Source organism: Bacillus sp. UMB0728 (assembly GCF_002858875.1).
Lineage (GTDB): Bacteria > Bacillota > Bacilli > Bacillales > Cytobacillaceae > Bacillus_AB > Bacillus_AB infantis.
In genome coordinates this window covers 404,626-510,928 of the sequence record NZ_PKLA01000003.1, presented here as the reverse complement: position 1 = coordinate 510,928, position 106,303 = coordinate 404,626, and the positions used below count along the sequence as shown (strand labels likewise).

General features: G+C 47.6%; 110 protein-coding genes, 1 riboswitch and 1 other annotated feature (1 of these 112 cut by a window edge). Of the genes, 89 read left to right on the top strand and 21 right to left on the bottom strand.

Annotated features, from left to right (window positions below; genetic code table 11):
- The 10 genes from CYJ37_RS13595 to CYJ37_RS13550 form a co-directional block, all read left to right on the top strand.
- A partial coding sequence (locus CYJ37_RS13595; protein WP_308302696.1) for an exodeoxyribonuclease VII large subunit occupies nucleotides 1-520 on the top strand: 520 nt, incomplete at its 5' end.
- 5 nt (nucleotides 521-525) lie between these two features.
- Nucleotides 526-759: an exodeoxyribonuclease VII small subunit gene (locus tag CYJ37_RS13590; protein WP_009794959.1), complete on the top strand. Its 234-nt coding sequence runs from the start codon at nucleotides 526-528 to the stop codon at nucleotides 757-759.
- On the top strand, nucleotides 759-1,655 hold the full coding sequence (locus tag CYJ37_RS13585; protein WP_009794960.1) for a polyprenyl synthetase family protein: 897 nt from the start codon (nucleotides 759-761) through the stop codon (nucleotides 1,653-1,655). Before CYJ37_RS13590 ends, CYJ37_RS13585 begins: the two co-directional genes overlap by 1 nt.
- 363 nt (nucleotides 1,656-2,018) lie before the next feature.
- Nucleotides 2,019-3,911: a 1-deoxy-D-xylulose-5-phosphate synthase gene (gene dxs, locus CYJ37_RS13580; protein ID WP_094767090.1), complete on the top strand. Its 1,893-nt coding sequence runs from the start codon at nucleotides 2,019-2,021 to the stop codon at nucleotides 3,909-3,911.
- A 3-nt stretch (nucleotides 3,912-3,914) separates the two neighbouring features.
- A complete protein-coding gene (locus tag CYJ37_RS13575) occupies nucleotides 3,915-4,760 on the top strand; it encodes a TlyA family RNA methyltransferase (protein ID WP_009794963.1) in 846 nt (281 codons plus the stop codon).
- A gap of 157 nt (nucleotides 4,761-4,917) precedes the next feature.
- Nucleotides 4,918-5,367, top strand: coding sequence for a transcriptional regulator AhrC/ArgR (gene ahrC, locus CYJ37_RS13570; RefSeq protein ID WP_009794964.1), 450 nt, complete (start codon nucleotides 4,918-4,920; stop codon nucleotides 5,365-5,367).
- Nucleotides 5,368-5,383: 16 nt separating this feature from the next.
- On the top strand, nucleotides 5,384-7,075 hold the full coding sequence (gene recN, locus CYJ37_RS13565) for a DNA repair protein RecN (RefSeq protein ID WP_101550256.1): 1,692 nt from the start codon (nucleotides 5,384-5,386) through the stop codon (nucleotides 7,073-7,075).
- A 112-nt stretch (nucleotides 7,076-7,187) separates the two neighbouring features.
- Complete coding sequence (gene spoIVB, locus CYJ37_RS13560; protein ID WP_009794966.1) at nucleotides 7,188-8,483, top strand: SpoIVB peptidase; 1,296 nt, start codon at nucleotides 7,188-7,190, stop codon at nucleotides 8,481-8,483.
- A gap of 267 nt (nucleotides 8,484-8,750) precedes the next feature.
- Nucleotides 8,751-9,539: a sporulation transcription factor Spo0A gene (gene spo0A, locus CYJ37_RS13555; protein WP_009794968.1), complete on the top strand. Its 789-nt coding sequence runs from the start codon at nucleotides 8,751-8,753 to the stop codon at nucleotides 9,537-9,539.
- Between the two features lie 234 nt (nucleotides 9,540-9,773).
- Nucleotides 9,774-11,348 carry a DUF342 domain-containing protein gene (locus CYJ37_RS13550; RefSeq protein WP_257964233.1) on the top strand — a complete coding sequence of 525 codons (1,575 nt, stop codon included), beginning with the start codon at nucleotides 9,774-9,776 and terminating at the stop codon, nucleotides 11,346-11,348.
- Between the two features lie 7 nt (nucleotides 11,349-11,355).
- Here CYJ37_RS13550 and CYJ37_RS13545 read toward each other — a convergent pair whose 3' ends face one another.
- Complete coding sequence (locus CYJ37_RS13545; RefSeq protein ID WP_009794970.1) at nucleotides 11,356-11,490, bottom strand: YycC family protein; 135 nt, start codon at nucleotides 11,488-11,490, stop codon at nucleotides 11,356-11,358.
- 154 nt (nucleotides 11,491-11,644) lie between these two features.
- Complete coding sequence (locus tag CYJ37_RS13540; protein WP_009794971.1) at nucleotides 11,645-11,905, bottom strand: DUF2627 domain-containing protein; 261 nt, start codon at nucleotides 11,903-11,905, stop codon at nucleotides 11,645-11,647.
- Between the two features lie 148 nt (nucleotides 11,906-12,053).
- On the opposite strand from CYJ37_RS13540, the gene CYJ37_RS13535 reads away from it, so the two are divergent.
- From CYJ37_RS13535 to CYJ37_RS13455, 17 genes are all read left to right on the top strand, one after another.
- On the top strand, nucleotides 12,054-14,132 hold the full coding sequence (locus CYJ37_RS13535; protein WP_009794972.1) for a sigma-54 interaction domain-containing protein: 2,079 nt from the start codon (nucleotides 12,054-12,056) through the stop codon (nucleotides 14,130-14,132).
- Nucleotides 14,133-14,266: 134 nt separating this feature from the next.
- Nucleotides 14,267-15,169: a phosphate butyryltransferase gene (gene yqiS, locus CYJ37_RS13530; protein ID WP_035403056.1), complete on the top strand. Its 903-nt coding sequence runs from the start codon at nucleotides 14,267-14,269 to the stop codon at nucleotides 15,167-15,169.
- Between the two features lie 31 nt (nucleotides 15,170-15,200).
- Nucleotides 15,201-16,295, top strand: a complete 1,095-nt coding sequence (gene bcd, locus CYJ37_RS13525) for a branched-chain amino acid dehydrogenase (protein ID WP_022544175.1) — start codon at nucleotides 15,201-15,203, stop codon at nucleotides 16,293-16,295.
- Nucleotides 16,296-16,425: 130 nt separating this feature from the next.
- Nucleotides 16,426-17,532: a butyrate kinase gene (buk, locus tag CYJ37_RS13520; RefSeq protein WP_009794975.1), complete on the top strand. Its 1,107-nt coding sequence runs from the start codon at nucleotides 16,426-16,428 to the stop codon at nucleotides 17,530-17,532.
- Nucleotides 17,533-17,543: 11 nt separating this feature from the next.
- On the top strand, nucleotides 17,544-18,965 hold the full coding sequence (lpdA, locus tag CYJ37_RS13515; protein ID WP_101550252.1) for a dihydrolipoyl dehydrogenase: 1,422 nt from the start codon (nucleotides 17,544-17,546) through the stop codon (nucleotides 18,963-18,965).
- 355 nt (nucleotides 18,966-19,320) lie between these two features.
- Complete coding sequence (locus CYJ37_RS13510; protein WP_009794977.1) at nucleotides 19,321-20,316, top strand: thiamine pyrophosphate-dependent dehydrogenase E1 component subunit alpha; 996 nt, start codon at nucleotides 19,321-19,323, stop codon at nucleotides 20,314-20,316.
- A 12-nt stretch (nucleotides 20,317-20,328) separates the two neighbouring features.
- On the top strand, nucleotides 20,329-21,312 hold the full coding sequence (locus tag CYJ37_RS13505) for an alpha-ketoacid dehydrogenase subunit beta (RefSeq protein ID WP_009794978.1): 984 nt from the start codon (nucleotides 20,329-20,331) through the stop codon (nucleotides 21,310-21,312).
- A gap of 68 nt (nucleotides 21,313-21,380) precedes the next feature.
- On the top strand, nucleotides 21,381-22,685 hold the full coding sequence (locus tag CYJ37_RS13500; protein WP_094767095.1) for a dihydrolipoamide acetyltransferase family protein: 1,305 nt from the start codon (nucleotides 21,381-21,383) through the stop codon (nucleotides 22,683-22,685).
- Between the two features lie 191 nt (nucleotides 22,686-22,876).
- Entirely contained in the window at nucleotides 22,877-24,736 is a 1,860-nt protein-coding gene (locus CYJ37_RS13495; RefSeq protein ID WP_180827356.1) for a methylmalonyl-CoA mutase subunit beta, read from the top strand.
- Nucleotides 24,729-26,924, top strand: a complete 2,196-nt coding sequence (gene scpA / locus CYJ37_RS13490) for a methylmalonyl-CoA mutase (RefSeq protein WP_009794982.1) — start codon at nucleotides 24,729-24,731, stop codon at nucleotides 26,922-26,924. The genes CYJ37_RS13495 and scpA overlap by 8 nt, the downstream gene beginning before the upstream one ends.
- Entirely contained in the window at nucleotides 26,924-28,045 is a 1,122-nt protein-coding gene (gene meaB, locus CYJ37_RS13485) for a methylmalonyl Co-A mutase-associated GTPase MeaB (RefSeq protein WP_180827355.1), read from the top strand. Before scpA ends, meaB begins: the two co-directional genes overlap by 1 nt.
- A 257-nt stretch (nucleotides 28,046-28,302) precedes the next feature.
- Nucleotides 28,303-28,740, top strand: coding sequence for a BrxA/BrxB family bacilliredoxin (locus tag CYJ37_RS13480; RefSeq protein WP_009794984.1), 438 nt, complete (start codon nucleotides 28,303-28,305; stop codon nucleotides 28,738-28,740).
- Nucleotides 28,741-29,038: 298 nt separating this feature from the next.
- On the top strand, nucleotides 29,039-29,842 hold the full coding sequence (locus tag CYJ37_RS13475) for a transporter substrate-binding domain-containing protein (protein ID WP_022544173.1): 804 nt from the start codon (nucleotides 29,039-29,041) through the stop codon (nucleotides 29,840-29,842).
- A 158-nt stretch (nucleotides 29,843-30,000) separates the two neighbouring features.
- Nucleotides 30,001-30,660 (top strand): amino acid ABC transporter permease, encoded by a 660-nt coding sequence (locus CYJ37_RS13470; protein WP_101550589.1) that lies wholly within the window; start codon nucleotides 30,001-30,003, stop codon nucleotides 30,658-30,660.
- A complete protein-coding gene (locus tag CYJ37_RS13465) occupies nucleotides 30,653-31,375 on the top strand; it encodes an amino acid ABC transporter ATP-binding protein (RefSeq protein WP_009794988.1) in 723 nt (240 codons plus the stop codon). The genes CYJ37_RS13470 and CYJ37_RS13465 overlap by 8 nt, the downstream gene beginning before the upstream one ends.
- 156 nt (nucleotides 31,376-31,531) lie before the next feature.
- Nucleotides 31,532-32,500 carry an aromatic acid exporter family protein gene (locus tag CYJ37_RS13460; protein WP_009794990.1) on the top strand — a complete coding sequence of 323 codons (969 nt, stop codon included), beginning with the start codon at nucleotides 31,532-31,534 and terminating at the stop codon, nucleotides 32,498-32,500.
- A 53-nt stretch (nucleotides 32,501-32,553) separates the two neighbouring features.
- The gene (locus CYJ37_RS13455) at nucleotides 32,554-33,096 is read left to right on the top strand and encodes a L,D-transpeptidase (protein ID WP_009794991.1); all 543 of its coding nucleotides are present in this window, start codon (nucleotides 32,554-32,556) and stop codon (nucleotides 33,094-33,096) included.
- Nucleotides 33,097-33,456: 360 nt separating this feature from the next.
- Here the strand turns inward: CYJ37_RS13455 and prli42 are convergent, their stop codons facing one another.
- Nucleotides 33,457-33,552 (bottom strand): stressosome-associated protein Prli42, encoded by a 96-nt coding sequence (gene prli42, locus CYJ37_RS27290; protein ID WP_022544171.1) that lies wholly within the window; start codon nucleotides 33,550-33,552, stop codon nucleotides 33,457-33,459.
- A gap of 144 nt (nucleotides 33,553-33,696) precedes the next feature.
- On the opposite strand from prli42, the gene mce reads away from it, so the two are divergent.
- The 6 genes from mce (at nucleotide 33,697) to gndA (ending at nucleotide 40,641) form a co-directional block, all read left to right on the top strand.
- Nucleotides 33,697-34,113, top strand: a complete 417-nt coding sequence (mce, locus tag CYJ37_RS13450) for a methylmalonyl-CoA epimerase (RefSeq protein WP_022544170.1) — start codon at nucleotides 33,697-33,699, stop codon at nucleotides 34,111-34,113.
- On the top strand, nucleotides 34,110-35,660 hold the full coding sequence (locus tag CYJ37_RS13445; RefSeq protein WP_009794711.1) for an acyl-CoA carboxylase subunit beta: 1,551 nt from the start codon (nucleotides 34,110-34,112) through the stop codon (nucleotides 35,658-35,660). The genes mce and CYJ37_RS13445 overlap by 4 nt, the downstream gene beginning before the upstream one ends.
- Nucleotides 35,661-35,808: 148 nt before the next feature.
- On the top strand, nucleotides 35,809-36,933 hold the full coding sequence (locus tag CYJ37_RS13440; protein WP_009794712.1) for a M20/M25/M40 family metallo-hydrolase: 1,125 nt from the start codon (nucleotides 35,809-35,811) through the stop codon (nucleotides 36,931-36,933).
- A gap of 155 nt (nucleotides 36,934-37,088) precedes the next feature.
- On the top strand, nucleotides 37,089-37,568 hold the full coding sequence (locus CYJ37_RS13435) for a chemotaxis protein CheW (RefSeq protein WP_035403057.1): 480 nt from the start codon (nucleotides 37,089-37,091) through the stop codon (nucleotides 37,566-37,568).
- Between the two features lie 205 nt (nucleotides 37,569-37,773).
- Nucleotides 37,774-39,072 (top strand): DNA polymerase IV, encoded by a 1,299-nt coding sequence (locus tag CYJ37_RS13430; protein WP_101550246.1) that lies wholly within the window; start codon nucleotides 37,774-37,776, stop codon nucleotides 39,070-39,072.
- 162 nt (nucleotides 39,073-39,234) lie between these two features.
- Nucleotides 39,235-40,641 carry an NADP-dependent phosphogluconate dehydrogenase gene (gene gndA, locus CYJ37_RS13425; RefSeq protein WP_101550244.1) on the top strand — a complete coding sequence of 469 codons (1,407 nt, stop codon included), beginning with the start codon at nucleotides 39,235-39,237 and terminating at the stop codon, nucleotides 40,639-40,641.
- An 82-nt stretch (nucleotides 40,642-40,723) separates the two neighbouring features.
- Here gndA and zwf read toward each other — a convergent pair whose 3' ends face one another.
- Nucleotides 40,724-42,226, bottom strand: coding sequence for a glucose-6-phosphate dehydrogenase (gene zwf, locus CYJ37_RS13420; RefSeq protein WP_041825238.1), 1,503 nt, complete (start codon nucleotides 42,224-42,226; stop codon nucleotides 40,724-40,726).
- Nucleotides 42,227-42,653: 427 nt separating this feature from the next.
- Here zwf and rnz point away from each other — a divergent pair, with 427 nt between their 5' ends.
- Together rnz and CYJ37_RS13410 are read left to right on the top strand one after the other, a co-directional pair.
- Nucleotides 42,654-43,580, top strand: a complete 927-nt coding sequence (gene rnz, locus CYJ37_RS13415) for a ribonuclease Z (RefSeq protein WP_101550242.1) — start codon at nucleotides 42,654-42,656, stop codon at nucleotides 43,578-43,580.
- A gap of 12 nt (nucleotides 43,581-43,592) precedes the next feature.
- Nucleotides 43,593-44,138: a histidine phosphatase family protein gene (locus CYJ37_RS13410; RefSeq protein ID WP_101550240.1), complete on the top strand. Its 546-nt coding sequence runs from the start codon at nucleotides 43,593-43,595 to the stop codon at nucleotides 44,136-44,138.
- A 385-nt stretch (nucleotides 44,139-44,523) separates the two neighbouring features.
- Here the strand turns inward: CYJ37_RS13410 and namA are convergent, their stop codons facing one another.
- The 3 genes from namA to proC all read right to left on the bottom strand — a co-directional run bounded on the left by namA (nucleotide 44,524) and on the right by proC (nucleotide 47,667).
- Nucleotides 44,524-45,540, bottom strand: a complete 1,017-nt coding sequence (namA, locus tag CYJ37_RS13405) for an NADPH dehydrogenase NamA (RefSeq protein ID WP_009794721.1) — start codon at nucleotides 45,538-45,540, stop codon at nucleotides 44,524-44,526.
- An 83-nt stretch (nucleotides 45,541-45,623) separates the two neighbouring features.
- The gene (locus CYJ37_RS13400; protein WP_022544169.1) at nucleotides 45,624-46,766 is read right to left on the bottom strand and encodes a glycosyltransferase; all 1,143 of its coding nucleotides are present in this window, start codon (nucleotides 46,764-46,766) and stop codon (nucleotides 45,624-45,626) included.
- Nucleotides 46,767-46,821: 55 nt separating this feature from the next.
- Nucleotides 46,822-47,667: a pyrroline-5-carboxylate reductase gene (proC, locus tag CYJ37_RS13395; protein WP_009794723.1), complete on the bottom strand. Its 846-nt coding sequence runs from the start codon at nucleotides 47,665-47,667 to the stop codon at nucleotides 46,822-46,824.
- A gap of 582 nt (nucleotides 47,668-48,249) precedes the next feature.
- On the opposite strand from proC, the gene CYJ37_RS13390 reads away from it, so the two are divergent.
- Nucleotides 48,250-49,215 (top strand): MBL fold metallo-hydrolase, encoded by a 966-nt coding sequence (locus tag CYJ37_RS13390; RefSeq protein WP_009794726.1) that lies wholly within the window; start codon nucleotides 48,250-48,252, stop codon nucleotides 49,213-49,215.
- Nucleotides 49,216-49,227: 12 nt separating this feature from the next.
- Nucleotides 49,228-50,022, top strand: coding sequence for an SDR family NAD(P)-dependent oxidoreductase (locus CYJ37_RS13385; protein WP_035403059.1), 795 nt, complete (start codon nucleotides 49,228-49,230; stop codon nucleotides 50,020-50,022).
- Nucleotides 50,023-50,278: 256 nt separating this feature from the next.
- Here the strand turns inward: CYJ37_RS13385 and CYJ37_RS13380 are convergent, their stop codons facing one another.
- On the bottom strand, nucleotides 50,279-50,485 hold the full coding sequence (locus CYJ37_RS13380; RefSeq protein ID WP_009794728.1) for a YqzH family protein: 207 nt from the start codon (nucleotides 50,483-50,485) through the stop codon (nucleotides 50,279-50,281).
- Between the two features lie 270 nt (nucleotides 50,486-50,755).
- On the opposite strand from CYJ37_RS13380, the gene CYJ37_RS13375 reads away from it, so the two are divergent.
- The 5 genes from CYJ37_RS13375 to CYJ37_RS13360 all read left to right on the top strand — a co-directional run bounded on the left by CYJ37_RS13375 (nucleotide 50,756) and on the right by CYJ37_RS13360 (nucleotide 53,999).
- A complete protein-coding gene (locus tag CYJ37_RS13375) occupies nucleotides 50,756-52,015 on the top strand; it encodes a Y-family DNA polymerase (RefSeq protein ID WP_009794730.1) in 1,260 nt (419 codons plus the stop codon).
- Between the two features lie 12 nt (nucleotides 52,016-52,027).
- The gene (locus CYJ37_RS13370; protein WP_009794731.1) at nucleotides 52,028-52,363 is read left to right on the top strand and encodes a YolD-like family protein; all 336 of its coding nucleotides are present in this window, start codon (nucleotides 52,028-52,030) and stop codon (nucleotides 52,361-52,363) included.
- Between the two features lie 61 nt (nucleotides 52,364-52,424).
- Nucleotides 52,425-52,577, top strand: coding sequence for a hypothetical protein (locus CYJ37_RS27285; RefSeq protein ID WP_009794732.1), 153 nt, complete (start codon nucleotides 52,425-52,427; stop codon nucleotides 52,575-52,577).
- Nucleotides 52,578-52,721: 144 nt separating this feature from the next.
- A complete protein-coding gene (locus tag CYJ37_RS13365) occupies nucleotides 52,722-53,048 on the top strand; it encodes an iron-sulfur cluster biosynthesis family protein (protein ID WP_035403064.1) in 327 nt (108 codons plus the stop codon).
- A 402-nt stretch (nucleotides 53,049-53,450) separates the two neighbouring features.
- Nucleotides 53,451-53,999 (top strand): hypothetical protein, encoded by a 549-nt coding sequence (locus tag CYJ37_RS13360; RefSeq protein WP_022544167.1) that lies wholly within the window; start codon nucleotides 53,451-53,453, stop codon nucleotides 53,997-53,999.
- A 68-nt stretch (nucleotides 54,000-54,067) separates the two neighbouring features.
- On the opposite strand, the gene CYJ37_RS13355 is transcribed toward CYJ37_RS13360, so the two are convergent.
- The 3 genes from CYJ37_RS13355 to CYJ37_RS13350 form a co-directional block, all read right to left on the bottom strand.
- Nucleotides 54,068-55,000 carry an alpha/beta hydrolase gene (locus tag CYJ37_RS13355; RefSeq protein WP_009794736.1) on the bottom strand — a complete coding sequence of 311 codons (933 nt, stop codon included), beginning with the start codon at nucleotides 54,998-55,000 and terminating at the stop codon, nucleotides 54,068-54,070.
- A 151-nt stretch (nucleotides 55,001-55,151) separates the two neighbouring features.
- On the bottom strand, nucleotides 55,152-55,283 hold the full coding sequence (locus CYJ37_RS27780) for a hypothetical protein (RefSeq protein WP_009794737.1): 132 nt from the start codon (nucleotides 55,281-55,283) through the stop codon (nucleotides 55,152-55,154).
- A 73-nt stretch (nucleotides 55,284-55,356) separates the two neighbouring features.
- Entirely contained in the window at nucleotides 55,357-56,283 is a 927-nt protein-coding gene (locus CYJ37_RS13350) for a hydroxymethylglutaryl-CoA lyase (RefSeq protein WP_101550238.1), read from the bottom strand.
- 180 nt (nucleotides 56,284-56,463) lie between these two features.
- Between CYJ37_RS13350 and CYJ37_RS13345 the strand changes: the two genes are divergently transcribed.
- From CYJ37_RS13345 to CYJ37_RS13320, 6 genes are all read left to right on the top strand, one after another.
- Nucleotides 56,464-57,651: an acetyl-CoA C-acetyltransferase gene (locus tag CYJ37_RS13345; protein WP_101550236.1), complete on the top strand. Its 1,188-nt coding sequence runs from the start codon at nucleotides 56,464-56,466 to the stop codon at nucleotides 57,649-57,651.
- Nucleotides 57,652-57,710: 59 nt separating this feature from the next.
- Nucleotides 57,711-58,400 (top strand): CoA transferase subunit A, encoded by a 690-nt coding sequence (locus CYJ37_RS13340; protein ID WP_101550234.1) that lies wholly within the window; start codon nucleotides 57,711-57,713, stop codon nucleotides 58,398-58,400.
- Nucleotides 58,401-58,425: 25 nt separating this feature from the next.
- Nucleotides 58,426-59,094 (top strand): 3-oxoacid CoA-transferase subunit B, encoded by a 669-nt coding sequence (locus CYJ37_RS13335; protein WP_009794741.1) that lies wholly within the window; start codon nucleotides 58,426-58,428, stop codon nucleotides 59,092-59,094.
- A gap of 60 nt (nucleotides 59,095-59,154) precedes the next feature.
- Nucleotides 59,155-59,526 carry a VOC family protein gene (locus CYJ37_RS13330; RefSeq protein ID WP_101550232.1) on the top strand — a complete coding sequence of 124 codons (372 nt, stop codon included), beginning with the start codon at nucleotides 59,155-59,157 and terminating at the stop codon, nucleotides 59,524-59,526.
- 82 nt (nucleotides 59,527-59,608) lie between these two features.
- Nucleotides 59,609-59,854: a YqkE family protein gene (locus CYJ37_RS13325; RefSeq protein WP_009794743.1), complete on the top strand. Its 246-nt coding sequence runs from the start codon at nucleotides 59,609-59,611 to the stop codon at nucleotides 59,852-59,854.
- Entirely contained in the window at nucleotides 59,851-60,408 is a 558-nt protein-coding gene (locus CYJ37_RS13320; RefSeq protein WP_240683998.1) for a GrpB family protein, read from the top strand. The genes CYJ37_RS13325 and CYJ37_RS13320 overlap by 4 nt, the downstream gene beginning before the upstream one ends.
- A 39-nt stretch (nucleotides 60,409-60,447) precedes the next feature.
- Here the strand turns inward: CYJ37_RS13320 and CYJ37_RS13315 are convergent, their stop codons facing one another.
- Both CYJ37_RS13315 and mciZ read right to left on the bottom strand, forming a co-directional pair.
- Nucleotides 60,448-61,368, bottom strand: a complete 921-nt coding sequence (locus tag CYJ37_RS13315) for an aldo/keto reductase (protein WP_009794745.1) — start codon at nucleotides 61,366-61,368, stop codon at nucleotides 60,448-60,450.
- 68 nt (nucleotides 61,369-61,436) lie between these two features.
- Nucleotides 61,437-61,604 (bottom strand): Z-ring formation inhibitor MciZ, encoded by a 168-nt coding sequence (mciZ, locus tag CYJ37_RS13310; RefSeq protein WP_022544165.1) that lies wholly within the window; start codon nucleotides 61,602-61,604, stop codon nucleotides 61,437-61,439.
- Between the two features lie 73 nt (nucleotides 61,605-61,677).
- Between mciZ and CYJ37_RS13305 the strand changes: the two genes are divergently transcribed.
- Both CYJ37_RS13305 and CYJ37_RS13300 read left to right on the top strand, forming a co-directional pair.
- On the top strand, nucleotides 61,678-62,232 hold the full coding sequence (locus CYJ37_RS13305) for an NUDIX hydrolase (protein ID WP_101550229.1): 555 nt from the start codon (nucleotides 61,678-61,680) through the stop codon (nucleotides 62,230-62,232).
- Nucleotides 62,229-63,401, top strand: a complete 1,173-nt coding sequence (locus CYJ37_RS13300; RefSeq protein ID WP_101550227.1) for an endonuclease Q family protein — start codon at nucleotides 62,229-62,231, stop codon at nucleotides 63,399-63,401. Before CYJ37_RS13305 ends, CYJ37_RS13300 begins: the two co-directional genes overlap by 4 nt.
- 86 nt (nucleotides 63,402-63,487) lie before the next feature.
- On the opposite strand, the gene CYJ37_RS13295 is transcribed toward CYJ37_RS13300, so the two are convergent.
- Nucleotides 63,488-64,054, bottom strand: a complete 567-nt coding sequence (locus CYJ37_RS13295; RefSeq protein ID WP_101550224.1) for a GNAT family N-acetyltransferase — start codon at nucleotides 64,052-64,054, stop codon at nucleotides 63,488-63,490.
- A 152-nt stretch (nucleotides 64,055-64,206) separates the two neighbouring features.
- On the opposite strand from CYJ37_RS13295, the gene spoIIM reads away from it, so the two are divergent.
- The 16 genes from spoIIM (at nucleotide 64,207) to lysA (ending at nucleotide 78,338) form a co-directional block, all read left to right on the top strand.
- On the top strand, nucleotides 64,207-64,851 hold the full coding sequence (gene spoIIM / locus CYJ37_RS13290; protein WP_022544162.1) for a stage II sporulation protein M: 645 nt from the start codon (nucleotides 64,207-64,209) through the stop codon (nucleotides 64,849-64,851).
- A 146-nt stretch (nucleotides 64,852-64,997) separates the two neighbouring features.
- Nucleotides 64,998-65,462: a ferric iron uptake transcriptional regulator gene (gene fur, locus CYJ37_RS13285; RefSeq protein WP_022544161.1), complete on the top strand. Its 465-nt coding sequence runs from the start codon at nucleotides 64,998-65,000 to the stop codon at nucleotides 65,460-65,462.
- 143 nt (nucleotides 65,463-65,605) lie between these two features.
- Nucleotides 65,606-65,833 (top strand): YqzK family protein, encoded by a 228-nt coding sequence (locus tag CYJ37_RS13275; protein WP_022544160.1) that lies wholly within the window; start codon nucleotides 65,606-65,608, stop codon nucleotides 65,831-65,833.
- A 7-nt stretch (nucleotides 65,834-65,840) separates the two neighbouring features.
- Nucleotides 65,841-66,734: a site-specific tyrosine recombinase XerD gene (xerD, locus tag CYJ37_RS13270; protein WP_009794754.1), complete on the top strand. Its 894-nt coding sequence runs from the start codon at nucleotides 65,841-65,843 to the stop codon at nucleotides 66,732-66,734.
- A 215-nt stretch (nucleotides 66,735-66,949) separates the two neighbouring features.
- A complete protein-coding gene (deoB, locus tag CYJ37_RS13265; protein ID WP_094767118.1) occupies nucleotides 66,950-68,131 on the top strand; it encodes a phosphopentomutase in 1,182 nt (393 codons plus the stop codon).
- Nucleotides 68,132-68,243: 112 nt separating this feature from the next.
- Nucleotides 68,244-69,065: a purine-nucleoside phosphorylase gene (locus tag CYJ37_RS13260; protein WP_101550222.1), complete on the top strand. Its 822-nt coding sequence runs from the start codon at nucleotides 68,244-68,246 to the stop codon at nucleotides 69,063-69,065.
- Nucleotides 69,066-69,088: 23 nt separating this feature from the next.
- The gene (locus CYJ37_RS13255; RefSeq protein WP_101550220.1) at nucleotides 69,089-70,393 is read left to right on the top strand and encodes a pyrimidine-nucleoside phosphorylase; all 1,305 of its coding nucleotides are present in this window, start codon (nucleotides 69,089-69,091) and stop codon (nucleotides 70,391-70,393) included.
- A gap of 267 nt (nucleotides 70,394-70,660) precedes the next feature.
- On the top strand, nucleotides 70,661-71,821 hold the full coding sequence (locus CYJ37_RS13250; protein ID WP_035403067.1) for a D-alanyl-D-alanine carboxypeptidase family protein: 1,161 nt from the start codon (nucleotides 70,661-70,663) through the stop codon (nucleotides 71,819-71,821).
- Between the two features lie 186 nt (nucleotides 71,822-72,007).
- On the top strand, nucleotides 72,008-72,358 hold the full coding sequence (gene spoIIAA, locus CYJ37_RS13245) for an anti-sigma F factor antagonist (protein WP_009794759.1): 351 nt from the start codon (nucleotides 72,008-72,010) through the stop codon (nucleotides 72,356-72,358).
- Nucleotides 72,359-72,360: 2 nt separating this feature from the next.
- The gene (spoIIAB, locus tag CYJ37_RS13240) at nucleotides 72,361-72,801 is read left to right on the top strand and encodes an anti-sigma F factor (protein ID WP_101550218.1); all 441 of its coding nucleotides are present in this window, start codon (nucleotides 72,361-72,363) and stop codon (nucleotides 72,799-72,801) included.
- Between the two features lie 12 nt (nucleotides 72,802-72,813).
- Nucleotides 72,814-73,572, top strand: coding sequence for an RNA polymerase sporulation sigma factor SigF (gene sigF / locus CYJ37_RS13235; protein WP_009794761.1), 759 nt, complete (start codon nucleotides 72,814-72,816; stop codon nucleotides 73,570-73,572).
- Nucleotides 73,573-73,713: 141 nt separating this feature from the next.
- Nucleotides 73,714-74,334, top strand: coding sequence for a stage V sporulation protein AA (locus tag CYJ37_RS13230; RefSeq protein WP_022544158.1), 621 nt, complete (start codon nucleotides 73,714-73,716; stop codon nucleotides 74,332-74,334).
- On the top strand, nucleotides 74,324-74,743 hold the full coding sequence (locus tag CYJ37_RS13225) for a stage V sporulation protein AB (RefSeq protein ID WP_009794763.1): 420 nt from the start codon (nucleotides 74,324-74,326) through the stop codon (nucleotides 74,741-74,743). The genes CYJ37_RS13230 and CYJ37_RS13225 overlap by 11 nt, the downstream gene beginning before the upstream one ends.
- A gap of 28 nt (nucleotides 74,744-74,771) precedes the next feature.
- Nucleotides 74,772-75,347, top strand: a complete 576-nt coding sequence (locus CYJ37_RS13220; RefSeq protein ID WP_101550216.1) for a stage V sporulation protein AE — start codon at nucleotides 74,772-74,774, stop codon at nucleotides 75,345-75,347.
- Nucleotides 75,334-76,818, top strand: coding sequence for a spore germination protein (locus CYJ37_RS13215; RefSeq protein ID WP_009794765.1), 1,485 nt, complete (start codon nucleotides 75,334-75,336; stop codon nucleotides 76,816-76,818). Before CYJ37_RS13220 ends, CYJ37_RS13215 begins: the two co-directional genes overlap by 14 nt.
- Before the next feature lie 200 nt (nucleotides 76,819-77,018).
- Nucleotides 77,019-78,338 (top strand): diaminopimelate decarboxylase, encoded by a 1,320-nt coding sequence (lysA, locus tag CYJ37_RS13210; RefSeq protein WP_009794766.1) that lies wholly within the window; start codon nucleotides 77,019-77,021, stop codon nucleotides 78,336-78,338.
- Nucleotides 78,339-78,395: 57 nt separating this feature from the next.
- Here lysA and CYJ37_RS13205 read toward each other — a convergent pair whose 3' ends face one another.
- Nucleotides 78,396-79,268: a DUF1002 domain-containing protein gene (locus CYJ37_RS13205; protein ID WP_022544157.1), complete on the bottom strand. Its 873-nt coding sequence runs from the start codon at nucleotides 79,266-79,268 to the stop codon at nucleotides 78,396-78,398.
- Nucleotides 79,269-79,720: 452 nt separating this feature from the next.
- Between CYJ37_RS13205 and CYJ37_RS13200 the strand changes: the two genes are divergently transcribed.
- Nucleotides 79,721-80,074 (top strand): GNAT family N-acetyltransferase, encoded by a 354-nt coding sequence (locus CYJ37_RS13200; protein WP_009794769.1) that lies wholly within the window; start codon nucleotides 79,721-79,723, stop codon nucleotides 80,072-80,074.
- A gap of 31 nt (nucleotides 80,075-80,105) precedes the next feature.
- On the opposite strand, the gene CYJ37_RS13195 is transcribed toward CYJ37_RS13200, so the two are convergent.
- Both CYJ37_RS13195 and CYJ37_RS13190 read right to left on the bottom strand, forming a co-directional pair.
- Nucleotides 80,106-80,627: a DUF309 domain-containing protein gene (locus tag CYJ37_RS13195; protein ID WP_022544156.1), complete on the bottom strand. Its 522-nt coding sequence runs from the start codon at nucleotides 80,625-80,627 to the stop codon at nucleotides 80,106-80,108.
- 129 nt (nucleotides 80,628-80,756) lie between these two features.
- Nucleotides 80,757-80,858 carry a YjcZ family sporulation protein gene (locus CYJ37_RS13190; protein ID WP_022544155.1) on the bottom strand — a complete coding sequence of 34 codons (102 nt, stop codon included), beginning with the start codon at nucleotides 80,856-80,858 and terminating at the stop codon, nucleotides 80,757-80,759.
- 262 nt (nucleotides 80,859-81,120) lie between these two features.
- Here CYJ37_RS13190 and CYJ37_RS13185 point away from each other — a divergent pair, with 262 nt between their 5' ends.
- The 18 genes from CYJ37_RS13185 (at nucleotide 81,121) to CYJ37_RS13100 (ending at nucleotide 98,489) form a co-directional block, all read left to right on the top strand.
- Nucleotides 81,121-81,870 carry a segregation/condensation protein A gene (locus CYJ37_RS13185; RefSeq protein ID WP_009794772.1) on the top strand — a complete coding sequence of 250 codons (750 nt, stop codon included), beginning with the start codon at nucleotides 81,121-81,123 and terminating at the stop codon, nucleotides 81,868-81,870.
- Nucleotides 81,871-81,875: 5 nt separating this feature from the next.
- Entirely contained in the window at nucleotides 81,876-82,463 is a 588-nt protein-coding gene (scpB, locus tag CYJ37_RS13180; protein ID WP_009794773.1) for an SMC-Scp complex subunit ScpB, read from the top strand.
- Nucleotides 82,464-82,576: 113 nt separating this feature from the next.
- Complete coding sequence (locus CYJ37_RS13175) at nucleotides 82,577-83,020, top strand: hypothetical protein (RefSeq protein WP_101550214.1); 444 nt, start codon at nucleotides 82,577-82,579, stop codon at nucleotides 83,018-83,020.
- A gap of 154 nt (nucleotides 83,021-83,174) precedes the next feature.
- Nucleotides 83,175-83,663, top strand: coding sequence for a YpuI family protein (locus CYJ37_RS13170; protein WP_009794776.1), 489 nt, complete (start codon nucleotides 83,175-83,177; stop codon nucleotides 83,661-83,663).
- Nucleotides 83,664-83,975: 312 nt separating this feature from the next.
- Entirely contained in the window at nucleotides 83,976-84,866 is an 891-nt protein-coding gene (locus CYJ37_RS13165) for a superoxide dismutase (protein WP_009794778.1), read from the top strand.
- A gap of 164 nt (nucleotides 84,867-85,030) precedes the next feature.
- On the top strand, nucleotides 85,031-86,182 hold the full coding sequence (locus CYJ37_RS13160) for a D-alanyl-D-alanine carboxypeptidase family protein (RefSeq protein WP_050767313.1): 1,152 nt from the start codon (nucleotides 85,031-85,033) through the stop codon (nucleotides 86,180-86,182).
- Entirely contained in the window at nucleotides 86,175-86,762 is a 588-nt protein-coding gene (locus tag CYJ37_RS13155) for a nucleoside recognition domain-containing protein (RefSeq protein ID WP_009794781.1), read from the top strand. The genes CYJ37_RS13160 and CYJ37_RS13155 overlap by 8 nt, the downstream gene beginning before the upstream one ends.
- Nucleotides 86,763-86,768: 6 nt before the next feature.
- Complete coding sequence (locus CYJ37_RS13150) at nucleotides 86,769-87,299, top strand: spore maturation protein (protein WP_009794782.1); 531 nt, start codon at nucleotides 86,769-86,771, stop codon at nucleotides 87,297-87,299.
- A 167-nt stretch (nucleotides 87,300-87,466) separates the two neighbouring features.
- Complete coding sequence (locus tag CYJ37_RS13145) at nucleotides 87,467-88,207, top strand: pseudouridine synthase (RefSeq protein WP_022544152.1); 741 nt, start codon at nucleotides 87,467-87,469, stop codon at nucleotides 88,205-88,207.
- Nucleotides 88,208-88,385: 178 nt separating this feature from the next.
- A complete protein-coding gene (resA, locus tag CYJ37_RS13140; RefSeq protein ID WP_022544151.1) occupies nucleotides 88,386-88,913 on the top strand; it encodes a thiol-disulfide oxidoreductase ResA in 528 nt (175 codons plus the stop codon).
- Between the two features lie 15 nt (nucleotides 88,914-88,928).
- On the top strand, nucleotides 88,929-90,584 hold the full coding sequence (resB, locus tag CYJ37_RS13135) for a cytochrome c biogenesis protein ResB (RefSeq protein ID WP_009794786.1): 1,656 nt from the start codon (nucleotides 88,929-88,931) through the stop codon (nucleotides 90,582-90,584).
- Nucleotides 90,585-90,586: 2 nt separating this feature from the next.
- Nucleotides 90,587-91,774 carry a c-type cytochrome biogenesis protein CcsB gene (ccsB, locus tag CYJ37_RS13130; protein ID WP_009794787.1) on the top strand — a complete coding sequence of 396 codons (1,188 nt, stop codon included), beginning with the start codon at nucleotides 90,587-90,589 and terminating at the stop codon, nucleotides 91,772-91,774.
- Nucleotides 91,775-91,895: 121 nt separating this feature from the next.
- Complete coding sequence (locus CYJ37_RS13125; protein ID WP_009794788.1) at nucleotides 91,896-92,612, top strand: response regulator transcription factor; 717 nt, start codon at nucleotides 91,896-91,898, stop codon at nucleotides 92,610-92,612.
- Entirely contained in the window at nucleotides 92,609-94,381 is a 1,773-nt protein-coding gene (locus tag CYJ37_RS13120; RefSeq protein WP_101550212.1) for an ATP-binding protein, read from the top strand. Before CYJ37_RS13125 ends, CYJ37_RS13120 begins: the two co-directional genes overlap by 4 nt.
- Nucleotides 94,382-94,578: 197 nt before the next feature.
- On the top strand, nucleotides 94,579-95,130 hold the full coding sequence (gene sigX / locus CYJ37_RS13115; protein ID WP_022544150.1) for an RNA polymerase sigma factor SigX: 552 nt from the start codon (nucleotides 94,579-94,581) through the stop codon (nucleotides 95,128-95,130).
- On the top strand, nucleotides 95,102-96,385 hold the full coding sequence (locus CYJ37_RS13110) for a hypothetical protein (protein ID WP_101550210.1): 1,284 nt from the start codon (nucleotides 95,102-95,104) through the stop codon (nucleotides 96,383-96,385). Before sigX ends, CYJ37_RS13110 begins: the two co-directional genes overlap by 29 nt.
- 304 nt (nucleotides 96,386-96,689) lie before the next feature.
- Nucleotides 96,690-97,610, top strand: a complete 921-nt coding sequence (locus tag CYJ37_RS13105; RefSeq protein WP_101550207.1) for a peptidoglycan DD-metalloendopeptidase family protein — start codon at nucleotides 96,690-96,692, stop codon at nucleotides 97,608-97,610.
- A gap of 66 nt (nucleotides 97,611-97,676) precedes the next feature.
- Nucleotides 97,677-98,489, top strand: coding sequence for a histidinol-phosphatase (locus CYJ37_RS13100; RefSeq protein ID WP_009794794.1), 813 nt, complete (start codon nucleotides 97,677-97,679; stop codon nucleotides 98,487-98,489).
- Between the two features lie 49 nt (nucleotides 98,490-98,538).
- On the opposite strand, the gene serA is transcribed toward CYJ37_RS13100, so the two are convergent.
- Together serA and CYJ37_RS13090 are read right to left on the bottom strand one after the other, a co-directional pair.
- Nucleotides 98,539-100,113, bottom strand: coding sequence for a phosphoglycerate dehydrogenase (gene serA, locus CYJ37_RS13095; RefSeq protein WP_101550206.1), 1,575 nt, complete (start codon nucleotides 100,111-100,113; stop codon nucleotides 98,539-98,541).
- 179 nt (nucleotides 100,114-100,292) lie between these two features.
- A complete protein-coding gene (locus tag CYJ37_RS13090) occupies nucleotides 100,293-101,630 on the bottom strand; it encodes a sodium-dependent transporter (protein ID WP_009794796.1) in 1,338 nt (445 codons plus the stop codon).
- Nucleotides 101,631-101,781: 151 nt separating this feature from the next.
- Nucleotides 101,782-102,002: a binding site (T-box leader), on the bottom strand.
- A gap of 129 nt (nucleotides 102,003-102,131) precedes the next feature.
- On the opposite strand from CYJ37_RS13090, the gene CYJ37_RS27280 reads away from it, so the two are divergent.
- Nucleotides 102,132-102,305 carry a hypothetical protein gene (locus CYJ37_RS27280; protein WP_180827353.1) on the top strand — a complete coding sequence of 58 codons (174 nt, stop codon included), beginning with the start codon at nucleotides 102,132-102,134 and terminating at the stop codon, nucleotides 102,303-102,305.
- Between the two features lie 72 nt (nucleotides 102,306-102,377).
- Here CYJ37_RS27280 and CYJ37_RS13085 read toward each other — a convergent pair whose 3' ends face one another.
- Complete coding sequence (locus CYJ37_RS13085) at nucleotides 102,378-102,887, bottom strand: MerR family transcriptional regulator (protein WP_180827352.1); 510 nt, start codon at nucleotides 102,885-102,887, stop codon at nucleotides 102,378-102,380.
- A gap of 191 nt (nucleotides 102,888-103,078) precedes the next feature.
- Between CYJ37_RS13085 and CYJ37_RS13080 the strand changes: the two genes are divergently transcribed.
- Both CYJ37_RS13080 and CYJ37_RS13075 read left to right on the top strand, forming a co-directional pair.
- On the top strand, nucleotides 103,079-103,603 hold the full coding sequence (locus CYJ37_RS13080; protein ID WP_009794801.1) for a type 1 glutamine amidotransferase domain-containing protein: 525 nt from the start codon (nucleotides 103,079-103,081) through the stop codon (nucleotides 103,601-103,603).
- Between the two features lie 154 nt (nucleotides 103,604-103,757).
- Nucleotides 103,758-103,895: riboswitch (FMN riboswitch) on the top strand.
- 170 nt (nucleotides 103,896-104,065) lie between these two features.
- A complete protein-coding gene (locus CYJ37_RS13075) occupies nucleotides 104,066-104,650 on the top strand; it encodes an ECF transporter S component (RefSeq protein WP_022544148.1) in 585 nt (194 codons plus the stop codon).
- Nucleotides 104,651-104,873: 223 nt separating this feature from the next.
- On the opposite strand, the gene CYJ37_RS13070 is transcribed toward CYJ37_RS13075, so the two are convergent.
- Nucleotides 104,874-105,122 carry a ferredoxin gene (locus CYJ37_RS13070; protein WP_009794805.1) on the bottom strand — a complete coding sequence of 83 codons (249 nt, stop codon included), beginning with the start codon at nucleotides 105,120-105,122 and terminating at the stop codon, nucleotides 104,874-104,876.
- Nucleotides 105,123-105,433: 311 nt separating this feature from the next.
- Between CYJ37_RS13070 and CYJ37_RS13065 the strand changes: the two genes are divergently transcribed.
- A protein-coding gene (locus CYJ37_RS13065) for a helix-turn-helix domain-containing protein (RefSeq protein WP_009794806.1) crosses the window boundary here: on the top strand, nucleotides 105,434-106,303 show its 5' portion. The gene runs 195 nt beyond the window's last position; the window shows 870 of its 1,065 coding nt (coding positions 1-870); its start codon is at nucleotides 105,434-105,436; its stop codon lies off the right edge, out of view.

The window sequence follows — 106,303 nt, the reverse complement described above, 5'->3', positions numbered from 1 at the left end:
AAACCGCCAGTCCAGGCTTATCAGAGCGATGAGGGAAAGAGCAGTCCTGCAGCGGGAACGATTGGGCAGACTGCAGAAATCATATGCCTTCCGCTATCCGCAGCGGCTGTACGAACAGAAGCTAGAACAGGCAGACAAGATGACAGAACAGCTGAAAAAGAGCGCAGGCAGGCTTGCAGAGCTGAAACGCGAGGAGCGGGACAGGCTGCTGCAAAGGCTCTTGAGGAATCATCCAAATGATTTGTACAAGGAAGCGAAGGAAACCCATTTACGCGGCAGCCGTGCACTCGGCAAGGCTATGAAAGAAGTTTTGACCAAGAAGCAGAAGGAATTCAGCGGCATGGTTTCAACCCTTGAGGCGCTGAGCCCGCTTAAGATTATGGACAGAGGCTACAGCTTGGCCTATAGCGGGGAAGGCGAGCTCCTGAAGAGTGTCTCCCAGGTTGAAAAGGGCGATGATGTCCAGGTGAAATTGGCTGATGGAACTTTTAATTGCAAGGTGACAGGCAAAGAGGAGTGATAGAAATGGCTGCAGAAGAAAAACTCACATTCGAAGAAGCGATGAAAAAGCTTGAAGGAATTGTAGAAAAGCTGGAAGAAGGCGATGTGCCGCTCGAAGAGGCCATTGCCATCTATAAGCAGGGCATGGAGCTGTCCAAGCTGTGCCATGATAAGCTGCAAAGGGTGGAAGAACAGCTGACGGAGGTTCTGACAGAAGAAGGCAGGAAAGAACCGTTTGTCATCGAGGAGGAGGAGTAATGGTGCCGAATGTACAGCTTGATTCTTTTTCAGAGGTCCATATAAAGATGCTTGAGCGTGAGCTGGAGGAAAGTGTCAGCAGACTGGCCGCCCCGGAGGTTCTGAAAAAGGCCATGCATTATTCTCTGCAGGCCGGGGGCAAAAGGATCAGGCCGCTCCTCGTATTCGCTACTCTCAAGGCTTTTGGGGAAGATACAAAAAAAGGCCTGCAGGCTGCAGCTGCTGTGGAGATGATCCATACCTACTCCCTTATCCATGATGACCTCCCAAGCATGGACGATGATGATCTCAGGCGGGGGAAGCCGACCAGCCATAAAGTGTTTGGCGAGGCAAATGCCATCCTTGCTGGAGACGCACTGCTGACATACAGCTTCCAGCTTCTTGCACAGATGGCTCCTGAGGATGCTGATGCGGAAGTGAAGCTTGCTTTGATCAATGAGCTTGCAAGGGCTTCGGGTGCTGAAGGCATGGTAGGCGGCCAGACGGCAGATATTGAGGGAGAGGACAAAGACCTTGATCTTGAAGAGCTTGAATACATACATGTGCACAAAACCGGGAAGCTTCTTGCATTCAGTGTAGCAGCAGGGGCTCTCCTCTCGCGTGCAGAGGAAAGCAGGCTGAAAAGCCTGAATGAATTTGCCCACCATCTGGGCCTTGCTTTCCAAATCAGGGATGATATCCTCGACCTGGAAGGAAATGAAGAGGTCCTTGGAAAGCCGGTTGGCAGTGATGAAACCAACAATAAAAGCACCTACCCATCCATTCTCACTATGGAAGGAGCAAACAAGGCGCTTGAACATCATATAGGGATGGCAAAGGCCCGGCTGCAGGAAACAGGCCTTGAAATCCAGCTGCTGGAAGAGATAACCAATCTGGTGGCGAACAGGGATCACTGATTAATTGGCAGTTTCTGCTGATCCTGCAGCTGCCGGATATGAGAAGGAAGCCGTTTGCCGCATCGGGCCAACGGCTTTTTCTTTGGTCAGGAAGTGATTGATTTTCAGCTTATAGACAGGACAGAATTCCCTTTTTGCATTCAGCAGCTATGCTTTTCTTTAGTGAAACGGTTCCTGCCCTCCAGCAGATCTGGATGTCCCATAAGGGAAATCAGTTGGAAAATCGCCTGCAATGCGTTACTCTTATGGTACAATGCAGGGAATGTGCTACATTTTGTTGTGGAAAATTGTCATATCGTTATAATAAAAGAGAATTAATAATAACAGTGATTTAAAAAGAAATGAAAGTGAGTGATCCAAGACATGGATCTATTATCGATTAAGGACCCTTCATTTTTAAAAGGGCTCTCCAATAAAGAACTGGAAGATCTCAGCCAGGATATCAGGAATTTTCTTATAGAAAAACTTTCAGTGACAGGCGGCCATATCGGACCCAACCTAGGAGTCGTTGAACTGACGATCGCCCTCCACAAATGCTTTGAAAGCCCAAAGGACAAGTTTCTCTGGGATGTGGGCCACCAGTCTTATGTCCATAAGATCCTTACAGGCAGAGCCTGTGAATTTGATACCCTCAGGCAGTATAAAGGACTGTGCGGTTTTCCGAAGCGGATTGAAAGCGAACATGATGTTTGGGAGACCGGCCACAGCTCGACTTCTTTATCAGCGGCCATGGGCATGGTCATTGCGAGGGATTTGAAAAAAGAGGATTCCCATATCGTCCCGATCATCGGGGATGGCGCACTGACAGGCGGGATGGCGCTTGAAGCGCTCAATCATATCGGACACGAGCAAAAGAATATGATTGTCATCCTCAATGATAATGAAATGTCGATTGCACCAAATGTCGGGGCCCTGCACAATGTTCTCGGGAAACTCCGGACAGCCGGCAAGTATCAGTGGGTGAAGGATGAGCTCGAGCTTCTCCTCAAAAAAATCCCTGCTGTCGGCGGAAAGCTTGCTTCAACTGCTGAAAGAGTAAAAGACAGCTTGAAATATCTTCTGGTTTCGGGCATGTTTTTTGAGGAAATGGGCTTTACCTACTTAGGCCCGATCGATGGCCATAATTTTGAAGAGCTGTTTGAAACGCTCAGCTATGCAAAGAAAACAGAAGGTCCTGTCCTTCTGCATGTGATCACTAAGAAGGGGAAAGGCTATTCCCCTGCTGAAAAGGATACAGTCGGGACCTGGCACGGGACAGGCCCATACAAAATTGATACAGGCGACTTTGTTAAACCGATCAACCCGCCGCCTGCCTGGAGCAAGCTTGTCAGTGAAACCGTAAGGAAGCTGGCGAGGAAGGACAGCAGGATTGTTGCAATCACTCCTGCCATGCCTGTAGGATCAAAGCTTGAAGGCTTTGCCAGCGAGTTCCCGGACCGCATGTTTGATGTGGGTATAGCGGAGCAGCATGCAACAACTGTCGCAGCAGGGCTTGCCACACAAAATATGAAGCCGTTCCTGGCGATCTATTCGACCTTCCTGCAGCGTGCCTATGACCAGGTGGTGCATGACATATGCCGCCAGAACCTGAATGTCTTCATCGGAATCGACCGTGCAGGCCTTGTGGGCGCTGACGGTGAAACCCACCAGGGTGTATTTGACATCGCCTTCATGAGGCATGTGCCAAATCTGGTGATGATGATGCCGAAAGATGAAAATGAAGGCCAGCATATGGTCAACACTGCTCTTGCTTATGATGACGGCCCGATTGCGATGCGTTTCCCGAGGGGCAACGGAATCGGTGTGCCGATGGATGAGACGCTGATCAAAATTCCTATCGGCACTTGGGAAGTGCTGAAGGAAGGGGACGATGCTGCAATCCTTACCTTTGGAACAACCATCCCGATGGCGATGGAAGCAGCAGCCCAGCTGGAAAGGCAGGGCTACTCTATCAAAGTCGTCAATGCCAGATTTATCAAGCCGCTGGATAAAAAAATGCTGACAGAAATATTAGGTTTGAATATGCCGATACTAACCATAGAAGAAGCCATCCTGCAGGGCGGTTTCGGAAGTGCCGTCCTTGAGTTTGCCCATGAAAACGGCTTCCATCAGGCAGCAATCGAGCGTATGGGAATCCCTGATGAGTATATTGAACATGGAAGCGTAAAGGAACTGCTCGAAGAAATCGGCCTGACCTCTGAGATGGCCGTACAAAAGCTCGCAAAACTGGCGAGAAAAAAACAAAAAAGGGCTTAACAGATGAAAAGTAAGAAAGAACGTTTAGATGTATTGCTCGTAGAAAGAGGGCTTATCGAGACAAGGGAAAAGGCAAAGCGCGCCATCATGGCCGGACTTGTCTATACGAACGAGAGCCGCCTCGATAAGCCTGGTGAAAAGGTAGGCGCCGATATTCCGCTCACAGTGAAAGGCAAGCTGATCCCCTATGTCAGCCGCGGCGGACTGAAGCTTGAAAAGGCGATCAAAGAGTTCGATGTCGACATTTCAGGCAAGGTGCTTCTTGATATAGGAGCATCAACCGGCGGCTTCACTGACTGTGCGCTGCAGAATGGGGCGAAAATGTCATATGCATTGGATGTAGGCTATAATCAGCTTGCCTGGAAGCTGAGGCAGGACGAGCGGGTGGAGGTAATGGAAAGGACCAACTTCCGCTATGTGACTCCTGCCGATCTGGCAGGGGAGATGCCTGATTTTGCGTCGATTGATGTATCATTTATTAGCTTGAAGCTTATTCTGCCTGTTCTAAAAACCCTGCTGGTTCCCGGGAGTGATGTTATTGCGCTTGTAAAGCCGCAGTTTGAAGCAGGACGTGAGCAGGTCGGAAAAAAAGGGATTGTCCGCGATCCCAAGGTCCATGCCGACGTCATTGACCGCATGATCCGCTTTTCCCTGGAACAGGGATATGATGTCAGAAACCTTTCCTATTCCCCGATAACAGGAGGGGACGGCAATATTGAGTTCCTTCTTCACCTGAGGTGGGAAGGGGAAAAGGAAACAGGCATAAACGGACTTTCTGCTTCCGTGGATGAAATAGTCAAGGAAGCTCATGCCGAGCTGAAATCAAAGCAGCAGAAAGAAGAGGAATAAGCATCATGCTTATTCCTTTTTTTCGGCGCTGGACCATCGAATTATGGCGGTTCTTGGCTATTCGTGCTGTCTATTGCAGAAAAAATTGTACATTCAGCAGAAAATCGGCTAACATATGGATAGAAATCAGGTTTCGACTGCCTATAGAGGTGATAAAGTGAATAAAGGACAACGACATATCAAAATAAGAGACATCATAGCCAATAATGATATTGAAACACAGGATGATCTTGTGGACGAGCTGAAAAATGCCGGTTTTAATGTGACCCAGGCAACTGTGTCAAGAGATATAAAAGAGCTTCATCTTGTAAAAGTTCCTTTAATGGATGGAAGATATAAATACAGCCTGCCGGCGGATCAAAGGTTCAATCCGCTGCAGAAACTAAAACGCAATTTAATGGATGCTTTTGTCCGGATTGATACTGCCGGCCATTTGCTGGTTATGAAAACGTTGCCCGGGAATGCGATGGCAATCGGCGCACTGATAGACAATCTTGACTGGGAAGAAATTCTCGGTACGATTTGCGGCGACGATACCTGCCTGATCATCTGCAAAACACCTGAAGATACTGAAGTGATATCCAACCGCTTCATCGATATGCTTTAAATTGGGGTGAAATTCTTTGCTAAGTGAATTATCCATTAAAAATTTCGCTATTATAGAAGCCCTTTCTGTTTCATTTGAAAAGGGCTTAACTGTATTGACTGGGGAAACGGGCGCAGGCAAATCGATCATCATCGATGCCATCCACCTTTTAGTGGGCGGACGGGGGTCTTCGGAGTTTGTCCGGCACGGCGAGCAGAAAGCTGAGATCGAGGGTCTTTTCCAAATAGACGGCCAGGATCATCCCTGTTATAAAAAATCAAGGGAATTTGGGATTGACATCGAGGACGGGATGGTGGTCCTTCGCCGGGATATCTCACGGACAGGCAAGAGTGTATGCCGGGTCAATGGAAAGCTGGTGACCATTTCTGCACTCCGGGAAATCGGATCTACTATCATCGACATCCATGGACAGCATGAGCACCAGGAATTGATGGATGAAACCCTGCATTTATCTTTGCTTGACCAGTTTGGCTCTGAGGAAATCATGCCGGCCCTGCATGAATACCGGGAAGTATTCCAATCTTATGAACAAACAGCCAAAAAGCTCAAGAATTTGAGTGAGAACGAACAGCAGATGGCCCACAGGCTTGATCTGATTCAATTTCAGCTGGAGGAAATTGAGGGAGCCGGGCTGAAAATCAACGAAGACGAAGAGCTTTATGAAGAAAAAACGAAGCTGGGGAACTTCGAAAGGATTTATGACAGCATGCAGGCTGGCTATACTGCTCTTCAAGGGGAGCAAAAGGGGCTGGACTGGATCGGCCTTGTTATGGGCCATCTGCAGGAAGCAGCTGAACTGGATCCTGAATATAAGGAAATGGCAGATGCTATATCCAACAGTTTTTATATGCTTGAGGATGTTTCAAGCAGTCTGAGGAGCAAGCTTGATTTTCTTGAATATGATCCTGCCAGGCTGAATGAGATTGAAGAAAGGCTGACAGAAATCAATCAGCTCAAAAGGAAATACGGCAAGACAATCGAGGAAATCCTTGAATATGCATCAGGGATAGAAGAAGAAATTGAGACATTGCAGAATAAGGAAACACATATTGATCAGCTTCAAAAGGAGCTTTCTTCCCTTCAGAAGGATTTAAGCCTTGAAGCCGAGCAATTAAGCAGGCTTCGGAGAAAGAGCGCCAAAAAGCTGACCTCTCTCATCCATAAGGAACTGAAAGAGCTGTATATGTCGAAAACGGTGTTCGAAGTGAAATTTGAGGAATTGTCCAGCCGGGGCTACCATCGCAACGGTGCTGACAAGATAGAATTTTATATATCCACCAATCCGGGCGAACCGCTCAAGCCCCTTTCCAAAGTCGCCTCGGGCGGTGAGCTGTCCAGAATCATGCTGGCTTTGAAAAGCATCTTCTCGAAGCATCAGGGGGTCACATCGATTATCTTTGATGAGGTTGACACAGGAGTCAGCGGACGCGTCGCACAGGCAATCGCTGAGAAGATTCACCATGTTTCAAGGGATTCACAGGTTCTCTGTATTTCCCACCTTCCACAGGTTGCTGCAATGGCAGATACACATCTGTTCATCGCAAAGTCTACGCGTGATGGAAGAACTAAAACAACAGTGAAACCGCTCAATTCCGAGGATAAAATCAAGGAAATCGGCCGGATGATATCCGGGGTGGAAATCACTGATTTGACGAAAGAGCATGCTAAGGAATTGCTCCAGCTTGCCCAGCAAATAAAAATAACTTGAAAAGCTATCCAAAGAGGGTAGCTTTTTTTATATGGCCAAAGGTTATAAGTTCTCACTAAGGAGGCAAAATTAAAGATGTAGCCATTTGACGTGTGGACTAGAAGCGAGGAGAGTGAAGGTTTTGAATTTAGAGCTACTAAGAAGAATAATTGGTGGAATTCTCCTTGTTTCATTAATTGCAGCAGGGTTTTCCAAACCCTTTCAAGAATATATCAGCATTCCCAAAGAGATTACCCTATTTGAAGGTGAAACATACAATTTCAGCAAGGCGGCACCTGTGTCTGCGTCAATGAAAACAGAAGCGGCGGCAGCTCTCAAGCAGGAGGGAAGCGAGGTTGCCGTAAAGGGAAAGAAAATTGGAAAAGACGAAATGCTGCTTGAACTGGCAGGATTTCCAGTTAAAAAAGTTGATGTGAATGTATTGAGGGATTTTAAGGTCATTCCCGGAGGCCAGTCAATCGGGGTTAAACTGAATACGGTCGGGGTGCTGGTTGTCGGCCATCACCTTGTGGATGCAAAAGACGGCAAAGCTTCCCCCGGCGAAACTGCAGGGATTAAAGTAGGAGATATCATCACGCAGATAAACGGACAAAATATTGAGAAGATGTCCGATGTGGCACCCTTTGTCCAGGAAGCCGGACAGACGGGCAAGGCAATGAAGATCACACTTACAAGGGAAAATGGCAAAATCAGCACCGAACTGACACCCCTTAAAGATAAGGCGGAAAATAATTTTAAACTGGGCCTGTATATTAGGGATTCTGCAGCCGGAATCGGCACCATGACCTTTTATCATCCAGGTTCTATGAAGTATGGGGCCCTCGGCCATGTTATAAGTGATATGGATACAAAAAAACCGATCGTGGTCGATGATGGACAAATTGTCCGTTCGACTGTTACATCCATTGAAAAAGGAAGCAACGGGAATCCAGGCGAAAAGCTCGCAAGATTTTCTTCAGATAAACAGGTTATTGGGAATATTAAAAGAAACAGTCCCTTTGGCATTTTTGGCGAACTGAACAGGGGCATGAAAAACGGCGTGCTTGATAAGCCGATGCCTATAGCGCTTTCGCATCAGGTGAAAGAGGGGCCGGCCCAGATTCTTACGGTTGTAGATGATGACGAGGTAGACCTGTTTGATATTGAAATTGTCAGCACTATACCACAGAAGTTCCCTGCAACAAAAGGGATGGTCATCAAAGTGACAGATCCTGAACTGCTGGATAAAACAGGCGGTATTGTTCAGGGGATGAGCGGGAGCCCGATCATTCAGAACGAAAAGGTTGTCGGGGCAGTCACGCACGTATTCGTGAATGATCCTACCAGCGGGTACGGAGTCCATATCGAGTGGATGCTCAATGAAGCAGGAATAGATATTTATGAAAAAAGCGAAGAAAAAGCAAGCTGAAATGTGTGGAGGAAGAAGGCGTGCATGGGGCCTTCTTTTTTCTTTTGTGAGCTCTAAAGAAAAATCGACAAAAACCAGCCAAATGATCAATGTATATGCGAATAAAGTCGAATGAGGAAGAAAACAGAAGAAAAATAAAGGTTTTATCAGGTTTTTAAGAAAAATTCAAAAAACAAAAGGAATTTCGTTTGCATTGTCGAATTTGTCATTTAGAATAGAACTAGATAGAAAAAGAGACCACAAATGGATTTGAGGAGGAAACAATACGTGAGAAAAATAAAAGTATGTATCGTGGATGACAATCGCGAGCTTGTCGGGCTTCTGGAGGAATATATCGCATCCCAGGATGACATGGAAGTGAGCGGGGTGGCCCATAATGGCCAGGAATGCCTGGAGGTACTGGAAGAAACTGAACCGGACGTTCTAGTCCTTGATATAATCATGCCGCATCTGGATGGGCTTGGAGTGCTTGAAAAGCTGCGTGAATCACGGAGATCATCGATGCCGAATGTCATCATGCTTACAGCTTTCGGCCAGGAGGATGTTACGAAAAAAGCGGTGGATCTTGGGGCTTCCTATTTCATCCTCAAACCATTTGATATGGAGAATCTCGCCGGCCATATCCGCCAGGTAAGCGGCAAGTCCAACCCGGTCATCCGCAAGTCCCAGTCATCCGCCTACAGAAGCCAAGAATCCAAGCCTAAAAATCTTGATGCAAGCATCACAAGCATCATTCATGAAATTGGTGTGCCTGCCCACATTAAAGGTTATTTATACTTGCGCGAAGCAATATCCATGGTCTATAACGATATTGAACTGCTCGGATCCATTACAAAGGTTCTTTACCCGGATATCGCCAAAAAGTATAATACCACTGCCAGCAGGGTGGAAAGGGCAATCCGCCATGCGATCGAGGTAGCATGGAGCAGGGGGAATATCGATAGCATTTCTTCTCTTTTCGGCTACACTGTAAGCATGACAAAAGCCAAGCCCACCAACTCGGAATTCATCGCAATGGTTGCTGATAAACTGCGCCTGGAGCATAAAGCTTCTTGAAAGGGCTAGGCATTTTTTAGGGTTTTTTAATTTATGCCGCGACTGCCTGAAAGAAGGCCTTAAAAATGAAATCATATACTTTTAAAGGAGAGCATTCCATTCTGGGGTGCTTTTTATTTTGGCTAAAAGGACAGGATAATGGCAAATATTCTGTTAGTTTATGAAGGAACCTGCCAAAATGCCTATTTTTCCGCTATAATGAATACAAATGCCTGCTGGAAAGGGAATAGTCCTATGGAAATATTTTCTGATGAGTCGCTAAGAATTGAATGTGAAGAAGATGAAGTTTATATAACTGTTCTCAGAAAAGGCTATTCTTTAAAAAGTCTGGAAAAAGAACTGTTGAATTTTCCGAGAATTTCAATTACAAAATTTATGGTACTGAAAGAGGCGCTTGAACTGGCCGATTCAGGAAGGAAGCTTATTGGCGAACTGAAACCCCTGGCAGCTGTAAGCCTTAGCAGGGACATGATGGAAGCAAAGCTCCGGCTGAACTGCACGGAAGCTTATTTCAATGCAGAATTTAAGACTATAGCCGATCAAATAGCCTTACAGCTTCAGGAACTCGGGGTGGAACATGCGATTGAGGAGGATGTGCTGAGAAGCGTCCCTGTGCAAAAGGAAGCTGTCATTGCAAAGGGCCTTCCTCCCCGGCATGGAAGCGATGCTGTCATCTGCTATTTTGAGCAGAGTGAAAGGAAGCCCGCCATAAGGGAAGACGGCACCGCGAATTATTATGATATGAACTTCATTGATGAGGTTCAGGAAGGGGATTGGCTCGGCGAGAAAATTCCTGCAGAAGAAGGGGTTTTTGGTGAAACGCTGACAGGAGATCCGGTTCCTCCGTTAAAAGGAAAAGATAAAAAACTGCTTTATGACAAAAAAACGGTAAAAGCTTGTGAAGAGGACGGTAAAATGGTGCTGAGGGCGTTATGCGACGGTGTTGTCACATTCCGGGGCGGCAAGGTATCTGTAGGCCGCCATCTAGTCATAGAAGGCGATGCAGGCCCTGAAACAGGCAATATCGAATTTGATGGAAGCATTACAGTCAGGGGTATTGTCAAGCCGGGCTACAGCGTCAATGCTTCTCTTGACATTTCTATTTTAGGAGAACTCGGCATCAGCGGGTTTAAAGAAATCGTTTCGGAAAAAGGGGATATTTTCATTAAAGGAGGCGCGTTCGGCCAGGGATCCGGCATGATAAAGGCGGGAAAGAATATTTATATAAAGCACTCTAATGAATGCAGCCTGACAGCAGGCGGTGATATTCATATCGGCTATTATTCGATCGGCGGAATACTGAAAGGAAGAAACATCTTTGCGGATGAAAGAAAAGGAAAGCTGATAGGAGGCCTGATAGAGGCTAAAGGAAGGGTGCAGGCCGGCATCATCGGCAACAGGCTGGAAAGGAAAACGATTATACAGATTGAAGGATTTGACAGAAATACAGTCAACGAAGAGCTTGAGACACTCCTTCTTGCATACCGAAAAAGGGCCGCTGAAATGGAAAAAGGCAAAAAGCAGCTTGAAATCTTCGAACAATACATAAATCAGCTGAGCGACAAGCAGCAGAAGCAGTATGAACAGACATTAAGCCTGTTTGAGAGGCAGATGGAGGAAATCGCCGTACTTGACCATCAAAGGAAGATATTGACGGGCCTGCTTGAGACGAAGGGTGAAGGGGAAGTATCCATCCTGCAGGTCGCATATCCGGAAACGCAGCTCCAGATTAAAAGCCAATCAAGAAAGCTGGATACTTCAGTCAGGGGCACCTTCTATGCTGTCAGGAACAGCATGCATTTCGAATAGGCCTTCATCAATTCTTTTTTTCAAGTTCCATCATCTTCTGTATTAAAATATGCTGGGGCATGTGCATGATTTGCTCTAGTGGAACATTGAGCTTCTCGGCAAGCTTGATTGCCGTTTCGGGGGAAATCTGCAATGGCTTCATCTCCGTCCCTCCTTTCTGAATATCAGCTGCAAATGATAAAATTCCAATAATAATACTTATCTGCAAAGAACAGCACCCCGGCAGCGAACGGGGTGCTGTTCTTTATATAACGGGAATGAAATATTCAGTGCTCCCGGGTTGCCTGTGTAAATAATCAATCAGCCTTTTTAGCCTGGATCCTCTCTCTTCTAAAACGGTCCTGCACCTTATTCCTTTTTCGGTCGCGGTACAGTATGAAGCCGGCGACAAACCCCAGCCCCAGCAAAAAGAAAAGCAGGCCGGCCAGGAATTGAAGCCATAAATAGGGGAAAGGGCTTTGGAGAATGCCAAATACCATATCCCTCATCAGTTTAACACCAATGGCAGCAATAAAGCCGGGTATCAATAAAACAACTAATGCAGCGATTCTTATCATATTTTGCCCCTTATTTAAAAAAGTCTCTTCATCGGTAATGATAAATTATAGAAGAAATTTGTCAAGCATGGAGAAAATAATTACAATAGTATTGAAAGATCTTGCAGACTATCAGTGAAAAAATCTTCGTACTAAGAGAGGGATAGCCATGCAGACAGTTATGATAGTCGGTGCCGGAAAAGGCGGAACGGCCATTTTGCGGCTCCTGAGAGAAACGGCGGTCCTTGATGTATCGGCAGTTGTCGATATCAATGACAATGCTCCGGGAATCCAGCTTGCACGCCTGGAAGGGATTCGGACCGGTCCCGATTGGAGAGAATACATAAAAGAAGATCCAGATATCATCATTGAAGTGACGGGTGAAGAGAAGGTTTTTATCGATCTCAGGGAAGCACGGTCGAAAAATACAGTGCTTATTCCCGGAAGTGTAGCCTTTCTTATCAGCAAGCTGCTTGAGGAAAAAGAAGAGCTTATTGAGGAATTCAAAAATGAAACATATAAGCATGACCTGATTTTCAATTCTACGGACGATGGAATGGTCGTTGTCAATGGAGAAGGCCGGATCATCCTCTTTAATCGAAGCGCCGAAAGGATGACAGGCATCCCAGGCGGAAAGGCAATCGGAAAACACGTACTTGATGTGATACCAGGCAGCTGCCTTCCGAGGGTACTGGAAACGAAAAGGACAGAGCTGAATCAGGAGCTTGTGCTTGCGAATGGACTGGAAATCATAACGACCAGGATACCGATGATTGGGGAAAAGGGAGAGCTGATCGGTGCGTTCTCTGTTTTTAAGGATATTACCGAAGTAGTCAATCTCGCCGAAGAAATCACAAACCTGAAAGAAATACAAACCATGCTCCAGGCTATCATCCAATCAAGCGATGAAGCGATTTCGGTGGTGGATGAAAATGGAAAGGGGCTGCTGATCAATCCGGCTTATACAAGGATCACTGGACTGACAGAGGAGCAGGTAATCGGACAGCCGGCAACGGCAGATATTTCTGAAGGAGAAAGTGTACATATGAAGGTCCTTCAGTCGAGAAGGGCAGTAAGGGGGGCGGCGATGAGAGTCGGCCCCGGCAAAAAGGAAGTGGTTGTCAATGTCGCTCCGGTAATTGTGGACGGCAAGCTGAAGGGCAGCGTAGGTGTCATCCATGATATGTCAGAAATCAAAAGCCTGAACAGGGAACTTACTAGGGCACGGCAAATTATCCGTACGCTTGAAGCAAAATATTCTTTTGAGGATATTATCGGCACATCCGAAGAAATGACATTGGCGATTGAGCAGGCAAAGCTGGGGGCTAAAACGCCGGCAACCATTCTTCTCAGGGGAGAGTCCGGAACGGGCAAGGAATTGTTTGCCCATGCCATCCACAATGCTAGCGGGAGAAAATACAATAAATTTATAAGGGTCAATTGTGCGGCCTTGTCGGAAACCCTGCTGGAAAGCGAGCTTTTTGGCTACGAGGAGGGCGCCTTTTCCGGCGCCAAACGGGGAGGGAAGCGCGGCCTGTTTGAAGAGGCCCATAACGGCAGCATTTTCCTCGATGAAATTGGCGAAATGACAGCCAATACACAGGCCAAGCTGCTAAGGGTGCTGCAGGAGAATGAGATCACAAGAGTTGGCGGCACTAAGCCGATTCCGATAAATGTAAGGATCATTGCTGCGACCAATGTAAATCTGGAAAAGGGGATTGCTGCCGGCACTTTCCGTGAGGATTTATATTACCGGATAAACAGGATGCCGATACATATTCCTCCTTTAAGGAATAGAAAGCAGGATATTCCACAGCTCTGCAGCAGGCTGATCCAGAAGATCAATCAGGAATATGGGCGCAATGTCGATAAGGCTTCGGAAGAGGCTATATCAGCACTTATGTCCTATGACTGGCCGGGCAATGTAAGGGAACTGGATAATATTCTGGGGCGCGCCATTATTTTTATGGGCTATCATGAAACGGAAATTGAAGTAAGGCATCTTCCTGAAATGATTTTGAAGCAGCATAAGGGTGAAACGCCAGCAAGTTCAGTTCCGGAAGAATATGGCGGGAATGACGCCCCGCTTGCCGAGCTTGTCGAAAACTTTGAAGCCTCCATGATTAAAAGGGCCCTGGATAAGCATAATGGCAATAAAACGGCAGCTGCCAAAAGCCTGGGATTGTCTGTCCGGAATTTGTATTATAAGCTTGAAAAATATAACCTTGCAAATAATGGCGTGCAATAATTTTCATAGCGTGAAAAATTTTGCAGGTTCTTTAGTGGGATGAATAAAGCGTTTTCAGTAAATGTAGGCTGGCACATTTCTTGCATAGTATAATATTGGTGTCGCAGCATTTGATTAAAGGGGTTGAAAACAAATTGAGGTTGAGCTCGCTCATAGAAAAAGCAGCAGGAAACAGAAAACAGACAGTCGCAGTTGCCGCAGCAGAAGACCATGAAGTAATGGACGCAGTAGCGGAAGCGGCCAAGCGCAATTTGGCTCATTTTAAATTATTCGGCGACGGAGAAGCAATTGAAGAACTGATCTATAATAGAAATCTTGCGGCTGCGGGTGGAAGGATAGAAGTTATCCATGCACGAACAGCAGAAGCAGCAGCTGAAATGGCTGTAAGGGCAGTAAGCCAAAAAGAAGCCAGTGTGCTGATGAAAGGCAATCTTTCAACTTCGATCATATTAAAAGCAGTGCTTAATAAAGATTATGGGCTTAGAACGGGCAGTGTCCTTTCCCATGCAGCTGTTTTTGAAGTGCCTGGCTACGACAGGCTCATCATCATTACGGATGCAGCCATGAATATTGCGCCGGATTTGAAGCAGAAAGAGCAAATCATTAATAATACAGTCAAGATTGCGAGAAGCATAGGCATCGACAATCCAAAGGTGGCTCCGATTGCTGCCGTTGAAACGGTCAATCCTTCTATGCAGGCAACTTTGGATGCTGCCGCTCTGGCCATGATGAATAAAAGGGGCCAGATCAGAAACTGCATTGTTGACGGCCCGCTTGCACTGGATAATGCAATCTCGCCAGCGGCAGCCGAGCATAAAGGAATCAGCAGCGAAGTTGCAGGAAATGCAGATATACTGCTTGTCCCTGCTATTGAGACAGGCAATGCTTTATATAAATCGCTTATGTATTTCGCAGGTGCAAAGGTCGGGGCAGTCATTGCAGGCGCCAAAGCGCCGATCGTCCTGACATCACGGGCTGATTCGGCAGATAGCAAGCTGAACTCACTCGCTTTGGCCCTTTGCTCTGCATCATCTTAATTTTTTTGAAAAACAGGGGAGGAATATTAAAATGGAACTATTCAAATATATGGAGACTTATGATTATGAGCAGCTTGTATTCTGTCAGGATAAACAATCAGGACTGAAGGCAATCATCGCCATCCATGATACAACTCTTGGACCGGCTCTCGGCGGTACGCGCATGTGGACGTATGAGTCTGAAGAGGCGGCAATTGAAGATGCCCTGCGCCTGGCCAGGGGGATGACTTATAAGAATGCAGCAGCCGGCCTGAATCTGGGCGGAGGCAAAACGGTCATCATCGGAGATCCCCGCAAGGATAAGAATGAGGAGCTGTTCCGTGCGTTCGGCCGCTATATCCAAGGGCTGAACGGCCGTTATATTACTGCCGAGGATGTAGGCACAACGGTAGCAGACATGGATATGATCCATGAGGAAACAGATTATGTCACGGGCATTTCACCGGCTTTCGGTTCTTCCGGAAATCCTTCACCGGTCACGGCATACGGCGTATATCGCGGAATGAAGGCAGCTGCAAAAGAAGCTTTCGGCAGCGATTCACTGGAAGGGAAAGTCATTGCCGTGCAGGGAGTAGGAAATGTGGCATTCAATCTTTGCCGCCATCTGCATGAAGAAGGCGCAAGTCTGATTGTGACTGATATCAACAAAGAGGCAGTTCAGCGCGCAGTCGATGAGTTTGGTGCAAAGGCAGTGAATCCGGATGAGATTTACGGAGTAGAATGTGACATCTATGCACCATGTGCCCTGGGAGCTGTCATCAATGATTCAACCATACCTCAGCTGAAGGCCAAGGTAATTGCCGGTGCAGCCAACAACCAGCTGAAAGATACTGCTCACGGTGATCTGATCCATGAAATGGGAATCGTCTATGCCCCTGATTATGTCATCAATGCCGGCGGGGTCATCAATGTAGCTGACGAGCTGTACGGGTATAACCGCGACAGGGCTATGAAAAAAGTTGAGACCATTTACAACAATATTGAAAAAGTAATTGAAATCGCCAAAAGAGACGCTATTCCTACTTATAAGGCCGCTGACCGTATGGCTGAGGAAAGAATTGAAAGAATGCGTAATTCACGGAGCCAATTTCTTCAGAACGGGCACCACATCCTTAGCAGGCGCTAACCCGGGGACTGCTGAAAAAGGACAACAAGAGCGCTGAATAATTTATTCAGCCTCTTTGATTTTAATGATATAGCAGCATATCCAGCGGCTATAATGATAGAAAGAGACAATCTGAATTGGAGGTTTAATCTTGCAGGTACACAACCATCGAATTCTCGTAATCAACCCAGGTTCAACTTCCACGAAAATCGGAGTATTCGATAATGATATATCCATTTTTGAAAAGACGATCCGCCATGATTCCGGGGAAATCAATTCATTTGAAAAAATCATCGATCAATATGCCTTCAGGAAAAGGACAATCCTCGAAGCACTGGACCAAGAAGGCATGAATATTTCCAAGCTTGATGCCGTCTGCGGGCGCGGCGGTCTTCTGCGGCCGATCGAGGGGGGCACATACGGGGTAAATGAAGAGATGCTCCGCGATCTGAGGGAAGGCTATTCAGGCCAGCACGCATCCAATCTCGGCGGGATCATTGCCTTCGAAATAGCGTCAGGCCTTAACATTCCTTCTTATATAGTAGATCCTGTCGTAGTGGACGAGCTTGAAGATATTGCGAGGATTTCAGGATTTGCCCTGATCGAAAGAAAGAGCATCTTCCATGCCCTTAATCAGAAAGCGGTAGCCAGACGGGTCGCTAAAAAGCTGGGCAGGAAATATGAAGATTTAAATCTGATCGTTGCCCATATGGGCGGCGGGATCACTGTGGGCGTCCATAAGATGGGAAAAGTCGCTGATGTGAACAACGGGCTTCATGGAGATGGCCCATTCAGCCCGGAAAGGGCAGGCACCGTCCCGGCAGGAGATCTGGTGGACCTTTGTTTTTCAGGGGACTTCTATCGCGATGAAATCATGAAAAAGCTTGTTGGCCAGGGCGGCCTTGTCGGTTATTTGGGGACGAACGATGCGGTCGAGGTCGAAAAAATGATTGAAAAGGGCAGTGAAGAAGCTAAGCTGGTCTACTCCGCGATGGCCTATCAGGTCGCCAAGGAGATTGGATCGGCAGGTGCAGCCCTATCCGGCAGGGTGGATGCCATTATTTTGACAGGCGGACTAGCCTACGGGAAGGAATTCATCAAGGATATAAGCAGCCGGATCAATTGGATAGCGGATGTCATTGTGCAGCCTGGTGAGAACGAGCTTCAGGCACTGGCAGAAGGAGCCCTGAGGGTGCTGCGCGGCGAGGAAGCAGAAAAGAATTATCCCGGCTCGGAAAAAAATAAAGCAACGGTTTAGGAGGAATAGAATTGGCACAAGAATACGACTTAGTCATACTAGGCGGAGGCACAGGGGGCTATGTAGCCGCCATCCGCGCTTCACAGCTGGGCCTAAAGACGGCAGTTGTCGAAAAAGGGAAACTGGGGGGCACTTGCCTCCATAACGGATGCATCCCGAGCAAGGCGCTCCTTAGAAGTGCAGAAGTATATGCCACCGCCCGCCATGCTGAAGAGTTCGGCGTTTTAACAGGAGATGTTTCGGTCAACTTCGGCAAGGTGCAGGAAAGGAAAAACAAGATTATTGACCAGCTCCATAAAGGTGTCCAGCATCTGATGAAGCAAGGGAAAATCGATGTCTTCGAAGGTCTTGGCAGAATCCTGGGCCCATCCATTTTTTCTCCTATGCCGGGAACCATTTCAGTTGAAATGAACAATGGCAGCGAGAATGAAATGCTGATTCCCAAAAACGTCATCGTATCCACGGGGTCCCGCCCGCGGACGTTCCCTGGACTCGAAATAGATGGAACCCAGGTGATGACATCTGACGAAGCACTCGAGATGACCGAGATTCCAAAGTCTATTATTATTGTAGGCGGCGGAGTAATTGGCATTGAGTGGGCTTCCATGCTTTCCGATTTCGGATCAGAAGTTACAGTCATCGAGTATGCAGACCGCATCATTCCAACAGAAGATAGGGAGATCTCCAAGGAAATGCAGCGGCTGATGAAGAAAAAAGGCGTTAAGTTTGCTGTTGGGGCCAAGGTCCTTCCAGAAACGCTCCAAAAAGGTGAAGAAGTGAAAATTTCTGCTGAAATTAAAGGCGAGAAGAAGGAATTCTCTGCTGAAAAGCTCCTCGTTTCTGTGGGCCGCCAGGCTAATACGGAAGGCATCGGTCTTGAAAACACCGACATCCAGATTGAAAAAGGGTTTATTTCGGTCAATGAATATTTTCAGACAAAAGAATCGCATATCTACGCAATTGGCGATGTCATCGGCGGACTGCAGCTCGCCCATGTGGCTTCCCATGAAGGAATCACTGCAGTGGAGCATATCGCAAATGAAAATCCTTCACCGCTGGATTACAGCCTGATATCCAAATGCATATACAGCTCACCTGAAGCTGCGAGTGTGGGGCTGACAGAGGATGAAGCAAAGGAAAAGGGCCATGATGTAAAGACAGGCAAATTCTCCTTCCGTGCTATCGGCAAAGCCCTTGTGTTCGGGGAATCGGACGGTTTCGTCAAAATTGTCGCTGATAAAGAAACAGATGATATCCTTGGGGTCCATATGATCGGCCCTCATGTCACAGATATGATTTCCGAGGCCGGACTGGCAAAGGTGCTGGATGCTACACCATGGGAAGTAGCTCACACCATCCATCCGCACCCAACCCTTTCCGAAGCCATCGGAGAAGCAGCCCTCGCAGTAGACGGCAAAGCTATACATGGCTAGAAATGCGGAGGCGACTGTACAGGTGCGACAAGCATAAGACGAGCAGGACGGAAGGTTGTTCTTTAACCTTCTGGCCTGATTGGCTTATGACTCGAGCGCCTAGGAGCCGGAGCTGGACAGAGAGAAAAGCGGAGGCGGCTTGCCCAGAGCCGACAAGCATAAGACGCCCAAGAATAAAAGGCGTTCTTTGCCTTTAATTCTTGGGTGGCTTATGACTCGAGGCTCTAGCCGCCGGAGCTGGACAGAAAGAAAAGCGGAGGATGCTTACCCGCTTATATCTGATTTTATAAGATCATTAACAGCAAAAAGGAGTCTCGTGCTCCTGCTACATATTGAATTTTGAGGAGGCAAACAAATGGCTGAAAATCGTCATAAAGATTTAGGGCTAAGCGATGATAAGGTATTGGAAATGTATGAGACCATGCTGCTTGCCCGCCGGATTGATGAGCGGATGTGGCTTTTAAATCGTTCAGGCAAAATCCCCTTCGTTATATCCTGCCAGGGGCAGGAGGCAGCACAGGTAGGCGCTGCTTTCGCCCTTGACACTGATAAGGATTATGTACTGCCATACTATCGCGATATGGGCGTAGTGCTTACATTCGGGATGACGGCAACAGAGCTGATGCTGTCAGGTTTTGCAAAGGCTGAAGATCCGAACTCGGGAGGCCGTCAGATGCCGGGCCACTTTGGGCAGAAGAGAAACAGAATCGTAACGGGCTCATCCCCAGTTACAACACAGGTTCCTCATGCTGTAGGAATTGCCCTTGCAGGAAAGATGGAAGGAAAGGACCTTGTAACCTTCACTACCTTTGGAGAAGGATCCTCCAATCAGGGTGACTTCCATGAAGGTGCAAACTTTGCAGGGGTCCATAAGCTCCCTGTCATTTTCATGTGTGAAAATAACAAATATGCCATTTCCGTCCCGATTGAAAAACAGCTGGCATGCGAAAATGTTGCCGACCGTGCTGTCGGCTATGGGATGCCTGGCGTGACTGTTGACGGCAATGACCCGCTTGAAGTATACAAGGCTGTGAAGGAAGCTGCCGACCGCGGCCGCCGCGGAGAAGGTCCTACACTTGTTGAAACAGTATCATACAGGCTGACACCGCACTCATCAGACGATGATGACCGCAGCTACCGTGCACCGGATGAAGTGGCTGAAGCAAAGACAAAGGATCCGATCATCACTTTTGGCGCTTATCTGAAGGAAACAGGCCTCATGAATGATGAGCTGGAAAAAGAAATCAATGACCGGGTGATGAAACTGGTTAATGAAGCAACTGAATATGCAGAAAACGCACCGTATGCTGATCCGGAACATGCGATGAAATATGTCTATGCTGAGAAGTAAGGGGGAAAGAAAATGGCTGTAATTTCTTATATTGATGCCGTAACTATGGCAATCCGCGAAGAAATGGAAAGAGATTCAAAAGTATTTGTTCTAGGGGAAGACGTTGGGAAAAAAGGCGGAGTATTTAAAGCGACTCAAGGCCTGTATGAAAAATTTGGCGAGGAACGAGTAATCGATACCCCGCTTGCTGAATCTGCCATCGCGGGTGTTGGAATTGGTGCAGCGATGTACGGAATGCGCCCGATTGCAGAAATGCAATTTGCCGATTTCATCATGCCTGCCGTTAACCAGATCATTTCGGAAGCTGCCAAGATCCGCTACCGTTCAAACAATGACTGGAACTGCCCGATGGTCATCCGTGCCCCATACGGCGGGGGAGTCCATGGTGCCCTTTACCATTCCCAGTCAGTTGAAGCCGTATTTGCCAATCAGCCAGGACTGAAGATTGTCATGCCTTCTACTCCTTATGATGTAAAAGGGCTGCTGAAGGCAGCTATCCGGGATGAAGATCCGGTCCTGTTCTTCGAGCATAAGCGGGCATACCGCCTGATCAAGGGCGAAGTCCCAGATGATGATTATGTGCTTCCAATCGGCAAGGCAGATGTGAAGAGGGAAGGCGAAGACATCACAGTCATCACTTATGGCCTTTGTGTTCACTTTGCCCTCCAGGCTGCAGAGAGACTTGCGAAGGATGGCATTTCTGCACATATCCTTGATTTGAGGACTGTTTATCCGCTTGATAAGGAAGCAATCATTGAAGCTGCTTCCAAAACAGGAAAAGTGCTTCTCCTTACAGAAGATAATTTAGAAGGAAGCATTATGAGCGAAGTGTCTGCCATTATCGCCGAAAACTGCCTGTTTGAACTTGACGCGCCAATCAAGCGCCTTGCAGGGCCTGATATCCCGGCAATGCCATATGCGCCAACGATGGAAAAATACTTCATGGTCAACCCTGACAAAGTAGAAAAAGCCATGAGAGAACTCGCTGAGTACTAAGAAAAGCGGAGGGCGCTGCCTTAGCAGCGCCGCCCATAAAATATCTATAGCAATGGAGGGTATGCCAATTGGCTATTGAACAAATAAAAATGCCGCAGCTTGGTGAGAGTGTGACAGAGGGCACCATCTCCAAGTGGCTTGTTTCTGTCGGCGATACAGTAAATAAATACGACCCTTTAGCTGAGGTCATGACAGATAAAGTGAATGCAGAAGTCCCATCTTCTTTTACCGGTGTAATAAAAGAACTGATTGCCGGGGAGGGAGACACACTTGCAGTGGGTGAAGTGATCCTGACGATTGAGGTTGAAGGCGGGAATACTGACGAGGCAGCTGGAAAAGAGAATTTCAAGACAGAAGAAAAAGCGGCATCTTCAGAAACAAAGCTGGAAGAAAGCAGTCCATCCAAGGCAAGATATTCGCCTGCAGTGCTAAAGCTCTCCCAAGAGCACGGCATCGACCTGAACCTGGTGAACGGAACAGGTGCAGGAGGCCGCATTACAAGGAAGGATCTCCAGAAGCTGATTGATTCAGGGGATATTCCTCAGGCTGAGGCAAGGCAGGAAGAGCCGGCAGCCTCACAGAAGGCACAAGAGCCTGCTGCACAGACTCAGGTTCAAGCTGAGCCGGCAGCAAAGCAGCCAGCTGCTGCGCCGAATGTTCCAGTCATGCCTGGTGATATAGAAATTCCGGTAACAGGTGTCCGTAAGGCAATTGCCGCAAATATGCTCCGAAGCAAGCATGAAGCACCGCATGCGTGGACAATGATGGAAGTGGATGTTACGAATCTTGTCGACTACCGCAACTCCATCAAAAATGAATTCAAAACAAAGGAAGGATTCAACCTGACTTTCTTTGCATTCTTTGTCAAAGCAGTAGCCCAGGCCCTTAAGGAATATCCGCAGATTAATTCAATGTGGGCAGGGGACAAGATCATCCAGAAAAAAGATATTAATATCTCCATTGCAGTCGCAACAGACGATGCGCTTTTTGTGCCAGTAATCAAGCATGCTGATGAAAAAACGATCAAAGGCATCGGCCGTGAAATCGCAGAGCTTGCCGGCAAAGTGCGGAGCGGCAAGCTGACTTCAGCAGAAATGCAGGGCGGCACATTCACAGTCAATAATACCGGCTCATTTGGGTCTGTCCAGTCAATGGGCATCATCAACTATCCTCAGGCTGCAATCCTGCAGGTTGAATCGATTGTTAAGCGCCCGGTCGTCATGAACAATGGCATGATCGCAGTCCGGGATATGGTCAACCTTTGTATGTCGCTGGACCACCGTGTCCTTGATGGCCTTGTGTGCGGACGGTTTCTGCAGAGGGTTAAAGAGATACTTGAGAACACATCAAAAGAAAATACATCTGTGTATTAAGAAGAACGAAAGGCGCTGCAGTTTAATCAAGCTGCAGCGTTTTTTGGCTTTATTTGAAAAGGGAGAACGTCCTTTGTCCTTCGTTGCCAGTTTAGCTCTTGTATACTACAATAATATTAGAAAAATAATTTAGAATATTGATGAATTTCAGTTCCTGGGAGGAGGGAAGCTGCTGTCACAAGCAGCGTTCTATGAGTTATCAAGAGATGGAGAAAATATCATTTCCCGAAAAAACGATGGAAGATTGGAAGCGGGCAGCAGAATCCGCTTTAAAAGGAAGGGCGGCAGAGTCATTAGACCGGCTTACATATGAAAACATAAAATTGAAACCGCTTTATTCTGCAGAAACATCAGCCCTTACTCCAAAATCGCAATATCCGGGGCAGGAGGATTTCCGGCGGGGCATTGAACCTCTCGGCTACAGCAAAGCTGATTGGAAAATTGCCCAAAGGATTTCCGGAGAAACTGCAGAAGACCTGAAGCAGGAGTTAAAGCGGGCGCTGGAGAATGGCCAGAATGCTATTGTTCTTCCTGTTGAAGAGCATTTCCTTGAAAGCTTTGCGGGAATACTGGATGGAGCATATAGAGAATACCCTTTTGCCATCAATGCTGCGGGCAGCCAATCCAGCATGCTTGCTGTTCTGGAAAACCTGCCGCAATCTAAGGAGATACACGGTTATATAGGAAGGGACCCGCTGGCTGAAGCTGCATCAGAGGGTCTTCCGGGAGATCAAATGGTGGAAGGGCTTTATGATGATTGGGCGGTTACATTGGAGAAAGCGGGGGCTGAGATGCCGAAGCTTAGGACGATTCTTGCCGATGCTGTCCCTTATCATAATGGGGGAGCCCATGCTGCGCTTGAAGTGGCAGCTGCAGCCGCTGCAGCGACAGAGCATGTGAGCAGACTTTTGGACCGCCATCTTTCCCTGGAGGATATACTTTCAAAATTGGTTTTCAGCTTCGCGTCAGGCGGAAACTTCTTTATGGAGATTGCCAAGCTGAGGGCCGCCAGAATTATATGGGGGAAAATCGCAGCTGCCTTCGGAGCACCAAAAGACATGCAAAAAATGGTCATTGCGGCAGAAACATCGTATTTCACAAAAACGATGGCTGATCCTTATGTCAATCTGCTTCGCTCAGGAAATGAAGCTTTTGCCGCGGTGATTGGAGGAGTCCAGTACCTGCAGGTGAGAGCATTTGATGAAGTTTTGGGGAGTTCAGGATCTTTTTCGCAGCGGCTTGCCCGCAATATACAGCTGCTTCTCAGAGAAGAGGCGCATCTTCTGAAGGTGGCAGACCCTTCAGGGGGATCCTGGTATATTGAAAGCCTGACAAATGAACTGGCGGAAAAAGCGTGGGATCTCTTCCTTCAGATTGAATCCTTCGGCGGCATGGCTGATGCGCTGGAGAAAGGATGGATCCAGGAGCAGACAAGAGAAATCCTGGAGAAAAAGAAGCATGATGCCGAGACGAGGAAGAAAAGTATAGTTGGCACAAATGTTTATGCGAATCTTGAGGATAAGCTGCCTGACAGGGGAGGCAGCCTTAAAGAGGGGGCTAACTCCGGCTGGACAATCAGGCCGCTTCACCAGGAGAGGCTATCAGCCACATTTGAGAATATCAGGACAAAGGCCCAGGAATTGAGACGCGGCGGCGGGCAATTGCAGGCGGGGCTGATTTCACTCGGGGAATTAAAGGAGCATAAAACAAGAACCGACTTTGCTGCCGGCTTTTTCGCTGCCGGGGGAATTGCTGCTGAACACAGCCCGGGTGTCAGTGGATTCCCTGATGCAGAAGCGCTCCTGAAAAGGGATTATACCTGCTATTGTATTTGCGGAACCAATCAGCAGTATGAGACGGCTGGCAAACAGCTGCTAAGAGAATTAAAGGAGAGGTATCCGGAATCGGTTGTTTACCTTGCGGGGCATCCCGATTCACCGGCGGAAGAATGGAGGGAGCTTGGCATTCATGACTTCATAACTGCCAAGAGCAATGTCTGTTCAATTCTTGGAAAGCTGCTAGAAGAAACAGAGGTGAAAATGAATGGCTAACAAACCGGATTTCAAGAGCATCAGTTTGTTCGGCGCAAGCCAAAAGGAAGCGGAATATGAGTGGAAGCAGGAGGCCGGCAGGCTGGCTGGAGGGGATGCCGGCAGCCTGCGGTTCGAGACCAATGAACATATTGGGATCAAGCCGCTGTATACGGAATCGGATATTAAAGGACTGGACCATCTGGATGATAAGCCCGGCCTTCCTCCGTACACAAGGGGTCCCTATGCGACCATGTATGTCAACAGGCCATGGACAGTCCGCCAGTATGCCGGCTTTTCAACAGCAGAAGAAAGCAATCAGTTTTACCGCAGAAACCTGGCCATGGGGCAAAAAGGACTATCGGTTGCTTTTGACCTGGCTACACACCGCGGCTATGATTCTGATCATCCGCGGGTGGTGGGGGATGTAGGAAAAGCGGGGGTGGCCATTGATTCAATCATTGACATGAAGACCCTGTTTGACGGGATTCCGCTTGACCAGATGTCTGTGTCGATGACGATGAACGGTGCTGTCCTGCCTGTTATGGCATTCTTTATTGTAACGGCCGAGGAGCAGGGTGTGAGCCAGGAAAAACTGTCAGGCACGATCCAGAACGATATTCTTAAGGAATATATGGTCCGCAATACATATATCTATCCGCCTGACATGTCGATGAAGATCATTGCGGATATCTTTGAATATACATCCCAGTATATGCCAAAGTTCAACTCTATCAGTATATCAGGCTACCATATGCAGGAGGCGGGAGCACCTGCAGACATTGAGCTCGCCTATACGCTTGCAGACGGGCTTGAATATGTCAGGACCGGGCTGAAGGCCGGAATCGGCATTGACTCTTTTGCCCCTCGGCTCTCCTTCTTTTGGGCAATTGGGATGAACTATTTTATGGAAGTGGCAAAAATGCGGGCGGCAAGGTATATCTGGGCGAAAATGATGAAATCCTTCGATCCGCAAAATCCGAAATCCATGGCTTTGCGGACGCATTCCCAAACATCGGGGTGGAGCCTCACAGAGCAGGATCCATTCAATAACGTAACAAGGACGCTGATAGAAGCCCATGCTGCGGCGATGGGGCATACCCAGTCGCTTCATACGAACGCACTGGATGAAGCCATCGCGCTCCCGACTGATTTTTCCGCAAGGATTGCCCGCAATACCCAGCTCTACCTGCAGGAAGAGACAGGCATCACGGATGTGATCGACCCATGGGGAGGATCTTATTATGTAGAATCTTTGACCAATGAGCTGATCCAAAAGGCGTGGCAGCATATTGAAGAGATTGAGAGCCTTGGAGGCATGGCCAAAGCTATTGAAACCGGTCTTCCGAAAATGAGGATTGAAGAAGCGGCTGCCAGGAGGCAGGCCCAGATTGACAGCAGGAAAGAAACCATTGTCGGAGTGAATAAATACAGGCTTGAAAAAGAAGACCCGATCGACATACTTGATATTGATAATACAGCCGTAAGGCTTAAGCAATTGGATAAGCTTGAAAAGCTGAAGAACACAAGGGACAGTGAAAAAGCTGCCGCGGCGCTTGAAGCCCTGGCGAAAGCTGCAGATACAGGAGAAGGGAACCTTTTAGATCTTGCCGTGAAGGCTGCCAGGGCCAGAGCGACTCTTGGGGAGATCTCTTTTGCTATCGAAAAGTCAGCGAGGCGCCATAAAGCAGTCATTCGTTCTATCAGCGGCGTGTACAGTTCTGCTTTTACCAATGAAGAAGAAATTGCCGAGGTGAAGAGCCTTACGGACGGGTTTCTTGAAAATGAAGGAAGGCGCCCGAGAATCCTTATTGCCAAGATGGGCCAGGATGGCCATGACAGGGGAGCGAAGGTAATTGCCACGGCATTTGCAGACTTGGGCTTTGATGTGGATATCGGACCGCTTTTCCAGACTCCGGCTGAAACAGCTCTTCAGGCAGTGGAGAATGATGTTCATGTGATTGGCATGAGCTCGCTTGCAGCCGGCCATAAAACACTTCTTCCACAGCTGGTTGAAGAGCTAAAAAAGCTGGGCAGGGAGGATATACTCGTCATTATCGGGGGAGTGATACCAGCTCAGGATTATCAATATTTATACGATAACGGGGCATCCGCCATTTTTGGGCCTGGGACGGTCATTCCTGCCGCTGCCCAGAAAGTCGTGCAGGAGATTTACAGAAAGCTTGGCTATGAGGAAGTGGCTGAATAATGAAGGACAAGAAGCCGAGCTGGCATGATGGCAGGCCGCCAGACCTTTTCTCCACTTCCCTTCGTGAGGGGAAGGAGATGGCTGCTCCCCAGCCTTTTGTACAGAAGGGCCCGAAATTCCAAAAAAAGAAGTCGGACCCTCTGTCGGCGGATGAGCTGAAGAAGGGGATCCTTTCAGGAAACAGGAGCCTTCTGGCAAAAGCAATCACGCTGGTTGAGAGCAATGCAGAGCGCCATTTCAGAACTGCTCAGGAATTGCTGCAGGAGGTTCTTCCCCACACCGGCAATTCGATCAGAATCGGCATTACTGGAGTGCCCGGGGCAGGAAAGAGCACCTTTATCGAGGCGTTTGGGAGCCTTCTTTGCGGGCAAGGGCATTCAGTGGCAGTGCTGGCTGTCGATCCGAGCTCAAGCATCAGCGGCGGAAGCATTCTTGGCGATAAAACGCGGATGGAAAATCTCTCGAGAAATCCAAATGCCTTTATCAGGCCATCAGCTGCAGGTGGCAAGCTTGGCGGCGTGCACCGGAAAACCCGGGAGACCATGCTTTTGTGCGAGGCGGCAGGCTATGATGTGATTATTGTTGAAACAGTCGGGGTTGGCCAAAGCGAAATCATTGTCAGGGAAATGGTCGATTTCTTTATGCTGCTTGTCCTGACCGGGGCCGGAGATGAACTCCAGGGGATGAAAAAAGGCATTATGGAAATTGCAGATGCCATCATCGTCAATAAAGCAGACGGTGCTAATGAACCCCAGGCACTGAAGACAAGAGAAGAATATTCACGCATTGTCCATTTTCTTCAGCCGGCTACAAAGGGCTGGGAAACGAAAGCTCATTCCTGCTCTGCCCTGACCGGCAAAGGCATCCTGGAAATTTGGGAAGAGATTAAAAGCTTTAAGGACTCTGCCTCCCATTCCGGCGTGTTCAGCCAGAGAAGGCGGGAGCAGTCGAAGGAATGGATAAACAGCATGATCATGGATCAGCTTCAATTTAGCTTCTTCCAGCATCCAGAGGTCAGAAAAGAGCTGCCGCAAATGGAAAATGAAGTGATCTCCGGCGGAAGGACGGTTGCTTCTGCCGTTGAGCATTTATTTGCTCTTTTTAAAGAGGCGAGAGAATAAAAAAGCGGCCGGTGTTCAACGGAACACCGGCCATATCTAGGGAGTTTAGGGGTATGGATCTAGCTGTACTGTTATCATTCCCCAATATCTGGCTAATAAACTTTATTTTAGAATTTTATTGGATTTTAGTGGGCGGATTTTATTGTTACTTGGCCTAAGCAGGCTTCTTTGAGTTGAATGCATTGAAAAAAGCAGCATGAAGTTGCTATTATTAGAAGAGATATCTGTCTAACTATTTATATGAGGGGCGATAAAGAATGAATATGGATTTTAATTTGTTTATGAACGATGTCGTTCGCCAGGCCCGCCAGGAAATTGTGGCAGCCGGATATACAGAGCTTACCACTCCGGAGGATGTTGATCATGCGCTGTCCCAGAAAGGCACGACGCTTGTAATGGTCAATTCTGTCTGCGGCTGTGCCGGCGGGATTGCACGCCCTGCTGCAGCTCACTCTCTGCATTATGATAAGCGCCCTGACCAGCTTGTGACGGTCTTTGCGGGGCAGGACAAGGAAGCGACAGAAAAGGCGCGGTCTTATTTTACCGGATTCCCTCCATCATCACCATCTTTCGCACTTATGAAAGACGGAGAAATTATTACAATGGTGGAGCGTCATGAAATTGAAGGGCACGAACCAATGGCAGTAGTCCAAAAGCTTCAGGATGCTTTTGATAAATATTGCGAAGAAGTTTAAGTATCATACAAGAAAACCCCTGCTGAACGCAGGGGTTTTTTTTTTCGTTCAGTAAACCGGCAAACCCTGATTTCTCCGGAAAAAAGCTATAAAACTTTTATTAAATAGTAATAATATAATTAAAATATATATTTATATTTAATTATATTATTGCATAAATATTAATATGTGTTAAAATTCATTGTAGTGAATAAGTATTAACTTAGTGTTTTTACTTGAAAAAACAGGATCTAACACTATAAAATACTACTAATTATGAAAATAATTAATTTTCTAAAAACTATAGGAGGAAAGTAAAATGAAAAAGAGTATGTTGCTGTTTTTGGTAAGTATATTGGCAGCTGGAATCCTGGCAGCCTGCGGGGCGAGTGAACAGCCGGCTTCAAGCGGCGGTGAAGCGGGAGATTCAGGATCAGATGATGAAAAGGTGCTGATTATGGGTACTTCGGCTGATTATCCGCCATTCGAGTACATCGATACTGCAAAAGGCGATGATATTATCGGTTTCGATGTTGATCTTGCAAATGCATTGGCAGAAAAGCTTGGCTATAAAGTTCAGGTTGAGGATATTGAATTCAGCGGGCTCGTTCAAGCGCTGAAATCCGGCCAGGTAGATATTGTATTGGCGGGAATGTCTCCGACTGAAGAACGCAAAAAGAATATTGACTTTACAGATATCTACTACACTGCGAGACATATGATTGTGACAAAGAAGGACAGCGGGATCGAAAAGCTTGAGGATCTAAAAGGCAAGACAGTCGGCGTCCAGCTGGGATCCATCCAGGAAGGGAAAGCAAACGACATTGCTGAAGAAATCGATATCAAAGTTGAAAACCGCAACCGTATCCCTGAGATTGTTCAGGAGCTGATGACCGGCCGCTTTGATGCTGCCATCATTGAAGATACAGTAGCAACAGGCTATTTTGAATCAAATGAAGATCTCAATGGATTTGTCATTGAAGATGAAGAGGAGCTTGGATCTGCTATTGCCCTTCCGAAGGACAGCGAGCTGACAGACGATTTCAACAAAGCCCTTCAGGAAATGAAGGACAGCGGCGAGCTTGAAGAATTAGTACTGAAATGGTTTGGCGGAGAAGAGTAATTTTGTGGCTGATGTTCAGCAGGAATTCCTGCTGGACATTTTGCATCCGCTGGAATGGACAGCCTTTCAGTCCGGGCTAGCGAACCGAATGGACAAGCTGCCGAAGATAAGCAGGCTGCCATTGAATGCGCCTCAGAAAGAGAGGAATGAGACAGGTTATGAATTTGGATTTTGCTCAGTTTATCCCATCAATGCCATATATATTAAAAGGGATTGGCGTCACCCTGCAAATTGTGCTGCTTGCCGGCCTTCTTGGCTTTGCACTCGGAATTATTCTTGCATTATTTAAGATAAGCTCTTTAAAGTATCTTGGCTGGCTGGCGGATGCGTATACTTCCATCTTTAGAGGAACGCCGCTGGTGCTTCAATTGATGCTCATTTATTATGGTTCTCCCCAGATCTTCGGCTTCCAGATAGAGCCGTATGCAGCGGCAGTGCTGTCTTTCGGGCTCAATTCCGCAGCCTATATATCTGAGGTGATCAGAGCCGGGATACTGGCGGTGGACAAAGGGCAGCGGGAAGCTTCAATGGCCCTTGGGATTCCTTATAAAAGGATGATGTGGGATATCATCCTCCCGCAAGCACTGAAAAACATCCTTCCAGCCCTCATGAATGAATTTATCACACTTACGAAGGAATCAGCGATCGTTACAACAATAGGAGTCATGGATATTATGCGCCGTTCCTATCAGGTGGGCGCCGAGAAATATTCCTTCTTTGAGCCTCTTCTGATTGCGGGCCTGATTTATTATGTAATGGTCATCACATTGACGATCATCGGCAAAGCGGTTGAAAGGAGGATGAGGCGAAGTGATTAAGGTAGAGAATCTGCACAAAAATTTCGGCAGCCTGGAGGTGCTGAAAGGGATCAGCACAACGGTCCAGGACGGTGAAGTGGTGGCGGTCATCGGCCCTTCCGGCTCCGGGAAATCAACATTTCTGCGGTGCCTGAATCTGCTTGAGCAGCCAACGGATGGCAGGATATTCATCGGCAAAGAGGAAGTAACCGGCCGGAAAACGGATATTATGAAGGTGAGGCAGGAAGTAGGCATGGTTTTTCAGCACTTCCACCTGTTCCCGCATATGACAGCGCTGGAGAATCTCACATATGCCCCGATGAAAGTAAAAGGAGTTTCCAAGCAGGAAGCTGAAAAAATCGGCACCGGGCTTTTGCAGAAGGTTGGCCTTTCAGAGAAGGCGAATGAATACCCGAACCGCCTGTCAGGGGGACAAAAGCAGAGGGTGGCCATTGCCAGGGCTTTGGCTATGCAGCCGGACATGATGCTGTTTGACGAGCCGACATCTGCCCTGGATCCCGAAATGGTCAAGGAAGTGCTGGACGTCATGAAGTCCCTTGCCCACAGCGGTATGACCATGGTGATCGTGACCCATGAAATGGGCTTTGCCAAGGAAGTGGCAGACCGGGTCCTCTTTCTGGATGGAGGGGTTCTTGTAGAGGATTCTCCTCCGGAAGAATTTTTCTCGAGTCCTAAAAGTCCAAGGGCAAGAGACTTCTTGCAAAAAGTGCTTTAAAACGTATAATTAGGAAGAAGATGGTCCCAGATCATCTTCTTTTTCAATTGGCCGGCTTTTCCCACGGCATATCGGGGAGGCTTTACATAAGTTTATTTACAGCCTTCAGGGGTATTCATTTCCGCTGAATGGCTGCTATGTATAGGAGTGCATGATATGAAATTCAGAATAGGATACCGAACGATTAAAACTGCTGCCGGGACAGCTGTTTCCATTATCATTGCACAAATGCTTGGGCTTAATAACTTTGTATCTGCAGGCATATTGACGATTTTATGCATCCAAGTGACAAAAAAAAGGTCGCTTACAGCTTCCTGGGCCAGATTCCTGGCCTGTCTGCTTTCTATGGTCTTTTCCACCGTATTCTTTGAAGGCATTGCATATCATCCGGCTGTGATCGGGCTGCTGCTGTTATTCTTCATCCCCACGGCTGTGATGCTGAAGGCAAGTGAAGGGGTGGTGTCCAGCAGTGTAATCACCCTGCATATTTATTCTGCGGGCGAGGTTACTGGCAGCCTGCTTTTGAATGAACTTGGAATCATAACTGTCGGGATAGGAGTGGCACTGCTGGCGAATCTGTATATGCCAAGCCTTGACAGAAAGCTTGAAAAATATCAGCTTCAGATTGAAGATAACTTCAAAAGGATATTTGATGAAATCATCACCTATCTCCGAACCAATGAAAGTGACTGGGACGGCAGGGAGATCACCGGTACAGAGAGGCTGATCTCGGAAGCCAAGACCCTTGCCTTCAGGGATGTTGAAAATCACTTCCTGCGCAATGAAAACTCCTACTACCATTATTTTAAAATGAGGGAAAAGCAATTTGAAATCATTGAAAGGGTGCTGCCGACCGTTACATCGATCGGTCTTACTGTGGAGCAGGGAGAGATTGTCGCTGATTTCATCGAAGAGCTGTCAAACAATATTCATCCCGGCAATACAGCGATTGTGTATCTGGAAAAGCTGCTGCGGATGAAGCTTTCTTTCGAAGAGAGTGACCTCCCACGAACAAGGGAGGAGTTTGAAGCGCGTGCGGCCCTCCTGCATTTTGTTAAAGAAATGGAACAATATTTGGTCATTAAAAGCTCTTTTAAAGGATTGAAAAAAGAGAAAAGCGCATAATCGGGGGCATGCAGGCAGAAGCTATTCAAAAATGATACAGGCTGGTGAAATGGATGCTTAAAATGCTTTCGATCCTTGCGCTTTCTTTTTCATTTTCTCCTATCTGGCCGATCGGGCCCAATCCGCTGCCTGGAGACCCTTTCGTCATCATCAATAAACAGACAAATGAGCTTGCGCTTGTTGACGAAAACAGGGTCCAGACGGTCATAAGCGCTGCCACCGGGAAGACGGCTGATTTGACGCCGGAGGGGCTTTTTACTGTCACAGTCAAGGCGAAGGAGCCTTATTACAGAAGAAAAAACATTCCTGGCGGTTCTCCGGAAAATCCTCTCGGAACGAGATGGATCGGCTTTGATGCTGAGGAGACGGACGGGCGGATATATGGGATACACGGGACAAATGAGCCCGGATCCATCGGCAAATATGTCTCCTCCGGCTGTGTCCGCATGCAGAATGAAGCAATCGAGTCCCTTTTCGAACTCATCCCCATCGGGACCAAAGTGCTGGTTGTATCAACCGGCCAAAGCTTTGAAGAGCTGGGTAAAGAGTACGGTGCTATCAGTGAACTAAATACAGTGTGGCCTTATAAGCAGTAAAATACTTAAAATAAGAGCAGCAGGCAAATCTCCAAATAAAAAAGATCGTGCTTAAAAGCGGGCCCAATAGAAACCTTTCTGATCCGCTTCCTAAGACGGCCTTTTTGAATTCGTTGTTGTATTAAAGGATCAGATGCCCTTAAATAGGCCACATAATGCCATAAAAATTTGTAAATCTGTCGATTGGAGTGGAAGGCACGTAGACTCCTGCGTGATTGCAGCGCCGCCCCGCGGAAAGCGAAGTGCCTGGAACGGAAATCAACATTCTCATTACCAAAAGAAATCATGGTAAAGCTCAAATTTCATTGAATCTATCTATAGTTAGAAAGGACCGCCATAAGGCGATCCTTTTTTTCGTTTCTATAAAAACATGGCTGCTCCAACAGCAAGGGTGGATGCGAGCATGGCAAAAATCATTAAATATACGATGATCTTGCGGAATTTTTTATTAGACAAGCAGGAGCCCCTCCTTCTGACATTCTAATCTATTATTACTCTATTCTACTAAGAAAATTCAAAATGAACAACCGCTCAATATTTGAAGGAATTTCGACATTTTTATCGAATATTAAGAGTATTATGCAAGCGGGGGGTTCATAAATGATTAACAAAGTGGATCATATTGGGATCGCTGTCAGCTCGCTTGACAGTGCTCTTCCATTTTATACAGATGTGCTCGGCCTCGAGCTGCTTGGTGTGGAAGATGTCGAATCTGAGCGGGTCAGGGTGGCATTCCTTCTTGCAGGAAATGCAAAGCTTGAGCTGCTCGAACCGCTGGGAGAAGGCAGCCCAATAGCAAAATTCATCGAAAAGCGGGGAGAAGGCATCCACCATATTGCACTGGGTGTGGACTCTATCAATGAAAGAATAGCAGAGATAAAAGAAAAAGGCATCAGAATGATTAATGATGAAGCAAAGAAAGGCGCAGGCGGTGCGAAGGTGGCGTTTATCCATCCAAAGTCATCCGGGAGCGTACTCTATGAATTCTGCGAGAAGAAAGGACTGGAAGAAGCATGACGGACATCTATGAAAAAATCAATGAGCTGTACGACCGGCGCCGGGAGGTGGAACTGGGCGGAGGCGACGAGAGGATAGAGAAGCAGCATGAGAAAGGGAAGCTTACTGCAAGGGAGAGGATCGGCTTGCTGCTGGATGAAGGGACCTTTGTGGAACTGAATCCCTTTATTGAGCACAGATCGACAGACTTTGGCCTTGACAGGGCAAAGGGGCCGGGAGACGGGGTTGTTACAGGTTATGGAAAGGTAAACGGCCGGCCTGTCTACTTATTTTCCCAGGACTTCACCGTATTTGGCGGCGCACTTGGCGAGATGCACGCAAAGAAAATCGCAAATGTTATGGATCTTGCTGCCAAAAACGGCGCTCCCTTCATCGGGCTGAACGATTCAGGAGGGGCAAGGATCCAGGAAGGGGTTGTGTCGCTTGACGGCTATGGCCACATTTTCTACCGCAACAGCATCTATTCCGGCGTGATTCCGCAGCTTTCTGTCATTATGGGCCCGTGTGCAGGCGGGGCCGTTTATTCGCCAGCTATAACAGACTTTGTCTTTATGGTCGAAAAAACGAGCCAAATGTTCATTACCGGCCCGAAAGTGATTGAGACCGTCACAGGCGAAAAGATTTCTTCAGAAGACCTTGGCGGCGCAGAGGTACATAATTCAATAAGCGGCAATGCCCACTTCATGGGCGGAACAGAAGAGGAAGTCCTCCAGCAGGTAAGAAGGCTTCTCAGCTACCTTCCCCAGAACAGCGGGGAAAAGCCGCCGCGGCTTTCAGCAGATGAAGAGGACGATTACCGGCCTGATCTGACTGACTGCATCCCATTTGACAGCCTGAGGCCTTATGATGTCCGCAAAGTAGTGGAACAGATTGTGGATGAAGGATCGTTCATGGAGGTTCAGCAGGATTTTGCCAGGAATATTGTTGTCGGGCTGGCGAGGATCAAAGGCGAATCAGTCGGTCTTGTCTGCAATCAGCCCAAGGTAATGGCAGGCGGGCTTGATATTGATTCTTCCGATAAGGCTTCAAGATTTATCCGCTTCTGCGATTCCTTCAACATTCCGCTCATTACCTTTGAAGATGTAACCGGTTTCTTCCCGGGCATCAAGCAGGAGCACGGAGGGATCATCAGGCATGGGGCCAAGATCCTTTATGCCTATTCGGAGGCGACTGTTCCGAAGCTGACCGTGATCCTCCGGAAAGCCTATGGCGGCGCCTATGTTGCCCTCAACAGCAAATCCATCGGCGCTGACCTTGTGTTTGCCTGGCCCAATGCTGAAATTGCGGTCATGGGCCCTCAAGGAGCAGCCAATATCATTTTTGCGCGCGAAATCCAGGGCAGCAGCAACCCCGAAGCAGTCAGGGAACAGAAAATCGAAGAATACCGCGAAAAGTTCGCCAATCCTTATGTGGCTGCCAGCCGCGGCATGGTGGATGATGTCATTGATCCACGGGATACGAGAATTAAACTCATTCAGGCACTTGAGATGCTCCGGAATAAAAAGGAGTCGCGGCCGGCCAAAAAGCATGGGAATATCCCCTTATAAATGCTGTTGATTGGAAGGGAATACTCCCTTCCTTTTTTCTTATGGCACCAGTCTGCAGTCCTCTCCCCAGGCAGGCTCTCCGGTTGCTGTTGAATGATGTGAGCGGTATACTAGGTTAGTACGCATACATATTGGAGGTTTTAACATTATGATCAATCAGGAGCGTTTACTAAATGAATTCCTGGAGCTTGTCCAGGTGGATTCCGAAACAAAGCATGAAGCAGAAATCGCCAAAGTCCTGAAAAAGAAATTCACTGATCTTGGAGTCGATGTTTTTGAGGACGATACGACTGCTGAAACAGGCCATGGTGCCGGAAATCTGATTTGCACGCTTGAAGGCACAAAAGAGGGCGTTGATACTATTTATTTTACCTCGCATATGGATACTGTTGTTCCCGGGAAGGGCATCAAGCCATCAATTAAGGACGGCTATGTGGTGACTGACGGAACTACCATCCTTGGTGCAGACGATAAAGCAGGCCTTGCAGTTATGCTTGAGGTCGTCAGGGTTCTTAAAGAGCAGAATATAGAGCATGGTACCATCCAGTTCATCATCACAGCCGGCGAAGAATCAGGGCTGGTCGGAGCGAAGGCGCTTGACCGTTCCCTTGTAAAGGCCAAGTTTGGCTATGCGCTCGACAGCGACGGCAAGGTTGGGAATATTATTGTAGCAGCTCCGACACAGGCCAAGGTGAAAGCTGTCATCCAAGGCAAAACTGCTCATGCCGGTGTGGCACCTGAGAAAGGCGTTTCTGCCATCACCATCGCAGCAAAAGCAGTGGCCCGCATGCCGCTTGGACGCATTGATGAGGAAACGACTGCCAATATCGGCAGATTTGAAGGCGGTCAGCAGACAAATATCGTTTGCGACCGTGTCGACATCCTGGCAGAAGCCCGTTCCCTTATTGGCGAAAAGATGGAAGCGCAGGCAGCCAAGATGAAGGAAGCATTTGAAAGCGCAGCAGAAGAAATGGGCGGCAAAGCCGATGTTGAAATCCAGGTTATGTACCCAGGCTTCAAATATGGAGAAGGGGATCATGTGGTGGAAGTAGCAAAGAAAGCTGCAGCCAAAATCGGCCGCAGCAGTGAGCTTCTCCATAGCGGCGGAGGCAGTGACGCGAATGTGATTGCCGGCTTCGGCATCCCGACAGTCAACCTGGCTGTAGGCTATGAGGAAATCCATACAACCAATGAACGCATGCCGGTTGAAGAGCTGAACAAGCTTGGAGAAATGGTTGTAGCAATCATCAATGAAGTATCCGGCAACGAATAATGATCAGCGGGAGGGCCAGCGGCTCCTCCCGTTTTTTCTTCTTAACAGAAGGTACATTTTACATAGTTAATTCCCGGATCAGTAAAAAATATGGTATATTTGTAATAGATATGCATAGCCGCCAGGGACTTTTAGCGGACGGAGGGACAAAAGCAATGGATGAAAATAAAAAAATGATTGTGTTTCAGGTAGGCAAAGAGGAATATGCGATCCCGATTGAATATGTCATTTCAATCGAAAAGGCTGAGGATATCACACCGATACCTCATCTCCCTGCATATGTGAAGGGAATTTCAAAGGTAAGGGGAGAATTGATTCCTGTCATTGATTTTGAGCATATTCTCTATGACCGCAGCCAGGCAGATTCTGATGCAGCCAGAATGATTGTGCTGCAGACAGAAGAGCTTTCCCTTGGGGCTTCGGTAGCAGAGGCTAAGGAAATTATTGATATGCCAAAGGAAGCTGTCAAAGAACTTGGACTTGCTGCTTATCAGAAAACCACCTACTTCAGCGGAGTTGCAGCCTTAGGAAGCCGGCTTATCACAATCATCGATCCTCTCAGGCTCGTACAAGCGCTTGAAGGCATCCGCGAAATCAAAGAGTTTATGAAAGATAGGAAAGAAGAGGCTGTCTAACTTTTTTATCAAAGTAAGTATATATCTTTTGCGACTTTGATTACTGTCTAGCAGCTGCGCCTGATGTCCCCTCGTTCCTTAAGGATGGCCAGGGCGCTTGCGCATTTTAGAAGGGCCTGCTGCTGCAGGCTCTTTTGCTTTCTTAGCCTTGGATGCGGAATTTTGATAAAATATAGCTATCATTAAGTCAGGGAAGTGCAGAGGCATGAGAGAATTATATCCAAAGAACGGGCGGGTCATTTTGCACGTTGATATGAACAGCTTCTACGCTTCAGTCGAAATGGCCTATAATCCTGAGCTGAAAGGGAAGCCGCTGGCGATTGCCGGAAATGCAGAAGAGCGAAGGGGAATAATCGTCACATGCAGCTATGAAGCAAGAAAGTTCGGCGTCAGGACAACAATGCCCTTATGGGAGGCCAAAAAGCTGTGCCCGCAGCTGATCGTAATGACACCGAATTTTGAACGGTACCGCGCTGCCTCTATGGGAATGTTCAATATACTCGGCCAATATTCCGGGCTTGTTGAGCCTGTCTCCATCGACGAAGGGTATGTCGATATTACAGATAGCTATGAGTATGGAGCGCCGCTTGAAATTGCCGGGAGCATCCAGAAGCAGATACTTGATCAGCTTGATCTGCCCTGCAGCATAGGGGTGGCCCCCAATAAATTTCTTGCTAAAATGGCTTCAGATATGAAGAAACCGATGGGCATCACCGTGCTGCGGAAACGCGATATAGGAAATATCCTTTGGCCGATGCCTGTGGAGGAAATGCATGGAGTCGGCAAAAAGACAGCCGAGAAGCTTCGCACCCTCCAGATTGAGACGATTGGCAGCCTCGCCGAAGCTAATGACCTTCAGCTGAAAGGGTTGCTTGGCATCAACGGGCCGCGACTGAAAGAGAGGGCGAACGGGATCGACCGCAGGCCCGTAGACCCGGAGTCTGCAGCTGAATTTAAGAGTGTGGGCAATTCTACTACGCTCCCAAGGGATGTGTCCAATCAGCAGGAGCTCTTTAAGGTGCTTGATATGCTGTCGGAAAAGGTAGCTGTCCGCCTGAAAAAAAAGAAGGTATATGCGTCAGCCCTGGGCATTACCATCCGCTATAAAGACAGAAAGACAATTACAAGGAGCAGGAAGCTGGATAACCCTGTCAGCTTAAAGGAAGATCTGGCTGCTTTCAGCCGGAAGCTGTTCATTAGGCACTGGAATGGAGATCCCGTCCGCCTCCTCGGGGTTACAGCTCAGGAACTCGTGGAGCAGGACCAGGCTGTACGCCAGCTTGATTTATTTTCTTATGAAAAAGAGGCCAGGAAAGAGCCGCTTTTCAAAACCCTGGCCGATCTGCGGAGCAAATTCGGGGATAAGATCATCGACCTTGCCGGAGCGGCGGGCGATGGAGCTGACAATTCTGCAATCGGGACAGATACCAGCTTCAATAAAGATTTCCTTAACGGTGCGGGAAAACGCCAAATCCAGCATCCGGCTCAAAAAGATCATGAATAATGTTTATAAAAGGAATGGAACGTCAAACTAAGAAGGGAAAGCCCAAGTTTGATTAGTTGCATTCCTTTTGCCGTTTTGAGACATTATTATTGGCAGCAGCCTTTCGATGGCGTGGCTTGCCGGGTGTAGATACCAGCTTCAGAAGCAGAAAGGGAGAATGATATGACTAAACAGGAAATAGGAGTTATCGGCCTTGCCGTTATGGGAAAAAACCTTGCCTGGAACATTGAAAGCAGGGGGTATGCTGTTTCTGTCTACAATAGATCTTCTGAAAAAACGGAAGAAATGCTTAAAGAATCCGAAGGGAAGAATATTACCGGAACTTACTCGATTGAAGAGTTTGTCGATTCCCTTGAAAAGCCGCGGAAAATTATGCTGATGGTCAAAGCGGGCGGCCCAACGGACGCAACGATTGAGCAGCTTAAGCCTCATCTTGAAAAGGGCGATATCCTGATAGATGGCGGAAATACTTTTTTCGCTGATACACAGCGGAGGAATAAAGAGCTGAGCGAGCTTGGCATCCATTTTATCGGAACCGGGGTGTCCGGGGGAGAAGAGGGCGCACTGAAAGGGCCGTCCATCATGCCTGGCGGGCAAAAGGAAGCCTATGACCTTGTCGCACCAATCTTTAAGGATATTTCTGCAAAAGTGAATGGCGAGCCTTGTACAACGTACATAGGCCCGGATGGGGCAGGACATTATGTCAAAATGGTCCATAATGGGATCGAGTATGGAGACATGCAGCTGATCTCCGAATCTTATTTCCTTCTTAAAAATGTACTCGGCTTGTCGGCAGAAGAGCTGCACACCGTCTTTGCAGACTGGAATAAGGGCGAACTCGACAGCTATCTGATTGAAATTACAGCAGATATTTTTACTAAAAAGGATGAGGAAACAGGCAAGCCGCTCGTGGATGTGATCCTCGATACAGCCGGCCAAAAGGGCACAGGGAAATGGACAAGCCAAAGTGCCCTTGATTTAGGTGTCCCGCTTCCGATTATCACTGAGTCCGTCTTTGCACGCTTCCTTTCGGCCATGAAAGAGGAGCGCGTCCACGCGAGCAGGCTTTTGAAAGGACCTGAAGCGAAGAGCTTTGAAGGAGACAGGGAGGCATTCATTGAGTCTGTCCGCAAAGCTTTATATATGAGCAAAATCTGTTCCTATGCACAGGGGTTTGCCCAGATGCGGGCTGCATCGGATGAATACAGCTGGGATTTGAAATACGGGGATATCGCCATGATTTTCCGCGGAGGCTGCATCATCCGCGCCCAGTTCCTGCAGAAAATCAAAGAAGCTTATGACAGGGAACCGGGTCTTAAAAATCTTCTGCTTGATCCATATTTCAAGGAAATCGCCGAAAGCTACCAGGCAGCCCTGCGGGAAATCATCAGCTCTGCTGTACAGAACGGAATACCGGTTCCATGCTTCTCAGCCGCGCTTTCTTATTATGACAGCTACCGGACGGAAACCCTCCCGGCCAATCTGCTTCAGGCACAGCGCGATTATTTCGGGGCCCATACGTATCAGCGTACGGACAAAGAAGGCACGTTCCATACGAACTGGATTTAATACATGCATTCAAAAAGCCGCCAATCGAGGCGGCTTTTTGAATGATAAAAATCCCTCCGGGTAGCCGAAGGGATTTTTTGTATTAGCAATTATCAACGTCTAAGTCTGCCACAGGCCACCAGGAGAATCCTTCTTTTGCAAGCAGCTGATCTGCTTCTTCAGGTCCCATTGTCCCGGCTTCATAGTTAGGGAAGTTTTTCGCTTTATGGTTTTCCCATACTTCGGAAATTTTATCCACGAAGCTCCAGGATAATGCCACTTCGTCCCAGTGGGTAAAGTTTGTGGCATCGCCTCTCATGCAGTCATACAGCAGCTTCTCATAGGCTTCCGGCGTGTTTATGCCGCTGCCGCTTTTATTCGAGAAGTTCAGCTTGACTTGATTCGCTTCAAGCTGGTTTCCTGACTTTTTGGCATTAAGGTGAAGCGTGATCCCTTCATCAGGCTGGATGTGGATGATCAGCAGATTCGGATTGACTGTCTGCCCTGTTTCATAGTACAGGTTCATCGGAATATCCTTGAATTGGATGACAATCTTCGTTGACTTGACGGCCATCCTCTTTCCTGTCCTGATATAGATTGGGACGCCGGCCCAGCGGAAGTTGTCGATAGTCAATCTTCCGGCCACAAAAGTTTCGGTATTGGACTCGCTGTCAACCATTGGTTCTTCACGGTATCCCGGCACTTGTTCGCCGTCAAGCATGCCTTTGCCATACTGTCCCCGCACAAAGTGTTCGTGAACCATATCGCCCTCAAGCGGACGCATCGCACGCAGGACCTTTACTTTCTCTGAGCGGATCTCATCGGTCGTCAAACGGATCGGCGGCTCCATCGCAAGCAGTGCCACCATTTGCAGCATATGATTCTGAACCATATCTCTTAAGGCCCCGCTCTTTTCGTAATAGCGGCCGCGTTCTTCTACCCCAAGGACCTCGCTTGATGTCACCTGGATATTGGAAATATGGCGGTTGTTCCAGAGCGGCTCAAACAGTGCATTGGCAAAACGGATTACCTCAATATTCTGGACCATTTGTTTACCAAGGTAGTGATCAATACGGTAAATTTCATCTTCGGAAAAAGCATGCCTGATCTGGCTGTTCAGTTCTTTTGCAGACTCGAGGTCATGGCCGAACGGCTTTTCTATGACAAGGCGCTTGAATCCATTGGTTTCGGTCAGGCCATCCTGCTTCAAATGAACCGCAATGGTGCCGAAGAATTCCGGTGCCATGGCCAGATAGAAAATACGGTTGCCTTCGAGGCCATAGGTATTATCAAGATCTTCAGCCATTGACTTTAAAGCTAGATATGAGCTTGAATCTGTCACATCATGTGAGTGATAGTAAAAATGGGATGCAAACTCATCCAGCCTGGTGCTGTCCTTTATCGCAGACTGAACGGAATTTTTTACATTTTCCTGAAATTCCTCGTTGGAAAGCGGTCTTCTTGCAACTCCGACGACAGCAAAACGCTCTGAAAGATTTCCCTTTTCAAAAAGCCTGTAGAGGGAAGGGAACAGTTTACGATTGGCAAGGTCGCCGGTAGCTCCGAAAATCATGATTAATCCTGTTGGTTTTTCGTTCTGTTTCACGGTACATAAACCTCTCTTCAACAAAATTTCAATATATGTAAGTTCTTATGCTGTAGGCCTGCAGCGGGATTTATCTTTAAAAAAGCTCTTTTTATGCCGGCACGCTCACTGGATCGGGTCCAACCCGGATGAAGCCCCTGACACAAACAAAGGCTATAAAAAGTCTTCCATTAAAAGAACACCCATACAAGTATAAAATTTTATAGCTTATCCAATGAAATCGCAAATAATATGCGCCTTTCTCCTGCGAAAGCGCTGCCTTTGGCTGCTGCCTGATTAGTTTCCGCAATAGGGCGGGAAACTATCCGTTTTTTATGGGGATGAAGTCGGGGAGGACCTTTCTGCCGGCATTTATGATATAGTGTTGATTATAAAAACTCGATTTAACGGCAAGTGAACATATTTACCAGGTAAAGGGGGGGCATGGGTGGATTTATTATTTTTAGGAACGGGGGCAGGAATACCGGCAAAGCTTAGAAATGTTACCTCAATGGCATTGAAGCTTCTGGAAGAGCGGGGCACAGTCTGGCTGTTTGACTGCGGCGAGGCTACCCAGCATCAAATCCTGCATACATCACTGAAGCCCAGGAGGATCGAAAAAATTTTTATAACCCATATGCATGGCGACCACATATACGGCCTTCCCGGACTTCTCTCAAGCCGCTCCTTCCAGGGAGGCGAGACAGAGGTGGAGGTTTATGGGCCAAAGGGGCTGAAGGATTATATTGAAATCAGCCTTTCGGTGAGCGGGACCTGCTTAAAATATCCGCTGAAGATCATTGAGGCAATAGAGGGCGTTATTTTCGAAGATGAAGATTTTAAAGTGGAGGCAATGCTTCTTGACCATGGAATCCCTTCTCTTGGCTACAGGATCATGGAAAAAGACAAACCGGGCACTCTCCAGGCTGATAAGCTGAAGGAAGCGGGAGTCATGCCGGGTCCGATTTACAGGGATATCAAAAATGGGATTCCTGCTGTGCTGGCGGACGGCACTGTTTTGAATCCGGCAGATTTTCTCGGTCCGGATATTAAAGGGAGGGTCATCACGATCCTTGGTGATACAAGGATGTGCGCAACCGCCCTAGAACTTGCCAGAGATGCTGATCTGCTTGTCCATGAAGCGACCTTCCAGGCGGGCGAAGAAACCATGGCACGCGACTATTACCATTCTACAACCGTTCAGGCTGCGGAAATAGCCAAACAGGCTAACGCAAAGAAATTATGCCTCACACATATCAGTGCACGCTACGAAAGAGCAGACTGGGCAATGCTCACCAATGAAGCGCGCACAGTGTTTCCAGATGCCGATATAGCAGAGGATTTTAAGGAATTCCATATCCCGGTGAATAAGTAAGGGGGCGAAAGCTTGAAGACACTATATATCGTTCGCCATGCCAAAGCCGAAGGCCAGCCGTTTGAATCCCGGCTGACTGGAGAGGGAAGAAAGCAGGCGGTGAAGCTTGCCGGTTTTTTTGAGGATAAGCCTGTTGATTTTATCTATTCCAGCCCTTTCATCAGGGCCCTGGAGACGGTCAGGCCTCTTGCTGAGTCTAAAGGGCTTGATGTTTCTGCTGACCCGCGGCTAGGGGAAAGGATTTTGAGTTCTCTCTATTTTGATGACTGGCAGACTAAGCTTATGCAGAGCTTTGATGATTTCAGACTGCGCTTTGAAGACGGAGAAACCCAGGAAGAGGGGATGGCAAGGGCTGCATCCGTCTTAAAAGAAGCCCTCCAGCGCCCGGAGAAGCATATCGTGCTTGCCAGCCATGGAAATCTGAGCACGCTCCTGCTCAGATATTTCGACGAACAGAGCGGCTTTGATGTGCTGATGAAAATGTCCAATCCTGATGTTTTCAGGATTGCCATCAGTGGTGAGGGACATGTTCTGGAGCGGATTTGGAAGGAAGAATGAAAGAAGAGCGTGCAGCCTTATGTGGCTGCACGCTCTTTTTGTATCTCGAGGAGGGCAAGCGCCCTCCGCTTTTCTTATTGTCCAGCTCCATCGGCTAGAGCCTCGAGTCATAAGCCACTTTGGAACCGAAGGTAAAGAACACCTTCAATTCCAAAGCGTCTTATGCTTGAGGCCCACAGGATGTGGGTCATGCAGACGTTGCCACAGGACGTGGCGTTTTTAGTCTGCGTTCCTTAGTTGAACAGTCGCCTCCGCTTTTCTTATTGTCCAGCTCCGGGCGCTAGCCCCTCGAGTCATAAGCCAATCAGGCCAGAAGGTTAAAGAACAACCTTCCGTCCTGCTCGTCTTATGCTAGTCGGGGCTGGGCAAGCGCCCTCCGCTTTTCTTACCACCCTCTATCATATTGTTTCGGGGGTTCGATTTCGGTGCCGAGCTGTTTGGCTGCGGTTTTTGGGAAGTATGGATCGCGGAGCAGCTCACGTGCGATGAAGATAAGGTCTGCTCTGTCGTTTTGCAGGATCTCTTCAGCCTGCAGTCCGGATGTAATCAGGCCGACGGCGCCTGTCGGGATGTCTGCCTCATTCTTGATGGTTTCAGCGAATTTGACCTGGTAGCCTGGATAAGCGTGAATGCGGGCCGGCACCAGTGCTCCGGAGCTTACATCGATCAGGTCGATGCCCTGCTCTTTCATCCAGCGCCCGAACGTGACATAATCCTCAACATCAAGTCCGTTTTCGTTATAATCGCTCGCTGATACCCTTACAAAGAGAGGTCCGTCCCAAACAGACTGGATGCTGTCGATGACTTCCCTCAGGAAGCGGTAGCGGTTTTCTGCGATCCCGCCGTATTCATCCTCCCGCAGATTGGAAAGCGGGGATAGAAACTCATTGATCAGATAGCCGTGGGCAGCATGGATTTCTATAACCTCGAAGCCTGCTTTTTTAGCACGGACAGCGCCTTCCTTAAAGGCTTCGATCGTTTCTTTAATCTCTTCTTTTGTCATCTCTTTAGGCTTTTTCATTTTTTCATTGAAAGCCACGGCAGATGGAGCAATGATTTCGCCCTCAATAACCGCTTTTCTGCCTGCATGCGCAAGCTGGATGCCGGCACGGGTGCCATGCTCCTTCATCATGCCTGTCAGCTGCTGCAGCCCCTCGATATGATCATCGCTCCAGATCCCCAGATCCTGTGGTGAAATGCGGCCCTGCGCAGTTACAGCGGTCGCTTCCACAATGATCAGGCCAACCTGTCCAACAGCTCTGCTTGTATAATGGGTCAAATGCCAGTTTTCTACTTTTCCATCTTCATTATGGCTGGAATACATGCACATCGGCGCCATGACGATGCGGTTTTTTAGTGTGACGTCTTTCACTGTGTATGAAGAAAATAACTTTGTGTCCATAATTGCCTCCTTCTTATTTCGTGCAGCTAAACACTTTTAGTATAGCAGGGGGCAGAAGGGAAGGAAAAAGAAAGCGCTCGCGCTTATTTATTTTTTCGGCGCAGCTCCTTCAGGCTGTATTTTGTACCCCGCCAGACGATGCCTCCCCTCTTAAACGTCAAGAAACTTGCGCGCATGATGCTGTAGATGAAAAGAAGCGCCGTTAACGGAAAAACGAGAAAAAGGGCGGAGGAAAAGGGGGTCATGCGGTTTGAAATCATCGTATAAAGGCCCCCCAGCAGAATGATGTTTGCCGCACTTAGCCCCATGACAAGCCGATCCGGCGAAAAAACGGCAAAGAAGGGAACCACCTGGGAAATGAAAGTGCCGGCAATGGCCAAAAGCACCATGCTGATTCGGTAATGGAGGCCGGCGAATGTATTTTTCTCAAGGCCCCTGAATGCTTCTCCCAGGCTTGTATACCATTCGACTTCAAGCAGCTCCAGCGCTGCAGCGATTTTCTGCCTGTACCCGAGCCTCTTCATCAGCATACCGAGCATCAGGTCATCATCCGGCCTCATCCGGATGGATTCATGTGTGCCGGCATCTTCGTAAGCTTTTTTGGAAATAAGGTTGAATGCGCCGATCCCGATCCCCGTTTTTGATTGTGGCCGGTTGGCCTGCCAGGGGCGTTTATAATAGGAAAAACCGAAAAGGAAAAAGCCGATGAACGCTTTGAGCCAGAAGCTGTGTGCTTTCAAAGCCGGGGCAGCTGTAAGATGATCGAGGCCCTGGCGCCTGAAATAAGAAAGTGCCCTGCCGATGGCATCTTTCCGGAACATTACGTCGGCATCAGTAAAGAGGATTATATCTCCCTTTGCCATTCCTGCTCCTCTGCACAGGGCATGGTTTTTCCCGAGCCAGCCATCAGGCAGGTCATGGATATGAAGAACCCTGATTCTTGCATCTTCCTGGGCCAGCCTTTCCATGATCTCCCCCGTGCCATCCTCTGACCGGTCATTAACAAGGATCCATTCGAGGTGTGTGTAATTTTGTGAAAGCTGAGTGCGGATGCTCTCTTCGATCACGGCTGCTTCATTTCGTGCTGCTGTGACAATTGACAGAAGGGGGCCGGAAGCCAGCTCTTCTTCCTCTTCAAGCTGGTCAAGCCTCCGCAGTCCCAAAAAAGCATCAGCTATGGCGCATATCCAGATGATCATGCAGAGTGCCAGAAGAATGGCCAGCATTTTTTTCACTCCCTCCCTGTATTTGGCTCCATTTTAAGGAAAGGGGAGGAGATGTTCAACTTTGGCTATTCTTCTGCCGCAGCTCTTCCGTAATCGCTTTGCCAAGGCGTCCTGACTGCAGGGCCGCCTCTTTGATGCATAACATGAAAGCTTCCTGGACGCCATGGCTGTCGAGCACACGGATACCGGCCTCTGTTGTGCCTCCCGGGCTGGTGACATTCCTCCGCAGCTCTTCTGGCTCTTTATCAGATCGGGCTAGCATGGCCGCTGCGCCTGCCAGTGTCTGGATGATGAGCTCCTTTGCTACAGGCTGATCGAGGCCGGCCTCGGCTGCACTTTTCTCCATTGCTTCCGCCAAATAATAGATATAGGCAGGGCCGCTCCCCGACAGGCCTGTCACTGCGTCCAGCTGTTCCTCCTCCACAAACACCGCCGTCCCGACAGTCTCGAAAATTTCCCTGGCGAGTGCAGCCTGTTCCTGGGTGGCTTTAAGATTTGCCGCCAGGGCTGTGGCCGATTTGCAGACAGCTGCAGATGTATTAGGCATAGCCCTTATGATGGCAGGCTTGAGGCGGGAAAGTCTTTCAATGCTCTCCATCGGCACGCCTGCAAGGACAGAAATAATCAGCATACTTTCATTCAGATAAGGAACAAGGCGCTCCATCGCTTCTGCCGCATCCTTTGGCTTCATGGCCAGGATGACTGCTTCCGCTCCGGACATCACCTCCACCATGCTGTGGGTGGCGTGTACGCCATAAGTGCCTGCCATTCTTTCAAGCCGTTCCTCATTGCTTTTATTGGTCACATAAATACGCTCAGCTTTCACAAGCCCATTTTCTATCATTCCTGCAATCAGGGCTTCCGCCATGGATCCTGCCCCGATGACCGCCAGTTTTTTCATAGTGATCAAATCCTTTCTGTTTTTGGTCCGTTAAAAATAAAAAGCCCTCCGTCCGGTAAAGGACGAAAGGCTTTGCTTCCGTGGTACCACCTTCATTCACCAGGCCTGCCATTGTTCAGGTCTGATGCAGCTTAGCGCCCGTTAACGCCGGGACGGGACGTCAGGTTTTCCTGACAGCTCATAAGGTAGGTTCAATGTTCAAGCGGGCGGTGAAGCCTTTCAGCCGGCGGGCTTCACTCTCTTTCGCCATTTCCCATTTACTGGCCCTATTCAACGCTTCGTTCTTTATAAAAAAGATGTTTTTGTGATTATGCAAGAAAAGGAGCGGACCTGTCAATAGGCTTTCATCAGGATTTTTTTAACCACTCAAGAAAAGTTATGTGAAAATAATGACAATTCCTTTGAATAAAGTTAAACTTACAGTATATACTGTCTGCCAATTTTCCAAAGTATACATAGATTCTGTGTTTTTTTCCGGCAGCAGCCCTGTTTATTTTCCGCTGAAATGATGGTGCTGCTGGAGAAGCCAGTGTTTTTATATCCATTACTTTATTTAAATATAATTTCAAGGAGTTAAGAAAAATGGCTGAATGGAAGAATGATATCGCGAAGTTAGTCATCCCCACCCCTTTTCCGGTTGGAGATGTGAATGTTTACCTGATTAAAGGCGACAGGCTGACTTTGGTGGACGCCGGCCCCAAAACAGAAGAAGCATGGGAAGCACTGAACCATCAGCTGAAGGAGCTGAAGCTGAAGCCGCAGGATATTGAACAGGTGATCCTCACCCATCACCACCCCGATCATGCCGGCCTGCTTGATTATTTTTCCCCTGAACTCGAGGTTTACGGACATTCTGCAAATGAACGCTGGCTGAACAGGACAGAGGCCTTTTTTGATATGCATGACCGTTTTTACATGGGGCTTTTCCGCGAATTTGGCATTCCGGATGCTTATTTGCCGTTCATTGCCCTGATGAAGAAAACGCTTAGATTTTCCTGCAGCCGCTCTCTTACCGGCTCGATCTGCGAAGGCGATGAACCGCCAGGCCTGCCGGGCTGGAGTGTGGTGGAAACTCCGGGGCATGCACAAAGCCATATAGGCCTGTACCGCGAAAAGGATGGCACTTACATCGGGGGAGACCATCTGCTTGCCAGTATTTCTCCAAATCCTCTCCTCGAGCCTCCGCTTTCTGGAGAAACAGAACGTCCAAGGCCGATGCTTCAATATAATGAGTCACTGAAAAAGCTGCTGGAGATTCCTATCAGCCTTGTTTATTCGGGCCATGGACCTGAAGTGAGCGAAGTTCCCCCGCTGATTGAAAAGAGGCTCGGCCGCCAGCATGACCGGGCAATGCAGGTTAAAGGATGGCTTGAGGAAGGGCCGCTTACTGCCTTCCAAGTATGCCAGAGGCTGTTTCCGGCCGTTTATGAACGGGAATTCACCCTGACTCTCTCGGAGACAGTAGCCCAGCTTGACTATTTGGAGTCGTTAGGAGAAATTGTTATTAAGGAGGAAGACGGCGCCTTCTTTTATACAATTGCTGAATGAGGTGGTTTTTTGCTGTCAGGACGTCTTAGAGAAAAGAATATTGTCATCACCGGGGCATCAGGAGGCATCGGAGCGGAAATGGCTGCCCTTTGCGCGGAAAGAGGAGCGAGGCTGTGGCTTTTGGCGCGGAATCAGGAAAAGCTGGAGGAGATTGCCGGTGCACTTGGAACCCGCTATGGTGCTGAAGTAAATACAGACCGGCTGGATGTTTCGGATACAGATGCGGTCCAGGCCGTTTTCGCCCGGATCCTGGGTGAGTGGGGACATGTCGATGTGCTTGTGAACAATGCCGGCTTCGGGGTATTCCGGGAAGCGCATGAAGCGCCGATCGAGGAAATAAAAGGGATGTTCGATGTTAATGTCATCGGGCTGATGGCCGCAACGAGCATGGTCCTGCCTTCTATGAGAAGCAGGAATAGCGGGCACATCATTAACATCGCATCCCAGGCAGGAAAGATCGCTACGCCAAAATCGAGCGTATATTCTGCCACGAAGCACGCTGTTTTGGGCTATTCGAACAGCCTCCGGATGGAGCTTGCTGATCTCGGGGTGCATGTGACGACTGTCAACCCGGGCCCGATTGCCACTAATTTCTTTAATATTGCAGATGAAAAAGGGACCTATGTGAAAAATGTCCAGCGTTTTATGCTGCAGCCGCGCTATGTGGCAGAAAAAGTGGTGGACAGCATGCTGACGGGCCGGAGGGAAATCAATCTCCCGCGCTGGATGAATGCCGGAAGCACCATTTATGCCCTTTTCCCGCGCCTTTTTGAAAAGGCCGGCCGGCGGGCATTCAATAAAAAATGAGTGCGGTTTTTTTTGGAGGGAATTGTAATAGTGCCTCCAGTTTTGCAGAGTTGCTAATAAAACCGGAAAGTTGCTAATAAACGGGAAAATTTGCTAATAAACTGAAAAGCTTGCTAATAAAATAAAAAAGTTGCTAATAAAATAAAAAAGTTGCTAATAAACTGAAAAACTTGCTAATAAAGTCAAAAATCCGCCTTTCGCCAACAAACAGGGCCCTCCAGCAGAGGGTCCTGTTTGTTTTTCATTCTTGCTGTTCTTAAAAGTAAGGAGACCCGGTGACAAATCCATATACCGCATCTTCGACTATTTCGTGCAAATCCGCTTCTGCATCTTCATTTTTCTTCTCCTCAATACGCCTGTAAAGTTCTTCAAATTCCCTGCTGCCAGGCTTGATCAAGCTGCCGTCAAAGCCGTACTGGCCAAGGCAGCCGGCCGCCATTTTGTATATCAATTTTCTGTCCATCGAGATTCCTCCCTCCTGCCATTATAGCCAATCTTTCCCCCAATGGAAGCCCGGGCCGTCAGGCTGCGAAACAATGGAAAAACAGCTTATCTGCTGGCAGGCAAACCGGAATCAAGAAATTCGTCGTAAAATTTCCATTGAATGCGAACGCATATTCGCTTAATATAGTGGGTATAATGAATTAGAACAGATGTTCTTTTTGGATATCTGAATCTGTAAGCTAATTGGGCCTAAGAGGAATGCAGCCAAGCGCCAAGGGAGAGAAAAGAAATGATCGATTACAGCACGATGCCGAACAACCAAATTTTATGTGTGGATATGAAAAGCTTTTATGCAAGCTGTTCCGCTGTGATGGAGGGCCTCGACCCGCTTGAATGCTATCTTGCTGTAGTAGGTGATAAAAAACGGAAAGGAAGCATTGTCCTCGCCGCCTCCCCGCGGATGAAAAAAGAATTTGGCGTCAAGACCGGAACCCGCTATTTTGAAATCCCGAAAGATCCCCGCATTATCGTGGTAGAACCGAAAATGGCCACCTATCTGAGAATTTCCACCGAGATTACACGTGTATTCCACCGCTATGTCCCGAAGGAAAGCATCCATACTTACAGTGTGGATGAAAGCTTCATCAAAGTTGACGGAGCTGCAAAGCTTTGGGGAGGCGCTTATACCATTGCCGAGAAAATCAAGGATGATATTGAAAGGGAGTTCCAGCTGCCCTGTGCCATCGGCATCGGCCCTAATATGCTGCTCTCCAAGCTGTGCCTTGATCTTGAGGCGAAGCAGAAGGGGATTGCTGAATGGACATACGATGATGTCAAGGAGAAGCTCTGGAAGGTTTCGCCCCTGAGGGACATGTGGGGGATCGGAAGAAGGGTGGAGAAGACCCTGAACGGGATGGGCATTTTCACTGTAGGGCAGCTGGCCCGCTATGATCTGGAAGCATTGGAAAAGAAATTCGGCATCATGGGGAACCAGCTTTACCACCATGCCTGGGGCGTTGATCTTTCCGACATCGGCGCGCCGATCATGGAGGGGCAGATCAGTTTTGGGAAAAGCCAGATCCTGCTGCGCGATTATAAGGATGAAGGGGAAATCAAGCAGGTGATCCTTGAAATGTGCGAAGAGCTGGCAAGGAGGGCCAGAAACCACCGCAAGGCGGGAAGGACAGTCAGCTTTGGCGTGGGATACAGCCAGGATGAATTTGGAGGCGGCTTCTACCGGTCGCGCACCATCGATCAGCCGACCAATGTCACCATGGATATTTACCGGGTCTGCCTGGAACTTTTTCAGGAAAATTACTCTGGGAAGACGGTCAGGAAAATTTCAATGGCCCTTGGCAATATTGTGGATGACCATGAATTCCAGCTCAGCCTTTTTGACCTGAACAGCTGGAAAAGCAGGGAGCTCGGATACACCGTCGACAGCATCCGCCGCCGTTTCGGATCCGGTGCGCTGCTGCGGGCGATATCATATACTGCGGCAGGGACAGCCAAACATCGGGCTACACTGGTCGGGGGCCATAAAATGTAAGGAGGCAGAGATATGATCCGGGACAGGGGAAGGATAAAATGGACGTCGATGATGCTCCCAGAGCATGTAAAGCTGCTCCGGGACTGGGCGAAAGAGGACACCTATGAAAAGCCGAAAGAACTGGATGAGCAGCAGCTTGAACAGATGAATGAGACACTTGCTGAAGCGATGGAGTTCGGCCAGGCGGTTGCCATCACCCACTTCCGCACTCACCGTCATGAACTCGTAATCGGAAACATCCACTATTGGGATGAAATCGGCCAAAAGCTTCATGTCATAGACCATTTTGGCGAGGTCCACCGCATCCCGCTGAACACGGTTGCCGATGTCAGGGCCGCCGGGGAATAGCGGCAGGAAAAGAGAATGGATTTGCGCAGGGGGAGCACCTTAAAGGCAGGAGGTGTTTCTTATGCCAAGAGGCAAAGAGCTTGAGCAGCTGCCCATGTCCAATATTGCTCCGGGAGCAGGGGCGGATAAAGGAAGGTTTAACCGCCATTCGCTCAGCGGAATGGAGCGGAAAGACCAGCCCCGTCCGGAAGATGCCGGGAAAAGCCAGCCTTGATCCGGCAGAGCTGTCACCTGCCGGGTTATTCCCATACCGGCGGGCCGGCTTGTCCAGCAGGGCGGAAGTGCTGAGCACATGAAAAGGTGGAATGCCTGCTTTATGCTAGAATGGGATTATGAAACGAAAGCAGGTGATTTTCCCATGAAAATTGCAGTCACTAGAACAGCACAGGAAAAACTCAAAGAAAAAACAGCCGGAAAAGAAGGCTATTTAAAATTAAAATATGATACAGAAGGCTGCGGCTGTGTTGTCAGCGGCGTAAGCGCCTTATGGCTGGTGGATGGAGTGGATTCCGGCGACAGGGAAATCAGCACCGAAGCCGGCAGCATCTATATAGAAAAATCAAAAGAAGTCTTTTTCGATGAAAGCATGACAATCGATTATTCCGATCAAGCCAATTGTTTTCAGCTGAAAAGCCCGAATCAATACTTGAATCCGAGAATGAGCTTCATTAATAAGATTTCCTGAGGCAGGCCGCAATGCGGTCTGTTTTTTTGTAGTTGAAGAATTTATAAATTGGAAGACTTGTGGATAATTTTCAATTCTTGATCCACGTCCAGCAGCAGCGCCGAAGTCATAAGCCGAACCTCCCAAAAAGGCAAAGAACGCCTTTCCGGGAGGTTCGTCTTGAGGCCCCCAGGAAGCTGGTCATGCAGATGTTGCCACAGGACGTGGCGTTCTTAGTCTGCGTTCCTTAAGGTGATCAAGGCGCTTGCGCTTTTGTTCCGGCTCAAAACTCAAAATGGAATTTTTTATCAATTCAGGTTTCAAAAAAGCCGAATAAGGCTAGAGAACCATAGCGCACCTTGGCGCATGTTACAGGCTGTTCCTTCATTTAATGATAAAAGAGATGCTAAAGGGGGCGGGAGAATGAAGAAAAAGGCAGGCTTATGGATCATGCTGGCGGCCATCTTCCTTGCAGCATGCCAGCCTAAAACCTTCGAGGAAGCGATGAGTACAGAAGTGCCTTTCAATGTCCAGAAGGTGATACATAAAGAAAAGGTGAAGGGCGGCACGGTTGTGTTGTATCTGACAGAGCAGGAGCGGGAAGCGGACAATGGGGCGGAAAAGGTGCAGGCAGTTGCCGCCGCCTATCTGCAGGAAAGCAAGAAGGCCGGCTGGAAGAACGCGGGCCATAACCATTGGGAATATAAGCAGAACGATCATATGACGGTCTATCCGGAAACCTTCTATCAGTATGACACAGAAGGCAATCTGAAGCATAAAGTGCCGATTGTGTTTGGGCGGATCCTGAACAATGACATAACAGCAGTGGAAGCGGGAAAGAAGGATTCATTCCAGCCGGCGAAGCTGATAGAGACGGAAGAGGGGCGCTTTTATTTTGCGGCCGGTGAGTTCGAACTCGTGAGGGGCCTGTCTGCCGAGGGGAAGGCCGTCAGCCAGCAGAAAAACAGATAGTGACGGCGGCTGTTATGCTGCGGGAGCATAAAGGGAGGAGGCTTTCAAAAAGCCTCCTCCCTATCTGTTTAAGAACCGGCGGCCATCGGCCCCTTTTTAAAAATATAGTCTTCAAGAAATTCGTCGATGGCTTTCTCATAGTCATTGCGGTTTTCATTCAAGGACTGGGCATGGACCCCGTTCATGGCAAGAAACAGTTTTTTCGGGCCGGGCTTGCGCAGGAAAAGGGCCTCTGTCATGGTGGGCAGGATAAAATCATCCTTCGTGCTGTGGATGAACAGCACCGGCTTTTTGATCTGGTCGATGACAGCGATGGGGGATACTTCGTTCAGAGAATATTTTTCCCTTAGGCGCAGGAAAATGTCTGCCACCGGAAGAACCAGCTGTGGCGGCAGCTTCATTTCTGTTTTCAGCCGGTAAGAAAGCTGCTCCCTGAAATCCGAGAACGGACAGTCGGCTATATAAAAATCGGCTCCATCCTCCAGCATTCCGGCATACAGCAGCATGGTGGCCGCTCCCATCGATTCGCCGTGGATCCCCAGGAGCAGGTCATCGCCTTTCTCTTTTTTCAGCCACTGGACAACGGCCTGAAGGTCGAATTTTTCATAATGCCCATAACTCGTCGTCTTGCCGCCGGATTCTCCATGCCGGCGGTGGTCATAGATGAGGGCGTTGAATCCGCGGTTGAGGAACAGATTCATATACTTAATGCTGTTTGTTTTATTTTCTGTCACTCCGTGGCAGATGATAATATATTTGTTCGAAGAGTGCGGCTCTGCGAGAACCGCCTTCAGGGAGTAACCAAAAGGGGATGGGATCAAAACCTCCTTTTTTGCAAGGCTGCTGAAGGAAAGAGGATCTACCCTTCCGGCTTCAGTTTCCCTGTTGAGGATAAAGCTGTCATCCTTTTTCTTCATATACATGATCCGATTGGTAAAATACACACCGATCGAGGTTAAAAAGACAAGGAGTGAAAAAAGGTAACGGAATGCCTTTCTCAAGACGATCCCTCCAAAATAAGGTTTTTCTTTATTTTACCATTAGCAGATGCTCTTCGAAATGAAAACGGACGGAAAATCATCGTTTTCTTCCTAAAGAAAAATTCTGCTCTGTGAACGAAAAACAGCCACGGCAATCGCGGCTGCTGAACGGCTATTGCGGAGAATTCTGGCCCCTTGCCGGGTGAATGGCTTTTTCCAGCTCTTCAGCCGCAATCGTATGATTGACAGTATCGCTTGCAGGCTTGCCTTTCTGGCTGTTCCCTTTGTCCCGCTTCTGGCTCATGATAATTCCTCCTTTGATTTAGCATTAATTCTTAAAGTGCTCACAAAGGCGGAAGTTATGCAGATAAAACAGATTATGAACCTGCTCGTTCCCTGGATGCCTCTCCCAAATACAGCTGGTAAATCGCGCTTTCAATCGGCCGGCTGAGATGGGGCTGTACAATATCAATGGCATCCATAAGGAGGTCCAAATTGATGCCAGTGCTGATTCCCATCCGTTCAAGCATATTCACAACATCCTCGGTTGCCGCATTACCTGCCGCACCTGGAGCGAACGGACAGCCGCCAAGGCCGCCTGCAGAGCTGTCGAAGCGGTCGATCCCTGCCTGGAGAGCGGCAAAGATATTCGTCAAAGCCATTTTCCTTGTGTCATGGAAATGCGCTGTCAGCAAAACATTCGGAAATTCGTGCTTCAGCCTGCTGAACAGGGAGTATGCCTCATGAGGGGCAGCCATGCCGATCGTATCGGCAACACTCAGCTCATCTGCCCCGGCGAGAGTAAATTGGCGGCAAAGCTCCACAGTCCTGTCTTCCTCTATTTTGCCTTCATAAGGGCAGTAGAAGCTGGTCGAGATGCAGGCGCGCACAAAGTAGCCTTTTTCCTTCAATTCCCTGACCAGCGGCAGGATTTCCTCCATGCTTTCCGCTGTTGTTTTGTTGATATTTTTTTTGTTGAAGCTGTCGCTTACCCCAACGAAGACAGCAATCGCGCGGCAGCCGGTCATATAGGCGCGTTCAATGCCCTTCCTGTTGGGGGCAAGGACAAAATCGCGCACACCTGATCCAATAGAGCTGGCGGCAATTTCAGCTGCATCCGCCATTTGCGGCACCCATTTAGGTGAGACGAAGGAGGTAAGCTCCATCTCGGCAAAGCCGGCTTTTTTCAGCGCGGATATGAATTCCTTTTTAACAGGGGTTGGAATGAACGTTTTTTCATTTTGGAGCCCGTCGCGCGGGCCTACTTCTATGATGGTCGCTTTCTTTGGCAGGCAGAGGGTCATGATTTCACTCCTGACAACATATTTTTATTTGTAGATTGCAAGATTAATGAAAGGGCTTTCTTATATTGTAGGAGAAAAGAAAAATAAAAAGCAAGAATAATAGAAATTTTGACAAAATAAAAGGAATTTCTCATTTTTGGCTCGAACTAATACATATTGCAGTTAGAAAGGGTGAATAGCTTGAAGCAGACAGACATCGTAATAGCGAGTGCTGTAAGGACGGCGATCGGGAGCTTTAACGGGAGCCTGAAGGGAGTTTCAGCTCCGGCGCTTGGGGCCGCTGCCATAAAGGGTGCATTGGAAAAGGCAGGGCTTGAGGCAGAACAGGTGGATGAAGTTATCATGGGAAACGTGCTGCAGGCGGGGCTGGGCCAGAATCCGGCAAGGCAGGCAGCTATTTTGGCGGGGATTCCTGAAAGCGTTTCCTCTATGACGATCAATAAAGTCTGCGGCTCCGGCTTGAAGGCAGTGCATCTTGCCTATCAGGCGATTATGGCAGGGGATGCAGAAGTCGTCGTTGCGGGCGGCATGGAAAATATGAGCCAGGCCCCTTACCTGCTAAAAGGCGCCCGCGAAGGGTTTAAGATGGGCGATCAGAAGCTGGTGGACAGCATGGTCTCTGACGGGCTGTGGTGTGCATTCAATGACTACCATATGGGCATGACAGCGGAAAACCTCTGCTCGCAGTATGGCCTCAGCAGGGAAGAGCAGGACACATTTGCAGCATGGAGCCAGGAAAAAGCGCAGAAAGCACAAGAGGCCGGGCGTTTCAAGGATGAAATTGTGCCTGTCGAAATTCCTCAGCGCAAAGGGGATCCGGTCATCTTTGACAGCGACGAATATTTGAAAAAAGGGACGACTGCCGAAAAGCTTGCCGGCTTGAGGCCGGCCTTCAAAAAGGATGGCTCAGTTACTGCCGGCAATGCATCGGGCATTAATGACGGTGCAGCCGCCCTTGTTGTGATGAGCAGGGCAAAGGCGGAGGAGCTCGGGGTCCAGCCGATTGCTGTCATCAAAGCGAACGCAAGTGCCGGCGTAGATCCGAGCATCATGGGAATCGGACCGGTGCCGGCGGTCAAGAAGGTGTTGGAGAAGGCAGGAGTTTCAATGGAAGAACTGGATTTGATCGAGGCAAATGAGGCCTTTGCCGCTCAATCGCTTGCAGTAGGAAAAGAGCTCGGCTTCAACAATGAAATATTGAACGTAAACGGCGGGGCAATTGCGCTTGGCCACCCGATTGGCGCCAGCGGTGCAAGGGTCCTTGTCACGCTCCTGCATGAAATGAAAAAGCGGAATGCAGAGAAAGGGCTGGCAGCACTATGCATTGGCGGCGGCCAGGGAGTAGCGACAGTGGTTGAGCTTGCCTAGTCCCGCCTGCACTGAGGGGAAGAACAGCAAAAAAAGAAAAAAATGAGAGGAGAGAAACGATGAAAAAAATACATACATCCTTCCAGGAAGCAGTTGCCGGCATCCAGGACGGAGCGGTACTGATGGTGGGCGGCTTCGGACTTTGCGGCATTCCTGAGAATCTAATACTTGCCCTCGTGGAAAAAGGGGTGAAGGATCTGACCGTTATCTCCAACAACTGCGGAGTGGACGATTGGGGTCTTGGCCTTCTGTTAAAAAACAAGCAGATCAAAAAAATGGTCGGATCTTATGTAGGTGAGAATAAGGAATTTGAGCGCCAGGTACTATCAGGTGAAATTGAAGTCGAACTGCTGCCGCAGGGAACGCTTGCTGAGAAAATCCGCGCCGGCGGAGCCGGCATTCCGGCATTTTATACACCTGCCGGAGTAGGAACCCCGATTGCCGAAGGAAAAGAGACCAGGATTTTCAACGGAAAGGAATATTTGCTTGAAGAGGCGCTTGCCGCAGACTTCAGCCTTGTCCGGGCCTGGAAAGGGGATCGTATGGGAAATCTCGTATACCGGAAAACGGCGAGGAATTTCAATCCAATGATCGCAGCCGCAGGGAAAACAACCATAGCGGAAGTGGAGAACCTTGTAGAGACTGGCGGGCTTGAGCCGGAAAACATCCACACGCCGAGCATTTATGTGCAAAGCCTTATTAAAGGCAGCCAGGAAAAACGGATTGAGCGGCTGACTGTCAAATCATAATTAAGGAGAGAAAGGAGCAGCAGATATGAGCAGCGATAAAGGTGCCGTGCGCGAGAAAATTGCCAGACGGGCAGAGAAAGAAATTGAAGACGGATTTTATGTAAACCTCGGCATAGGCATGCCGACACTTGTGGCTAATTATATTTCCGGCAACAAGGAAGTGGTCCTTCAATCCGAGAACGGGCTTCTTGGGATCGGCCCCTATCCGGATAAGGAAGATGTGGATGCCGACCTGATCAATGCCGGAAAAGAAACCGTGACGGCCATACCGGGTGCAGCCTATTTTGACAGTGCTGAATCTTTTGCGATGATCCGGGGCGGGCATGTCAATGTCGCCATTCTGGGGGGCATGGAGGTTTCCGAGGAAGGGGACCTGGCCAATTGGATGATCCCCGGCAAAATGATCAAAGGCATGGGCGGTGCGATGGATCTTGTCCATGGGGCGCAAAAGATCATCGTCATCATGGAGCATACAAATAAAAACGGGGAAAGCAAGATCCTCAAGTCCTGCTCCCTCCCGCTGACTGGCAAAGGGGTCGTGGACCGCATCATCACCGAGCGGGCTGTTATTGATGTAACAGCAGGGGGGCTGAAGCTGATTGAGGTGGCGAAAGGCTTTACGGTTGAAGAGGTGGTCAGCTCGACCGGGCCGGAACTGCAGGTGGACGACTCGGTCTTAACAGAGGCATTTTAATGAGAGTTGGGTGCAGCCTCTGCGGCTGTACCTTTCTTCTGTATAGAGAGGGGAATTTAAATGGGAATCACTTTTAAAGGGATCGATCATATTCAGCTGGCAGCTCCAAAAGGGACAGAAGAGCAGGCCAGGGAATTTTACGGAAAGCTGCTGGGGCTTGAGGAAATCCCCAAGCCTGGAAATCTGCAAAAGAGGGGCGGCTGCTGGTTCCTCTGCGGCAGCCAGGAGGTGCACATCGGCATCCAGGAAGATTTCCTTCCGTCCAGGAAGGCCCATCCTGGATTTGTGGTTGAAGATCTCGCGGGACTGCGGAGCAGGCTGGAAGAGGCAGGCACAGTGATCAAGGAGGAGCCGCCGATTGATGGAAGAAACCGCTTCTTTACAGAAGATCCGTTCGGGAACAGAATCGAGTTCCTCGAATTTATCAGCTGATCCTTACATGAGCAGGGAAGAATTCGGCACTGCTCCTTGTATGCTATAATATCCTGTAAATACGCAAAAAGAGGGATAGAACATGAAGAAAAAACGCCAAACAGCACAGCAGAAAAAAGACGACAAGCCGGTTACACTGGGGGATATGCTCAATCAGGACCTGATGGATCAGCTGAAGGCAGCAAAGAAGCAGCTGAAGGATGAGGAATTGAAGAAGGCTGAGGAAGAGGAAAAAAGAAAGATAGAGGAACGGCGTTTAAGAGAGAAGAATAAGAGCTTTGAAGAGCTTCTCCAGGATAGCGATCTAAATTGGAAAGAGTATAAATGATGGAAACCCGGCCAAGGAAGGTGGATGTCCAGCCGTACAGCAGGAGCTGGGCCGATTCTTTTCAGGAGGAAAAACAGCTCCTTGCCGCTGTCTTTGGAGAATCAGCTCCCATACACCATATCGGAAGCACCTCCATTCCCGGCATGAGCGCCAAGCCGATCATCGATATCCTGGCCGAAGCGGACAATGCCGGCATCTTTGATGAGGCAGCACCCAAACTGCAGGGGTGGGGCTATACAGCAAAAGGAGAAAACGGCATCCCCGGCCGGAGGTATTTTGTGAGATTTACCGAAGCAGGTGAAAGGCTGGTCCATTTGCACGGCTATCCAAAGGGGCACCCTGAAATCGGCCGCCATCTGCTGTTCCGGGATTATTTGCGGAAGCATCCGGAGGAAGCCGATTTATACAGCAGGACAAAGCTGGTAGCCGCCCGGAAATACCCTTATGATATTGAGTCCTATATAAAGGAAAAGGATCCGGTGGTGAAGCTGCTTGATGAAAAGGCGCTGGCTTGGCACCTGCAGAATGAAGGAAAGGAACAGGATCTAACTTGATCCTGTTCCTTTTCTTCGTTACTCGGGAATCGCCAGGGCCTATCTGTGCTGTCCATATTGATTTGCCAGGCTGATAGACTGGATGGCCGCCAGTTCTTCAGCCGATAAAGGGCCAGCTGCCGCGGCCCTAGCATTCTCCCTGACCTGTGCGGCCGAGCTGGCGCCGGCAGCCACAGAAGCGACTGCAGGGCTGGAAAGGACATATTGGAAGGCCAATTCTGTCATCGAACGATTGCCGGAAGCTTCTTTCAGGTGGCGGAGAATGTCTTCCAGCTCTTTGTAGCTGTAATCAAGATAACCGTTTTCCTTTACAGAACCTGGGGCTTTCCCGAGCATCTTATCGCTCAGCATCCCCTTGGCGAGAGGGCCGCGGACCACGGCGCTGATAGCTTTCTCTTTAAGAAGCGGAAGGGCTGTCTCCTCCGGGCGGCGGTCAAGGATGCTGTATTGCATCATGACAGAAGCGATATTGGACCTTTTCACGTATTCCCGGATCACATTCGGCCTGATGGAGGAGATTCCATAGTGGCGGATAAAGCCCTCTTCCTTCAGTTCTTCAAATGCTTCAATTGTTTCATCTATCGGATCATCAAGGGTTCCGCCGTGAAGCTGATACAAATCGATATAATCTGTTCCCAGCCGCTTCAGGCTTCCCTTGACCGCTTCTTTAATATAAGCCTTAGAAGGATCCCAGCTCCAGCCGTCCTTTGCTTCATTCCAGCGGTTGCCTGCTTTTGTAGCAATAATGACGTTTTCGCGCACTTCCTTGAGTGCTTCGCCGACAATCTTTTCATTTTCCCCGAAATCGTATAGATCGGCGGTATCAAAATAATTGATTCCTTCTTCCAAAGCTGCCTCGATGATCTTCCTTCCTTCAAGGGCATCTGTTCCAAGGGACATGCAGCCAAGTCCCAGCTCGCTTACATATAGTCCTGTCTTTCCAAGCTCTCTCTTTTTCATATTTTCACCTCGAACTTATGATGAGTCCATTGTATCTAAAAGAAGGGCATGGCCACAAATATAAGAGACTATTTTATCCTCCGGAGCCGGACTTTTTCCGGGGTGGCAGCTGCCTCTGCCGAATCGATCCATTCCTTGATCAGCGTATGTTTCACTGTGTACTCTCTCAATTTTTCACGAATCTCCCATGCCTTGCCTGCAAGGATGACGCCTTTAGAGTGGACGCGGATTTTCAATTCATACTCCCCCAAATAAAGTATGATAAAATGTATGAGCAGATAATCGGATTAGAACTGGAGTGATAGAACAGTGAAGCATCCTTTAGAAGAAAAAACGATAAAAACAGAGCAGATTTTTAACGGGAAGGTCATCTCCCTTCAGGTGGACGATGTGGAGCTGCCGAACGGAAAAAACTCAAAACGGGAAATTGTCAAGCATCCTGGAGCGGTTGCTGTCATTCCCCTTACAGATGACAACAAAATCGTGATGGTAGAGCAGTTCAGAAAACCTCTTGAAAAGGCAATTGTGGAAATTCCGGCAGGCAAGCTTGAAAAAGGCGAGGATCCGGAGCTTTGTGCAAAAAGAGAGCTGGAAGAAGAGACAGGCTATGTTTGCGGAGAAATCGAAAAGCTCGTTTCCTTTTATACTTCACCCGGATTCGCTGATGAGATTCTCCATATATATGCTGCCAGAAAACTGAGAAAAATAGAAAATCCCGCCATTCCGGATGAGGATGAATTCGTCGATGTTATTGAACTTACTCTTGAAGAGGCGCAGGCTTATATAGAAGAGCAAAAAATCCATGATGCCAAAACAGTCTATGCTGTCCAGTATCTCCAGATCGAACAGCTGAAGAACAGATGATGCTTCAAACTTATTATGCCGATATGCACATCCATATCGGCCGGACAAAGTCAGGGCGCGCCGTTAAAATAACGGGGGCCAGATCACTTGTGTTTTCCAATATCATCGAGCATGCAAGGGACAGTAAAGGCCTGGATATGATCGGGATTATTGACTGCCATTCACCAGAGGTAATTGACGAGATGGAAGAACTTATGGCCACGGGCGAGCTTGTGCAATCGCCTGAAGGAGGTCTGCTGTACGGCGGCCTCGCAATCATTCCAGGATCAGAGCTTGAAATCTATGATGAAAGCTGCAAGGGCCCCATCCACGTTCTCTGCTATTTTCCAAACCTTGATGTGATGAAGGAATTCTCTTTGTGGCTGAAAGGCCGCCTTAAAAATATCCATTTAAGCTCACAGCGTATCTATGCATCAGGAAAAGAGTTGCAGTCACAGGTAAAAGCGCTTGGCGGATTATTCATTCCGGCCCATGTCTTTACGCCTTTCAAGAGCATGTATGGAAAAGGTGTCGACCGGTCGCTTGAAGAGGTCTTCGATAAAGATCTTATCGATGGGATCGAGCTGGGCCTGAGTTCGGATACAGAAATGGCTGATATGATTCATGAGCTGCACCAGTACCCTTTTCTTACAAATTCAGATGCTCACTCTCTCGGAAAAATAGCCAGGGAATATCAGCAGATTGAAATGGCCGGGCCTTCATTCAATGAGTTTCATTTAGCCTTGAAAAGAGAGGGAGGGAGAAGGATTTCCGCCAATTACGGACTGGACCCGCAGCTGGGGAAATATCATCAGACAGTTTGTCTGGACTGCCATTCCCCCCTCGCTTCCGGTCATAATGGCTGCCGGAAGTGCGGAAGCATAAAGCAGGTGAAGGGAGTGGCCGATCGGATTATGGAGCTTAAGACAGCTGGGAGTGCACCGGCAGACAGGCCGCCATATGTCCATCAAGTGCCGCTCGAATTCATTCCCGGCCTCGGCCCAAAGATACTGGAAAGGCTGCTGGACCATTTTGGGACTGAAATGGACATACTCCACAGAGTGCCGAAGGAGGCACTGGAAGAGGTCATTCCAGATAAGCTTGCTAGGCTGATCGTCAAAGCGAGGAGCGGCCGGCTTAGCTTGAAAGCAGGCGGCGGAGGGAAGTACGGAAAAGTTGAGCAGGAATAGCAGCTGAAGGGGACGAACACAGGAGCCGGGCTATAACTGTAAATATCTAACGAAAAACCGGATCCAGAGAGCGGATCCGGTTTTTTCTATTCTTTTAACTTTGCAAAAATACAAGTGTCCCGCAGCACATCACCGCTGGCGCAGAGGGTATTTTTTCTTAAGGTAGCTTCCAGCGTAAAGCCGAGCCTCTCGGGGATTTTTCTGCTGGCTGTGTTCTCCGGATCGCACCGGATCTCAATTCTGTTGGCAGACAGGCTGCTGAATGTAAACTCAATAAGAGCTTCGACCGCTTCTGAGATATAACCTTTCTTATGATGGCGCGAATCGCACCAATAGCCGATTTCAAACCTGCGGGCCTCCCAGTCGATGCGGTGCAGCCCGGTCGATCCGATGAATTGGCCGTCTTCTTTGCGGTATATATGGAGGCGGATATCTTCCCTCAGCCAAAATTGGGCATATGACCGGCGGATGCCTGCTTCTGTTTCTTCGAGGGACTGTTCCTTGGCAGCGAAAGGCAGCCATTTTTTCAGCTCATCATTTGATGCTATGACAGCATCATACACATCTTTGCCATCGCCTGGCAGGCAAGGCCGGATATACAATCTTTCTGTCTCTGCAATGATTTCAGGAAAGTCGATTAAAATTGGATTCATTTTCCACTCCTCCTTTGTGATTGTTCCGATTATATCGGGTGGCACAAAGACTGGCAATATATTTTTAAAATAATGGCAAAATGATAGAATCCTGGCATAGACTGTTCTTCCCTGCATAGGATGTAGTAATAGATTTTACAGGAGGAAGAGCAATGAAAAAACGTATGTACCAGAACTTTGCAGCCAATCATTTTCGCGAGCATTCCTCGATCTACTTATTCGTCATCGTCCTGTTTCTGATGGGGGTCATTTTCGGTGCCGTAGTGGTGAACAGCCTGAGCTTCAATCAAAAGGAAGATTTATATTACTATCTGTCGCAATTTTTTGGACAGGTATCGGCCGGCACTGTAGCTGAGTCACATGATCTTTTTATCCAGAGCCTGTTCCATAACAGCAAGTTCATTGGACTGATGTGGCTTCTCGGCATTTCCATCATCGGCCTGCCGGTCATCCTCGTGCTGTTATTTATGAAGGGTATGGTTGTCGGATTTACAGTCGGCTTTCTTGTAAACAGGATGGGCTGGGATGGGTTCCTGCTTTCCTTTGTATCAGTTATGCCGCAGAATATCATCATCATTCCGATCTTTATCATCACCGCAGCGATGACAGTGGCTCTGTCTTTAAAGATGATCAGGAGGCAATTTATGAAAAATCTCGGCCAGCCGGTCGTGCCGATGTTTGGAAGGTACCTGGCGGTGTTCTGCGCGGCAGTTCTATTATTATCAGTGGCTGCCGGCATAGAAGCCTATCTTTCCCCGGCTTTGATGAAATCGGTTGTCAGCAGTATAAAGCCTTGATTGCTTATTTTGTAGTGATTATAATATAAGAATGAATATATTTTATTATAATAATTGTATCTTCTTATTTATAATGATTTTATTTTGAAAACATCTCCCTATCTGTTATAATGAGAACTGACAGTGCGAGGGAGGGACTTTACGGGATGGAGACCAGAATAGATAGAATTAAAAAACAGCTGCATTCGTCAAGCTATAAATTAACACCGCAGCGTGAAGCAACAGTCCGTGTGCTGCTGGAGAATGAAGAAGATCATCTGAGCGCGGAAGATGTATACCTCCTTGTCAAAGAGAAGTCGCCTGAGATAGGACTGGCGACCGTTTATCGCACACTGGAGCTGTTAACGGAACTGAAAATTGTCGATAAAATCAATTTTGGTGATGGAGTTTCCCGCTATGACCTGAGGCAGGAAGGCGCCGCCCATTTCCACCACCATTTAGTATGCATAGAATGCGGGGCAGTAGATGAGATCCAGGATGACCTTCTGGAGGATGTCGAAGCGATAGTTGAGCGTGACTGGAACTTTAAGATCAAAGATCACCGCCTGACATTTCATGGCATCTGCTACCGCTGCCAGGATAAAGAAGAAAGCGCCGATGAGGCTGATTGACTGGAACCTTTTCTTTAAACCGGAAAAGGTTTTTATTATTCTCCGAAAAAAAGCCGGAAATGCCAAAAGCTTTAGCCGGGAAGGTATAAATCTTGTCCAGCTTGGCATATCTTTTATTATAGAATGCAGCTGGAGGAAGAATGATGAGATCCTGGATGATTATGACGTTTAAAACATTGAAGGTATTTGTCCTGTTTACGGGATGTACAATCCTTTTTTATTATGGGCTTTTATGGTTAAATGAAGAATATCAGAGCTATCACCGTTATGATGAGCCGGAAGGCAGCGCCGTCAGGGTATCTGGTGATGCAGTTTCTGATGAAACCGACTGGTTTGACAGACTGATTCTGTTTTACCACAATGGGGAGTAATGCATAAATGGAAGACAGGCTGAAAGATTTTGTTCACTTTTTATTGATTGAAAAGGGACTTGCCAACAATACAATTGTCTCTTATGAACGGGATTTGAAAAATTATCTTAAATTCATTGTGAAAAGCGAAGGGCTTGCCAGTTTGAATGAAGTCCAAAGGGTCCATATCGTCCAGTTCCTGAAAAAGCTGAAGGAACAGGGGAAATCTGCCAAGACCCTTGCCAGGCATATCGCTTCCATCCGTGCCTTCCATCAGTTCCTGCTCAGGGAGAAGGTATGCGAAAATGATCCATCTGTACATATTGAGTCGCCGCAGCAGGAAAGAAGCCTTCCAAAGGTCCTGAGCATGGCAGAAGTGGAAACCCTCCTGGAATCGCCCTCAGACTCGAGCCATTACAGCCTCCGCGACAAAGCGATGCTTGAGCTCCTGTATGCAACAGGAATCAGGGTCAGTGAACTGATCGGACTGCAGATAGGCGATGTCCATCTGACAATGGGCTTTGTCCGCTGCATCGGGAAAGGAAATAAAGAAAGAATCATTCCGATTGGGAAAACAGCTTCAGAAGCAATTGAAAGATATCTTCTGCATGGAAGGCCGAATTTTGTTTCGAAAAGCCGCAGAGATGATACATTATTCCTGAACCATCATGGAAGGCAGCTGACCCGCCAGGGGTTCTGGAAAATACTGAAAAAGCTTGCAGGCGATGCGGGCATTGAAAAAGAGCTTACCCCTCATACTCTAAGGCATTCTTTTGCCACCCATCTGCTGGAAAATGGAGCAGATTTGCGGGCAGTACAGGAGATGCTCGGTCATGCGGATATATCAACAACCCAGATATATACCCATGTCACGAAAACAAGGCTGAAGGATGTATATTCAAAATTTCATCCCCGTGCCTGATAAAACTGGAGTTTATAAATCTGCAAAAAAATAAATCTGATAAAACTGCTGAATATAAAGCAGTTTTTTCTTGTTTTTTAGGTTATTTGTTTTGTAGAATATAGATGTCAGACTTCTGACGATTCTAAACCTCTCGCAGGTTAATACTTTTGAAAAAGGGTAACATATATTTGTAAAATAAATTGAAAACGTGTACATGTTTAGGAGGAGAGCACATGAATTCGCATACATATAAAAGAATCTTTCTAATTGTTATGGATTCGGTGGGAATTGGCGAGGCAGCGGATGCTGAGCGCTTCGGCGACAAGGGATCTGATACGCTTGGCCATATCGCTGAAAGGATGAACGGGCTGAACATGCCGAACATGGGCCGGCTGGGCCTCAGCAATATCAAAGAAATCAAAGGTATTGAAAAATCAGAGAAGCCGCTCGCTTCTTATACAAAGATGCAGGAAGCATCAAACGGAAAAGACACCATGACAGGGCATTGGGAGATCATGGGGCTGAATATCGAGACACCGTTCAGGGTATTCCCGGACGGCTTCCCGGATGAGCTTTTGTCAGAGCTTGAAGCCCGCACAGGCAGAAAGATCATCGGGAACAAGCCGGCAAGCGGCACTGAGATCCTTGATGAGCTTGGGGAAGAGCATATGAAGACAGGAGCCCTGATTGTGTATACCTCGGCTGACTCGGTCCTTCAGATTGCAGCCCATGAAGAGATTGTGCCGATTGATGAGCTGTACACAATCTGTAAAATCGCCAGGGAACTGACACTTGATGAGAAATACATGGTTGGAAGAGTGATAGCACGTCCTTTCATCGGACAGCCTGGTGCATTCAAGCGGACAGCGAACAGGCATGATTATGCCCTGAAGCCATTTGACAGGACGGTCATGAATGAGCTGAAGGACGGCGGACTGGATGTACTGGCCATCGGAAAGATTTCCGACATCTATGACGGCGAAGGTGTGACAAAGTCACTGCGCACTGTCTCTAACATGGACGGGATGGATAAGCTCCTCGAAACGATGGATATGGATTTCACAGGCTTGAGCTTCTTGAATCTTGTGGACTTTGATGCCCTTTTCGGACATAGACGGGACCCGGAGGGCTACGGGAAAGCGCTGGAAGAATATGATGCCCGCCTTCCGGAAGTGTTTGATAAGCTGAAGGAAGATGATCTGCTCATCATTACGGCTGACCACGGGAATGACCCGGTACATCCCGGGACAGACCATACACGTGAATATGTCCCATTATTGGCTTATTCTAAGGGCATGGCGGTCGGAAAAGAGCTGCCAATCAGGCAGACATTCGCCGATATCGGCGCTACTGTAGCGGAAAACTTTGCTGTGGCCGCGCCAAAATTCGGAAAAAGCTTTCTGGGTGAATTGTAAGCCCGGGTCATATTTTAAACAACTGACAAGCTGAGCCATAGAAGGAGATTGGCAGGCGATGGCTGCGGCCGGTTATCCGCTCAGTACTGTCTGATAAAAAGGGGATTATAAAATGGACTACGGAAAAATTCAAAATGCAGCACAATTTTTAAAAGAAAAGTATGGAGAAACGCCTAAAATCGGTTTGATTCTTGGCTCCGGGCTCGGCGTTCTGGCAGATGAAATCGAACAGCCAGTGAAAATACCTTATAATGAAATTCCTGATTTCCCTGTTTCAACAGTTGAAGGGCATGCAGGCCAGCTTGTATTCGGCCTTCTGAACGGTGTACAGGCTGTGGCTATGCAAGGGCGCTTCCACTATTATGAAGGCTACAGCTTCGACAAGGTCACTTTCCCTGTAAGAGTCATGAAGGAGCTCGGAGTGGAAATCCTGATCGTGACAAACGCTGCCGGCGGTGTTAATGAAAGCTTTGCACCAGGAGATTTAATGCTTATCTCGGACCATATCAACAATATGGGAAGCAATCCTCTGATTGGACCTAATGACTCCAAGCTTGGCGTCCGTTTTCCTGATATGTCGGAAGCATACTCCAGGGATCTGCGCCAGCAGGCAAGAGAGATTGCAGGCAAGCTGAATATCAGCATCCAGGAAGGTGTATATGTTGGCAATACCGGCCCTACATATGAAACGCCTGCAGAAGTGAGGATGCTCCGCACTATGGGCGGTGACGCAGTCGGAATGTCGACGATACCTGAGGTAATCGTGGCCAGGCATGCAGGCCTGAAAGTACTGGGTATTTCCTGCATTTCCAATATGGCAGCAGGCATACTGGATCAGCCTTTAAACCATGAAGAAGTAATTGAAACGACTGAAAAAGTGAAGGCGAACTTCCTCTCTTATGTGAAAGAGCTTGTACGCCAGTTTGGTGCTTAAATAAAGAAAAAGTGGTGACGAATATGAGAATGGTTGACTTAATAGAAAAGAAACGCGACGGCAAAGAGCTGTCTTCGGAAGAAATCCAATTCATAATAAAAGGCTATACTGACGGTTCAATTCCTGACTATCAGATCAGTGCTTTAACGATGGCTATCTTTTTCCAGGGCATGACAGAAAGTGAGAGAGCCGACCTGACGATGAGCATGGTAGAATCAGGCGATAAAATCGATCTGTCAAAAATCGAAGGCATTAAAGTCGACAAGCATTCCACAGGGGGAGTCGGCGATACAACTACGCTGGTGCTCGGCCCTCTTGTAGCGGCTGTCGGTGTCCCGGTCGCTAAAATGTCCGGCCGCGGCCTTGGCCATACAGGCGGTACCATCGATAAGCTGGAGGCGGTTGAAGGCTTCCATGTAGAGATAGAAAACGAAGAGTTCATCAAGCTGGTCAATCAGAACAAAATTGCCGTCATCGGACAGAGCGGTAATCTTACGCCGGCGGATAAAAAATTATATGCCCTCCGCGATGTAACAGCGACGGTAGACAGCATCCCGCTCATTGCCAGCTCTATCATGAGCAAGAAGATTGCAGCCGGCGCAGATGCCATTGTCCTTGATGTGAAAACGGGGGCTGGCGCCTTCATGAAGACGCTTGACGATTCAAGAGAACTTGCGAAAGCAATGGTGAGGATCGGGAACAATGTCGGCCGCAAGACGATGGCAGTCATTTCAGATATGAGCCAGCCGCTTGGCTTTGCCATCGGCAATGCCTTGGAAGTGAAAGAAGCAATCGACACATTAAAAGGCGAAGGACCGGAAGATCTGACTGAGCTGTGCCTTGTACTAGGCAGCCATATGGTTGTGCTGGCTGAAAAGGCAGAAACCCCGGCACAAGCACGAGAAATGCTTGAACAGGCAATCAAGGACGGATCCGCCCTTGAAGCAATGAAAACCTTCCTCAGCTCACAGGGAGGGGACGCTTCTGTTGTCGATGATCCTTCCCGTTTGCCGCAGGCCAAATTTGTTTATGAACTTGAAGCAAAAGAAGATGGCTATGTTTCAGAAATTGTCGCTGACGCCGTAGGAACGGCTGCCATGGTCCTTGGTGCAGGAAGGGCAACTAAAGAATCTGAAATCGATCTTGCCGTCGGGCTCATGCTCCGCAAGAAGATCGGCGACACTGTCTCAAAAGGAGAATCACTTGCCACCATCTACAGCAATTTCGAAAACGTTGAAGAAGTCAAAGAACGCCTGTACAGCAGCATCAAAATCACGGCTTCCAAAGTAGATGCCCCTGTACTGGTGCATGAAGAAATTACTGAATAACATTGTATGGAAAAGCTGCATCCCTTAAGGGTGCAGCTTTTTTATGCCTTGACTCCCGCGTGCTTTCCGGTCCCCTTAGAGCACTCCGAAAATAAGTGAAAGCAGCCTCTCCAGCTCTCGGGCAATCCCTCCATTATACAAGCTCTTAAATTCTCAAACCCATCTGAAACGGCTCATGTAAAATAAAAACCGTACCTCCGCCAATTTATTGTATAAATTTGTCTCCTTTGGAAAAAATGGAGGCTATAAAGAATGGAGGGTTATGTGATGAAGCGAATCGTTTCTATAATGGTGTTTGTTTTACTATCAGCAATGATGGCACCGGCAGCCTTAGCCGAAGAAAGCGGCGTCAAGCTGGTTGACAACGTAAAATCGGCGATCTTGATTGAGCGGGATACCGGGGCTGTTTTATATGAGCAGAACAGCAATGAACAGCTGCCTCCAGCAAGCATGACTAAGATCATGACCATGCTTTTGATCATGGAAGCGATTGATAAGGGCAAGCTTTCCATGGATGAAAAGATCAGGGCGAGTGAATATGCAGCATCCATGGGCGGCTCGCAAATATTCCTGGAACCGGGCGAAGAAATGACAACAGAACAGATGCTGAAGGGGATTGCCATCGGATCAGGAAATGATGCATCTGTTGCCATGGCTGAGAGGCTCGCCGGTTCAGAAGAAGAATTCGTCAAGCTGATGAATAAAAAAGCCAAAGACCTTGGCTTGAAGGACACGATTTTCAAGAATGCAACAGGCCTGCCTGTAACCGAGCACTACAGCACAGCCCATGATATGGCACTTATGGCAAAGGAACTGCTGAAATATGAAGGCATAACCAAGTTTACAGGAACATATGAAGCTTATTTAAGGGAAGATACCGACAAGAAATTCTGGCTGGTCAATACAAACAGGCTGGTCCGCTTCTATCCGGGAGTCGACGGATTGAAGACAGGCTTTACAAATGAAGCGAAATATTGCCTGACGGCTACAGCTGAGAAAAACGGGATGAGGGTAATCGCAGTTGTCTTTGGTGCTCCGACATCGAAAGAAAGAAATGCTCAGGTAACCAAGATGCTGGATTATGCTTTCAGCCAGTATGAGACACATCCAATGTATAAGCGGAATGAAGCTTTAGGTTCTGCCAAAGTCAGCAAAGGCGAGATAAAGCAGGTCGAAGCTCTGACAAGCGAGCCGATCTCACTGCTGACGAAAAAAGGCGAAGACACAAAGGCAGTCAAGAAAACCGTCGTCCTGAAAAAAGACCTGAAAGCCCCAATAGCTAAAGGCGATCAAATTGGTACGCTGAAAGTTGAAAAAGATGGGAAGACAATCGTGGAAAGCCCGCTGGTGGCCAAAAGCGAAGTGAAAGAGGCAGGCTGGTGGACGCTCTATAAACGGGCTCTCGGCATTTTCACGAAATCAAATTGATGTCGAAAAAAAGGTGCATCAAGGAAAATTTAGCGAAACCGCACTAGTTTTGCCTTCAGGAAGGAATAAGGGCCTCCTTCAGCGAAATTGACTCTCTAGAAAGGCTTGATCCATGCAGGAGATGAGGCATGGACAGCCGGCCGGATCTGTAAATGGTTCCGGCAGCAGAGAAGGAGGCTATCAGTCATGAGTCTGATGATTGGATTGGAAGTAAAAAATGATGTGCTGTGCATTCGCTTAAGCGGAGAATTGGACCACCATTCGGCAGATGAATTAAGGGAAAAGGCAACAAACGCCATAGAGTCTTATGGGATCCGCCACATTGTCCTCAATCTGGAGCAATTATCCTTTATGGACAGCTCAGGCCTTGGAGTGATCCTGGGCAGGTATAAGCAAATTAAGCAGCTTCACGGCGAGATGGTCGTCTGTGCCATTTCACCGGCGGTACAGAGGCTATTCGATATGTCCGGGCTGTTTAAAATCATCCGTCTTGAGCCGACTGAAGAATTTGCACTTCAGCGATTGGGGGTTGCCTGACAATGAAAAATGAAATGAATCTGCAATTCAGCGCTTTGAGCCAGAATGAGTCCTTTGCCCGGGTGACCGTCGCGGCTTTCATCGCCCAGCTTGATCCGACAATGGATGAACTGACTGAAATCAAGACGGTCGTATCAGAGGCAGTTACCAACTCGATCATCCATGGCTATAACAATGACAGTAAAGGGATTGTCTATATTTTTGTCAGTATTGAGGACGGCTTCGTTGATATGACAATCAGAGATGAAGGGCTCGGGATCGGGGATGTGGAAGAGGCCAGGCAGCCGCTGTTTACAACCAAACCAGAGCTGGAACGTTCCGGCATGGGCTTTACAATCATGGAAAATTTCATGGATGAGATAGAAGTTCGCTCACACCCAGGAGAAGGCACCGAAATCCGTTTAAGGAAGCATTTATCAAACAGTAAAATGCTATGCAATTAAGGGAGTCATGCTATGGATGTGGAGGTAAAGACAGATAAGACCCAGACGTATCTCAAGGATCACGAGGTAAAAGAGCTCATACAAAAAAGCCAGGCAGGAGACCAGGGGGCACGGGACACGATTGTCCAGAAAAACATGAGGCTCGTCTGGTCAGTGGTCCAGCGTTTTCTAAACAGAGGATATGAGCCGGATGATTTATTCCAGATCGGCTGCATCGGCCTCTTGAAGTCGGTTGATAAATTTGATCTGAGCTATGATGTAAAGTTTTCAACCTATGCCGTTCCTATGATCATCGGGGAGATACAGCGTTTCATCCGGGATGATGGAACTGTGAAGGTGAGCCGCTCCCTGAAGGAAATGGGAAATAAAATCCGCAAGGCAAAAGACGAGCTGACCAAGACTTTTGGAAGGATTCCGACTGTAACAGAGCTTTCCGCTTATCTGGAAATCCCTCCTGAGGATATCATCCTTGCCCAGGAAGCAGGCAGGACGCCATCCTCCATTCATGAAACTGTATATGAAAACGACGGCGACCCTATCACACTGCTGGATCAGATCGATGATGGCAATGATGGCAAGTGGTTTGACCAGATAGCCCTCAAAGAGGCAATCCGCGAGCTGGATGAGCGGGAAAGGCTGATTGTTTATCTCAGATATTATAAAGATCAGACACAGTCTGAAGTGGCAGCAAGGCTGGGAATATCACAGGTGCAGGTCTCCCGGCTCGAGAAGAAAATCCTGCAGCAGATGAAAGACCGGATGGATATGTGAATCCATCCGGTCTTTTTTGTGTACTGATTCCCGGGCAGTCCAGAGCGGCTTTCCATTATCCCCAATTTTTGGTCGACATGATTGGAATTTTATTACGAATACTATTTATACAAGGAAAACACTGTTTGGGAAGTGATCATAATGGAAAAAACGGTTTATGTCCGGCTCAGGAACCGTATTCAAGTGCGTCCGCAGGCTTCCGTCCAGCTAAAGGACATTGCCTTGATTATTGCCGATGAAACACTTTATGAACGGTTAGGGAATCTTTCCATCCATCACGTTTCAGATCATGACCGGAATATCATTGTCATTGACATTGTCCAGGTGATCCAGGCCATTGCCGCAGAAAAGCTGCAGCTCGATATACAGGCTGTCGGTCCCTCCCAGACAATCATTGAGGTGATCTATAAAAAGAAAAAAGCATCCACAGCGTTTTTCCTGCTAATCTGGTTTTTGCTGTTTTTTGGTGCCGCACTGACAATCATGAATTTTCATGAAGATGTCAGCATGCAGACAGTGCATCAGCGGATTTATACAATCATCACCGGAAAAGTGGAGAAAAAGCCCCTGCTGTTCCAAATTCCCTATTCTCTTGGCCTTGGACTTGGCATGATCATTTTCTTTAATCATGTTTTCAAAAAAAGGCTCAATGAGGAGCCCAGCCCGCTGGAGGTTGAAATGTTCAATTACCAGCAGGATCTCGACCGGTATGTCATCATGCATGAAAATAAAGAAAGCATGAAGAACCTTGATGACCATTAGCATCATTATCGTCATTTTCCTGGGATTTGCGGGAGGCGTCTCTGTGGGGGCAGGATTTGTTGCGTTTCTGACTGTGCTGGGGATCATTCCAAGGCTGACCCAGCTGTCAAAGACAATGAAAATGATCCATCACTATGAATGGGCAGTTGTAATCGGGGCGGTTGCAGGAACATCTGCAAGCCTTCAGGACCCGCGGCTTTACTTTCCGGGTTTTATCCTTGTTCTTTTCGGTCTGGCAGGCGGGATTTTTGTGGGGATGGTGGCGGCAGCACTTACAGAAGTGCTTAACGTCCTGCCGCTGCTGGCCAAAAGGCTTGGGATTGACGGCAAAATAGTTGTTCTGCTGATGGCCATCGTATTCGGGAAAGTATTTGGATCGCTGTTTCACTGGATGTATTTTGTAGACTGACTATGTAAAGCGAAAGGACATCAAAGCAATGGATGAACGCAGGAAAGTCATACTGATTACAGATGGCGATGAGTATGCAAGAAGGACTGCCGAGCATGTAGCGAAGGATATTGGCGGCAGATGCATCTCTATGTCCCACGGGAATCCATCTGTTTTGTCAGGAACTGATATCGTGAAGATGATCAAGAAAGCCCCCAATGACCCTATACTTGTCATGTTTGATGACTCCGGCTATGTCGGCGAAGGGCTTGGTGAAACGGCCCTTAAATATGTGGCAAGGCATGAAGACATTGAGGTGCTCGGTGTAATAGCAGTTGCTTCAAAAACAAGGCAGGCGGAATGGACGCATGTGGATGTATGTGTCGACAGGTACGGTGAGCTTACTCCGTATGGTGTTGACAAGCTTGGTGTCCCTGAAATGGAAATTGGAAAAATGAACGGGGATACAGTCTACTGCCTCGACGAATTGGATGTCCCGCTGATTGTCGGAATCGGCGATATCGGCAAGATGTCACGAAGAGATCATTATGAAAAAGGCTCTCCCATCACCAAAAAGGCAGTGGAACTCATTCTGGAAAGGAGCGGATTTTATGGCGGAAACTAAAAAGAAAAACAAAACCTCTATTTCAGAATCACCCGGCAGAAACGAAGACTTCATGAAAGAGCGCATCGGGCTTGGCGTCAGCTTTGACCTGGGTGTCAGGAAGCTGCAGATCCTGAAGAAAGAAATCCAGATTTATTATGTAAATGGATTATGCGATACTTCTTTTATCACCCAAATCCTTGAAGAGCTCGTGGAAATCAATGATCACGAGAAACTGTCCTCAAACGTTTTCAATATCGTGAAAAACCGCATTGTCAATCAGTCGGTGCAGCCGATTGAAACAATGGACGAACTGGTTGACCAGGTGCTGTCCGGCCTGATTGTTATACTGGTTGAAGGGGAGACGACGGGACTTGTTGTCGATGTCAGAAGCTATCCCGGCAGAACACCGGAGGAGCCCGATACAGAGAAAGTTGTGCGGGGGTCAAGGGATGGATATGTAGAAAATATTATTGTTAATACCGCCCTGACCAGAAGGCGGATCAGGGATGAGCGGCTCCGCTTTGAAATCATGCGGATAGGGGAGCGCTCCAAAACCGATATAGCGATTGCTTATATTAAGGATGTCGCCAGTACAGATCTGATTGAAGTGGTCAGGCAGGAAATTCAATCGATTGATATCGACGGACTGACAATGGCGGATAAAACGGTTGAAGAATTTCTCTTAAAGCAAGGCTATAATCCATATCCGCTCGTCCGTTATACAGAAAGGGCCGATGTCGGTGCAACCCATCTGCTGGAAGGGCATGTCCTGATTTTCGTTGATACGTCGCCAAGTGTGATCATCACGCCGACAACCTTTTTCCACCATCTGCAGCATGCTGAGGAATACAGACAGTCGCCGGCAGTCGGCACATTCATCCGCTGGATCCGCTTCATCGGAGTGCTCGCCTCACTATTCCTGCTGCCATTATGGTTCTTATTTACTCTGGAGCCGCAATTGCTGCCGGATGCCATCAAGTTCATCGGCCCGAATGAGAAGACAAATATACCTATTGTCATACAAATCTTCCTGGCGGATATTGGCATTGAGTTCCTGAGGATTGCTGCCATCCATACGCCCACACCTCTTTCAACGGCAATGGGATTGATAGCAGCCGTCCTGATCGGACAAATTGCCATCGATGTCGGGCTGTTTGTGCCGGAGGTCATTCTCTATGTGGCTGTTGCTTCAATAGGAACGTTTTCAACCCCAAGCTATGAACTCAGTATAGCCAATAAGATGGCAAGACTTGCCATGCTGATTGCCGTGGCACTCTTCCATACACCGGGCTTCATTATCAGCATAACAGTGTTCATCCTCCTCCTGGCAAGCATCAGGTCGCTGAACACGCCATATTTATGGCCGCTGCTGCCTTTCAGCCCGAAAGCATTTCTGCAGATCCTGATCAGAAGGTCTGTCCCGGGGTCTAAGATCAGGCCAAGCATCGTCCATGCGAAAAACCGCTTCAAACAGCCGGCTAAAAATTGAATATTATGCTAATATCAATTGCAGTTTTCCGGCAATTATGGTAAGTTTTTAACTAAATAAAGGACTAAAGAAGCTGAAATAGACAGTTCAGAAACGGGGACTGTCTATTTTATATAGCATGGAATTATTCGGGGCTGTAAAAAAGCGGCCGCGGCAGTCTATAATAAGAGTAACAGTATAGAGGGAATGAGGGAGTAAGCATGTTTTTTCATGGGACAGCAAGAGTAAATGGACAATCTCATTTGGAAATCGGCGGAATGGATACCGTTGAATTGGCAAAGCAATTCGGGACACCGGTTTATGTATATGATGTGGCACTGATTCGCGAAAGGGCAAGAGGCTTCAGGCAGACATTCGAAGAACTGGGGGTGAAATCCCAGGTTGCTTATGCGAGCAAAGCATTTTCATCCATTGCCATGATTCAGCTGGCTGAAGAAGAAGGCCTGTCGCTTGATGTGGTTTCAGGAGGAGAGCTGTATACCGCTCTGGCGGCTGAATTCCCTGTGGAAAGGATCCACTTCCATGGCAATAATAAGAGCAGGGAAGAACTGGAGATGGCTCTTCACTATGGAGTCGGATGCATCGTTGTAGACAATTTCGATGAGCTGGAACTGCTTAAGTCAGTTTGCGAAAACAAAAACACGAAAACCAAGATTCTGCTGCGTGTGACACCGGGAATCGAGGCGCACACCCACGATTATATCCTGACAGGGCAGGAGGATTCCAAATTCGGCTTTGATCTGCAAAATGGACAGGCCGAAGCTGCGCTCAAGCAGGCCATATCAACTCCATGGCTGGAAACACTCGGCATTCACTGCCATATCGGATCACAAATCTTTGAAACGACCGGCTTCATTCTTGCGGCCGAGAAAATATTTGAAAAACTGTCAATCTGGAAAAAAGAGCTTGCCTATGAACCGGCTGTGCTGAATCTGGGCGGAGGCTTTGGCATCCGCTATACAGATGAAGACGCGCCGATTGCGGCTTCAAAATATGTCGAAGAAATCATCAGCGAAGTGAAAAAGCTGGCCGGCAGCTACCAGATGGAAATGCCGGAAATTTGGATTGAACCAGGCCGTTCGCTTGTCGGCGATGCCGGGACAACACTCTATAAGACAGGCTCAAGAAAGGATGTCCCGAATGTCCGCCATTACCTGGCGGTGGACGGAGGCATGAGCGATAATATCCGTCCGGCCCTTTATCAGGCCAAATACGAAGCTGTGCTTGCCAACCGGCCGCTGGAGAAAGCGGAAGAAACGGTCTCCATTGCCGGCAAATGCTGCGAGTCAGGCGATATGCTGATATGGGACCTGCCTTTGCCGAAAGCAGAGCGGGAAGACCTTCTGGCTGTATTTTGTACAGGAGCCTACGGATATTCCATGGCCAACAACTATAACCGAATCCCGCGGCCGCCGGTTGTATTCGTAGAAAATGGAGAGGCGCGCCTTGTCGTCAAACGAGAAAGCTTCGAAGACTTGATCAGGCTTGACCTGCCTCTTCAGGAGAAAATCAAGAACTAGAAAAAAGCAGCCGGACGGCTGCTTTTTTGAGCTGTGCTGTTAAGCACCTCTATTTTACTATGAGAAGAATGCTTTAACAGCATCGATGGCACTTGAGAAAAAGCGTTTCAGGCTGTCCAGGAAGCCCTGGCCTTCTTCACTTTCAAGATACTTGGTGATTTTGTCCTTTGCTTTATCAAGCTGATCTCCGACCTGATTCCAGTCAATGTTCAGATCCTTCAGTTTGTTGAACAGGTCGATCAGGCTTTGCATTTCTTTATCTGTCAGGGTGATGCCAAGGTCCTTTGCCGCGTTTTCGATGATGTTCTGGAGCTCTTCGTCGGTGGCAGGTTTATTTTTGCTGATTTCTTCTTTGATTTTTGCTATTAGAGCAGCGGCATTCTCATTCCCGACCGAATCGCCAAGCTTGGCCGTTTCTACCATTTCTTCATTTGCTGCCTGCTTGACTTCTTCAGGTATCGTCTCATCTGCTGAGATCTCATATGCTTTTATAATTCCGGTCAGGGCGGCTGTCCCGGATACAGGCGATGGTGCGGTTATATATATTTCAGCATCTTTTACACCAGCAGTTATCAGAGCATTGATATACATTTCGTCTGTTACCCAGTTGATGTTCTTCGTTTCAACTTCAAGTCCTGATCCGGATTTCGCGATCGTTGTCGCTGAAGAAGAAATGGCTCTTGTGCCGATGAGTGCTTTGCTGATATAGCTGCCCAGATATTGATGTTCCTCTTCATTTGAGACAGTGATGGTCATGGCGTCCTTTGGCGCTTCCATCTCTGCAAGCAGGACGTTTTTCTGTTCTTCGGAAAGGTTTTCGCCAAGGGTGACGATCATATCTCCTTCGGCCATGTCTGCTGAAGCTCCCGCTGGCAGAATCAGCATCAGAGCAAGGGCAAGCAGCATTATATTTTTGCATCGTTTAAGCATAATGTTCCTCCTAATCTTGTATACGCAGGCTGGACTCTATATTAATAGACGTACATAATGATATAAAAGTTTCGGAAAAAATTCATCCCCCTGCAGCCAATAGTCCCTATTTTCCCGGCGGGATAGATAAAAAAACGCATTTAGTGTAGAATAAAAAAGGAGTTTGGCGATTGGAGGCAAGTGTATACGATGAAAAAAAATAACTGGCTGCTTTTCTCTTTTTTCCTGGCCATCGGGCTGATTTGGGGATTCATCTATTGGCTGGTCATTGTGCCTGGATCCTGATTCGATTTGATTGCTGTCCTGCTTAAATTTTTGTATCATAGTAATGATTAATGGAACCTGCAACAAAAATGCTTTCTTACATATCATATACTAGCCGCCATATAGTTTAGACAATGGCTTATTGGGAAAAGATAGTTTGGAAATGTTTTATTTAATGAGGGATAATTATGCTAATTCGATATAAAAAGACATTCGAAAAGATTGCCATGGGCTTATTATCATTTATGCCAAATGAAAAGGATCTGAAAAGGCTGCAGCAGACCATGAAGCAGTATGAGTCGGACGACGGCTGGCAGCTGTTCCTATGGAAGCAGGATGATATAACAGGGCTGATCGGGGTTTCTTTCATGGACGGCCCTGCAATGGAAATACAGCATATTTCCGTAAGTCCTTCACATCGCCAGCAGGGCATCGGAAAAGCAATGGTCAAGGCTTTGAGGGATCTGTACCCTGACAGGAAGCTCGTCAGCAATGAAAATACAGAACCGTTTGTAGACAAGTGCACGGATGAAGAATGCTGAAAAGGCAGAGAACCTGGTTCTCTGCCTTTTATTATTCGGTATCATTGCGGGCGTCCCATGCAGCTTTCCGCTCAAGGATGACATCAGTCCGGTCTCTCATCGAATGCCGGTGAATGAGCATTCTGTCAGAAAGATCGCTTGGGCTCCCCCAGACAAGGCCAAGGGATTCTGCCGTTCTTATGCATAGGCTGGCAAGCTCATGATCAGCCAGTGGAATGAAGGGACTCGAGTAAGGTTCTCCTTTTGCAATTCCCTCCAATCTGCCGCTGATCAGCAGCGTGAATTCCCGGGCGCTGATTCCAAGCTCCTTCAGCTGGAGGGGGACCTTGTCCAAAATAGATCGGGATTTCCGCAGCGTCCGTTCAGCGCCTTTGAAGTTGCCGCGGCGATGATGATAGGCGGAAACTGCGAACAGAATGAGCCCTACCCAAACAGAGTCCTTATTCCGCGGGTCTGCTTCTTTCCAGTATTCTTCAAGCACTTCATGGCATTCGAAATAATCTCGGTCTGCATGGAAATGGACAAGATACTGTATATATTCTTCAGGATACATATTGACCTCCCTTTTGCCCTGGTGACTGACATTTTGCACTTATTTTATCATATTCCGGCTTGAAGCGGTGCTGGGGACAAATGAATCAAGAAGAAAGCCCGGCTCATGCCGGGCCTTCAGTCTATAGTTTTAGAAGCACCATGATGCTCCCACAATGATCAGCAGAATGAACAATACCACTATTAGGGCGAAGCCGCCTCCGTAACCGTAACCTGCACCTGCATCTGACATATCACCGATACCTCCTATATAGTCTGCGTTTTTCTTTACAAATTCATCTTATGCGGGAATGGGCCATAACGTATGGGCGCCTGGAAAAAAAGCTCGGAGAGAAGGAATTTCGTTCCCCGGCTTTCTGGAAGTTTGTCTGTATTTTTCTATTGGATATCAGAATGGAATCCTCTATACTAGTAATAGCCATTTACAGCCGGGAACCTGCCTGTGTTTGGCGCAGCATCAGGCAAAATTCAAAATTAGAAATTATGGTGGAAATATGCAGTATAATGTGAAGATTGACGCGTTTGAAGGGCCTCTTGACCTGCTTCTTCATTTAATTAATCGCCTTGAAATAGATATTTACGATATTCCTGTAGCAGAGATTACTGAACAGTATCTTATTTATATACATACAATGAAAGAGCTCGAACTTGACGTTGCGAGTGAATTTCTTGTCATGGCGGCGACCCTGCTTGCCATTAAAAGCAAAATGCTCCTTCCAAAGCATGAGGAAGAGCAGCTGGATGAGTTTGATATGGAGGAAGGGGAAGAAGACCCCCGTGATGAGCTTGTTGAAAGACTTGTAGAATATAAGAAGTATAAAGAAGCTGCAGCTGAGCTCAAAACGAAAGAGCAGGAGCGCGGGCTGATGTTTACAAAACCTCCAAGCGATTTATCGGATTATGCAAAAGACGTGCAGCCTGAAAAGGCAGACTTGAATGTGTCGCTGTATGACGTGCTTGGGGCATTCCAGAAGCTGATGCGGAGAAAGAAGCTCCAAAAGCCGGTCACCGCAAAGGTGGCAAGGCAGGAAATACCTATTGAGAAGCGGATGGATGAAATCCTTGATCAGCTTCAGCGGGCAAGGGTGAAGACAAGCTTTTACGATTTGTTTCCTTCCGATGAAAAGGAACATCTTGTCGTCAGTTTCCTCGCAGTGCTGGAACTGATGAAGAGGAAACAAATCGAGCTGAACCAGGAACATAATTTTGCAGAGATTTTTGTATCTGCAAAGGAGGATCAATAAAAGTTTTGGACATCGTAAATTGGAAAGGGATAACAGAGAGCCTGCTCTTTGCAGCAGGAGATGAAGGATTATCCTTGAAGCAGATCGCTGAGGTGCTTGAGATGGACGAAAGCCAGGCGGAAACCATTTTGCAGGAGCTTATCCAGTCCTGCGAGGATGACTACACGAGAGGCATTACAGTGGCCCAATTTGCCGGCACCTATCAGCTGGTCACAAAGAAGGAGAACTCAGATTATCTTAAGAAATTGGTGGAGACCCCCGGGACAGGCTCCCTGTCACAGGCAGCATTGGAAACCCTTGCCATCATCGCATACAAACAGCCGATCACAAGGGTGGAAATAGAAGAAATCAGAGGTGTAAAAACAGAGAGGCCGCTTCATACATTGGCCGCCAAAGCTTTGATAAAAGAAGCCGGAAGGGCAGAAGGGGCGGGCAGGGCCTATTTATATGCCACTACAAAGGAATTTCTTGATTACTTTGGTTTAAAAAGTATAGACGAGCTTCCTCCGTTGACAGAAAATGATGAGGATGAATATGCAGGGGATGAGGCAGATTTATTTTTCGAAAAGTTTCAGGAAACCTTAGATAATTGATTTTTCTGACACATTCCTGCGGCCTATATGATAAAATATAGCTAGATTGTCCGAAGCTCACTGTTAGCATCGTGCTTTATATCATTTAGCTGTGCCTGCTGCCACAGCAGTGCATGAGCCGGGGAGTGTCTGGATTGTTTATAAAGCAGTGCAAAGGGTATGAATTGGAGAAAGAAATGCCGAACACTTCCGAGGATTTCTTCAACAGGAGCGAGGTGGTGTATATGGAGGAAGGGCAGGAGAAGACCCTCCATGTACTATATATACGCTACTTCGAAGAATCCATGGAAAGCTTCACGCCATTTGGCTCGGACCCTGTGTTCAAGGCAGGCGGCAGGGAAGTGGCTTTCAAGGATTTAGTGGCGCTTGCGTGTTTGCTGAAAAAAACGGGATTACGGGACAGAAAAAGAGTATACATAAATAACAAAGCTGAATTTGAGTCCTATTTTGACAAACTGGATTTCGGCAAATTAAGGGAGGTTTTCAATGGCGTAGAAGAGGAGAAAGGTTTTCAAATCGCTTCGCCTCTTGATTTCTTCAATCATCAGCAAGCTTAACGAAAGCTGCTTGCTGAAGCCTGGCCAGGATTCAAAATAAGGAAGTCCAATACATTAAGAGGCTGCCAGGAAGCCGTCTGAAATGGCAAGGATGGCAAGCCGGTCGAAGCAAGAAAAAGCATGGCATCAGCCTGCAATCTGAAGGGGTGTAACAATGGCGAACACAATCGTTAAATCGCAGACAGAAGAAGTGAAAAAATTCCTGGGAAATACTGTTTCAGAATTGGAAGCATATTTAAATGAAACAACACTATCCGGCCTCATAAAGGAAAAGGACGGAGACCGGAATTATTATAAAATGGTTTTGGGAAATCTGAGAAAGTTGCTTGTTTTCTGTGAGGAAGGCCTTGATGCCTGCAGTGTACTGCTGAAAAATGAGCCTTTCCCAAAGCCTGCGGCCGAAAAGACGCTTTACCGTATTTATCATCAGTGCATTGACGAATTCTTCTCGCCGAAAAATGATGCATGGTTCGAAAACAGCCGTTCCGCTTATACCGGGAAAAACTCCATTAAGTTTCAGGGAGGGGTCCCTGAAAGCATGAAGGGAATCTTTGACAGCCTGGAGAGTGAGTTCCAAAGGATCCGGGAAGAGCTTGAATATTATGAAACAGATTACCGGACAAAAATGATTCAATCCAAATAGAACAAAGGCTGCCGACAAGGCGGCTTTTTTTATAGTTAAGGGATTTATAAAGTGGAAGACTTGTGGATGATTTTCATTTCTTGATCCACGTCCAGCAGCTGAGCCGAGGTCATATGCCAAACCACCCAACAAGAAAGAATGCCTTTCGGGGTGTTCGTCTTATGCTAATTGGGGGTGGTCAAGGCGCTTGCGCTTTTGTCTATTTATGAAGGCCGCCGGAAGTGGACATGTACAAATTTCGCCTGGGATAAGCAAATATTTTAACATCATACATATCATTGGAAAAGGAGGAAGACAGATAGGAGGGGAAGGATGAGCAAGTTTCACGATTATATCAAGGATGTATTCAATTGGAATGAGGAAATGAAGAGATTCCTGGAATCGGAGGATGTGGAGAAAGACGCAGAACTATGGGTAAAACTGGATAAATTCTCGGGAGTGATTGAAAAGCTTGACGGCCAGCTTGATATAGAGGAGCTGAATGCGCTCCAGTCCCGTGTAGATGAACTTCATAACGATGTTGAACAGTATTTTTCCAGAAGGCAGCCGGTCGGCCATATTTACATCAATGAACCTTTTATTCCGGCAGGCGGCCATTCCCTTCCGCCGCTGCCATATGGCTATGACAGCCTAGAACCATATATAGCAGAAGAAATCATGAGGCTTCATCACACGAAGCACCATCAGTCTTATGTTGATGGACTGAACCGTGCTGAGGAAATGCTTAAAAAGGCACGGCAAGATGGCGATTTTAAACTTGTTAAGCATTGGTCGAGAGAGCTGGCATTCCATGGCTCCGGCCATTACCTCCATACTATTTTTTGGAATAATATGAGCCCCTCTGGGGGAGGGAAGCCATCTGGTGCCCTGCTGGGAGAGATAGAAAAGTATTTTGGAAGCTTTGAACAGTTCAAGAAGCATTTTTCTGAAGCTGCCAAACAGGTGGAAGGCGTCGGCTGGGCAATCCTTGTCTGGTCACCGCGTTCAAGGCATCTTGAAATCCTTCAATCGGAAAGGCATATGCTGCTTACCCAGTGGGATACGATCCCGATTCTTGCCCTTGATGTCTGGGAGCATGCCTACTATCTGCAGTATAAAAATAACCGCGCCGATTATGTGAATAACTGGTGGAATATTGTGAACTGGAAAGATGCAGAGGAACGCTTCCAAAAAGCAAGCCAGCTGAAATGGAAGCCTTTTTAGAGGTATGGGGATGGCAGCAGCCATTCCTTTTTTTATTGGGAAGGCAGAGATGCCGATATATGGATTATAAGAATGGAGACACCCGCCGCTTTTCATTTTTAGTCATAAGCTGTCCCGACTCGCATAAACTTGTACAAACATATTAGGAGACGGGGTTTTGGAGAATGAACAGATTGTTTAGATGGATGCTATTATCCTGCATAGCAGCTGTCCTGGCAGCGAATCTGCCTGCAAAGGTACAAGCTGCCTATTCGGCCAGCTCAGGCAGCGCCATACTGATGGAGCAAAGCACCGGGAGGATCCTGTATGAGAAGGATGCTTATACGAAGAAAAGGATTGCAAGCATAACGAAGATTATGACAGCCATCCTTGCCATTGAATCCGGGAAGCTGGATACAAAGGCCAAGGTGAGTGAAAAGGCTGTACGGGCTGAAGGATCATCTATTTATCTGCAGCCGGGAGAAAAAATTCTATTGGAGGACCTGGTTTACGGACTTATGCTCAGGTCGGGGAATGACTCGGCGGTGGCAATTGCCGAACATGTCGGGGGAAGCCTTGAAGGGTTTGTATACTTAATGAACAAAAAAGCTGAAGAAATCGGCATGATAAATACCCATTTTGCCAATCCGCACGGGCTCGATGACCATGAGGAACACTATTCTACCGCGTATGATATGGCAGTCCTGACCAGATATGCCATGAACAATGAAACATACAGGAAAATAGCAGGGACGAAAATGCATCGGGCGCCGAACCCGAATGAAAGCTGGGACAGAGTCTGGAAAAATAAGAACCGCCTCCTCACCGAAATGTATGAATATTGCACAGGGGGAAAAACAGGTTATACAAAACGTGCCAAAAGGACGCTGGTTACCACTGCCTCAAAGGATGGTCTGGACCTGATTGCGGTTACGCTGAATGGCCCGGATGACTGGAACGACCATATCGGCATGTATGAGAGCGGGTTCAAGGAATATTCGCTCAAAAAAGTTGTTGAACAAGGCGGGATCAGGGAGCTGGAGGATACTGCCTATGAAAAAAAAGCCTTTTTGAAGACAGACTACAGCTATCCTGCCTCTGAAAATGAAAAAGACCTTTTCCGTGTCGAATATAAGATGCTGAAGCCTTCGGGAAGCTGGAAGGAAGATAAGGATTTTCCCGATGTGGTCGGAAGGGCCATTGTTTACTTTGAGAACAAGCAAGTGAAAAGTCTGCCGATTTACTATGAAAAAGAGCCCCAGAAAGAAGAAAAATCTTTTTTGGATTTCTTTAAGAGCATCTTTATGACAATTGCTGGAGTTAAAACAGATGGTTAATATTATTTGGGTTGCGATGACCGTGATCGGGATTGTTTTTGCCATTTTCAATGGCACAATGGCTGAAGTGAATGAAGCGGTCTTCAGCGGGGCGAAAGAAGCGGTCACCCTTTGCATCGGGCTCATCAGCATCCTTGTCTTCTGGCTGGGGATGATGAGGATTGCCGAAGACGCAGGACTGCTGAAAAAATTGGCTTTTCTTTTCAGGCCGGTAGTGACAAGGCTTTTTCCTGATGTTCCTAAGGACCACCCGGCAATGGGGTACATCTTATCGAATATGATGGCGAATATGTTCGGGCTGGGCAATGCGGCCACGCCACTTGGAATAAAGGCAATGGAGCAGCTTAAAGCGCTGAATGGCGGAAAAACCGAGGCGAGCAGGTCGATGATCACCTTCCTGGCCATCAATACCTCAAGCCTGACACTCATCCCGACAACGGTGATTGCCATCAGAATGAACTATCACTCTGCCTCTCCTACTGAAATTGTCGGGCCGACCTTGATTGCCACCTTTTGCTCAACACTCGGGGCAATCCTGATCGACAGGTACTTTTATTACAGACGAACCCGTAAAGGATGAGCGCGAATGGAAATTGTCTCTTTAATCTCATTATGGTTTATCCCGGTGCTGATTGGATTTATCCTGCTGTACGGTACTTATAAAAAAGTCCCTACATATGAGAGCTTTGTGGATGGCGGCAAGGAAGGAATCAAGATTGCTGTTTCCATCATCCCTTTTTTAGTCGGGATGCTGGTGGCCATTACTGTCTTCAGGGCTTCAGGGGCACTTGAATTCATGATGGGTTTTATCAGGCCGGCAATGGAAGCGGTCGGGGTCCCTCCCGAAATCGCCCCGCTCGCCATCATCAGGCCGATATCAGGCACTGCGGCCCTTGGCATGACAAGTGACCTGATTGCTGCCCATGGGCCGGATTCTTTTATCGGAAGGCTCGCCTCCACGCTCCAGGGAAGCACAGATACGACCTTTTATGTGCTGACAGTCTACTTTGGGGCTGTAGGCATTAAAAAAATGGGGGATGCGCTGAAGGTGGGCCTCCTGGCCGACCTTGTCGGCTTTATTGCAGCGATAGCAGTTGTCATGCTTGTATTCGGATAAGAAAGGGAAGGGCGCCGAAAAACGGCGTCCTTTTTGTGGTTCCATGGAGGACCTGTTCCGCTTTCGGCATACTTTTAACATCGGCTGCTTTGAAAATAGGCCGGTTTGTGTCATAATTCATTAGATGGACAAAAGATTGCCATAAGTATTTTATTGAGGTGACATAAATGGAAAGGCTTCAAAAAGTGATTGCCCATGCAGGGGTTGCATCGAGACGAAAAGCGGAGCAGCTGATTGCAGAGGGACATGTAAAAGTAAATGGGAAAGTTGTAAAAGAACTTGGACTGAAAGTTTCTTCTTCAGACAGGGTGGAAGTGGACGGAATCCCGGTTGAAAGGGAAGAGCCTGTGTATATCCTTCTGTATAAGCCCAGAGGGGTTATTTCAAGTGTGACGGATGAAAAGGGAAGGAAGGTCGTAACTGATCTCCTGCCTCAGATCAAGGAGAGGGTCTACCCTGTCGGCAGGCTTGATTTCGACACTTCGGGCCTCCTGCTGATGACCAATGACGGAGAATTTGCCAATCTGCTCATGCATCCGAAAAACGAAGTGGAAAAGGTATATGTGGCGAAGATCAAAGGAATACCAGCCAGGGAAAAACTGAAAAGCCTTGAAAGGGGTGTCCGCCTGGAGGATGGCAAAACAGCTCCGGCAAGAGTCAAGGTGCTTTCAATTGACAAACAAAAGAATACAGCCATCGTTGAACTGGTCATCCATGAAGGAAGGAACCGCCAGGTCAGAAGGATGCTGGAGGCCATCGGGCACCCGGTCATGAAGCTCAAAAGGGAGCGATACGGCTTTCTTACTCTGCAGGGATTGAGCGCAGGTGATGCGAGGGAGCTTACAGCCCATGAGGTAAAACAGCTCAGGACTCTTGCGAGCAGTGCCGGCAAAAAGAAAAATTCATAGAAGTTTCACAGTTGGAAGGCTTTGTTAACAACAGTGCGATAATGAATAAGGTATAATGATAGACAGTTGCCCGGGGGAGCGCTCATACCTGCACGCAAAGGATTGTATGCGGATTCTTGCAGGGTGCTGCAGCTCCATCCAAGGGCTAAGAAGCAGCATGAACATCAGGGAGGTACTTATGAAAAAACGGCGTCTCGTTATGAGAACAGTCATTTTGCTTGTTCTGGGTGCTGCCGTTGCATACACTCTATACGCAAGCATAACGAAAGATGATATCAGAAAAGTTGCAGTCGGGGAAAAAGCCCCTGATTTTGCTTTGGTGGACATGGATGGGGAAAAGCACAGGCTTTCAGATTATGAAGGACAGGGTGTTTTCCTGAACTTCTGGGGAACCTGGTGCAAGCCTTGTGAAAAGGAAATGCCTTATATGAATAACCAGTACAAACAGTTCACGGACGAGGGCGTCCAGGTGCTGGCTGTAAATGTAGGCGAATCTGATTTTGCCGTCAAGAAGTTTGCTGAAAGATATGGACTCGCATTCCCGATTGTCAATGACAAGGATGGTCAGGTGCAGAATGCTTACGCCATCGATCCCCTTCCCGCCACATTCCTGATCAATCCGGAGGGCGAAGTGGTGAAGATCCATACCGGCCAATTGACAGAAGATACGATCCGCACCTTCATGGAGCAGATCCAACCTAAGTAACAGGGAGTTTTTAGGATGAAAGAAGTTAAATGCGAATGCGGGCATCTCAATCCGCATGGGACCATTCTTTGTGAATCCTGCGGAAAGGTGCTCGAGGAGCAGGCGAAAGACAAAAAGCTGATCGATATGAGATATGAAGGGACAGCGCGGCGCTCACAAACCTATAATAAGACATTTGTGGACAAAATCTGGAATTTCTTTTCCTCTGTCAAAGTCGGCGTGTGGATCATCGTACTCACCCTTATTGCATCGGCAATGGGGACAATCCTCCCGCAGGAAATGTATATCCCCCCGACCATGCCTGCTGCCGAATATTATGAAGACCAGTACGGATGGTTCGGGAAGCTGTATTATGAACTTGGCTTCCATAATCTCTACAGCTCATGGTGGTATTTAATCCTGATTGCTTCCCTCGGCGTTTCTTTGGTCATTGCCAGCCTTGACCGGGCAGTCCCTTTATACCGGGCTTTAAAGACCCAGCGTGTTACAAGGCATGAAGGCTATTTAAAGCGCCAGAGGCTTTTTGGGATTTCAAAGACTGATAATGTTGACGGGCAGTATGAAGTGATCAAGGAAAAGCTGAAGGCAAGAAAATACAATATCCGTGAAGAAAACGGCAATGTCCTTGCTGAAAAAGGCCGCTTCTCCCGCTGGGGCCCCTATGTCAACCATGTCGGCCTGATCATTTTCCTGATTGGAGGCATGCTCCGCTTTGTTCCCGGAATGTACGTGGATAAAGTGCTGTGGATCAGGGAGGGCGAAACGAAGGTAATCCCTGAAACAAAGGGAGAATATTATCTTTCCAATGAGGCATTCACTCTAGAAGTCTATGATAAAGAAACTGACAAAGAAGTCTTTAATGATGCGATTGACAGGGCAGGCACCGTCGCTAAGAATTATCAATCTGATGTGACCTTGTACCGGAAACAGGGTGAAACCGTTACCGGTGAAACCCATGACCTTGAAAAGGTAAAGAATTATAGCATCAAGGTTAATGAGCCGCTGAAGTTCGAGTCGTTTGCACTATATCAGGTAGATTATAAGCTGAACGAACTGAACAAAATGTCATTTTCCCTGACAAATAAAGAATCAGGGGAGACATTCGGCGATTTGACGGTTGATCTGTATGATCCCAAGACTGAATATAAGCTGAATGAAGGCTATTCAGTAGAAGTTGTCAGCTATTTCCCGGACTTTGAATTCGATGAAAATGGAGACCCGACAACCAAATCACGCATCCCGAATAATCCGGCATTTGTTTTCAAAATGTTTACACCGGATAAGCCGGACGGTGAAGTCAGCTTTGTGGCCATTCAGCAGACAATCGAGCCCATGGGGGACAATGAATATAAACTGGCCTTCCAGGGCGTCGAGACAAAGGATGTTTCAGGCCTGACAGTGCGCAAGGATCTGACTCTTTGGATACTGGCTCTCGGAGGGGCGATCTTCATGATCGGCGTCATCCAGGGCGCCTACTGGAACCACCGCCGTATCTGGCTGCGCCGCTTCGATGGTGAAGTGTGGGTTGCCGGCCATACAAATAAGAACTGGCATGGCCTGAAGAGGGAGATTGAGCTCGCCCTTGAAGATACAGGCATCAGCGTGCCTGAAGACCAGATGGAAAATGATAAAACTGATAAACTGGAAAAATCAGAAAAGGAGGGGCAATAATTGTGGTAGCACTGAGCGGAAATTTATTATACACTGCTTTTATTTTATACTTAATTGCCACATTATTTTTTGGCGGAAGCATAAGGGATAAAAAACATGGCGCCGGCCAAAAGTCTCCAAACAGATGGGCAAAGATTGCCATTATCGTGACCATTGCCGGGTTCGCAGCCCAGCTGGGTTATTTTATTACCCGCTGGGTCGCCTCCGGCCATGCTCCTGTGAGCAATCTTTTTGAATTTATGACATTCTTCGGGATGTCCCTTGTTGGAGCATTCATCATCATTTACTTTTTATACAGAACACCGATGCTTGGTGTGTTTACCATGCCGGTCGCGCTGCTTGTCATCGCTTATGCCAGCATGTTTCCGCGCGATATCTCGCCGCTCATCCCTGCTTTGCAGAGTGATTGGCTTTATATCCATGTAACGACTGTTTCTATCGGCGAAGCGATTCTTTCAGTCAGCTTTGCAGCAGGCCTGATCTATCTGGTGAAGGCTGTTGACCAGTCAAAATCCAGCAAACGGACCTTCTGGCTTGAAGCAGTCATGTTCGGACTTATTTGTACTGTAGGTTTCATTGCGGTCTCATCCATTTTCTCAGCGGCGGATTATAAAGCAAGCTTTACATGGATAGACAAAGGGGACCAGGAATCAGTACTTGAATACACCATGCCTGCCATAACGGGCCCTCATGAAGGAACACTTACCACTGACGGCAGATTTGAGCCGCTTGTGGAAATGCCGGCTATCATCAATGCTAAAAAACTGAATACTGTCATATGGTCGATCGGGGCAGGACTCATCCTTTACGGATTGCTCAGGCTAATCCTCCGCAAGAGGATTGCTGCAAGCATCCAGCCGCTGGTCCGCAACATCAAACTGGACCTTGTGGATGAAATCGGATACCGTTCAGTCTTGATAGGATTCCCGGTATTTACGCTGGGAGGGCTTATCTTTGCGATGATCTGGGCACAAATTGCCTGGACGAGATTCTGGGGCTGGGACCCGAAAGAGGTATGGGCGCTTGTCACATTCCTGTTCTACGCTGCTTTCCTTCATCTCCGGCTGTCCAAGGGCTGGCATGGAGAAAAATCGGCATGGCTCGCAGTCATCGGGTTTGCCATCATTATGTTTAACCTGGTTGCAGTCAATCTTGTCATTGCAGGTCTGCACTCATACGCGGGATCCTGACAATAATTCCATAAAGCCTTCACGATTTCTATGTGGAGGCTTTTTTTAAAATATAGACATTTGCGGCATTCCGGCTGCCCAGGGGACCCCTCGCAGCTGATCTATTAAAGGAGGATTTTATATGGAAAGAGAAACCAAAATCCTGGTAGTGGACGATGAGGTAAGAATCAGGCGGCTTTTAAAGATGTACCTGGAGAGGGAGAACTATGTGATTGAAGAAGCCGGTGACGGCAGCGAGGCTCTGGAGAAGGCTTTTGAAACTGATTATGATGTTATCCTGCTGGACTTGATGATGCCGGGCAAGGATGGGATCGAAGTATGCCGTGAGCTCAGGGAAAGAAAGGCGACGCCTGTCATCATGCTGACAGCGAAGGGCGAGGAAGTGAACCGGGTCCAGGGCTTTGAAGCAGGGACAGATGATTATATCGTCAAGCCGTTCAGCCCGCGGGAGGTTGTCCTCCGGGTAAAGGCACTTCTGCGCCGGTCCAGCACGACGAGCTACCTGCAGACTGAAACTGCTGCAAAAGATGTAATCGTATTCCGGCATTTAACCATCGATAATGATGCCCACCGGGTAATTGCAGACGGTAAAGAGGTCAGCCTGACTCCCAAGGAATATGAGCTCCTGTATTTCCTTGCAAAATCTCCAGATAAGGTTTTCGACCGCGAGCAGCTGCTTAAGGAAGTCTGGCAGTATGAATTTTTCGGAGATTTAAGGACAGTTGACACACATGTGAAAAGGCTGAGGGAAAAGCTGAATAAAGTATCTGAGCAGGCAGCGCGGATGATCGTTACGGTCTGGGGCGTCGGCTACAAATTCGAGGTTGTTAATGAATGATGTTTTGGCGCAGTGTAGTAGGCAAGCTTTGGATCACAATCATTTTTCTGGTGGCCTTTGTCCTTTTTACCCTTACGTTACTCCTTCTTGAGTTTTTCGAGAACAACCAGATCAATGAGATTGAAAAAGGGCTGACCAAAACGGCCAACAAGATCTCCGTGATTCTCAAGGAGCATGACCTTGATGTGGGGCTGGAGATTTCCTGGGAACTGGTCGATGACGTGACCAATATTGCTATCATCAAGAGCGATGAAGAGTATTACCATTCACCTGACAAAGGAGAGCCGATCGAGCTCCCCCGCGAATTCTTCATGGAAGATAAAGGGCTGGCCGAGGCTTTTTCCGGACGGTCAGTCAAGAAGGTATATCCATACCCGGCCAGCGGTAATTCTGAGGAGGATTCACGCATCCTGATCATCGGTGTGCCGTATGTTGACGATGGGGACACCGGAGCTGTATTTATATACCAGTCTCTTGAAGAAATGCAGAAAACGACAAGATCAACCACTAAGTTCATTATTCTTGCTGCAGGAATCGCCATTATCCTTACCACCATCTTTGCATTCTTCCTATCAACAAGAATCACAGCGCCGCTCCGAAAAATGAGGGAGGCGGCTTTTGAAGTGGCGAAGGGCAAGTTTGATACGAAGGTCCCTATTCTCACCCATGATGAAATCGGAGAGCTGGCAACCGCTTTTAATCAGATGGGCAGGCAGCTGAAATTCAATATCAATGCTCTGAGCCAGGAAAAAGAGCAGCTTGCAAGTATATTGAGCGGAATGGCGGACGGTGTGATCACCTTCAGCCGCGACGGGACCATCCTTGTCACCAACCCTCCTGCTGAGCGCTTCATCCAGAACTGGTATTATGAGCAGGGGGAAGAGAGTACGAATATTGAAGCAGTCCCTTCAGAAGTAATGAAGCTGTTTCAGCGCGCCGTCGATACGGGAAAAGAGCAGATAGGCGAAATGCCGATCCAGGGAAGAATCTGGGTCATCATCGTCAGCCCTTTGTATAACAATACTTTTATCCGCGGAGCGGTTGCCGTTCTGCGTGATATGACAGAGGAAAGGCAGCTGGATAAGCTGAGAAAAGACTTTATTGCCAATGTCTCCCATGAGCTCAGGACGCCAATCGCCATGATGCAGGGGTACAGTGAAGCGATTGTGGATGACATTGCAGGGACAGATGAAGAGAAAAAGGAAATGGCAAGCGTCATTTATGACGAGTCACTTAGGATGGGCAGGCTGGTCAATGAACTGCTTGACCTGGCAAGGATGGAAGCGGGCCACATACAGCTTACCCTGGACAGAGTCGAACTGAAGCCATATATCAGCAGGATTGCAAGGAAATTTCAAGGGCTTTCCAAAGAGAAGATTATCAAGCTCGAAAGCGAATTCAGCATAACAGAAGATGATTTTGTTTTTGATCCTGACAGAATTGAACAGGTGCTGACCAATCTGATTGACAATGCCATCCGGCACACACCTGAAGACGGGTCTGTCAAAATAACGGTAAAGTCAGAAGAAAAAGGCCTGATGGTCGAGGTTTCTGATTCCGGATCCGGTATCCCGGAGGAGGATCTTCCGTTTGTTTTTGAACGATTCTATAAGGCAGATAAAGCAAGGACAAGAGGAAGGTCAGGGACAGGTCTCGGTCTTGCAATCGCAAAAAATATCATTGACGCCCACAAAGGGCAGATTTCTGTACAAAGCAAACTGCAGCAGGGAACGACATTTTCCTTTGTCATTCCTCGAAATATTGAATAAAAGACAGGAAAATGCCGTTTATTCTTGATTCACAAGAAACATATACACCATATAAAGCATCATTCATCAAAAGAGGAAGCAGCTGGAAGGGAATACACAAAAAGTCCCTTCCTTTTTTTTCTGAGAAATACTATATTTATAGATGTAACTTTTTGTACATAAACTGCGACTAATTTATGAACGGGGAGGGAAGACCTATGGACTCCGTTTTTGATGACTTATATACCAATTATCATCAGGACGTTTTTCAATTCCTATTTTATATGGTGAAGAGCAAAGAGCTGGCCGAGGATCTGGTGCAGGAAGTATATATCCGTGTCCTTAAATCCTATGACCGGTTTGAAGGAAAAAGCAGCGAGAAAACCTGGTTATTCTCTATTGCCCGTAATGTTGCAATCGATTCTTTCCGGAAGCAGAAAGGTTGGAAACAGAGGATACTGGAAAAGTTCGACTGGACGGAGCAGCAGATCAGGGACGACAGCCCTGTACCGGAAGATATCGCTATGCAGCGCGAAGAAATCCAGATGATCTACCGCTGCCTTGACTTATGCACAGTCGACCAGAAGATGGTGATTATTATGAGATATATCCAGGAGCTGTCTATTTCGGAAACGGCCGAAGCCCTCCATTGGACCGAAAGCAAGGTAAAGACAACCCAGCATAGGGCTCTGAAGGTATTGAAGGGCCATATGGAGACTTTATTGATAAAGGAGGGAAGAGATGGTGAAAAAATCAGAGTGGAACGATGAACAGTTTGAGAGGCTGCTCCGGCAGCTTCCAAAGATACAGGATGAGCGGGCCCCACAGGAAATCTACCAGAATGTATCCCGCCGGATGCGGAAGCGGAGACGCACATTCTGGGTCATTCCTGCAGCGGCAGCTGCTGCGGCTGTCCTTCTTCTCTTTATCCTGATTCCGGGCATGACCGGTCAGCAGTTTCAGGAATCTGCAGATCAGGCGGCAGAAAACAAAGGCGACCAGGCTTCTTCAGGAATTGAACCTTCTGAACAAAAAGAAAACAGCTATGAGACTGCCCAAAAAAGTGAAGACACCAGCGAAGGGGAGGCAGGGGTCCAAAATGATTCTGAGGCAGAGCCGTCAGAAACAGAAGTGCAGGAGGATGACGGGAAAGCGGGGCTGGCTTCTTTTGCGGAAGAAGAAAGCGACTACCGGACCGCTTTATATGAAGAAGATGTTCAGGGGCAGACGATCCTTACCTATGCCATCCCTGATGCAAATATACAGACACTAGTGCCTGTAAGCGTCCTTGCTGCACCGGAGGAAGGCAAGACAGAATTTGATTTATATAAAGAAACTATGGAAAAGCTGACGGAGGAAGAATGGGGGCTGGGCGAAGCTTATCCGATCCCGGAAACTGAGCTGTATTATGATCAGGAAACTGAAACTTTGACAGCAGACCTGACAAAGGAAGCAGACTTAAACGGCTCTGCTAAAGAAGTCTTGTTCAACAGTATTTTAACGAATAATATTGATTCGCTTCATGCAAAATCAGTCCTTTTGACAACAGAGGGAGAACCAGGAGTAGAATACCCTCACACAGGAGTGGTAGAAAGTCTTCCCGTTGCAGATGACAAAGGAAATCATGCTTATTACTTTTTATACACTAATCCTCAATCTCCCCCATTCCTTGTGCCTGGAGAAGAAAGCTACGGCTCAATACAGGAAGCAATCGAGGCAATGAAACTGAACAAAGACACGCTTGGGCTGGAGCCGTCTATCCCAAGCGATATGAATATAAAAAGCGAAACAGAGTCCGAAGGCGAAGGCGAAGGCAGTGAGCTCACACTGACCCTGGAAGAAGGCACTAAGCTTGAGGATAATGCTGTTTCGTCGTATACCATCGAAGCGATCCTTCTGATGGCCAAAGGATTCAATTACAGTACAGTAAAGCTGGATAATGCCGAGATTGAAGAAGTAGGAAGCTTCCAGCTGCAGGAAGCATTGAATGTTCCGGCAGCGCCGAACTTGCGGCAGCTCCCATAATTTTAAAATATATGCATAGAACAGGGATCGGCCCATAGGCTGAACCCTGTTTTTATTTTTGAAGAATAACAAAATATATTTTCTCCTTAGATTACGGTCTATAGCTTCACCTGCCTTTGCATTTTCCTAAATAACCTTAATATTCTTTCATGTATAAACCCGCCTGCCGTAATTGCATAATAATGGCTGTGTTTTCTCCCGGGAAATCGTGCAGGAATAATAAGATTTCCGGACACGGAGGTTCTAATATAGGACATGCTGTCATACGGTGGGAAAGTAAAGCTGAAATGGCAAGGAGGATCATATGAGAGATTATATAAGAAGGTTTTTAATAGCATGGCTTGTGCTGGTATTCATTAGCCTGCTTTTCATCGGCGGCAGGCAGCCGCAGGCTTCAGAACTGCATGATGAAGTGTTTGCTTCAGGCTGGCAATGGCCGGCAGATGGTGTCCTGTCAGATTGCTTTGGCACCCGGAATGGAGCACACAAAGGAATTGATATCGCTTCAGCCCCCGGTACACCGGTTTATGCAGCAGAGGAGGGCATTGTGACCAGATCCTATTATTCTGATTCTTATGGGAATGTAATATTTATTAAGCATCAGAATGGCACTGAGACCGTTTATGCCCATCTCCAGGAGAGAAAGGCAGCAGAAGGGGAAAAGGTGCTGCAGGGCCAGACAATCGGCACTATGGGCAATACAGGGGATTCCTCTGGTGTCCATCTTCATTTCGAAGTACATATATCAGAATGGACATACGATAAGCAGAACGCTGTCGATCCATTCCTTGCACTAGGAGAAACTGAGATCGGTTCGGCCGTCAGTTCAGTGCAGCCTGCAGAAGGTTCCAATACTATTGAAACGGCCAGCCTGCTGCTAGCAGATGATAATGGACAGCCCTTCGCCGCTGCAGGCAGAAATGACGAAAGTGCCGGGAGGAAAGGTACAGCAGCCAGTGAAACAATGAAAAATTCCATTCTTAAGCCTCCAGCAGTGCCCGCTGCCGAGGCGCGTGAGCATAGGCTCAGGCTGCGGCAGCTGATGATTGCTTCCAGGAGCCATGAGAAGGGCAAAGAAGCAGCTGCACCAGTATATGAAGTGAAAACCGGATATACTTTGTATTCTATATCAGCCAAATTGGGGACCACAGTATCACAGCTTAAAAAAGCAAACAGTCTGGCAGATGACATCATTCATCCCGGAGATATTCTTTCTGCCGGATAATTCACAGAATAGATTGAAGCCTGTCCTCTCCCGAAGTATAATGAATAAAATTGGGGAGGGGATACTTTGCTTACCGATTACCATAATCACCTGGAAAAAGGCACTTTGACGCTTGATTATTTAAAACAATTTACAGACAAAGCCGAGGAAAAAGGAATTGCCCACTTCGGCATTTCCGAGCATGCCTACCATTTCTATCAGACTGCAGATATACTGAGGAATCCATGGGTAGATGAAAGGCGCTATTATGATATGAATGATTATACTGCGCTTTTCAGGGAGGCCTGGAACAGCGGCATTGATGTGAAGATGTCGATCGAAATGGACTATACCCCGGGAAAGCATGATGAAATGCGCCGGTTTATCACGGGCTATGACTTTGATTACATAATTGGGTCTATCCATTGGATCGGGGATTTTGGGATTGACCTTTCAGAATACAGGCATGAATGGGACAAAAGGGATCTGTATGAAGTATACCGAGCCTATTTTGACCAGGTCGTCACCCTTGCCCAGTCCAATCTCTTCGATATCATCGGCCATATCGATTTAGTGAAAATATTTAAATATGTACCGCAGGATGAAGACTTCCTGCTGGAGCAGTATGAAAGGGCTGTAAATGCCCTTGCTGAATCAAAAACCTGTGTCGAAATCAGTACAGCCGGGCTGAGGAAGCCTGTAGGGGAGCTTTACCCGGATCCGAGGCTCTTAAGGAAATGCTATGAGAAAAACATTCCGATTGTCCTGTCATCCGATGCCCACTTTCCGAAGGATGTAGGCGCCGATTTTGATCAGGCGCTCCTGCTGGCAAGAGAAGCGGGTTATGAGAAAATCATGACCTTTTCCAAGGGAGAAAGGGTTGAGCATCCGATCGGCTGAAGAGGAAAAAGAAGATGGCGGTTTCCGCCATCTTCTTCTTTTTGTGCTGCTATAGAGATATATTCCTGATCGAAACGATATCTTCCTGGCCTTCAAGCAATTTGAACGAGCTTTCTCCAAGAGGCTTATCAAATGATAAAACCATGATGGCTTCACCGCCGGCCTCTTTCCGCCCTACCTGCATGGCGGCGATATTGATGGAATGGTCGCCCAGGACTTTTCCTACCCGCCCGATTACCCCTGGACGGTCCATATGCTGAATATAAAGAAGTTCTCCCTCGGGAAGGAAGTCAATATTGAATCCATTCAGGAATACGATGCGCGGCCCGTAATTTTCAATGAATGTCCCTCTGACAATAAATTCGCTTTTATCGTTTCTCGCTGCAACGGAGATGCAGTTCGCATAGCCGAATCCTGACACTGATATCTTTTCACCGATTGTTATGCCGCGTTCTTTTGCAGTTAAAAGCGCGTTCACTTCGTTCACGTGAATATCTATGCGGTTCTTGAAAAAACCTGATAATAAGGCTTTTGTCAGATAAGAAGTTTCCAGCTCTGTGACAGTCCCGGAATAGGTGATGGAAATTTCCTGAACCCCTTCAGTCACGCACTGTGAAAGAATCAGGCCGATTTGCTTGGAAAGCTGGTGGAAAGGCTGTATTTTATCATAGATCTCCTTCGACATCGCCGGAAGATTGATGCTGTTGGAGACAGGCTTATTTTCCAGAAAAAGCCGGACTTCCTCGGCTACCTGTGTTGCGACATTCAGCTGTGCCTCCCTTGTTGAAGCGCCGAGATGAGGGGTTACAATCACATTGTCAAACCTGAGGAGCGGATTATCGAAGGGAGGCTCCTCTTCAAAAACATCAAGGGCAGCACCTGCAATATGTCCGTTCCTGATATATTCTGCAAGATCCTTTTCATTGATGATCCCGCCGCGGGCGCAATTAAGGAAATAAACGCCTTTTTTGGTCAATTCTATTTTTTGGGCGTCAATCAGGCCCTTTGTCTGAGGGGTCAGTGGAGTATGGACAGTGATAATATCCGCTTTTTTCAGCACTTCCTCAAGAGGAAGGCTTTCAACGGCAAGCTTGGCAGCCCGTTCTTTCGTCAAGAAAGGATCATAAACAGAAATGGACATGCCAAAGGCCTTGGCGCGCTTGGCCAGCTCAGAACCAATCCTGCCCATGCCGACAATGCCCAGTGTCTTTCCGAATAGCTCATTCCCGATGAAGCTATTTCTGTTCCATTCCAGATTTTTGACGGTCCGGTGGGCCTGGGGGATATTCCTCATCAAAGAAGCCATCATTGCAAAAGTGTGCTCTGCAGTGGAAATGGTATTTCCATCAGGGGCATTGACCACCACGATCCCTCTTTTAGTAGCCTCAGCAACGTCAATATTGTCGACCCCGACACCAGCTCTTGCAATAATTTGGAGTCTTGGCATTTTATGGAGCAGTTCACAGTCCACTGTTGTGGCGCTCCTGACCAAAAGGGCATCTATATTTTCCAGATCTGCTTCAGGGTCATCTGTCTTTTTTTGTATCAGCCGGGCATTCTCCATCTCAGTGAGAGGAAGCAATCCTGCTCCGCTGATTGAATCTGCAACAAGAATTTGAAACATACCAATCCACCTGCTTTATAATAATTTTCTGATAATTTTACAAGACGAACAATTTTCTGTCAATGAGGCAAAACGTTCTTGTTTGGATGTAAACGCTTTATTATATAAGAAGTTTTCAGGTTTGAGTGATGCTTTTTGAATAGCATAAGAAAATGCCAGGGAAATCCCTGGCATTCAGCCTAAAATTTTATTATTCCTGTTCCATTCAGGAAAACAATGATAATGGCTGCAGGAACTGCGTATTTCAGCAGGAGCAGCCAGAAGGCGAACAGCCGCCGGGCCATGCCGGATCCTGCCTGCAGTTCTTTGACCAGTGTGTTCCTGTCCATCCGCCAGGGAACGAAAATAGTAATGAATAAGGCACCTAGAGGCAGGAGGATATTAGAGACAAGATAGTCGGCTGAATCAAAGAACGTTTTTCCGAAGATTAGGATGTCACTCCATTCGCCAAAAGACAGGGCGGAAGGGATGCCGGCTGCAAATATCAGCAGTCCGAAAAGGATGCTTGCCTTTGTTCTGCCTGCCTTTTTGCCCGCAGCCGCCACATTGATTTCCAGCATGGAAATAGCCGAAGTCAAAGCAGCAAAAAAGAACAGCAGCAGGAAGAGTATGAAAAAGAACTCCCCGAAGGCGATTTTGCTGAATATGGCCGGAAGTACAATGAACAGAAGGCCCGGCCCTTCTTCTGGCTCCATGCCAAAAGAGAAAATGGCAGGGAAAATCGCCAGTCCTGCGAGAAGAGCAATCAGGAGCGTCAGCCCTGTGATTGAGAAAGCAGCTTTTGTGATATTTTCCTTCTTGGATAGATAGGAACTGTATGTCACCATTACGGACACGCCTACAGACAGCGAGAAAAAGGACTGCCCCAAGGCGTATAGAAACACATCAGGCGTCATCTTGCCAAAGTCTGGCTGCAAAAAGAATTTGACTCCTTCGATGGCATTATCAAAGCTCAATGACCGTGCAATCAAAGCCACGAACATGATGAATAATGCCGGCATAAAATATTTGTTGACCTTTTCAAGGCCGCCCTGCACCCCCCGGCTGACAATCAGAACCGAAAGCAGGATGAAAACCAGTTGGGCACCTGCAGCAAGCATCGGGTCGGAAATGGCTTCGCCAAAGACAGCTTCAAAGTTCAGCCCCTCGGTCCACAGCTTTCCGGAAAGGGCATACCAGAGATAAATAAGGATCCACCCGCCAATGACACTATAAAAAGATAAGAGCAGGAAGCAGGCGGCAACACCCATTCTGCCGACCCATGGCCATAGTGAACCTGGAGCAATTGTTTTATAGGCTGCAACTGCCTCTTTTTGAGTGCTTCTGCCAATGACAAATTCGGCAAGCAGGATGGGCAGGCCAATGAATAAAGTGAACAGAATAAAAACAAGGAAGAATGCACCGCCTCCGCCGATCCCTGTCATATACGGGAATTTCCAGATAGCGCCGAGACCGATCGCAGAGCCGGCAGCAGATAGGATGAACCCGATTTTTGTCCCCCACTTTTGTTTTTCCATACTATCACTCTCCTAAAAATTATTTCAGCGGGCATTGAAGCAAATAAAAATCCCTGCATGAATTTCATGCAGGGACGAAAAAAATTCGCGGTACCACCCTCATTGTGAAGAAAATTCCAGGCACAGAAAATAAAAAACGCCCCTGCTTAACAGCAGGGACGATTATATCGCGGTACCACCCATTTTTGTGAAAACATCTTCACCACTTTGTTTGATAACGGTATACACTACCGTTTTCCGCTTTCTTATCCAAGAGTTCACGGAAAATGCTCCAAGGGGAAATTCATGCCATTTCTTTGTACCGGTTTTCACCTGCCACCGGCTCTCTAAAACAGGGAGAAATACATTACTATACCTTTTCAATGCCCAATATTTTTTTACAATACTATCACAGGATCGGAGAAATAAAAAGTTTTTTTTTAGAAATGCGGGAAAGCCTTGTTCTATTAAGGAACGCAGATGCCCGAATGAGTACATGACTGCCCGATTTGGGGAGTGTTTATGTATCCCAGGAGCCTGAATGAGTACATGACTGTCATTTTGCTGGAGAGTCAAGCACCCATAGATCCGGCAGAGTACCTGATTCCTTACTTCAAGCACAAAAAAGAAGAGCCTTTGACCCTGGCAATTCATTCCGGCCAGACCCGGTTCCTGGACTGCAGGCTTTTATTCTAAAGGCTTCAGCAGCGGCAGCTTGACGTGCGAAGTCTGCCGCTTTGAAAAAAAAAGCACCGCCCCGTGGCGTGCTCAAAAACCGAAAAGCATGCTGATAATATTCTTTTTCTTCCAGCTTCTTTTGATCGAAGGATGATCAAAAACAGGGAGCTGATCAGAAGCAGCAATTTGTGATGAAGCTTCGAGCTGACCTACCTTTTCAGCCATCTGCAGCAGCTGGGTCTTCAGATCTTCAATTTCACGGCGGTGCTGCAGCAGCTGGTAGGAAACGACGTCATCAGCCTTGGAATCAAGCCGGGAATCCAGCTGGGTGACCTTATCTGCCAATTCCTTTATTTGAACAGAGTGATCCTCATTCTGCTGCTTCACTTCCGGTGTTTTTTGGACCGAGAGCTTTACTTCATGGACAAGGGCACCGTTCTGGATCTGGGATTGTATATCTTTCAGGATTTCTAATTGATCTTCCTCAAAATGGTAGTGGCCAAGTTCATTCCTTCCGACTTCAAGACCGAACTGTTTAACCCAGCGCTGGATTGTGCTCGGCGATACTCCCAAAGAGCTGGCAGCTTTATTTGTATTCATTTTCATCACTCCTTTATCTTACAAATACTGCAAACAGGAAGACATTCCTTCCCTCATGACAAAACAAGTTGGGATTCGGCAAAAAAAGCCAGGAAAAGCCTAAATCTGCCGGGGGGCCAGGGCCGGAGGGGAGACATGCAGGCAGATTAGGGGTAGAATGACTGTAACCATGAAAAAAGGAGTGCTTATTTATGAGACTGGAAGGCAAAAAAATTATCAGCCTGGTACATCACGAGTTTGAAGACCTGGAGCTTTGGTATCCCATTCTGCGGCTTCGGGAAGAAGGGGCCATTGTAGAGCTGGCAGGTGAAACAGCGAATGAAACATATCTGGGGAAGTACGGGGTCCAGGCGAAGTCCGATTATGCCTATTCAGAGATCTCCGCTGATGATTATGACGCCATCCTGGTGCCGGGCGGATGGGCGCCTGATAAAATCAGGAGGTTCCCGGAAGTTATTTCACTCATCAGGGAAATGGATGAAGCGAAGAAACCGATCGGACAGATATGCCATGCAGGATGGGTGCTTATATCTGCAAAGATCCTTGAAGGCCGCACAGTCACGAGTACCCCGGGAATCAAGGATGATATGGAGAATGCAGGAGCAATCTGGGTTGATGAGCCTGCTGTAACGGACGGCCATATTGTATCAAGCAGGAGGCCGCCTGATCTTCCGGATTATATGCGGGAATTTATCCGGGCGCTTGAGAAGAAGTAGTTAGTGCAAAGCGGGCATCAAGGTCCATAGTGACGATCTGAGTGGGGACTAAGGGATCCGGCAAAAAGTTAGAGCAATTTTCTTCACAAGAGGGTTTTTTTTCAGTATAATAAATTCAGAATTCCAATTAGGGGTTCAAATATAATTTAATATGGTCTATCTTCGGGGCAGGGTGAAATTCCCGACCGGCGGTGATGAGGCAAGTTGCTCTAAGCCCGCGAGCCTGTTTTATTGGGCAGGATTTGGTGAGATTCCAAAGCCGACAGTACAGTCTGGATGGGAGAAGATGGAGGTTCTGCAAACGTTCAAAAGATGCAGGAATTGAACGTTTATTAAGCTTGCCTTTGTAAATTCTCCCTCAAGCAGATTGCTTGGGGGATTTCTATTTCAATGGCACTGGCTTTTTTTGCCGAACCTTTCTTCTTTAGGTGAGATGGATCCTAAAAAGGAGAGAGGAACAACATGAAGAAATTTTCTATTAAAGCTTTGGTTTCAATTGCAATGCTGAGCAGCATATCATACGTACTGATGCTGCTGAATTTCCCGATACCGCCGTTTCCGAAATTCTTAATGATTGACTTCAGCGACATACCTGCATTGATTGCTGCGTTGATCTTTGGTCCGGCTGCAGGGATACTTGTGGAATTATTTAAAAATGTACTGGATTATTTTATGACAGGAAGCGCCACCGGTGTACCGGTAGGACATTTGGCAAACTTTGCTGCCGGAATCCTTTTCGTGCTTCCAACCTATTATATCTACAATAAACTGAGGACGAATAAAGGCATGACAGCTGCCCTGGTCATTTCAACCTTCATCATGGCAGTGCTGATGAGCATCCTGAATTATTTCATCATTTTGCCTGCCTATACGCTGTTCCTGAACATGCCTGCCATGTCAGCGCCTGAAACGCGCACAATGGTTGTAACAGCCATCCTGCCGTTCAACATCGTAAAAGGCCTGATCATCACCGGGATCTTCATGCTTCTGTTTGCCAAAATGAACCCATGGATCAATAAGCAGTCTGCATACCGCAGTGCTGCATAAATAAAGGAAAAACTGCAGCCTGCACTGCAGTTTTTTTTATGTGCAAATTTAAAGTCAGGCAAGAGAAAGAGCGAGAAGAGCCTGAATCCTTAGGATGCAGACAGTGAACACCTTGTCCTGCGGCAGCTTTTGCAAGACCGATTTCCTAAAGCATGCCTAGTGTCCGGCGGGAGACAAAACATAAAAAAACAGCCTCGAAAAGGAGGCTGTTTTTCAGTTTCTGCTATTCAAATTTAAGGGCATCGCCCTCAAACGGCTCATCCGCAACTTTGATGGAATCAGTGGGGCAGCCTTCAAATGCATCCATCATATCGTCTATTAATACATCAGGAATTTCAACGATGCCTTCATTTTCATCAAGTGTAACAAATGCAATGCCTTCATCATCATAATCATAAATATCTGGAGCAGCAGCTCCGCATGCGCCGCATGCAATACATGTTTCTTTGTCAACAATTGTATACTTTGCCATGTAAAAAACCTCCCAATCAATTAACCGAAATAGTCGCCGTTTCCGCTTTCTGCCGTACGGAAACTCTTTCCTCATACACCTATTGTAAGTGTGCTTTCTTTACTTTTCAATAGAAAATGTATTGAGAATGCTTATCACATCAGGGTTTGCAACATTTAATACCCTGTGTGCATGTTTTAAAACAGCCTGGTTATTTCTAAACATGTTAAAATAATATAAAGGAACAGGCTGCTTAAAAATGTAATATATATTGCCGCTTTAAAGTGTTATATTAGCAAAAAGGCTAAAAATATACAAGCAAGGTGAATTTTATGCCTATTAACTATCTGCAAATGATTATTTTATACTGTCTGGACAAGCTGAACGGCGAGAGGACCATCTATTCGATCTATCATCTGCTGAATGGAAAAAAGTCATCGCAGACAATTCAGGATGCCCATCTATTCCAGCTTGGCGCTTTATTCCAGACTTGCCCTTCACTGGAGAGGGCTGATCTTGATGAGAAGATAAAGCATCTGGAAAAACAAGGCTTGATCCAAGAGAAGGAAGAGCTTCATTACATGGTCACAGACGAAGGAGCTTCAGCCCTTGCTGCCCAGCTGCAGAAAACGCCAATTCCATCATCATTGAATGGGTGGAAGCTTCATGACAAGTCTGCCCTTTTTTGGGAGAGGCTGTCGCTGCTCGTTCAGGTGGTTTCCCAGCTTAGCCATAATAATTCACATTATATTCCGATCCAAAGAAGAAGGGCCGCCCATATTTGGCTGAAAAAAGCCCTGCGCGAAGCGAAGATGGATAAAAAGGCCCTCGCTGCCGGACTTTATGGTGAGCTGGAGGCTTTGCTGGAATCATACAGAGAGACCGATCCTTCTATCATTGTCCTAAGGCTTACTGGTGCCGGCCATATTGGCCTGACATCTGAACAGGCAGCTGAGGCTATGAATTTTGACAGCGATTATTACCGGTTCTGCTTTCTGTCCATCCTGCACTATCTGATTGTTCGCATCATGGAAGATCGCAGCAGCTTTCCTGTCCTCCGGTTATTATTTACCGGCGAAGAGTCATCCATTCCGCTGACACAGTCCGCGCAGAAGACGTATATGATGCTGAAGCAGGGTGTTTGCCTGGACAAGATCATTCAGGCAAGGGGACTTAAAAGAAGCACAATAGAAGACCATATT

Bases quoted from the DNA above. Each gene is read 5' to 3' on its own strand.
- CYJ37_RS13590 (WP_009794959.1), top strand. From the start codon at position 526: ATGGCTGCAGAAGAAAAACTCACATTCGAAGAAGCGATGAAAAAGCTT.
- CYJ37_RS13585 (WP_009794960.1), top strand. From the start codon at position 759: ATGGTGCCGAATGTACAGCTTGATTCTTTTTCAGAGGTCCATATAAAG.
- dxs (WP_094767090.1), top strand. From the start codon at position 2,019: ATGGATCTATTATCGATTAAGGACCCTTCATTTTTAAAAGGGCTCTCC.
- CYJ37_RS13575 (WP_009794963.1), top strand. From the start codon at position 3,915: ATGAAAAGTAAGAAAGAACGTTTAGATGTATTGCTCGTAGAAAGAGGG.
- CYJ37_RS13550 (WP_257964233.1), top strand. From the start codon at position 9,774: ATGGAAATATTTTCTGATGAGTCGCTAAGAATTGAATGTGAAGAAGAT.
- CYJ37_RS13545 (WP_009794970.1), bottom strand. From the start codon at position 11,490: ATGAAGCCATTGCAGATTTCCCCCGAAACGGCAATCAAGCTTGCCGAG.
- CYJ37_RS13540 (WP_009794971.1), bottom strand. From the start codon at position 11,905: ATGATAAGAATCGCTGCATTAGTTGTTTTATTGATACCCGGCTTTATT.
- CYJ37_RS13535 (WP_009794972.1), top strand. From the start codon at position 12,054: ATGCAGACAGTTATGATAGTCGGTGCCGGAAAAGGCGGAACGGCCATT.
- bcd (WP_022544175.1), top strand. From the start codon at position 15,201: ATGGAACTATTCAAATATATGGAGACTTATGATTATGAGCAGCTTGTA.
- CYJ37_RS13510 (WP_009794977.1), top strand. From the start codon at position 19,321: ATGGCTGAAAATCGTCATAAAGATTTAGGGCTAAGCGATGATAAGGTA.
- CYJ37_RS13505 (WP_009794978.1), top strand. From the start codon at position 20,329: ATGGCTGTAATTTCTTATATTGATGCCGTAACTATGGCAATCCGCGAA.
- CYJ37_RS13495 (WP_180827356.1), top strand. From the start codon at position 22,877: ATGAGTTATCAAGAGATGGAGAAAATATCATTTCCCGAAAAAACGATG.
- scpA (WP_009794982.1), top strand. From the start codon at position 24,729: ATGGCTAACAAACCGGATTTCAAGAGCATCAGTTTGTTCGGCGCAAGC.
- meaB (WP_180827355.1), top strand. From the start codon at position 26,924: ATGAAGGACAAGAAGCCGAGCTGGCATGATGGCAGGCCGCCAGACCTT.
- CYJ37_RS13480 (WP_009794984.1), top strand. From the start codon at position 28,303: ATGAATATGGATTTTAATTTGTTTATGAACGATGTCGTTCGCCAGGCC.
- CYJ37_RS13475 (WP_022544173.1), top strand. From the start codon at position 29,039: ATGAAAAAGAGTATGTTGCTGTTTTTGGTAAGTATATTGGCAGCTGGA.
- CYJ37_RS13470 (WP_101550589.1), top strand. From the start codon at position 30,001: ATGAATTTGGATTTTGCTCAGTTTATCCCATCAATGCCATATATATTA.
- CYJ37_RS13460 (WP_009794990.1), top strand. From the start codon at position 31,532: ATGAAATTCAGAATAGGATACCGAACGATTAAAACTGCTGCCGGGACA.
- CYJ37_RS13455 (WP_009794991.1), top strand. From the start codon at position 32,554: ATGCTTAAAATGCTTTCGATCCTTGCGCTTTCTTTTTCATTTTCTCCT.
- mce (WP_022544170.1), top strand. From the start codon at position 33,697: ATGATTAACAAAGTGGATCATATTGGGATCGCTGTCAGCTCGCTTGAC.
- CYJ37_RS13445 (WP_009794711.1), top strand. From the start codon at position 34,110: ATGACGGACATCTATGAAAAAATCAATGAGCTGTACGACCGGCGCCGG.
- CYJ37_RS13440 (WP_009794712.1), top strand. From the start codon at position 35,809: ATGATCAATCAGGAGCGTTTACTAAATGAATTCCTGGAGCTTGTCCAG.
- CYJ37_RS13435 (WP_035403057.1), top strand. From the start codon at position 37,089: ATGGATGAAAATAAAAAAATGATTGTGTTTCAGGTAGGCAAAGAGGAA.
- CYJ37_RS13430 (WP_101550246.1), top strand. From the start codon at position 37,774: ATGAGAGAATTATATCCAAAGAACGGGCGGGTCATTTTGCACGTTGAT.
- gndA (WP_101550244.1), top strand. From the start codon at position 39,235: ATGACTAAACAGGAAATAGGAGTTATCGGCCTTGCCGTTATGGGAAAA.
- namA (WP_009794721.1), bottom strand. From the start codon at position 45,540: ATGGACACAAAGTTATTTTCTTCATACACAGTGAAAGACGTCACACTA.
- CYJ37_RS13400 (WP_022544169.1), bottom strand. From the start codon at position 46,766: ATGCTGGCCATTCTTCTGGCACTCTGCATGATCATCTGGATATGCGCC.
- proC (WP_009794723.1), bottom strand. From the start codon at position 47,667: ATGAAAAAACTGGCGGTCATCGGGGCAGGATCCATGGCGGAAGCCCTG.
- CYJ37_RS13390 (WP_009794726.1), top strand. From the start codon at position 48,250: ATGGCTGAATGGAAGAATGATATCGCGAAGTTAGTCATCCCCACCCCT.
- CYJ37_RS13380 (WP_009794728.1), bottom strand. From the start codon at position 50,485: ATGGACAGAAAATTGATATACAAAATGGCGGCCGGCTGCCTTGGCCAG.
- CYJ37_RS13375 (WP_009794730.1), top strand. From the start codon at position 50,756: ATGATCGATTACAGCACGATGCCGAACAACCAAATTTTATGTGTGGAT.
- CYJ37_RS13370 (WP_009794731.1), top strand. From the start codon at position 52,028: ATGATCCGGGACAGGGGAAGGATAAAATGGACGTCGATGATGCTCCCA.
- CYJ37_RS27285 (WP_009794732.1), top strand. From the start codon at position 52,425: ATGCCAAGAGGCAAAGAGCTTGAGCAGCTGCCCATGTCCAATATTGCT.
- CYJ37_RS13365 (WP_035403064.1), top strand. From the start codon at position 52,722: ATGAAAATTGCAGTCACTAGAACAGCACAGGAAAAACTCAAAGAAAAA.
- CYJ37_RS13360 (WP_022544167.1), top strand. From the start codon at position 53,451: ATGAAGAAAAAGGCAGGCTTATGGATCATGCTGGCGGCCATCTTCCTT.
- CYJ37_RS27780 (WP_009794737.1), bottom strand. From the start codon at position 55,283: ATGAGCCAGAAGCGGGACAAAGGGAACAGCCAGAAAGGCAAGCCTGCA.
- CYJ37_RS13350 (WP_101550238.1), bottom strand. From the start codon at position 56,283: ATGACCCTCTGCCTGCCAAAGAAAGCGACCATCATAGAAGTAGGCCCG.
- CYJ37_RS13340 (WP_101550234.1), top strand. From the start codon at position 57,711: ATGAAAAAAATACATACATCCTTCCAGGAAGCAGTTGCCGGCATCCAG.
- CYJ37_RS13335 (WP_009794741.1), top strand. From the start codon at position 58,426: ATGAGCAGCGATAAAGGTGCCGTGCGCGAGAAAATTGCCAGACGGGCA.
- CYJ37_RS13330 (WP_101550232.1), top strand. From the start codon at position 59,155: ATGGGAATCACTTTTAAAGGGATCGATCATATTCAGCTGGCAGCTCCA.
- CYJ37_RS13325 (WP_009794743.1), top strand. From the start codon at position 59,609: ATGAAGAAAAAACGCCAAACAGCACAGCAGAAAAAAGACGACAAGCCG.
- CYJ37_RS13320 (WP_240683998.1), top strand. From the start codon at position 59,851: ATGATGGAAACCCGGCCAAGGAAGGTGGATGTCCAGCCGTACAGCAGG.
- CYJ37_RS13315 (WP_009794745.1), bottom strand. From the start codon at position 61,368: ATGAAAAAGAGAGAGCTTGGAAAGACAGGACTATATGTAAGCGAGCTG.
- CYJ37_RS13300 (WP_101550227.1), top strand. From the start codon at position 62,229: ATGATGCTTCAAACTTATTATGCCGATATGCACATCCATATCGGCCGG.
- CYJ37_RS13295 (WP_101550224.1), bottom strand. From the start codon at position 64,054: ATGAATCCAATTTTAATCGACTTTCCTGAAATCATTGCAGAGACAGAA.
- spoIIM (WP_022544162.1), top strand. From the start codon at position 64,207: ATGAAAAAACGTATGTACCAGAACTTTGCAGCCAATCATTTTCGCGAG.
- fur (WP_022544161.1), top strand. From the start codon at position 64,998: ATGGAGACCAGAATAGATAGAATTAAAAAACAGCTGCATTCGTCAAGC.
- CYJ37_RS13275 (WP_022544160.1), top strand. From the start codon at position 65,606: ATGAGATCCTGGATGATTATGACGTTTAAAACATTGAAGGTATTTGTC.
- xerD (WP_009794754.1), top strand. From the start codon at position 65,841: ATGGAAGACAGGCTGAAAGATTTTGTTCACTTTTTATTGATTGAAAAG.
- deoB (WP_094767118.1), top strand. From the start codon at position 66,950: ATGAATTCGCATACATATAAAAGAATCTTTCTAATTGTTATGGATTCG.
- CYJ37_RS13260 (WP_101550222.1), top strand. From the start codon at position 68,244: ATGGACTACGGAAAAATTCAAAATGCAGCACAATTTTTAAAAGAAAAG.
- CYJ37_RS13255 (WP_101550220.1), top strand. From the start codon at position 69,089: ATGAGAATGGTTGACTTAATAGAAAAGAAACGCGACGGCAAAGAGCTG.
- CYJ37_RS13250 (WP_035403067.1), top strand. From the start codon at position 70,661: ATGAAGCGAATCGTTTCTATAATGGTGTTTGTTTTACTATCAGCAATG.
- spoIIAA (WP_009794759.1), top strand. From the start codon at position 72,008: ATGAGTCTGATGATTGGATTGGAAGTAAAAAATGATGTGCTGTGCATT.
- spoIIAB (WP_101550218.1), top strand. From the start codon at position 72,361: ATGAAAAATGAAATGAATCTGCAATTCAGCGCTTTGAGCCAGAATGAG.
- sigF (WP_009794761.1), top strand. From the start codon at position 72,814: ATGGATGTGGAGGTAAAGACAGATAAGACCCAGACGTATCTCAAGGAT.
- CYJ37_RS13230 (WP_022544158.1), top strand. From the start codon at position 73,714: ATGGAAAAAACGGTTTATGTCCGGCTCAGGAACCGTATTCAAGTGCGT.
- CYJ37_RS13225 (WP_009794763.1), top strand. From the start codon at position 74,324: ATGACCATTAGCATCATTATCGTCATTTTCCTGGGATTTGCGGGAGGC.
- CYJ37_RS13220 (WP_101550216.1), top strand. From the start codon at position 74,772: ATGGATGAACGCAGGAAAGTCATACTGATTACAGATGGCGATGAGTAT.
- CYJ37_RS13215 (WP_009794765.1), top strand. From the start codon at position 75,334: ATGGCGGAAACTAAAAAGAAAAACAAAACCTCTATTTCAGAATCACCC.
- lysA (WP_009794766.1), top strand. From the start codon at position 77,019: ATGTTTTTTCATGGGACAGCAAGAGTAAATGGACAATCTCATTTGGAA.
- CYJ37_RS13205 (WP_022544157.1), bottom strand. From the start codon at position 79,268: ATGCTTAAACGATGCAAAAATATAATGCTGCTTGCCCTTGCTCTGATG.
- CYJ37_RS13200 (WP_009794769.1), top strand. From the start codon at position 79,721: ATGCTAATTCGATATAAAAAGACATTCGAAAAGATTGCCATGGGCTTA.
- CYJ37_RS13195 (WP_022544156.1), bottom strand. From the start codon at position 80,627: ATGTATCCTGAAGAATATATACAGTATCTTGTCCATTTCCATGCAGAC.
- CYJ37_RS13190 (WP_022544155.1), bottom strand. From the start codon at position 80,858: ATGTCAGATGCAGGTGCAGGTTACGGTTACGGAGGCGGCTTCGCCCTA.
- CYJ37_RS13185 (WP_009794772.1), top strand. From the start codon at position 81,121: ATGCAGTATAATGTGAAGATTGACGCGTTTGAAGGGCCTCTTGACCTG.
- CYJ37_RS13175 (WP_101550214.1), top strand. From the start codon at position 82,577: ATGAGCCGGGGAGTGTCTGGATTGTTTATAAAGCAGTGCAAAGGGTAT.
- CYJ37_RS13170 (WP_009794776.1), top strand. From the start codon at position 83,175: ATGGCGAACACAATCGTTAAATCGCAGACAGAAGAAGTGAAAAAATTC.
- CYJ37_RS13165 (WP_009794778.1), top strand. From the start codon at position 83,976: ATGAGCAAGTTTCACGATTATATCAAGGATGTATTCAATTGGAATGAG.
- CYJ37_RS13160 (WP_050767313.1), top strand. From the start codon at position 85,031: ATGAACAGATTGTTTAGATGGATGCTATTATCCTGCATAGCAGCTGTC.
- CYJ37_RS13155 (WP_009794781.1), top strand. From the start codon at position 86,175: ATGGTTAATATTATTTGGGTTGCGATGACCGTGATCGGGATTGTTTTT.
- CYJ37_RS13150 (WP_009794782.1), top strand. From the start codon at position 86,769: ATGGAAATTGTCTCTTTAATCTCATTATGGTTTATCCCGGTGCTGATT.
- CYJ37_RS13145 (WP_022544152.1), top strand. From the start codon at position 87,467: ATGGAAAGGCTTCAAAAAGTGATTGCCCATGCAGGGGTTGCATCGAGA.
- resA (WP_022544151.1), top strand. From the start codon at position 88,386: ATGAAAAAACGGCGTCTCGTTATGAGAACAGTCATTTTGCTTGTTCTG.
- resB (WP_009794786.1), top strand. From the start codon at position 88,929: ATGAAAGAAGTTAAATGCGAATGCGGGCATCTCAATCCGCATGGGACC.
- CYJ37_RS13125 (WP_009794788.1), top strand. From the start codon at position 91,896: ATGGAAAGAGAAACCAAAATCCTGGTAGTGGACGATGAGGTAAGAATC.
- CYJ37_RS13120 (WP_101550212.1), top strand. From the start codon at position 92,609: ATGATGTTTTGGCGCAGTGTAGTAGGCAAGCTTTGGATCACAATCATT.
- sigX (WP_022544150.1), top strand. From the start codon at position 94,579: ATGGACTCCGTTTTTGATGACTTATATACCAATTATCATCAGGACGTT.
- CYJ37_RS13110 (WP_101550210.1), top strand. From the start codon at position 95,102: ATGGTGAAAAAATCAGAGTGGAACGATGAACAGTTTGAGAGGCTGCTC.
- CYJ37_RS13105 (WP_101550207.1), top strand. From the start codon at position 96,690: ATGAGAGATTATATAAGAAGGTTTTTAATAGCATGGCTTGTGCTGGTA.
- serA (WP_101550206.1), bottom strand. From the start codon at position 100,113: ATGTTTCAAATTCTTGTTGCAGATTCAATCAGCGGAGCAGGATTGCTT.
- CYJ37_RS13090 (WP_009794796.1), bottom strand. From the start codon at position 101,630: ATGGAAAAACAAAAGTGGGGGACAAAAATCGGGTTCATCCTATCTGCT.
- CYJ37_RS27280 (WP_180827353.1), top strand. From the start codon at position 102,132: ATGTATCCCAGGAGCCTGAATGAGTACATGACTGTCATTTTGCTGGAG.
- CYJ37_RS13085 (WP_180827352.1), bottom strand. From the start codon at position 102,887: ATGAATACAAATAAAGCTGCCAGCTCTTTGGGAGTATCGCCGAGCACA.
- CYJ37_RS13080 (WP_009794801.1), top strand. From the start codon at position 103,079: ATGAGACTGGAAGGCAAAAAAATTATCAGCCTGGTACATCACGAGTTT.
- CYJ37_RS13075 (WP_022544148.1), top strand. From the start codon at position 104,066: ATGAAGAAATTTTCTATTAAAGCTTTGGTTTCAATTGCAATGCTGAGC.
- CYJ37_RS13070 (WP_009794805.1), bottom strand. From the start codon at position 105,122: ATGGCAAAGTATACAATTGTTGACAAAGAAACATGTATTGCATGCGGC.